Here is a 115,343-nt window from a genome sequence, read left to right on the forward strand (position 1 = left end):
GGAATTTATTGCTACCGAACGGAATATAGGGACATGGAAAGTCAACGCTTGAGTGCCGCGGAGCTCATTCTCAATGCGTGTAATCCAGCACTTGAATGTTCTCCCCCACCTTCCGCGCGATAGCCGCTTTCATCTGTGCAGCATGGGGACACGGGAACCCGATGGGTGTTCCTTTAAAAATACATGACGCCAAAGCGATCACCTCAGCCCCCCTGTCAACCAACATCTTCGCACGACTCACCGCCCGTTTACCGGGACAACCGCCGCAAGAAACGATACCCACGATCTCGGAAGGCCCTACACCCTCGAACGCCAATTTTCCTCCCGAAGCACACTTGATACAAGTGGTGGCGGGACAAAGATCCTCCGTCTGCTGACAACGAATAATTCCTACTTTCATATTCCGTGATTTATATTATCCCACAAAGATAATATAACATTCAAGAATGCCGCTCGAATTTCCGGGAGAATATCACAAGAAGAAGACAACCTACCACGGCAAAAGGAACCCCGACCAAAGCGGGATAGCGATAATCGAGTCCTGCCTGCAACGGCAAGCCCCCGGCGTATGCCCCGATGGCGTTTCCCAAGTTGAAAGCGACTTGCGCGCTGGCAGCACCCAACATCTCGCCTCCTTTCGAGTAACGAATCAGCAATACCTGTTGCGGACTGGACACGGCAAACAAACAAGCCGTACACACGCACATGAGTATCACAGTCACCCATGATATCCCGGCAAAGAAAAAGATTAACAGCAAACTTAACCCGATCGTGCCCTGCGCAACGGCAGCCACCTTTCCCGGCGTGTAACGATCGGCAAGCCGCCCGCCCGTGAGATTCCCGATGACCATGCCAAATCCTGCCAATATCATCAGAAATGTAATCGTGTGAGCGGGGAAGCCCGCCTCGTGTGTCAAGAGAGGGGTGACATAACTATACCACGCGAAAGTACCACCGTTGCCTAACAACGTCGCTCCCAACAGTAACCAAGGGGCAGTAGTTTTCAGAAAACGGAATTGTCCCCGCAGCCCGGTATCCGGTACACCTTCCACTTGCGGCACCCAGCGCCATATAAAGTACAAAATAAGTATTCCCCAAAAACCGACAAGCCCGAACGTCAACCGCCATGAAATGGATGCACTCAATGCCGTTCCGAGAGGAACCCCGAACAGATTCGCGATGGTCATACCCGCGATCATGATAGAAACCGCTTCCGAGCCTCTCCCCTTGTCGGCAAGTTTCTCCGCCACGATAGAAGCCACCCCGAAATAAGCCCCGTGAGGCAACCCGGACAGAAAGCGGGCAAACAACATCACCCAATAATTGGGAGCCAAGGCCGCGCAAGTATTTCCCAGCATAATCATTACCACCAATCCCAGTAATATATGTTTCAACGGATATTTCCGTGCCAGTATCAGCACGGGCGCACCCACGCAAACACCTAACGCATATGCGGATATCAAATGACCGGCAGTAGCGATGCTAATATGCATATCGGCGGCGATATCGGGCAATATTCCCATCATCACGAACTCGGCAATACCCAACCCTAAGGTTCCGAATGCCAAAGCAACAAGACTCTTTTTCATACACTTCCTTTTATAAACAGAAGTCATACGAAATTTTCAAAGATCGTGTGACTGTCTTAATGCAGAAATAAGTAATATTAACATTCAAACCTCATCGTACCGTGATATGGAAACACCCCTGCTTATACTCGTAACGGACGTAGCATTTCTTCTGCAAGCGCAAATCCTGCAACACGTCCGCCAGCACGCTCTTCAACTTATCCCCGGGGGCATCTTTGCGTCCGTCCTTTTCAAAACGGGCATACGCGATGTCAAACGTGGTACCGTACACGTGGGCAGAGTTGGCACTGGCGTTAATGTTCTTTTTCCGCAGATTCTTCACGCTCGACCCCGTGCGCAACACGCTGGTCACGACAATACTATGCGCGGGCAAGCCCTTTTGGTAAAGCGAATCTTTAAAATTACGGGCTATCGTTCCCAGCAACTCACAAGCCTCCGGCACCAGATAAGGCTCGGAGTGCGTGAGCTTGTCGACTTTGAACAAGCTACAAGTCTTTATCTCTTTCAGCGTCCTGTCGGCTTTACTCAACTCCCCCGATGAAGTCAAGGGAGTTATCCCCAAGCGTTTTGCCGAGGACAGATGCCGATCATTCAGATCATTAAAAGTACGCTGATAATTTGTGAAATACACGAAGGGGCGTTTGCTTTTCTGTTCCTCCTTACAAGCCCCGAATAATACCGCCGCACAACACACCGCGGCATACCACCACACGATTCTTCTCATTCTTCAATCTTTCCATTTTTCACAGGTTCCACGTGTACCGCCACATGAGTACGCTTCCCGTACCTTTCACGCAAACGGTTCTCGATGCCCGTGGCCACCACATGCGCCTCCCGAACCGTCATATCCGGCTGAACCCGGATATGCACCTCGATTGCAAAATCATTACCGATACGACGAGTACGCAAGTTGTGCGGATCTTTCACCTGTGGATCTTTATTTATAATAGTAATAATTTCTTTCTCTACTTCCTCCGGTAACGAACGTTCCAGCAGATCATTCATACAGGGAATCAGCAATTGGATGGATACTTTCACGATAAAAACACTCACGATCACCGCCGCTATCGGGTCAAGAATATGCCAATCCTTCCCCAGAAAGATAGCCCCGGCAATACCTAAAGCCGTACCAATCGAAGAGAAAGCATCCGAACGATGATGCCACGCGTTGGCCACCACCGCCTGACTCTGCACCCGCCGCCCCGCGATCGCGGTATAGCGATAAAGCACCTCCTTTACCACGATTGAAACAATTGCCGCGATGAGAGCGATCATATCGGGACTCCCGATCTCCTCACCTTTTGAAACGGCAATAATCTTGCTCAATCCACTCCAGAAAATCCCAGTCCCGACCATTAACAGCACCAAACCGATGATTGCCGTGGCAAGCGTTTCATACTTCCCGTGCCCGTAATCGTGTCCGGTATCCTTCGGTTTGGCGGAAACTTTGACAAATACCAGAACAATAATATCCGTGATGAAATCGGAAAGGGAATGCACGGCATCGGCAATCATGGCGCTACTCTTCCCGAGTATCCCTGCCACGAACTTGAAAACCAAAAGCCCAAAATTCGCTATCGAACCGACAATAGTGACCCTATATATTTGCTTTTCCCTATTTTTCTCTTCCATTACATCCATTTTTACCCTCACAAAATTACAATAATAATGCAAAATTCTCCCTTCATTTCTACGCGGATAAAAATAATTCATGTAGTTTTACAACATTTTGAAAGTTTAACCGTTCAAATACACAAATTATATAACCAAAAAAATATCGAAATATGAAACTCTTGGATGAATTCAAAGCATTTGCCCTGAAAGGGAACGTGGTGGATATGGCAGTCGGTATCATTATCGGTGGTGCTTTCGGGAAAATTGTATCCTCTCTTGTCAGTGATATCATCATGCCTCTCGTGGGTATGTTGATCGGCGGTATTAACTTCACGAACCTGCACATCGTGCTAAAACACGCCCACACGGACGAGGCGACCGGGAAAATGATCGAGGCAGTCACCGTTAATTATGGTAATTTTATACAGACAACGCTCGATTTTTTGATCATTGCTTTCTCCATCTTTATCGCCATCAAGTTCATGAATAATCTACGGACAAAGAAAGAAGAAGCCCCCGCGGCACCTCCCGCCCCCACGAAAGAAGAAACATTACTAACCGAAATCAGAGATATACTGAAAGAAAAGAAATAAGATAAGACAAAAAGAGAGCCGGCTTAAAAAAGCCGGCTCTCTTTTTGTCTTATCTTATTTCTCCAATCTTACAAACTTCAATAAACGAAGCTCCCTTTCCCCGTCCGAAACTACCGCCGACAACCACGACATAATCGTCGTCCTTGATACCCTGCTTCATCAACATTTCGGGAAGGTCGTTCATAAACTCGTCACGGGACATCGGTTTTTCCGTGTAATAAGGATATATACCGAAAGACAATGCCAATTCCCGCATCACCCGCTCGTTATAGCAACGGGCATACACGGGCAGATCACTCCGGAAAGCCGACAGGTAACGTGCCGTACGACCGGACAAAGTATCCACCACGATAGCCTTAATGGGCAGCATCAAAGCCGTTTTCACGGCAGAACGGGCTAACGCCGCGGTAATCTCATTATTGATACGTACCAAACTTCTCCCGGCATCCGGCGGCACAGTACCCTCGTTCTCCTCCGCCACTTCCCGCATCACGGTCACCGCCTCCACCGGGTATGCCCCGTAAGCCGTTTCACCGCTCAACATGATAGCATCGGTACCCATGTAGACAGCGTTGGCGATATCACTGATCTCCGCCCGCGTAGGTCTGGGATGCTCGATCATCGTGTGCAACATCTGCGTGGCAATAATCACGGGTTTCTTGCTCTCGATACACTTCTTCACGATATATCGTTGAATCTTCGGTATCTTCTCCGCCTCGATCTCGATTCCCAAATCCCCGCGGGCAACCATTACCCCGTAGGCATAATCCAGAATCTCGTCTATATTATCCACTCCGTCCTGATTCTCTATTTTGGCAATCACCTTGATTTTACTGTCACGGGCATCCAGTATCGCCTGTACAGCCATCACGTCTTCCTTGTTGCGCACGAAAGAGTGGGCGATAAAATCCAAATGATTATCCACCGCGAAATCAATAAAAGCCCGGTCTTTATCACTTAAAGATTGTAATTTCAACGAAGCCCCCGGCACGTTCACGCTTTTCCGGTTCTTGATTGTAGCCTCGTTCGTCGCCATCATCTGTAAACTATGGTGATGTTTTTCCACGACCACAAGTTCCACGTCCCCGTCGTCAATCAGCACCTTGTCCCCCACCTTTATATCTTCCGCGAAATACGGGTAGGAAACATGAATTAATTTACCTTCCATCTTCAACTCCGGATCACCGGTCAGGTAAACCGTTTCTCCCCGGTCCACGTGCATGGGTTCGTCCATCAACATGGTGCGTACTTCCGGTCCCTTCGTATCGATCAATATGGCTATATCGTCAGAAACTTTCCGAACGTTTTCCACTACCTTCAACGCCTGCTCGATATCTTGGTGAGCGGTATTCAACCGCACGACATTCATCCCCGCGCGGTATAAACTCTCCAAAAACTCCACATCACATCTCTTGTCGGATATGGTAGCCACAATCTTTGTCTTCTTCATATTCTATATTATAAATCTAAAAAATCATTCGTCCAATAAAGCCTGCAACGCCAACTCGTAAGATTTCAAACCGAATCCGGCAATCACCCCCCGGCAAACAGCCGTCAAGTAAGAAACGTGCCGGAAAGGCTCCCGTTTCGCCGTATTCGAGATATGCACCTCGATCACGGGGCATGAAATAGCCGAAATAGCGTCCGCGATAGCTATCGAAGTATGCGTGTAAGCCCCTGCATTGAGAATAATACCGTCACACGCGAAGCCTACCTCATGAATTTTATTAATCAACTCCCCCTCCACGTTAGACTGGTAATAATCGATCTCCACCATCTTGTAAAACTCTCTCAACCCCGCCAGATAATCATCGAAAGAAGTTTCTCCATAAATACTTTTTTCTCTGACACCCAACAAATTGAGATTCGGTCCATTTAAAATCAATACCTTCATAACATTTGTTTTTAATCTTTCGCGAAATTAACAAAAAAACGACGAACGGGGATTCCGCGTGCCGCATTTCGGCAATTAAATTTTTATTACAAAAGCCTTCATGGATTTTTTTTACGTTAAACTCGACAAAAGTGTTACAAGTCACGAAAAAAACTTCTATCTTTAGCTGGCGAAAACTTATATAGTTCTCTTTATATAGGTGAAAGTGGTGAATTAGAATTTGTATTATTTATATTGTAACACGGTTAAACATGACTTGGAACGAAACGATAGATAGTTTTCGGACATATTTGGTCTTAGAAAAATCGCTATCTCCAAATTCGGTAGAGGCCTATCTGAACGACATCAGAAAGTTAGCAGCTTATTGCGAAAAATTGACTCCTCCATTAGATCCAAAAGAGGCGTCTTATAATGTATTGAACGAATTTCTCATGGTATTGAAAGATACCGGGGTTACCCCTCGCACGCAAGCGCGAAGTATTTCGAGTATAAAATCTTTCTTCAAATACTTGCTGTACGACGGGACTATCGGACTTAACCCGGCAACTTCTTTGGACTCCCCGAAAATCGGACGTTCGCTTCCAAGCATACTAAGCGTTGAGGAAATCGAAGCGATGATCGACAGTATCGACATGAACAAACAAGAAGGTCAACGCAATAAAGCAATTCTGGAAACTCTTTATTCTTGCGGCTTGCGAGTATCCGAACTCGTGAATTTGAAACTCTCCCAGATCAATTTCCGCACCGGATACATCAAAATCGAGGGAAAAGGCAACAAGGAACGGATTGTTCCGCTGGGAGCAAGAGCTAAAGACGAGATTCGTTGCTATCTAAAGAAAGACCGGGATAAAATGAAAAAAGCGAGAGGACACGAGGATATCCTATTCTTGAATAAGATGGGGAAAGCCCTCTCCCGCGTGATGATCTTCAATATCATCAAAGAAACGGCTCGCCGTGCAGGATTGAGCAAGGTCGTATCTCCCCATACCTTCCGTCACTCGTTTGCATCCCACCTCGTGAACGGCGGTGCGGACATTCGTACGGTGCAGGATATGTTGGGACACGAATCTATTTTAACAACAGAAATTTACACGCATTTGGATAACAACTTCACCCGGGACACGGTTACAAATTTCCACCCCAGAGCGAAGAAATCCCGTAAATGATCCTTATATTTGTATCCGATACCCGAAAGTATCGGATACATTTTTATATATAAGGACAACATGGAAAACAAACAAGATATACTAAAGCAGTTGGCAGATAGCGACATGGAAGTCGTGAAAAGTGCCATCGAGCAAATCAAACAAGAAGGCGATATCTCTATCGCATCGGAATTGCTGGATATTCTATTACGCAGTCAAGATACAACCGTAATAACAAACATCACGTCATTACTTTCAGACGTGAAAGATTCCGACTTCAAAACCATTTTGATGGACAAACTTATCAACGCGACAAGCGAGTCGGGGAAAGCAAACCTCCTGCGTATTTGTTGGGAATCCGCCATTGATTTCTCTGAATACCTCGATGTATTCGTGGATATGTTATTAAACGAAGACTTTATCACGGCACTGGAAGCCTCCACCGTAATCGAAAATCTAGGTGGTAAAATCCCCGAAGAAAAAATACATATCGCCATCAAACGCCTCCAAGCAAACAGTGATGAAAACAAGAATTTCCTGCTGGAAGACACGCTCCTGCACCTCGAAGAACTACTTCGCCACGACGATGAAGAAGAGGACGAGAATGACGACCATCACCACCATGATCACCATTGCGGTTGCGACGGGCACTGATTCATCCACTCCATCACCTGCCCGACTTTCTCGTCAAGCGGCATATTGCCGTCGAGCCATTTAATATCAAAACCGTCGCGTTCCATCTTGCGAAACCAAGTCATCTGGCGTTTGGCAAATTGGTGAATAGCGATATTCAATTGCTCCACCATATCGTCATAACTCAATTCTCCGGTAAGATAAAGAGTGAGATACTTGTATTCCAAACCGTAATAAATCAAATCCTCCGGTTTAATACCGCTATCCAGTAATCCTTTCACTTCCTCCACCATGCCGGATTGCAAACGCGCGTGCAGCCGCTCCGTGATTCGTTGACGGCGACTTTCCCGGTCGAACAACACCCCGACAACCAGCGATTGAATTTCGGGGAACTCGCCTTTCACCGGTTCATGTGTTTTATAATACTCCGCGATCTCTATAGCCCGGATAGCCCGTTTGGCGGTATCGGTATCCGTCGTGTTATGCAGATCGCGATAAGACGCCAGTAATTCTGCCAACTCCGGTAAAGACTTCCCGGACAAACGTGCCCGTAATTCCGGATTCTCCGGAACCGGAGTCATGCGATATGCTTTCAATATCGACTCCACGTACAAGCCGCTTCCCCCGCACATCACGGGAAACACTCCCCGACTCCGGCAATCATTCCACACCTTCAGAAATTCCTGCTGGTACATGAAAAGATTGAAACGGAAACCCGCATCCGCGATATCAATCAGATGGAAAGGCACCGGCTGCCCCTCGTAAACATATTCTCCCAAATCCTTACCCGTACCGATATCCATTCCCCGGTAAATCTGCCGGGAATCCGCCGATATGATTTCTCCCTTCAATTCCGCCGCCAACCGTACAGCCAAAGCTGTTTTCCCCGTTGCGGTCGCTCCCACGATAGATAATAAATTATACATGAACTACGAGCTATTACAATTCTTGATTCTTAACTTGACAAAGGTAATATTTTTTAATTTATTCCTTGATTTAACAACAACCAAAGCGGGAAATTGCTATATTTGGAAGCGATAAAATGAACTTATACACGAAAATTATACAACAACTATGGTAAAGGATGACACTATTCGCTTGAGAGCCCTTGAACCGGAGGACTTGGAATACTTGTACAAATGGGAGAACGATATGGATTTATGGGAAGTCAGTGATACACTCACCCCATTCTCTATATTCACGTTAAAAAAATACATTGAAACGTGCCATCTGGATATCTATACCACCAAGCAATTGCGCTTGATGGTGGAACGGATTGAACCTCAAACACGTGTAGGATTAGTCGATCTTTACGACTTCGATCCTTATCACCAACGTGCAGGTATCGGTATCATGATTCACGACAGCGAAAACCAGAAACAAGGATTCGCTACTTCTGCTATCCGCTTGATGATAGACTACTGTTTCGAAACGCTGGGACTGAACCAGATATACAGTAGCGTGCCCAGTGGCAACATCGGCAGCCGGAAACTGTTCGAAAAACTCGGTTTCGTGCAAACCGGTTACCGCAAAAACTGGCTGCGCCGGGGTAACGGGTGGGAAGATATTGTATATTTCCAACTACTAAATCAATAAACCAGACGAGAGGCTGTTTATGACAGCCTCTCTTAGTTTATAAAGTTCATAAAGTATCCCTTGCGGGAGCTAAAGTTTATAAAGTCAAGAAAAACACTTTATGAACCTTATAAACTTTACAAACCTTATAAACCCATTATCATGAAACACTCTTTATTATTGGTATGTTTATTTACAGGGCTTATCGCAAAAGCCGAGATTCCGGAGAAAACAATACAAGCCACAATCAACGCCATTCAAACCAAAGGCGGTACCGATAAAACTCTCATCGAAGCCGGAGTGCGTCAAGCGGCACACCTTTGGCAGACGCAAGACGGGACGGATACAGAATTTCAAGAGTTTTGCGTGAATAACTACATCACTACCGCGGCGGAAAAGGAACAAGTATTCCAAAAAGTAAGTCATTATTTTGAAGCCCTCTGGGGGCATTTCAACGAGATATCGCTCCAGTTGCAGTTGAACCTGCACCAAGATAACGGCCCTCTTCATGACATCGACCCCATGTTCGGGGCATACAGTCCGGGGGCACACCTCATCAACGATTTTTACAACAACAAGATCGGGTTCATCATCGCCCTCAACTTCCCGGAAGTTCCCTTGCAGGACAAGGAGAAACTGGGTACAGACCGCACGGCATGGGCATACGCCCGTCTGGGTGACGTGTTCACGGAGAGAGTACCCGCCGAACTACTGCAAGCAGGAGCCAAAGCGGAAAGCGACGCCGACGTCTATATTTCCAGCTATAACATCTACATGGGACACGTGTTGAATCCCAAGGGGCAAAAACTATTCCCGGAAGACAAAATACTGCTTACCCACTGGAATTTACGGGATGAAATCAAAGCCAATTACAACAAAGGAAAAGAGGGACTGGACAAACAACGTACGGTGTACGAGGTAATGAAGCGTATCATATCCCAAGAAATCCCGACACAAGTGATCAATTCCGGTGCTTACGACTGGAATCCTTACACGAACACTCTCGCTCAAAACGGGCAATCCGCCACCGGAACACCGGAAGACACGGAGCGTTACCAACGGATGTTGAATAACTTCCACGCCATGCAAGCCATCGATCCTTACGCCGGAAAGAACTTTATCGACCGTAAATTCTCCGGAGAAATGGAGGTTTCCGTGGAAGACGTGAAAGCTCTGTTCAATCAATTTCTCACCTCCCCGGAATTAAAAGAGGTCGGCAAAATTATCTCCAAACGTTTGGGAAGAAAGTTGGAAGCCTATGATATATGGTACGACGGTTTTAAACCCCGCAGCAATCTGGATGAAACCAAACTGGACGCGCAAATACAAAAACTGTATCCCGATGCCGGGGCATTCAAGGCAGGACTTCCCTCTCTGTTAATCCATTTGGGCTTTACCCCGGAGCGGGCGAACGAGATATGCGACAAGATTGCCGTGGATGCAGCCCGCGGCTCCGGTCACGCGTGGGGAGCCGCCATGAAAGGTCAACAATCCCATCTCCGCACCCGTATTCCTTCCGAGGGAATGAACTACAAGGGATACAACATCGCCGTACACGAGTTCGGGCATAACGTGGAGCAAACGATCTCCATGTATAACGTGGACAATTTCATGATGGCAGGAGTCCCCAACACGGCTTTCACGGAAGCCCTCGCTTTCGTGTTCCAGAAACGGGATTTACAACTTCTCGGCATCGAGAACAACGATCCGGAGAAAGACAAACTGGACATCCTCGACAAGTTCTGGAGCCTGTACGAGATCATGGGTGTTTCCATGCTCGATATCTCCGTGTGGGAATGGATGTACGCCCATCCCGATGCCACGGCGGAACAACTCAAAGAAGCCACAATCACGCTATCAAAAGAGATATGGAATAAATATTACGCTCCCGTCTTCGGTAAAAAAGACGAAACCGTACTGGCAATCTATTCGCACATGATCAGCTACCCGCTGTATCTATCCGCCTACGCTTTCGGACAAATCATCGAATTTCAATTGGAAGACTATCTTAACGGCAAAAACTTTGCCCAAGAAGTAGACCGCATCTATCGTTTGGGACGCCTCACCCCGAACGAATGGATGATCCAAGCCACGGGCAGCCCTCTAAGCGTGGAACCTCTGGTACACGCTTTACAAAAAGCGATAAAGAAATAAACTCTAAATCGCCTTCGGCAAGTTGTGACCTGCAACTCGCCGAAGGCGAACATATAAAGTTACGCTAGCCAGAACCATCCCCCATAAGGTTACGAACAACACCCCTTCCCCGTCGGAAAATACTCCAAATAAGCCACTCTTTCCCGAATCATTATATCTAAATTTATTATGCACAAGAATGACCTTTCCACTTCCGTGGTATAGTATATTCTTTTATCGGATGCGACAAATTTGTGATGGAAGAACTTGATTTGATTTTAGAGGGGATAAATAATAGGGAAGAAAAGAGTTGGAAACAACTCTATACCATCTGTTACAAAGCGTTATGTACCTATTCGGAAACGATCGTCAACAACTTTGACGACGCAAAAGATATTGTACAAGACCTCTTCATTAATATATGGTATACAGATACCCGCTTCCCTACCTCTCGGGAATTATTAAGTTATCTCTACAAGTCAACATATCGTAATTCACTGATTTTCATTCGTGACAAGAGAAATCAAAACCATATTTTAAACAAAATGAAACAAGAACACTACCCGGAAGAGTTTCCGCTGGATTTCTTACTTAAAACCGTTCAAATCGAAATCATCAGACATTTGCACGCATATATAGAAAAACTGCCACCCATGCAAAAAAGAATCATAGAACTGAGTATCGCCGGACTATCCGGCAAAGAGATTGCCGCAAAGCTAGGAATCAGCATAAACACGGTAAAAGTCCAAAAAAGCAGGGGATTGAAATTTCTCCGGAAACATTTAAAAAACAAATAAAGAATGCCGCCCGAACGGGAAAAAACGTACTCGGGCGACCTCTCTACTCACTTTCTCGACTTAATGACTAAATCAACACACTGTGCACTACCAAAAAACTTACGGGCAAAAGACAACACATCTTTAGCTTTTATTCTATCAATAAACGATTCAAAATAATAAGGTGAATCCATTCTTTTCCCTGTTTTATTATAAAATTGAAGATTCTCCGTCCAGAAAGCAATCGTGTTATAAACGGCATCATCCGCAGCCTTCTTCTCTTTCTTTATAGCTAGAACAAAATCTTCCACAGCTTCTTCCGACAGCCCTTTTTCCAGAAATTCCCGAACCTGTTCATGAACAAGTGCCCTCATCTGCGGTCCTTTATCCAATGAAGTCGCAAAGCGGATAAATAATTCTTGCAAACAATGGGGAGAAGTCGTCGTTCCTCCTAAAACTTGAACACCATAAGCAGCCCCTTGCTCTCCCCGGATTTTATCCTGCAACGAATATTGGAAATACAATTTCAGTACATGCATACACACTTCATCTATCGGACGAATTTTTAATGTATTCTGAAACTCTATACTTACCATATATTTTTCATCGGGCATATCAACCTCCACGTCCTCGGTAATATTCCCCAGACGATTATAATTATGTTCCACCGCTTTCTCTTTCCGGTAAATAGACGGGAGTGCCCCGATGTATTTAGCCACTAATTCTTGAGCCTCTTCCCGTTTGATATCTCCCACCAGATAAAATACGAAATCGGATGCATCCCGGAAACGATCTTGATAAATCCGAATCATTCGGTCATAATCCATTGCGGCATAGTAAACCGAATCCTTTTTCCAAAGACGCGGTGATTCCACTCGCCGGATTGCACCAAGCACCTCTCGGATCGTATCATTCATAGTTCGACGAGCGTTAGACTGAGTCATTTGACCAACCGTTACAAAGCGATCAAAAACTATCCGGTCGAATCTCGGGTGCTCCATTGCCAAATAAAACAACTGAAAAGCAAAATCAGCATCTTTCAATACCGCCGAAACACTAATACTTTCAGCACGTTCATCCAAAGACACGTTCATATTTACCGTGTGATCCTTCATCAAATATTTTAGCGTCTGCATATCATACTTGTACAAACCGGACTCTAAAACTAACGCGGACAAAGCATCCGCCGAAGGCAAATCCTCTGCCGTCAGCAAAGAACGCCCGCCGACACTTCCAGCCAATAGGTTAAAAGTTCCCCTATCCCCGTCTGTATACTTATAATACACTTTTGCCCCATTATTCAAAACCCACTCTTCCGCATCCAAATCCTTCAATTTCCTCTCTTTTACAACTCGTCCGCCTTGAATTTCAAAATCAACCAACTCGGTATTGCCATCCATCACCTGCAATTCAACTCGATTCTCTTCCATTTCAAGCGAATGGGATTGGGCAATCATTCCCTTTATCTCCGCCACACTCGGGAAAGTATACGTGGAATCGCTACCTTGCATCAGGAAAACCCAATTTTTACCATCATCCCACTTGGATATCCATGCTTGAAAAGTTTTAGCTGACAGCGTATCAAGAACCCCCGATAGAGCTGCTAATTTTTCATCCACACTGCACAGCGGCTTCCCAAGCAAAAAATGATCTTTATAAATCTGAAGAAACACATCATTAGGGATATTATTCTCCTGATTCATGCTTGCCCTTACTTCTCTCCGGTAACTCTCGAATGCTGGCTTCAACACCTCATCCGTGAAACCCAAGCGATGTACATATTCCATCTGGTCCAAAAGTTGCCGTAAAGCCTCTTTCTCTTTCCCGGGCAACGATGTCAAGGCGATATTCAGCCCGTCATAATTCCGTTGCATATTAAAAACACCGACACCGGCATTTAAAATATAGGAATCCCCAACCTGCAAGTACTCGGCAAGAGCACCGCGCATAATCCGATTGTAAAAATCACGCAACAACCTCTCTCGCGACATCGCTTCCAATGTACTCTCTGCCTCTTTCCGAATCCGCTTCACCAGCATCACCGAATTATTGGGAATTTCCTTGTCTATCAACTTCGCGTACAAAGGTTCATCATTATCCTCTATCCCGTAAACGACACGAGTTTTCGGGTTCTTCCTTTTCGGAATAGGATTAAACAACCGCTTCACTTCAGCCTCCATCCCGCTCACGTCAATATCTCCCAGTATCACCACCGCCTGCAAATCCGGACGATAAAAATCCTTATAATACTCCTTCAACTTCTCCGGTGTAAAATTCTGGACAACATCCACCGAACCGATAATATCATGTGTCGCGTATTTACTTCCATTGTACATATAAGGATCGGACATTTTCTGCACTCTTTTGCTCACCGTCATTCTCGTGCGGCGCTCCTCCCGGATCACCTTGCGTTCCTGATCCATATCTTCCGGTTTCAACGTCAAAAACCCCGACCAATCCCGCAATACTAACACGCACGAATCAAGCAATCCCGGGGAAGCCGTGGGGACATTCTTTATATTATACACCGTTTCATCGTACCCCGTCTTGGCATTAAAAAGTGCAATCCCGTTACGTTTCAAAAAAGCAGGTACTCCATCGGGAAAACTTTCCGTGGCGTGAAAAGCCATATGCTCCAACACATGTGCCAACCCGTTCTGATCCTCCTCTTCCATCAACGAACCGACATTCTGTATCAGATAAAAATCAGCACATCCGGGTTGCGTTCCCGTGTGGCGTATATAATAAGTCAACCCGTTTTCCAACTTTCCATGACGAAACACAGAAGAACTGTCTTGGGCTAAAGCAAAAGCCCAAGAACATGAAAGGAACAAAAATAATACTATTACACGCTTCATAATGTATTCAATCTACTCTGGATCATTTTCTGTAACTGCAATCTCATCTGCTCGTTATCAATTTCCGCGCTCACGATAAATGCCTGATTAAAACATTGCTTTGCCTTTGACAAATCCCCGGTTTCTTTATAACAATCCGCTAAAATACACAACACCCGGGTTTTCAACTGTGGGGTTATCGAAGGGAAAGCCAACGCTCTCTCCAACCATGGTATTACCCGTGGGTAAGCGCCTTCCGGTAAACGTCCTTGATAAAGTGTAAACAAATCCTCAACAGGCATCGTGTAATTATTCACGGTTAAAACAGTATCCGCCCCATCAAAATATTGATTCATCTTCTCGAAAAAAACATCCGTATTTTTCCGGTTCAAATTATAATACCCGTCTGCCAACAAATTAATCGCCTCGAACGCCGACAACTTTCCAAACGGAATGCTCCCGTAAACAGCATTCAAATCCCCGTTCAATCGCTCTAATTCCTGCTTATACTCAGCCTTTCCCTCCCGGCAAAGAGAAATAATATACCCATTAAACAACGTTATAATATAATTATCCACCTCACTTTTACCAACTTTTTCTACATATTGCTCATAATTCGCCACCAACCCGTCAAAAATAAAATCATTCTTCGCCTTCTTGGCATGGAACATCACCAACAAAGAAAAATCCTCCTCGTTTGCCATATTCTCCAGTTTCTTGCTATTCACGTACTCGTCAAAAAGGGACTCTATACGTACAACCCATTTTTCACGATTATACCCTTCTTGAGTACCTATAAATACAGGAGCCTGCAAAAGCAACTCTTGTCGCAAATCCAGATTTTTTTTCTCTTTCTTTACTTTCTCGTACAACTTCTCAAAACTCAAAGCATCACCTCGTACAACTTTTGCCTCGTGTAACAAAGCCCCCGGCTCCATCACCCCGTTAATCGTGCGGACCACTTCTCCTTTCCCGTTTATAAACAACAGCGTGGGAAGTACTTCCACTTTATACTTCTGCACGAGCGTCTTATTCTCCGGAGCCTCCACATTCATCTGAATAGATACAAAGTTTTTATTGAAATACTCCCCCACTTCCGGCAAAGTAAAAACCTCACTTGCCATCAATTTACACGGTTGACACCAATCGGCATAAAAATCGACAAAAAGCTCTTTCTTCTCCTTTTTAGCTTTCGCCATAGCGTCCTCAAATGTCCCCTCGAAAAAAGTAATTTGGGCAGAAACCGTCCCAAGCAATCCTAAAAACAGGATCACCAAACTAAATTTTATATATCTCATTGCTATTAAATATTTAGAAGGAGAAAGAAGACAATCTTCTCTCTCCTATTTTGTTAAAACTATTCCAACACGAACGTGAATATATCCGTCAGAATAGCCGAATGACCTTCATTTTCAACTTTCAAAGAAACCGTGTAACACCCCTCGGGCGAATCGACTTTTGCATCAACGTACATCCGTCCACCACCGATCACAGTCAGATATTTGGTAAAATCCTCTGCGGCCTCCTGTCCATTAGAGCTCTTCACTCCTGCAAGTGAATAAGTCAATGGTTCTGTACCCAAAAGTTGCTCTACTTGGGAAGTCACCCATGGGATTGTCACATCAATATCCTCTTCATCAAGGTTCGAGAAACGAGTAATTCTCAATGTATCTTGCGTATAAGATGCATCATCCGTGAACAAAAAACCAACAGCAACATCGCTACACCTCATGAATGCCAACGCCATGAACAACATGACAAAATATAATAGTCCTCTTATCATCTCTATTCATTTTAAATGTACTTAAACTGAAAACTATACCCCAAAGCCTGAACAACGCCATTATTCGTTTGTATATCAGTCGAATAAATCCTATTAACCGCCGTTCCCCCACGAGCGAAAAAATGTAAAGAAATTTCACCCATATCCGGCACTCCCTCGAAAGGTTGTTGATAAGTCCACATGAACAAGCGTCCTCCCAGCGTTCGATACTCGATACCGTCACTCTCCTCTCCCGTATACTCATCCCTCTTTCCCCGGGGCACATCTGCTAGCATAACACGTTGAGGTATAATCAACTTCGAAAGTGTATTTTGACAAAATTCCACCGGAATATCGGTCACTTTTTCATATCCATTTTCTATCATATACAAACGGATACTGTAATTAGTCACACCCAAAAAAGTAATTTGCTCGTGCTCACCTTTTCCTTCGAACAAATCTTTCAATCCGGCATGTTCAATCATGATAATCGTGGAATCCCAATCCCAAGGTTGTGTATGTAAATATTCCCACATCGAACAATCATGAACACCATTCGCCAACTCGCCTTCATGATAATTCCACTTCGTGCACGATCCCAATAACACGATCAATGCAACCCCTTTTAATAAATATATTAATTTTGCCATTGCCAATAAGTATTTTGAGTCATCAACGTATTTTTAGTAAACGCACCCACGCCAACCGGCGCGTACAACGCTCCATTTTTCACATCTTGATCTGTTAGAGTCGTGAAATTACCATACAACACCTCTTTCCAATAACCGTTACGAACGATATCGAAATAATATTGCCCTTCACCGAAAAGCTCGCGTCTTCGCTCATCAAAAATTTCCCGACGCAAAGATTCTTTATCTTTGGACCCCGTGTAATCTCCCAACTCCGCTCGATATCGAACCGTATTTAAATCATTTACAGCCGTTGCCATCTCCAGATTCACGCGACACTCCGCTCTCAACAAGATCAAATCGGCCAATCGCCAAATGACCCAATCGCCATCCGTCGCGATAACGACTTCACCAGCCCACGATGTCACCTCCTCACTCGTCTGCTTAATCACGTCCCTCCACTTGGCAATATGCGCATAAGGGGTTACCTCACGTCCCACCTCGATCTCTTCCTCAGTTTCCTCATCATACTCATACACAGGATAAGTCAATTCTCCCAACTCGAACCAGAATTCTCTCCGACGGGCATCCACCTCTTCCGGATAAATGCTTTTAACCGTCTCCACGGTAATCTTTACATATTCATCCCAACTATCATTTACAATATTAGCAATCGCCGCTTCGTCTGTCGTCGTGTAAGGATAACTCATCAACATCTGTCCCGGCAACTCGGTCTTCAATTCTGACCACCATTTGCGATCAACATCCAAAGGATCATTATCAATACAAAAAATCGTTTCCCTGCTATTCCGATTCGCACCGAACACGTTTGAAACCAAGCCATCCATGCTCTCCAACTCGTACACACCGCATTTACCGTCAATCACTTCCGACGCATACCGTTCCGCTTCCTCCCAGTACTCTCTTTCATGAGTCAAGCCTCCTAACCAAGCATAAATATTCGCCAATAACGTATTTACCGTTCCAAGACTCGCGTATTGCTTGGAAGTAATCTTACTCCCGTTAGCATTAATCAATTTATCATGAGTAGGAAGCGTCAAAGCCAATTTTGCCTCTCTCAACGCTTCGTTCAAAACTTCCAACGCCGGTTTCTTACCTTCCGGTTCAATGGATTCCGAACTTTTGGCTATAGGAGCATCCCCCCAGATTTGAGCTAATCGAAAATAAGCAAGAGCTTTAGCGAAATGAGCTTGCCCTAACCAAAACTCCGTGCGCTCTTTTGAAATATTTTCAAAGCGGTATTCGTTTTCAAGCATCACATTTGCCAAGTAAATCACGTTATAAAATTCCCCCCACTCTATATCCAACACCATGCTCTCGTCATCCAAATAAGTAAATGGATCCAACGTGCGGAATCCCTCGTAATACATCCCGACATTATCCGCATCAATCGAAATATAAAAATAGGGTTGAGTTCCCATACAAACCGACTTCATGGAAGCCAAGATGCCATTATACATCGCTTCAACTTCACTCTCGTTCTTGAAATAATTAACGAAAGTCACCGAATCTTCCGGCTCAACCGTCAACCAATCATTACATGAAAGCAATGGAATAAACAATAATAATATTAATAATTTCTTCATTGGGCTACATTTTAAAAATTAACCGTTAATCCAATAGTAAATTTCCGAGGTAACGGGTAAGAATTCAAATTATCTTTTCCAGTCTTAAGATCTATCAATTCCGGATCCAACCCCGAATAGTTAGTCAACGTAAACAAATTCTCTCCCGTGATAAAAACACGCGCCCCGGATATACCGATTTTCTTCGCAATATTCTGGTGTAAATTATAACCTAATGTCAATTGTTTCAAACGTATAAAGCTTACATTCTCTATATCACAATCATACAAACCACTATATTGATTCGGTTCGTAATAATACTGTGCTTTAGGATAATCCGCTTTTTTAGAATCTGCCCCGTTCCAAATATTCACGTCATTCATATCAACAAACAACGGTCTTCCCGCTTTGGAAGGCTCTAACGCCACGTCATCATAAAGTTTCAACACGTGACGCCCCAAAGAGTAATTAAAGAATATATTCAAATCAAAGTTTTTCCAACGCAACTCGTTTATCCAACCGCCATGAGCTATAGGTAGCGGACTAGCTGCATAATACATATCTACATCCTGTCCGATTCTTCCATCTCCATTCAAATCGAGAATCCGTCGACTACCCGGTGTAAACACAGCATACATAGCATTCCCATATAACGGTTGAGGCTCTCTTTGTGCATTATAATAAACAGGCACTTCATCAAACGAACTGTAAAAACCATCCGTTTTATACACTTTCAGCTGATTCAAGGGTTTACCTATCACTTGATTTTCGAAATCAAAACCGTCCGCACTCTTCTCAAAACGATTCCAGTTCCGTGAAAGATTATACTTCATTCTCCATTTCACCGCCGTATTTCTCAAAATATCGGCTTCCAATTCCAATTCTATACCTTGATTCGAAATCGCCATCCCGTTTTGCCACTGAAAACCATGGAAATAAATATTTCCCGGCAACTCTATCCGATTTAATTGACCTGTCGTGTAGCGATAATAATAATCCAAAACCAAACGCAAACGGTAATCGAAGAAACTCAAATCCAACCCTAAATCATATTGATCCGTCTCTTCCCAACTTAATTTCTTATTGATAACCCCTCCATTAATATCGGGAACAATACCGGCTGAGCCATGGAACGTTCCACTTGCCATTAATAATCCTTGCGACAAGTAACGTTGCCCGAACTTTTGCCCGGAAGTACCCCAGCTAGCTCGAATTTTACCGAAACTCAACCAATAACACGATTGCATGAATGCCTCATCCGAAAATGTCCAACCGATAGCAAAAGCGGGAAAGGTTGCCCAACGCACATTCTCCCCGAAGACAGAAGAACCATCCCGACGAATAGTCGCCTCAAACATATACTTCTCTTTGAAATTATATGTCAAACGCCCGAAATAACTATTCATACGCTCCTCCGAAAAAGAAGATTCATACTCAAACGCAGACTCGTAAAAAGGCTCTCCCTCTCCTGACACATTCGTGTTATTCAATCCGTAATTACCACCCCATCCGGTTCCCACGTAATGTATTTTATCATTGGGACCGTTTTTCCCGGCTCCCTTATTATTAAAAGACTGATCTTTTTGGAACGACAACCCTAACATAACATTAAAATTATGCTTATTCAAATAACTAAAGGAATAAGTCAATAAATTCTCGTTCAATATCGACAAATCTCTCGAGATTGTTCCTTTTGATTCCGAAAAATGAGTATAAGCATCTAAACTGGCTGGTTTAAAAGTATTTTGATTCTGCTGGTTATAATCAACTCCCGCTGAAACCTTCAAATGCAAATTACGAATCAATTCGTAATCAAAAACCATATTATAACGCAAAGAATAACTCTGATTTTTCTCCGAAACCTCATTCAACTTCTTGGCCATACTTTCCCCGAAAGCACCTCCTCCCGGCAACAAAGTCGATGTCTTTTTCGGGTCAGAACTAACGCTCTCTATTTTTTGAGCACCATGTCCGGCATTAGAGCCTCGACTACGGTCACTATACGTAAGTCCCAACTGCGTATCCATACGCAGACGTTTAGTCGGATACGCCGTCAAATTGGAAATCACATTAAAACGCGTAAATCCGGTATTAATAACAATCCCCTCCTCATCATAATAACCGGCACCCACAATATAACGTACATTATCGTTACCACCGGAGGCCTGTATATTGGCATTAACCACGTTAGCGGTTTGATAATTCAACCGATACCAATGAGTTGAATTATTATAAAAGGCATTCAAACTATCCTGTAAAACAATTGCATCCTGACGAGTGGATGCGTTACCCCAGAACCAATCGTACATCGGACCATTCGGTTTTCGAAGACTCAATACCTCTTCATAAGAAGTCGGCATCTTCCACTTTCCATCGGCAGTCTTATAAGGCAATACCGTATTGCGCAAAGCATTCAAATGGTACATTCTCTCGTAACTTCCCCCGTACTGCACGGGTGCTTTAGGCAACCAAGATGCGGAATACGATACATTCACGTTAAACTGGGCTCTACCGGCACGCCCCTTCTTCGTGGTAATCAAAATTACCCCGTTACCGGCACGAGAACCGTAAATTGCCGCGGAAGCCGCATCCTTCAACACCTCAATAGACTCAATCATCGAAGGATCCAAATCAGACAGTGTATTTGCCCCGGTAACAGCCGAAGTAAAGGATTGCATCGGGATTCCGTCAATCACGTACAAAGGAGTACCGTAGCCCCTGTCTGAGCCTTCTCCATCCACAAACAACGAATTGTAACCTCTAATCGCCACAATCGCACCACCACCACCGGGAGAACCGGAAATATTATTTACCTCGACACCCGCCATGTGCCCCTGCAGCAAATTCTCCAGACTATGCGTCGGCAATTCCTTCAAATCATCCCCCTTCACGGAAGATATAGCACTAACCACCGTACGTTTCTTCTGGGAACCGTAAGCAACCACCTGCACCTCATCCAACCCGGATATATCCTCCTGCATCTTCACAACCAACAACTTATCTGCAGTGTAAGCCACTTTCTGGGTCTTAAACCCGATAAAAGAAAACACGAGATACCCTTTTTCTTTGGGTAACGGCAATACAAAACGTCCTGCCGTATCCGTTGCCGTTCCCACTTGAGTACTATCCAGCATCACGGTAACCCCGGGCATAGGCACATTCTTCTCGTCAACCACCTGCCCCTTGATGATATACGTCTTTTTCTTATTATCATCCGCAGCCGCACGAATAATTACCACGTTATCATCATAAGAGAAAGTCAAACCTAACGAAGGCAACCATTCCTTCAACACCTCATCCAAAGACTTGTTTTCCACCTTCAAACTCACCTTCCCTTTTTGTTGTATCATCTGATTATTATACAGAAAATCACAACCGGACTGTTGACCGAGTTCCGTAAAAACAGTCTTCAACGAAACATTCTCCATCTCCAGATTAATCACGGTTTGCTGTGAATAAACATTCGCTTGCACCGAGATGAAAAAAACAAACTGAAAAAGACAAAACAATTTCATAAAGATTAACATTTTCCGAACAGGAATCTTGCACAAAGCCCTTATTCGAATTCGACTTTTTTGCATACTTTTGTTTTTTAAGATTATACCATGTACAACAACTACCTAACACGCATTTGTTGTACTTTATCTAAAGTTGGGGATTGGGGAATCCCCAACTTTCATTTTTCTTTAATAATTACATTCTTTCCATTTACTTCAAACACCACCAACCCGGTCTGTTCGAGCTTTTCAAACAAACTCACCACCTCATCATACCGTCTCAAACGTCCCGTAAATTCCAATGATTTAACACCCGGGTTCCGATAAAAAACATTCAAATCATACCACAACGCTAACGTCTCCATAATATCCTCCAGCGTCATCTGGTCAAACTTGTAATATCCATCTTTCCACGCCGTGTACAATTTTGTATCCACCTGTTTAACCTCGAACCTACCATCCTCGATATCATAAATTGCCTGTTTCCCCGGGCTCACCTCCACAGACTCCCTTCCATCCGTCAACTGAATTTTCCCCTCTTCCAATGTCGTTTCTATTCTCCCGCGTCCCGGATAAGCCGTCACGTTAAAAGAAGTTCCCAAGACCTGAATCTGCACATCACCTGCCTGCACGAAAAAAGGACGTCGCTCATCTTTCCGAACTTCAAAATAAGCCTCTCCTTTCAACTTAACCTCCCGCTTATCTCCCGCGAAAACAACCGGATAACTAATTTCCGACCCCGCGTTCAAAAACACTTTCGTCCCATCCGCCAGAACGATATTGTACTCCGAGCCCCGGGGAATAACCAATGTATTGAACTCCACCTTTTCGGGAGCCACAGAATCCGTTGACGTATACCTCAAAGTCGCATTCTCATTCGCGATTTGCACGCTATCCTCACGAATAAACTTTCCATCATACTTCTCAAGCTCCACTACCTCCCCCGTGTTCAACTTCAAATGAGCTATACTCGTGTTCACGTTCTGTCGCACATCTCGCGGAACAACTTGATTTTCCTGATTCGTCCCCAGCCACCTGTACAACAACACACTACACAACAAAACAGCTATTGCAGCCGCCACAGAATAACTCCATCGAATTTTCAACTTCCTGCCAACACGTCTGGATACCACCTTCGCCTCTATCTTTTTCATAACGGACGCTCCCCTCGTCCCCGGAGCCTCTTTTACCAACCGGGCACTTCGAAACATCCCCCGTAGCACTTCCACCTCCTTCTCCCCATCATGATCTCGCAACCAAGCCTCCACCTCTTGCCGCTCACTTTCCGACAAGACTTCACCGGACAAATAAGCTGCTATTATTTCACTGATTCTATCATCCATATTAATTCCTTTTCACTAAAGGAACCTAACTATTGATTTCGGGTGACAGCAGATATTATTTTTTTCCTAAAAAAAATAACAACGTCAAATAATCATCCGTTTTCAACGCTTTACGCAAGAATTGCAAAGACCTCCCCATCTGAGTTTTCACCGTGTTAATGCTAACACCTAATTGATCTGCCACTTCTTGATATTTCATACCTTCCATACACACCATATGCAATATGCGCCTACGCTCTTCCGGCAAGGATTCCATCGAACGATACAACTTCTCCACCAATTCCGGATCCACCCCTTCCTCTTCATCATACAGCTCCTCCCGAATCACATCATGTTTATCCTCCCGTCGCCTCGTGTTCCGCAAATAATTCAAACAACCGTGCTTCACAGCAGAATAAAGATAGTTCTCCAAACTACCGCGCAAACTATTAAAACGCCTGTTAGCCCAGAAATCAACAAAACACTCTTGAACAACATCCGCAGCCTCCTCGGCATCCCCCAACAATTGAGTAGCGAACAAAATTAACGGATCATAAAATGAAGCATACAACAAACGAAATCCTTGCTGCTCATTCTTTCTAAATAACAATAATATCTCCTCGTTGTTTCCCATTTTTATGACCAACCTTATTTTCGGGGCTAAAATAACAAAACTCCTTATTTATTTACTCATTTCACACACTTTTTTTAGATTTAACCACCTATCTTAAACAATATTCATGTATCACTATCACCTACCACCCAGAATCATACACGAAAAAAGAGGAGGTGTTTTGACACCCCCTCTTCATCTAATTTATCTTTCTGCAAACCTATTTCTTTTCCTTAATTACAATCTTATCTTCCGCCTTGTCGTATTCCACGTCAAGCTCCGTACCTTCTGCCACGCCTTTGATGATAACCTCTGCCAGTTCATCTTCAAGGTATTTCTGGATAGCACGTTTCAACGGGCGGGCACCGTATTGCGGATCGTAACCTTTCTCGATAATAAAATCTTTCGCCTCTTTCGAGATCGTGATCACCAATCCTAAATCGTTTACCCGTTTGAACAAGCCTTTCAACTCGATATCGATAATCTTGTAAATATCCTCTTTCGTCAAAGAGTTGAACATGATAATATCGTCAATACGATTCAAGAACTCCGGGGAAAACGCATTCTTCAAGGCCTTCTGCACGATACCTTTAGCGTAATCGCTATTCTCGGTCATATCTTGAGAACCGAAACCTATTCCGCGGCCGAAATCTTTCAACTGACGGCTTCCGATATTGGACGTCATGATAACGATCGTGTTCTTGAAATCAATCTTTCGTCCCAAACTGTCCGTCAATTGTCCGTCATCCAACATTTGCAACAAGATATTGTACACGTCCGGGTGAGCCTTCTCGATCTCGTCCAGCAATACCACTGAATACGGTTTCCGGCGTACTTTTTCAGTCAACTGACCTCCTTCCTCGTATCCCACGTATCCCGGAGGCGCCCCGACCAATCGGGAAACGGCAAACTTCTCCATGTACTCGCTCATGTCGATACGAATCAACGCGTCCTCCGAATCAAACAAGTAACGGGCCAGCACCTTCGCCAACTGGGTTTTACCGACACCGGTCGGTCCCAAGAATATAAAGGAACCTATCGGACGATTCGGGTCTTTCAACCCCGCACGATTCCGGTGAATAGCTTTCACGATCTTCTCGATAGCCTCTTTCTGCCCGACAACACTATCCTCCAACTCGTCGTGCATCTGCAACAACTTCATCCCCTCCGTCTTGGCAATACGCTGTACCGGAACTCCCGTCATCATGGCAACCACTTCGGCAATATGCTCCTCGGTCACGGTTACCCGGTTTTCTTCCAGATCACGTTCCCAATTCACTTTCTCGTCCTCCAATTGCTTCAACAACTGACGCTCCTTATCCCGGAAAGCGGCAGCCACCTCGAAATTCTGTTGTTTCACGGCGTCCTTCTTCTTCTCCTTCACCTCTTCCACATCCTTCTCTAACCGCTCGATAATCGGGGGGACATTGATATTGGAAATATGTACTCTCGAACCCGCCTCGTCCAAAGCGTCAATCGCCTTGTCAGGCAAAGCCCGATCGGAAATATATCTCATGGTCAACTTCACGCAAGCCTTGATGGCATCGTCCGTGTAGCGCACGTTATGATGATCCTCGTAACGGGACTTGATATTATTCAAAATCTCCACGGTTTCCTCGACAGAGGTCGGCTCTACCAGTACTTTCTGGAAACGACGTTCCAGAGCCCCGTCCTTCTCAATATTCTGACGGTACTCGTCCAAAGTCGTCGCACCGATACATTGTATCTCCCCGCGAGCCAACGCGGGTTTCAGCATATTGGCTGCATCCAGACTACCTCCGGAGCCCCCGGCACCCACGATCGTGTGAATCTCGTCGATAAACAGGATAATATTCCGGTTCTTCGCCAACTCCGCCAGTATCGCCTTCATTCTCTCCTCGAACTGTCCGCGGTACTTGGTACCCGCCACGATAGAAGCGATATCCAACGAGATCACCCGCTTGTCAAACAGCACGCGGGACACTTTCTTTTGGATGATACGCAAAGCCAGTCCCTCGGCGATAGCCGATTTGCCGACACCCGGGTCACCAATCAATACCGGATTGTTTTTCTTCCGACGGCTCAATATCTGGGCCAGCCGTTCGATCTCCCGGTCACGCCCCACGATAGGGTCAAGCGTCCCCTCCTCTGCCGCCTTCGTGATATCGATACCGAAATTATCCAATACCGGAGTGTCGGATTTCGACGATACCGGACCACCTTGGCGATACGGGTTATACATGGATGCATCATCATCCCCGTCTTCCGGGTCATCCCCCTCGTCGTTAAACTCGGACTGCATCCGCATCTTTTCTTTCAAGACCGCCTCCTTGAAAGTGTCATAGTCAATATCCATTGATTTAAACAGCTTCGTCACGAACCCGGCTTGATTCTTCAAAATAGCCAGCATCACGTGTTCCGAATCCAATTCATCATCTCCCAAATCCCATGCTTCCTCTGAAACACGCTTCAGCACGCTATTCGCCGCCAACGTGAAATCCAATTCCTCCACCTTGTCCGACTTATAGCGTTTACCATCCAGACGTTGCTCTATCTTATCTTTCACCTCGTAAAAATCCAATCCTAAAGACATCAATATATCAACCGCCCTTCCACTTCTCAACTTCAATAAGCCCAGAAACAAATGCTCCGGGTAAATCTTCGAATTACCCAGCCGCTTCGCTTCTTCACCTGCCGAAGTCATGATCTGTTTTAGTCGTCTTGTATCTTCTTTTCCCATATTCTTATACCGCCTTTCACGGTCCTCACTTATTACAATTTTAATCTCGTAAAGGTACTATTTATCATTCAATCTCCAAACTAGAGTTTATAAAATGTCCTCTTCAAACCTTATGAACCTTATAGACTCATTAATGTGTTAAACTCTTTTTCGTTCAAAATAGTTACATTTAACTTCTGTGCTTTTTGCATTTTGCTCCCGGCATTTTCCCCGGCGAGCAGGTACGTGGTCTTACTTGAAACAGAATCACTGACTTTCCCGCCCGCTTTCAGAATAACAGCCTTGTAATGTTCCCGCGGCAAAGAAAGAGTTCCCGTGATCACGAACGTCATGCCCGCCAATTGATCGGACTCTCCCTCTTCTTCCTGTATCATTCCGCTAATACCATATTGCAAAAAGCGTTCCATCATCTCACGGTTCTCGTTTTTCTCGAAATAGCGAACCACACTTCCCGCCATCTGATCGCCGATATCTTCCACTTCCGTCAACTGTTCGAACGTAGCATCCATCAGCACCCGCAGGTCTTTAAAATGCCGTGCCAGATTACGGGAAGCCGTTTCCCCGATATACCTAATTCCAAGAGAATTAATAAATTCCGGCAAATTCCGTTGCTTCGATTTCTCGATCCCGGCAATCAAATTATCCACCGATTTTTCCTGCAAACGATACACGCTTAACGTGTTTATCTTCCGAATAAACTTATCTTTCCCCTGTAAAAAACGATAAACACGCTCGGCATCCTCACGTGACAATTCGTCAGTTTCCGCTATTTCGTCCGCGGTTGCCGTGTAAAGCCGGTAGATATAATCAAACTTAACAGACAGCAATTCAGACTTGTGGAAATCTATTCCCGGTATATCCAGCGCGTAGATCACCGTATCCAACGGTATCATATCGACCTCTCCCGCTTGCTTCAACCGCTCCAGCGGCTCGTTAAAAGGCATCCGGAAATATTCCAGTATCTTGTTGATATTCTTTTCCCTGTCCCCGGGGAACTGCAAGTCCGCCAACGCCAGCAACTCCTCTTTCGTGGCGGAAGCCAATCCCGGAAGCCCCCCGAAACGTCCCGCCAACACCTCCGCATTCTTTGCCGAAATATTCTTCACCCCGATCTCGAAAGCGTATATCACCCTTGACAGCGGTATACTCGTCATCACGTAACTCTCCGGGTACAGAATCTTTTCCAACCCGATCAATTCTGCCCGTTTGGCAGGTAGCGTATAAATATCCGCGATATCCCTAATAAACCCTTTCGTGAGCAGCAAATCAATCGTTTCGCTTCCCATCCCCTCTATATCCATCGCTTTCCGGCTCACGAAATGCTCCAGTTTCCCGGCTATCTGCGGCGGGCAATGATCCTCGTTCGGGCAATAATAATTCGCCTCCCCCTCGTTCCGAATCAATTCCGTGCCACATTCCGGACAACGGGTAATAAATTCAATCGCGGGTGCATCCGGCAATCTTTTCTCCACGTCAACCCCGACAATCTTGGGAATAATCTCCCCGCCCTTCTCCACGTACACCATATCGTGCAAATGCAAATCCAGTTCCCGGATAATATCCTCGTTGTGCAATGAAGCACGCTTCACCGTGGTGCCCGCAATATGCACGGGTTCCAAATTAGCCACCGGGGTGATTGATCCGGTACGTCCTACTTGGTAATCCACGCTCAACAAGCGGGTTTCCACCCGTTCAGCCTTAAACTTGTACGCCACTGCCCAACGGGGCGACTTCGCCGTGTAGCCCAATTGCATCTGTTGCTTGATACTGTTTACCTTAATCACGATACCGTCTATCGGCACCGGCAGATTCTTCCGGTCGACATCCCATTTATGTATAAAATCCAACACTTCGTCCAGAGTACGACACACCTCCATGTAAGGCGGTACATTGAACCCCCACTCCCGCGCTTTCATCAGATTCCCGTAATGCGTGGCTGTCAGCGTGATCTCTCCCGGAACATAATACAAGTAACAATCGAGTTGTCTTTTCGCCACGACAGACGAATTCTGCAACTTCAATGTCCCGGCGGCGGCATTCCGGGGATTGGCGAACAAAGCCTCTCCCGCCTCCAAACGTTCCTCGTTCAGACGGTTGAACACGGCAAAGGGCATCAATATCTCACCCCTTATCTCAAATTCCGCGGGATACCCCTCTCCCTGCATTTTCAAGGGCACTGTCCGGATTGTCCGCACGTTTGCCGTCACGTCATCCCCTTTCACCCCGTCCCCCCGGGTAGAGGCAACCTGCAAATGCCCTTCCTCGTAACGCAAACTGATTGACGTCCCGTCATATTTTAATTCACAAACGTATTCCACCTCATCCCCGCCGATACCTTTACGCACACGCTCGTCAAAATCCCGTATTTCCTGTTCGCTGTACGTATTTGACAATGACATCATTCCATACTTGTGCGCCACTTGCACAAACTCGTTATTCGTATCGTTACCCACTCGCTGAGTAGGCGAATTGGGATCGTACATCTCGGGATGCTTCGCCTCCAAATCCTCCAACTCGCGCATCAACTTGTCAAACTCAAAATCCGATATCACCGGAGCATTCTTCATGTAATACAAATAATTGTAACGCTCCAATTCCTTTCTCAATTCCAGTATTCTCTCTTTTTCCATCATTTTCCAGTTTTTGCCTGCGGCAAGTTACAAGTTGCAAGTTACATTTGCCTACGGCAAGTTGCAGGTTATCATATCGTATCCGGATAAATCCCAACCATTCAATCGTAAATCTAAAATCATAAATCTAAAATCGAACAGCCGTTTCGCAAAGATAATCGTTCTTCGTGGAGTATCATATCAAAAAAAAATATATTTTAGCAGACTATTTACAAGTAAACAAACTACAAGCATACACTTATGAAATATTACTATACACTGAAAAATGCCAGAATCCTCTTCATCAGCATACTATTCACGCTTCTGTTTATTATTCCGGCAAAAGCCCAATTTGTAGACCTCGGGCAAGACCCTTGCAGCACCCGCTGGCGACAAATCAAGACAGACAATTTCCAAATTATCTACCCCGACTTCTTCGAACAGAACGCCCAATACCTCGCCAACATTTACGCGAAACTCTACGCCCATGCCAACACGCTAGGCATCAAAGCAAAAAAAATGTCCATGATCGTCCGGGCAAACGGAGGTATATCCAACGGAAACGCCGGTTGGGCACCTAAAAAAAGTGAACTCTACACGGCTCCCCCGCAAGACGTCAGCGATGATTGGCTGGAACACCTGTGCATACACGAATTTCGCCACGTCGTGCAATACGACAAGGTGAACCAAGGATTCACGAAAGCATTATATTACATTTTCGGGGAACAAATCACCATGGCCGTCATCGGGGTATACGTACCCATGTGGTTTCTGGAAGGGGATGCCACGGTCTTCGAGACCTCCGTCGGTCATAGCGGACGAGGACGCTCCCCCGAATTTCTGAACGAAATGAAAGCCCAAATCACGGAAAAAGGCATCTACACCTATTACAAAGCCGTGCTGGGCTCGTACAAGGATTTCGTCCCGAACCGCTACACACTCGGCTACTACATGGTCGGCAACAGCCGCGTCCACTACGGTCCCGGCATCTGGCAGGACGCGTTGACACGTGTCGGCAAACGCCCGTACGGCATCACGCCTTTTGCCCGTAGCCTGAAACTCACGCTAAACGAAAAGCGGGATTCCTTGTGGAACACCCGACACTTCCAGTCCCTTTTCATCCACCCGGACAGCGTGAAAAAGGCAAACACCTATTGCGATGCCAAACGTACCCTATACCGGGACAACTTCAGCGAACTGCAACAAATCTGGAAACGGGAAGCCGATCAAGTGAACCACTTGTTCGACACCATTCCCACCCGCAATGAACTATACGCGAACTACCACTACCCCGTGCCAACCCCCACGGGCGAAGTCATTGCCTATAAAGAAGGGCTGGCACAGGAAGGCGCCCTCGTGTTTCTTAAACCCGCGGGCGACGAGATAATTACCCGCACGGGTACTTTATACGATTACAAATTCGCATACAACAATCACACACTCGTGTGGTCTGAATACAAGGCGCACCCCCGCTGGCAACAAGGTGGAAAAATGGTACTCGCCACGTATGACCTGCTACGCAACAAATACCGCCGCCATCCGGCTCGCCAGAACCGTTACGCCCCGTTTACCGTGGACGACAACTGGGGGTTCGTCGAGGTCGATAAAGAAAATCAAGCCTCTCTCGTGATCATGGATGCCCGCTTGGAAAAAGAACTTTTCCGCTTGAAAGGAAACGGCACGGAATTATTCGTGCATCCCTCCCACGACGGTCAAGGCAATATCATCACCATCGTTGTCGACACACGCGGCAAACACATCGAATCCGTGAATATACGTACCGGGAAACGCACACCATTGACGGCAAACACACCCTACGAGATTGACAACCCCGTCGCCGCGGGCAACCGGATCATCTACCGGGGAGCCTTCGACACGAACAACTCGTTCTACTGTCAAGATCACCCGAACGATTTCGGTCACAACGCCTTGAACGCCAAATTCGGATTGCGCTATCCCCAACTGTCCCCCGGCAAAGACTCTCTTTATTTCTCGTTCTACACCGCGGACGGTTACAAACCGGCTAAAATAGCCGTCAACAGACTCGAAAACAACCCGATAGAAAAAGAAAAATTCCCTATCGCGAACACCGTGACACAACAGGAGGACTGGCAATTCGCGTTAAATACCGACTCCACCTATATCAGTCGGAAATACAACAAAACCCTCCACCTGTTCAACTTCCATAGCTGGGGCCCCATATTCCCGGATGTTGACGACACGGATGTTGATTTCGGTATTGCCGCCAGCTCACAGAACAAACTCAGCACGCTATTCCTCACTGCCGGATACGTGCGGGGCAAGGGATACAAACACGGTAATTGGCAAGTGAAAGCATCTTACAAAGGATTCTGGCCTATACTGGACTTGGAATTCAAAAGCGGACGCAACGACGACTTGTCCCAATCCTACGTGATAAATGACCAACAAACACAACAGAAAGACACGGTACGCGTGATTTACAAATCACAATACACCAAAGGAACCGCAACCCTGCAATTCCCTTTCAACCTGTCCAGAAAAAACTACTACCGCAACATCATACCTTACGTGAGATACGAATTACAAACCATCCATGACTATCACAACAAAAACGCCTATCTCCTGTCAAACCGCCGTTGGCAATCCATCCCGACCAACCACCCCTACGTCGGTATTATCGGGAAACCGGACAATATCACGCTTCAAATCATGCGCTACGGGCTTATCCTAAGCAACCAAACCCGCATGAGCGAACGGGACATCAACCCTCGCTGGGGACAGCGTTTAACCTTCGGGTACCAGCATACTCCTTTCGAGAATCTGGATTACGGCAATTCGACATGGGTAGAGGGGCGTTTCTATTTCCCCGGCTTCGCTCCCCACCATTCTTTTTCCCTCTATTTGGGACATCAGGACAAATCCCTGAAAGACCGGAGTTATTACAGCAATCAAATCCAGTCGCCCCGCGGGATCTCCCTGTACGGGTATGACCTCTCCACCCTGCACACCACGTACAGGATGCCGATTTGCTACCCGGACGCCCACGTGGGTCCCATCCTGTACATGAAACGAATCACGGCAGCCGCGTTTTTTGATGTCGGGCACGAGAAAAACCAATATTACAAAAAGACATTCTACTCCTACGGTATAGAGGCAACGGTCGATACTCATTTCTTTCGCCTCCCGTTCCCCATGAATCTGGGGTTCCGTTTAGGATACGAAACTAAAAAACAGTCCATGTTCGCGGACATGATATTCTCCGTGAGCTTCACTATCTAAACGACACGTTCCCCCCGACCGAGAGTAGACATGTCAAAACGCTTTTCTCCTGCCCTACTACCCCGTAACAAGGATTTTGGGCGGGTATTGGGCGGCTTGTAGGCGGCATCGCCCACTCATTGCCCACACTTAGCCCACTTATAGCCCACGTTTTAGTAAGAAATAAACATGTTTAACATTCAGACACAATCACACCAAACCACCCCACGGGCGGGCATTAAAACACCGCCACACACCCGATATGCCAGCCTTCCCCTAAATAAAGTATTGACTCAAGGTAGAATCCCCACCGTCTTCGGAAAGAATTTAGTTACCCTCCGCCTTCGGAAAACCCTTGTAATCCCTCCATCTAAAATCTAAAATTCAAAATTTAAAATCTAATTCAGGCAATCTTGTTGAAAATCCGGATTACTTTATCTAACTTAGGAGCAACCAAAAAACACAATTATGACTCTAAAAGAAGTTGCCGTATTACTTAACGCCCGGATAATCCACGAAAACGGTCATCTCGACAAGGTTATCCGCCACGCCTTCGCTGCCGACCTGATGAGCGACGTACTTCGTTTGGACACCAGCGAAATGCTGCTTATCACGGGACTTGCCAACCTGCAAGTCATCCGGACGGCGGAAATGTCAGATATCTGCTTTGTTCTGTTCGTTCGGGGAAAACAAGCCTCCCCCGACATGATAGACTTGGCAAAAGAATGTAACATTGCCATATTACAATGCAAACAAAGCATGTTCAAGGTATGCGGCGAATTGTACAAGGCCGGGCTGGAACCCATTTATTAAAACAACAAACATGGAATTTAGCTACAACATCGAAGGAGGAAACTTTTCCCGAGCCGGATCTGCTTCCAGCGAAGTAAAAAAAATACTCAAACAACTGAATGTCAATCCATCGGTACTAAAACGTATCGTTGTGGCACTCTACGAGGCTGAAGTGAACGTCGTCGCCCACGCTTACGAGGGCACGATGCAGGTAACCATCGCCCCAACCGTGATCACCGTCGTTATCAACGACCGGGGACCCGGCATACCGGACATCGAATTAGCCATGCAGGAAGGTTATTCCACGGCTTCCCCGGAAGTCCGGGAAATGGGCTTCGGCGCGGGGATGGGACTCCCGAACATACAAAAGAATTGCGACCGGTTAAGCATAGAATCAAAAGTAAACGAGGGAACGAAAGTGACCATGACAACGTATTTCAATTGAAAATGAAAAATTGAAAATTGAAAATGAAAAAACTCCTCCGTCAGCTTCGCTGACACCTCCTCTATAAACAGAGGAGGAGCTGGTGAATCTTGCCAAAGACGGTAATAGAAATTAAGAATGTAGAATGAAGCGTTGGTAGGTGGGGAGAAATCAATCTAAAATCTAAAATCGTTAAATCTAAAATTAAAAAGATGGAACCGTTTTACCACGCCTTGAAAGTAGCCCCGACCGCCTGTATCGGATGCACGCATTGCATGAGTCTATGCCCGACTCAAGCGATACGCATTCAAGACGGTTTGGCCACGATAAACAAAAACGCCTGTGTTGACTGCGGCATGTGCCTCAAGTCCTGCCCCAGACACGCGATATACGTGGAGCAAGACGATTTCAACCAAATATTCAACTTCAAACACAGGATTATTCTCCTGCCCACCGTGCTTTTCGGGCAATTCTCCGAAGAGATCACCGAGCAACAAATCTTCGCGGAACTCCACTCGATGGGATTCACGCAAGTCATTGAAGTGGCTCAAGCGTCGGGAATCCTAACAAAAGCGATGCGCAACTACATGCAGAAAAACTCGCACGACAGACCGTTCATCTCGGCATTCTGCCCCGCGGTCGTGCGCTTAATACAAGTACGTTTCCCCTCGCTGATAGACCATATCATCCCGCTCAAACAAGCCATGGATCTGGGAGCCATTTTTGTACGGAAAAAATACATCGACCAAGGTATTTCACCCGAAGACGTGGGTATCTTTTACGTGACTCCCTGCGCGGCAAAAATTGCCGCCGTGAAAAGTCCCGTGGGAGATGACGAATCGAATATCGACGGGGTTATCAATCTCGATTTCATATACAACAAAATACAAATGGGACTCACGCAACACCGGGACCAACCCGTCAATCCCGTTTCGGAACAAACTTACTTGTCCCCGGAGTCCATCGCATGGGCATTAACCGAAGGGGAAGCATCCAAATTTGAAGGACGCTGCCTCGCTATCGACGAGATTCACAACGTGATAGACATCCTCGAGAAACTGGAAAACGATGAATTGACCGATATCGACTTTCTGGAATTGAGGGCGTGCGACCACTCCTGCGCGGGAGGTGCTCTGGCGGTCAACAATCGCTTCCTGACCATCGAGCGTCTGCGCAAGCGCATGGAAACCAGCGAAAAGGTCAATCGCACCACTTCCGACGACATCCAACAATACGAGTCATACCTCTTCAAGGAGGGACAACTAAGCGGAGAAATCCCGCCGCGCTCCATCGAGCAACTGGACGAAAACATGCTCGTTGCCATGGAAAAAATGCAAAAACTCAATCGCATCATGGGAGTCCTGCCCCAGATAGATTGCGGTGCTTGCGGCGCCCCGTCGTGCCAAACTCTTGCCCGCGATGTCGTGCAATGCAAGGCAAAACTCAACCAATGCGTCTTCATGCAAAAGATACTTTGCGCGGAAGACCTCATGACGCCCGACGAATCTCTCGAACTATCCGAGAAAACGTGGGGCATCAAACGATTTGAAAAATAAAAGAAACATACATAAACCCAAACAAACAATAGCATTATGACAGTACAAGACATTATCTCGCGTTTAAATCTTACCGTTTGCTCGGGCAAAGAAGGATTGCAAAGAGAAATCAAAGGAGGTTACACGTCCGACCTGCTAAGCGACGTCATGGGACACGCGCAAGAAGGTGACGTGTGGATCACACTCCAAACACACAAGAACGTGATGGCTATCGCCTCGTTGAAAGAGATTGCCGCGATCATTCTCGTGAAAGGCCATGTGCCCGAAGAGGACACCCTCGCCGAAAGCGAGAACGAGAACATCCCGATTCTCTCCACCCCGTTACAGGCGTTCGAGATCACGGGACAACTTTATAAATTATTACACCCGTAATACCGCCCGTCATGGAAATCCGTGCCGACTTGCATATTCACACCATACTTTCACCTTGCGGGGATCTGGAAATGAGCCCCGCGAATATCATCGGCATGGCTTTGAGGAAAGGTATTTCACTCATCGGGATATCCGACCACAACTCCACCCGGCAAGCCCCGCTCATTCAAGAATTGGGAGAAAAACAGGGGCTTCGGGTGCTTTGCGGCACGGAAATCAACTCCATCGAAGAGGTGCACGCCCTCGCCTACTTCCCGACTCTGGAAAGACTCGCGGAATTTCAAACTTATCTGGATCATCACCTGCCGGACATAAAGAACAATTCCGACAAATTCGGCTATCAAGTAGTAGTCGATGCCGAGGAACAAATCACCTACGAGGAAGAACGTCTACTGATTTCAGCGCTGGATGTAGACCTCAACACCATAGAACGGGTAGTCCACTCCTTGGACGGCATCTTCATCCCGGCACACATCGACAAATCGCGTTTCAGCATCCTCTCGCAACTGGGATTTGTCCCCAAAGACCTGCGCTACGAGGCTCTGGAACTTAGCTTTCGCGTCACACCGGAAGAATTTATCCGGCAAAATGCCTATTTGTCCGGCAACCCGTTTATTCGCTCTTCCGACGCCCATTACGTGGACGACATCGGGAAAGTAACCACCACGCTTTCGCTACCCGATCTATCATTCGATTCCATCCGGAATGCCATACTGAATTTAAAATACAACATCAAGTAAAAAACGGGTGTACACGCTCCTCTAATAAGAATTTATCGCTATCTTCGCTCGTCAAATCAAGAAATATGAGCAAAAAACTCCAAATACATAATAGTACTGCCGAATTTCTTATCTTTCAATTAGAAAGCAAGGAAGAAGGAATCGAAGTATTATATCAAGATGAAACTCTTTGGCTCACGCAGGATGCTATAGCACTCCTATTTGATAAAGGTCGTTCAACAATAGCCGAGCACCTGCAAAATATTTTTCAAAGTCAAGAGTTGCAAGAAGACTCAGTTTGTCGGAAATTCCGACGAACTGCCACAGATGGCAAAGACTATGCTACCAAGTATTATAATTTGGACGCGGTAATATCAATCGGCTATCGCACAAACTCGGTACGAGCCACTCAATTCCGTCAGTGGTGTACATATGTACTTCGTCAATTTGCCATTCGAGGCTACGTGATTGACAAAAAGCGGATGGAGAACGGTACATTCATCAACGAGGACTATTTCGAGCATTTGCTTGCCGAAATTAGGGAAATTCGATTAAGCGAACGCCGTTTCTATCAAAAACTGACTGATATATACGCTACAAGCATTGATTACAACCGAGATGCACCGACAACACGAATGTTCTTTAAAAAAGTGCAGAACAAGATGCACTACGCTATTCATGGACATACTGCTGCAGAACTAATAGTTGAGCGAGCCAATGCAGAAAAAGAGCACATGGGACTTACCACATGGGAAAAGGCGCCTGACGGTAAGATTGTAAGAACGGATGTGGCTATTGCCAAGAACTACCTTAAAGCGGATGAATTAGAGTCGATGGGACGCATCGTCAACGCTTTCCTTGATTTGGCTGAAGATAGAGCAAAACGGCATATTCCCATGACTATGGAGGATTGGTCTACTAGAATAGATAAATTTTTGGATAGTGATGACCGCCCGATATTGACTGATACAGGAAAAATATCGGCAGAACAAGCCAAACTATATGCAGAAAGTGAGTTTGAAAAATACCGTATCATTCAAGACCGATTATTTCAATCCGATTTTGATAAATACAATACAGATAATCTGCTTGATTTTAATTGTGAAGAAAAATAATAATGAGGAGATAATTAAAGTTTGAAGAATTACTTCACCTTTATAGGTTAAATAAAGACAATTTTGAAATACCGAGATTATGTTCGTAGAATCCATGACCGCTGAAGAAATCATCAAGGAAACCAGACGGGACCTTGCGCTCCTTGAAAACTACAAGGAAAAAATATACCAACTCCACCGCCGGGATTTCCTTTTGGCTAAAAAATATCCCGTGACATTCCAGCATGAATGGGTATCGCCCGCCACACGCAACAAATGGCGCGTCACGATCACTTGTCACAGCAAAAAGACACGGGAAGCCCCCGAAATATACCACTACTCCCCTTACGTGACATCCCGGGGAGTCGGCGTCATTTTTCCTTTTTACGATCTGGATACCGAAGACTGGGCATTCAGCAGATTCACCGGACATTTTTTCAGCCGCTACCGCAACCGTTATTTGATACCCAACAATCTATGCACGCCCGGTATGGATGTCATTGATTATTTCATCAAAGATAACATATCCTTTTCTTTATCTGAAAAAAAGAAAGAAGACAATAGCTTCACTTGTTGCCTGAAAGACGGTATCGCTCTTGGTATTTTTGACTCGATTCTCACGGTTTTCCGCACGTTCGTATCACACGATATGCTCTTTAGAATACAGAAACGCTCCCTGCAATCCAGTATCGAGTATCAAAAAACACTGGACGATTTCCTCACGAACAAACTTCCCAATTCCTACAAGCAATACTGCCTGCAAGGACGAGTAGGACGGGTTGCAGGTCCCGAACCTATACCCCATCTATCCTTGGACGACGTGAAAGACCTCCTGAAAGATAAACCCAAAATACCGTTGTTCTCTCCACTCACGGGAAAAATCGAGTTCGAGGACTAAGGAAAGGGTTTATAAAGTCCGCGGATATCACGGTGCTTCATTCACGGCAGCAAAGCTGCCAAAGAAACAGTACACGTGCAGGTTTTCCCGTGTTCTTTTCCCCGTGCATCCCTAGGGATATTCTAAGGTACCTTAGATTGCAATTAATTGATTATTACATTATTATCACACTATTATTCTATTAACATATGATAACAATAGAATGACAAGGAGTGTAACCACTGGGAATCAATAGGATATACATGGGGAAAACTTTATTGTACGCGAACTTTTTTATAGTCGCCTTCGGCGAGTTGCAGGTTACAGGTTGCATTTGCCTTCTGCAAATTACAGGTTGCTTTTCTTGCGTTGTAGACTGTATTCAATATTCACAATCCGCTTAAGCGTAACACCCTCTCAATATGAACTTAAACCCCTCAAAAAACATCTCAAAAAACGAACGTTTAATACGTCGTTTTTTATTCCCGAAGTCGAAGAGCAGGCTATATCGCTATGTATATTGATATTTAATTTCTTAAAATCAAACCTGCTTTCTTTACATATTGGATTTATTGCCTATATTTGTACTCTAATTAAACGTTCATTTTTTGAATGTTCAAAACAAACCGAATGAACAGTAATAACGATAGAGTTGAAACATCAAAAAGCAAAACGATACTCGTTGCCGAGGACAACGAGAGTAATTTTCTTTTGGTCTTCACGGTGCTAAAAAAAGACTACTCTATCATCCGGGCACATAACGGCGTGGAAGCCATTGACAAATTCAAATCAGAAAGCCCGGATATTATTCTGATGGATATCAAAATGCCCGAAATGGACGGACTGACCGCCACCAGAAAAATCCGGGAATACGACACCCGAATCCCGATCATTGCCCTTAGCGCTTTCGCTTTTGAAACCGACAAACAAGAAGCCATATCAGCCGGATGTAATGATTATATCACGAAACCCGTGGACTTCAATTTACTGAGAGCAACACTTAAACGACACCAGACGGAATAATTATACCCCGCCATTCATATCATTGTTTTCCAACGCAAAGCTAAAAACATTCAGGGCACAACAATTAAGGAATAAATTCTTCATTAGAAGCAATCTATATTATTACAAGTTAAGGATAAAATGCTTGTTTCTATTAATAATTTAATTATATTTGAAGCGATTTTTCTCGCGATTGAAACTAAACGAGAGAAAAAAAGAAAAATTTATAAGAGCGTGCGAATCTTATTCAAGAAAAAAAGTGTAAATTAACAGGTGTGGAATGCAAACGTTATCGGACCATATCCTAGATATCGCCCAGAATTCAATACGAGCCAATGCCTCTCGTGTCGAAATCAGCTTGCAAGAGAAACCAAGTACGGATTCTCTTGTATTCACCATTCATGATAACGGACGCGGGATGGACGAAACCACGCTGGCAAAAGTAACCGACCCTTTTTTCACGAGCAGAACGGTACGCAAAGTGGGACTCGGCATACCCTTGTTGAAACAAAATGCCGAAGCAACGGGAGGGACACTGAAAATAGAATCAAAGGAAGGAGTGGGCACGACACTGGAAGCCAGTTTCTCTCTCTCGCACTGGGATCGTCCGCCAATGGGCGACGTGGCAGGTTCTATCGTGATACTTGTCTCGGCAAACCCCGACATTGAATTTATCTACCGTCACATCACGGAGAAAGGAGATTACACTTTTGACACGGAAGAAGTAAAAGAAATCATGGAAGGAGTACCCATTAACGATCCTGAAATCGTTATGGCTCTGCGCCAGATGATACGGGAAAATATAAAAGAAATAACACAAACAACATAAGACAAAATAACCTTAATCATTTAATAATGGAAAAAATTAAATCACTTGCAGACCTCAAACGTATTAAGGAAAACGTGCAGACGAAGATCGACCTTCGCGAGAAGAGCGAACAGGTAGAGAACTTGGTTCAGATAAAAGTAGCCATGGCAACTTGCGGTATCGCCGCGGGTAGTAAGGAAACCATGAATTATTTCATCGAGAACCTCGAGAAGAACGGGATCACTGCCGTTGTCACCCAAACGGGATGCATGGGATACTGCTATGCGGAACCGACAGTTGAGATCACCAAGCCGGGAAAAGACCCGATCGTTTTCGGTCACGTTACCACGGAAAGAGCGGAAGAAATCATTCAAAAGTATTTAAAGAATGACGAGCTGGTGGCTGACATCATTCCGGTTAATTTTGATACAATCAGAGACAGATAAAACAACTAATCAAAAACCCGAATATCTATGAGTTATAAAATGCATGTCCTCGTTTGTGGTGGAACGGGATGTAGAGCATCTGCCAGCCAACAGATCATTACCCGGCTGGAAGAAAGTTTAAGAGAGAAAAACTTGGACGACGAAGTTCAAGTGATCGCTACCGGTTGTTTCGGTTTCTGCGAGAAAGGACCGATCGTGAAAATCATGCCGGACAACACTTTCTACGTTCAAGTGAAACCGGAGGACGCAGAGGAGATCGTGAACGAACACGTGATCAAAGGAAGAAAAGTAGAGAGATTATTATACAAGGATCCGGAAAAGAAAGAAGCCGTGAGCGACTCCAAGCACATGGGATTCTACAAAAAACAACTCCGGATTGCTTTACGCAACTGCGGATTCATCAATCCCGAAAACATCGAGGAATACATCGCGCGTGACGGGTACTCCGCCCTCGCGAAATGTATCACCGAACTGAAACCGGAAGAGGTAATCCAAGAAATCAAACTGTCCGGCTTGCGCGGTCGCGGCGGCGGCGGTTTCCCGACAGGATTGAAATGGGAATTTGCCAGCAAATACCCGGCTGACCAAAAATACGTGGTTTGTAACGCCGACGAGGGTGACCCGGGTGCTTTCATGGACCGTTCCATCATGGAAGGTGACCCCCACTCCGTTATCGAGGCAATGGCCATCTGCGGGTACAGTATCGGGGCTACCAAAGGTTTGGTATACATCCGCGCCGAATACCCGCTTGCTATCCAACGTTTGAAAATCGCTATCCAGCAAGCTAAAGAATACGGGCTGTTAGGAGAAAGTATCTTCGGTACCGATTTCTCCTTCGAAATAGAATTACGCTACGGCGCGGGGGCATTCGTGTGCGGGGAGGAAACCGCGTTAATCCACTCTATGGAAGGACACCGCGGGGAACCGACCATGAAACCGCCCTTCCCGGCTGAATCCGGTTATTTGAATCGCCCGACCAACGTGAACAACGTGGAGACTTTGGCGAACATCCCGGCTATCATCATGAAGGGAGCCAACTGGTTCAACAAAATCGGAACGGAGCGTTCCAAGGGTACGAAAGTATTCGCCCTCGCCGGAAAAATCAACAACGTGGGACTTATCGAAGTACCCATGGGAACCACTTTGCGCGAAGTGATCTACGAGATCGGCGGCGGTATAAAGAACGGCAAGAAATTCAAAGCCGTACAAACAGGGGGGCCTTCCGGCGGTTGCTTGACCGAGAAACACCTTGACGTGCCGATTGATTTCGACAACTTGCTGGCTTCCGGCTCCATGATGGGATCAGGTGGTATGATCGTCATGGACGAAGACGACTGTATGGTATCCGTGTCCAAATTCTACCTTGAATTCACGGTAGAGGAATCCTGCGGGAAATGTACGCCCTGCCGTGTAGGAAACAAACGCCTTCACGAGATACTGGATAAAATAACCCAAGGCAAAGGCACGATGGAAGATATCGACACGCTGAAAAACCTCAGCCGCGTGATCAAGGATACAGCCCTTTGCGGGTTGGGACAAACATCCCCGAACCCGGTACTGTCTACCCTTGATAATTTCTACGACGAATATCTGGCACACATCAAAGACAAGAAATGCCCGGCAGGACAATGTAAGGCATTATTGATGTACCATATCGATCCGGAACTGTGTATCGGTTGCGGGTTGTGCGCGCGCAATTGTCCCGTTGACGCTATCGTGGGAGAACGGAAAGAAGTGCATTTCATCAACACGGCAAAATGTATCAAGTGTGGTGCTTGTATGGAGAAATGCAAGTTCAAAGCAGTTAGCACGAGATAATTGAAAATTGAGAATTAAAAATTGAAAATTGCTTAGGCAACCTGCTAAGCTAAGGAGATTTTAAAGATGGAAAATAATATAACACTAAAAATAGATAACCGAGAAATCAGCGTTCCCAAGGGAACCACGATTCTTGAGGCAGCCCGGGAACTGGGTATCGACATCCCCACCCTTTGCTACATGAACCTGAAAGATTTGTGCATCAAGAACGCCCCGGCATCTTGCCGTATCTGCGTGGTCGAGGTGGAAGGCAGAAAAAATCTTGCCCCCTCTTGCGCCACCCGGTGCGAGAACAATATGGTGGTACGTACCAACACCATGCGCGTGTTGAACGCCCGTAGAACCGTACTCGAACTGATGCTGTCGGATCACCCGTCAGACTGTTTGGTCTGCGCCAAATCAGGCAATTGCGAATTACAGGACACGGCCATCAAATTAGGTATCCGTGAAATTCCGTTCGCCGGCGAGAAATCAGAATTCAAAGTGGATTTGTCACCCTCCATCCGCAGGGATGCAACCAAATGTATCTACTGCCGCCGTTGCGAAATGATGTGCAACGACGTGCAGACAGTCGGTGCGTTAGGCGCCGTGAACCGCGGGTTCGCCTCCGTGGTAATGCCCGCGTTCGATGACGCGTTGATAGACTCGGAATGTACATTCTGCGGCCAGTGCGTTGCCGTGTGCCCGGTAGGTGCCTTGACCGAATTGTCACACACCAATCGCCTGATCAACGATCTGGCTAACCCGGACAAAACCGTAATCGTGCAAACGGCTCCCGCCGTTCGTGCCGCCTTGGGTGAAGAGTTCGGTTTGGCAGCCGGAACATCCGTTACCGGAAAAATGGTCGCCGCTTTACGCAAACTGGGCTTTGCCAAAGTATTCGACACCGACTTTGCTGCCGACTTGACCATCATGGAAGAAGGAACCGAATTGTTGGGACGTCTGAACGCGTTCCTGAATGGCGACAAAGAAGTGAAATTACCGATAATCACGTCATGCTGCCCGGGTTGGGTGAACTTCTTCGAGAAACAATTCCCCGATTTGCTGGACAGACCGTCAAGCGCACGTTCCCCGCAACAAATGTTCGGGGCGATAGCCAAAACTTACTGGGCTGAAAAAATGGGTATCAAACGCGAGAACTTGATCGTGGTATCCGTGATGCCTTGCCTCGCGAAGAAATTCGAGAGCGAGCGTGACGAGTTCAAGACAGACGGTGACCCGGATGTAAATTACTCCATCTCCACGCGCGAATTGGCAGCCTTAATCAAAGAAACGAACATCAACTTCATGCAGCTGGAAGACGAAGACTTCGACGCGCCGTTAGGTGAATCCACGGGAGCCGCTGTTATCTTCGGCGCCTCGGGTGGCGTGATGGAAGCCGCCCTGCGTACCGCTTACGAAATCCAAACGGGTAAAACGTTGGAGAACGTGAACTTCGAAGGCGTGCGGGGTATCGAGAACTTGAAGGAAGCAATCATCGACGTGGACGGATTCGAATTGAAAGTCGCCGTGGCTCACAGCTTGGGCACAGCACGCAAATTGATGAATGACCTGCGCGCGGGTAAATCACCGTACCACGCGATCGAAGTGATGGCTTGCCCCGGCGGATGTATCGGTGGTGGCGGTCAACCGTTCCATCACGGGGATTCTGCCCGTATCATGGCCCGTTCCAAAGCTCTTTACACGGAAGACTCGGAAAAAAGCTTCAGAAAGTCGCACCAGAACCCGTACATCATCTCGTTGTACGAAGAATTCTTGGGCAAACCCATGAGCGAGAGAGCACACCATTTATTGCACACGTGCTATTTCAACAGAGGAAAAGAGATTATTGAACAATAATTATTCGGAAATATCATTATGACACAAATATCATTAGCAAAGTGCAAAGTTGACCAGCTGGTAAAACTGTGTGAAGAGTTCGGAAACCAAGAGGGCGAATTGATCAACGTCTTGCACAAAGCGCAGGAACTGGTCGGTTACCTTCCCAGAGAAGTACAGGAAGTTATCGCGCGTCAACTAAATATACCCGTTTCAAAAGTGTACGGGGTCGTGACCTTCTATTCTTTCTTCACCATGACTCCGAAAGGGGAACACCCGATTTCCGTGTGCATGGGAACAGCCTGCTACGTGCGGGGCGCGGAGAAAGTACTGGATGAATTCAAACGAGTTCTGAAAATCAACGTCGGGGAAACTACCGCCGACGGGAAATTCTCTCTCACCAGTTTACGCTGCGTGGGAGCTTGCGGACTTGCCCCGGTTGTATTGATCGGAGAAAAAGTGTACGGTCGGGTAACTCCCGGAGAAGTCGAGAAAATTCTAAAAGAATTTGAATAAAGTAAAGGGGCGGTCAGTGTGATCGCCCCTTTATTATTTTTATACAGTTTATTAATTTTAGATTGAACGATTTTAGATTTTAGATTGAACTCCTCCGTCAGCTTTGCTGCCACCTCCTCTATAAACAGAGGAGGAACTAAAATACAGTCTTGAACGCTAGAGAAGCAACTTGCCGAAGGCAAATGCAACCTGTAACCTGCAACTCGCCGAAGGCGACTAAACCGTGGTAAAATCACTTTAACGGTAACGAGAAGCAAAAATCAGATCCCGCACCGGGTTTCGATGTAAACCAGAGTTGCCCGTTATTTTTAGCCACAAAGTCCTTGCATAACAACAAGCCTAAACCAGAACCTTCTTCGCTATTCGTTCCGAACGTGGTAAAATGAGTTGCCTCGTTCAACAATTTCGGCTGATCTTCCTCTTTTATCCCGCATCCTTTGTCTGACACGATCACTATGACCTCGTTCAGCCCGTTTCTCTCGTCCATTCTTGTCTCAACACGTGTTGTAACTGTCGTATCCTTATGACTGAACTTTATAGCATTAGAAATCAAATTACGCACGACCGATTTAATCATCTCTACATCCACCACGACCTCGACACTCTCGATTGAACGTTCTAATGCCAAAGCGATTGACTTACTTTCGGCGATCGGTTTAAACACCTCGATCACGCCGTCAACAAGCCCCACGAGGTCGATCGGCTGAGGTACATTCGACAACTTGCCCAACTGACTCTTCGTCCATTTCAAAAGATTATCCAGCAACGAGAACACTTCCTCGGAAGTCTTATTCGCCATTTCCAGCATCTCGAATACATCTTGGGGAACCGAGCCCGGTTCGATGCTCATCATGATGGTATTACACAACATCTTTATCGATGCCATAGGCGACCGCAAATCATGAGCGATAACCGAATAGAGTTTATCCCGTCCGGCAATAGTCTTTCTCAACTCTTCCGTCTGTCTCAGAATAATACGCCGGGCATCCACCAAAGAAAGCTGGTGCTCCACACGAATCAGTAATTCCTCCCTGCGGAACGGTTTGGAAATAAAATCATTCGCGCCCAGTTGGAAACCCTTCACAACGCTGGCGGAATCATTCAAAGCGGTTAAAAATATAATCGGTATCTCGGCTTGTGACGGTTCCACCTTCAAGCGTCCCGCTACCTCGAACCCGTCCATGTCCGGCATCATGACATCCAATAAAACCAAATCCGGGGACTCACTCTTCACCTTCTCCAAAGCCTCCGTCCCGTTCATGGCGTAAATAATATTAAACCCCTCACGTCCAAGCAATGCTTTCAATAATAAAACATTTGACTGAACATCATCCACAACCAATATTTTATATTCAGCTGGATTTATCTTCATACACATCATATTTTAAATAACGCACGTAATTACAGCCACAAATGTACAAACTATAATTCATTTTTATGGCATCTTTCCGACGATAGTTTTTAACTTTCCACCTCTTGTTACCCGTGTCATGGCATCACATTTTCCCTCGTTCGAAATATAAAACGAATGAATATTCAAAAAAATAAGTTTTTAATACATAAAACTAGCAAAAACTGCTCTATGTCGTAGTAATGTTGTATATTTGTATTATCAAAAAGAGAGAGCGTTTGTTATGAGTAAGAGTATTTTAATTGTTGATGATAAGCCTGAAATAGCGAAAGTTATCACAATACAATTATCCAAAGACTATGATGTGCACTCGGAAAGCAATCCGATAGAAGCACTAGCATGGATGCACGCCGGGAATATTCCGGATCTGATTATTTCCGATGTCAATATGCCGGAAATGGACGGAAAGACATTCCTGAAACACCTGAAAGCCAGTTCCATGTTCAACTTTATCCCGGTCATTATCTTATCCAGTCTGGAGAGTAGTAACGATCGGATCGAGTTACTGGAAGCAGGGGCTTCTGATTTCGTGCTAAAGCCTTTTAATCCGCAGGAATTAAAAATCAGAGTCCGGAATTTATTGAGATAACAGCATGTATGCCTATTATATCGGGGAAAATCCGGATTGGATAAAAAGAATATCCGAGAATCTGGAAAATGAGATTACTGTTTTCAGTAACCCCATTAAAACGATATTGTTTATAAACAAACAAGACAGGCACGAAGATTCCCCCGTGTACATCTTCATCGAATCCCGGAACAAAGAACAAGACCTCCAATGGTTGGAAGCCACGGTAAGCAACAACGTGAAAGATGTATACATACTTCTTCTCACGGATAAAGTCGTGAAAGAATACATCCCGCAATATTTGCAGGCGGGAGCGAATGAAGTCATCGATATCAATTCTTCGGCAGAAGATATCCAAACCACGTTGGCTTTTCTCCCGAAACTTAAACTTTACCAAACGGCAAAAAAGAACAGTTGTCCCCGCAGATTCAAACTTCCTCTATGGAAACGGATTTTTGACATCACGTTCTCGACCATCGCGCTCCTGTGCCTCTCCCCGTTCCTGCTCCTGACCGCTCTCGCGATACGGTTGGAAAGTAAAGGCCCTATCGTTTACAAATCCAAAAGAGTGGGGAGTAATTACGATATATTCGACTTCTTAAAATTCCGTTCCATGTACATGGATGCGGACAAACGACTGAAAGAATTTCAAGCTTTAAATCAATACCGGGAAGAATCCGCGGAAGAACAGCCAAACACTCAAAATATTACCGCAACGAACGATACCACACTCTTGGTTGCCGATGATTTTATCACGACCGAACAAGAGTTGTTAAAGAATCGCCGTACACAACGGAAAAACGCCTTCGTGAAATTCGAGAACGACCCGCGTATCACCAGAGTCGGACGCTTTATCCGGAAATACAGTATCGATGAACTCCCGCAATTAATCAACATCCTGAAAGGAGATATGTCTATCGTGGGAAATCGTCCCCTCCCCCTGTACGAGGCGGAATTACTAACCACGGACGAATACATCGAACGCTTTATGGCTCCCGCCGGGTTAACCGGTTTGTGGCAAGTCGAAAAACGAGGCGACCAAGGAGCCTTATCCGCCGAAGAACGAAAACAATTGGATATAAAATATGCCCGGGACTTTTCGTTCTGGACTGACATAAATATTATTTGCAGAACATGCACGGCGTTTGTGCAGAAAGAGAATGTGTAATTAACAACGTTTTAGCAAGATGGACACGAAATATATTATCATCGGTTGTCTTTTATTTTTAAACCTTGTTTGCTTGGGACAAAACAGGCAAACAACGGACTCTGTGCCAAATCCCACAAGATTCATCCCACAGACATTAACAACCAATGAATTCATCAATTATCAACTGCCTCCATTGGATACCCTATTCGAAAGCGCAAAGAAAAATCCTCGTCTAAAAGCAATACAAGCCTCCATCGAAGCTGCCCGCAACGATTTGAAAGTAGCAAAGCGGGATTGGTGGCAGTACTTTTCCGTGCGTGCAGGATATAATTATGGTATTCTGGGTACTTACACTGACCAAGAAACACAATACACTCCATTAACTACAGTTTATTCGGGAGCGACTCAAAGCAGTTGGTCTGTCGGGGCAAATATCAGCATTCCTTTTGACAAACTATTCACTCATCGCCCCACGGTAAAAAAACAGCAAGAAGTTATTAAGAATATCGAATACACACAACAGATTGAATTCAATTTAATTAAAAATGAAATTATTGAATTATACTGCGGTATTCAGTATCAACTAAGACTACTAAAGTTAGCAACGGAAACCATTACTCTATATAACGCAGAATACAAAGTTGCAGAATTGGATTATATTAATGACAAAGGTAACAAGAACAGATTACTAAGTGATCTCAAAGGTTCTCAAAAAGATGCTAAAATAGAATATGAAAAAATTATTAGTCAACTTAATATCATGTTCTTGAAGTTGGAAATAATTAGTAATATGCAATTTAGGAATAAATAATTATGAAATATATCACTTATTTTATCAAATTCTTTTACCGGATTCGTTTTTGGTTACTTATTGCACCCGTTATCGTTGCGCTATTAGTTTATTGGAAAACCAATAAAACACCACGCAACTATACCGCAAATTGTTCCATATACACGGGTATTATCACAGGTGTAAATATTCTATCTGAAAGTGGAATTACCACAACCTCCTACACGCAAGGCAGTATGATGGATAATTTACTCAATATCATTACTTCCGATCAAACATTAAAACAAGTATCCTTACGTTTATATGCCCGAATCATGGTATACGGGGATCCCAATAAAGATAATACGTATGTAAATGCTTCCAATTACCGATACTTACATGACCGCGGAGCTTCAATACATCATTTGATAGACAAGAGTTCCGAAAAAGATTCGATTAACGAACAGCGCACATACGAAAATCTACTCGCTTACGAAACAAATGACCCCTCGAATTACGTGTATGGAATATATCAATGGAATCTCCCTTACGTAAATCGTGAATCATTACAAAAAATAGATGTCAAACGTATTGGTAACAGCGACGTACTCTCAATTTCATATTCTTCAAATGATCCCGGAATTGTCTACCAAACACTACTTATATTGATTGATGAATTCAACAAACAATACCAAGAACTACGTTTTGGCGAAACAAATCATGTTATCGAATATTTCCGGAAAGAACTAGCAATTATTGGCAAGGATCTCCAAAACGCAGAAGATACTCTCACCAATTATCGAGTTAAAAAGCAAGTTATCAATTACGAAGAAGAAACAAAAGCGGTTGCTGCATTAAATCGGGATTATGAACTACAATATTGGCAATCTCTGAACGAATACAATGTTTCTGATAGTATCAAAAGGGAATTAGAAGAAAGAATGCAGTTACATTCTGAGATTGTTCAAAATAATAGTTCATTTATTTTCCACAATAATAAAATCAGCGAAATCGATGAAAAACTCGCTATAGCAAAATACTACCCGGATAACACCATATCACGAGTTCCAATCGATTCGCTCAATCAAGAATTAGAACTACACAAACGAGCTTTATCAAAAGCTCTTGAAAAGATGGATTATCTTAAATACAGCAAAGAGGGTATATCCAATGCAAGTGTTATAGAAGAATGGTTGAAACAAGTTATCTCGTATAAAAAAGCCGAAGCTGAATTAAAAGTATTAAATCTGCGGAAAATACATATGGCTCAGAAATATTCTCATTTTGCTCCAATCGGTTCAACTCTAACACGTAAAGAGCGTGTAGTAAACATCAACGAAAGAAAATATATGGCCATATTAGATGCTTTAAATGCAGCATTATTAAAGCAAAAGAGTATTCAAATGAATTCTGCAAGTTTAAAAGTGATGAATGCTCCTTATTATCCTTTAGTTTCTACGACTGCAAGTAAACACAAACTATTGACTATCGGAGCTTATATTGCAGCCTTAATATTCACGATATTCTTTTTCTTGATTATTGAAATATTGGATCACACTTTACACAATGTTTTCAAGGCCGAACAGCTTACAGGAAGCAAAGTTCTAGGAGTTTTCACCCGCCAATTATCTTTCGCTGCCAGAAGGTATAATAAAACGTACACAACACTTTCAACCCAAACATTATGTAACTCCTCAGTAACTTATTTCAAACCGGACCAAAGTAATATCATTAATTTGATCAGTAACGAACCGGGAGAAGGGAAAAGTTATATAATGGAACAAATCGCTCAACAATTTACTGATCGCGGTTTTGATGTAACGCAATTATCATGGCAAAACGAATTTCAAACAGATGCTCAATCTTTTATCCAATCTTTAAATTTGGAAGAATTGGATAATCCGGAAAAAACAACACTGAAAGACAGAATCATTATCGTGGAATATCCTTCATTAAAAGACGCAGCATTAACAGCAAATATTTTACAAAATGTCAGTCTGAATTTACAAGTTGTAGACTCCAGACGTACTTGGAAAAATACAGACCAACAATTATTTGAACGGACAAGAGAAATGTGTAATAAAACACCACTGTTTTTAGTTTTGAATTACACGAAACGAGATGCTGCCGAGGATATAAACGGATTGATGCCACCTTATAGCTTTTTCCGCAAATTATTATACAGATTAGCCCAATTGGGATTAACGGCAAATGATAAACCGTCACGTAATGTTTAAAAATGGCTCGTCCTATATAACCACGGTCGCATTTATTATCGGTTTATGCGCTATATATCTACTAACGTTGAAGGGTGGAATCATTCCAACTCTTCTTTTTGCTTGTTTACCTTTACTAGCTATAATTACAGCAAGAGTTAGTCAAAAACAATATTATTTCTATGCTTTTTTTATTATAAATTACATCATATCAGGTATCAGCAGATATTTCCCAATGAAAACCGGTATGATAATGCTAGGACTTACACTTGGCATCGGATGTATCCTTTTTCTCAAAAACATTTTTCAAACATACGAATGGAAACGTAGTTTCAATCTCTTGACTATCTTATGGGCGATATGGTTCCTCTATTGCCTATTTGAACTTTTCAATCCATATTCAGTTACAGATGCATGGTTTATTGCTATAAACGGATATGCCCTTTTCCCATTAATCAGTGCCATTATTATTCCAGTCCTTTTCCGTCGCTTCAAGAATTTTTACTGGCTGTTAATTATATGGGCTATTTTATCTCTATTTGCTGCATTCAAAGGATACTGGCAAAAAAGTCATGGTTTTGATGGGGCTGAATTATATTGGTTATTTGTAGAAGGTGGTGCCAAAACTCATATCATTTATTCGGGGATACGCTATTTCTCGTTTCTTTCCGATGCCGCCAATTTTGGCATTACCATGGGACTCTCAATGACTATATTCGGGATTTCTGGTTTCTTCGTCAAAGCACGTTGGGCGAAATGCCTATTTTGGCTAACTGCACTTGCATCATTATACGGATTAATGATATCCGGAACACGAAGCGCTGTAGCTGTTCCTCTAGCAGGATTATGTATCTACACTATATTGTGCCGAAGTATCAAAAATTTACTCATCGCCGGTAGTTTATTTGTTATTGTTATTTTATTCTTAACACAAACGACAATTGGCAATAGTAATTCATTAATCCGACGGGTCCGTTCAACTTTCAATAAAGAGGACGCTTCTTTTAAAGTTAGAGGGGAGAACAAAACAAGAATGATACCTTTAATGCGAGATAAACCTTTTGGCATCGGATTAGGATTAAGCGGGAAACGTTCTAAACGTTTCGATGTAAATGATAAACTATCGGAATTGCCACCCGATTCCTTACTTACGATGTACTGGATCGAAACGGGAATCATCGGCATCTCACTCTATCTTTCGCTATTAGTAATCATTTTTATACGAGCCTCATATATCGCCATGTTTATCGTTAAAGACAAACAACTGAGAAACATTTTATTCTCAATCATTGCAGGACTTGCCGGAGTATTTGTAGCAGCTTACGCGAATGATATCACAACCTATCCCAATGGAATCCTCATCAATATTTTATTTGTATTCCTGTTTGTTGCACCCTATTATGATAAAGAATTAGCCGAGCATGAAGCAACAGCCTGATATATCCATTGTTACTATTAATTACAACGGTCTACAAGAGACAGAGCAATTAATAGAATCCCTACAACAAAACCCTCAAAAATGTTCGTACGAGGTCATTGTCGTGGATAATGGGTCAGTACAGAATGAGGCAAAAATATTGCAGGCAAAATACCCATACATTCAGAGCATCCGCAGTGAACGGAATCTAGGCTTTTCTGGGGGTAACAATTTAGGTATTTGTGTTGCAAAAGGAAAATGTATCTTCCTGCTGAATAACGATACGCTTGTATCTGACGATAGTTTGGTCTATTTATATGAAACACTGATGAGTTCATCAGACATCGGAGCCGTAAGTCCGAAAATCAAATTTGCCTTTCCGCCCCGGAACATACAATTCGCGGGATTCACCCCGTTAAGCAAATATACATTACGCAACCGGGCTATCGGTTATAATGAACCGGATAAAGGTCAATTTGACGTTCCGAAAGCAACCCATTTTCTTCATGGAGCAGCCATGATAGTAAAACGTGAAGTAATAGAAAACATCGGATTGATGCCAGAAATCTATTTCCTTTACTATGAAGAAATGGATTGGTGTACCCGGATGCGGAATCACGGGTATCAACTCCGGTATGAACCCCGTTGCACGATATACCACAAAGAAAGTTGCAGCACGGGAAAAGACAGTCCGTTAAAGACCTACTATCTCACCCGCAATCGTCTGTTATACACGTGGCGAAACCGACACGGGAGAACATTGTTTATTTCGTTAATCTATCAGCTTCTAATTGCTGATTTCAAAAATATTGTCGTAAATTTACTACATGCAAAATCGGCACAAGCAAGAGCTATTTTTGAAGGGTGTGTAGACTTTTTTCGTTTAAAACATAAAAGGGAATAATATGAATATTCAGGAAATCTTATATCTATTCGAATATATATGTTGGATTTTGGCAAGCATTGCCGTGGCGTATCCGTTAATATATTCTCTTGCTTCTCTGGGGACAAGAAAATCATATTACCCGCAAGCAAAGAAACAACATCGATTTGCCATACTTTTTCCCGCCTACAAAGAAGACCGGATAATCGTATCCGTCGTGGAATCTTTTCTAAAACAGAACTACCCGCGGGAACTTTATGACGTGGTTGTTATATCCGACCACATGCAAGAGGCAACCAATGACCGTTTATCACAACTCCCGATCACCTTACTAAAGGCAGACTATCCCGAAAGTTCCAAGGCGAAAGCGCTTAATTTTGCCATGAATCACTTCCGACAGGACGAATTTGATATTGTCGTGATTCTGGATGCAGACAATGTTGTCGATACAAATTTCTTACAAGAAATAAACAAAGTCTTTGATGCCGGGATACAAGCCATTCAGGCACACAGGACAGCTAAAAACCGCAACACGGAAATTGCCGTGTTGGATGGCCTCAGTGAAGAAGTGAATAATTCCATCTTCCGTCGCGGACATGTAAGATTAGGAGTTTCCTCTGCCCTCATCGGTTCCGGAATGGCTTTCAATTACCAATGGTTCCATGACAATGTCAAATATCTATCTACCGCGGGCGAGGATAAAGAGTTGGAAATTCTACTACTTAAACAAAGAATTTTTATAGAATACTTGGACGAGGTATACGTGTATGACGAGAAAACTCAAGGAGAAAAAGGCTTCTACAATCAGCGCCGCCGCTGGTTGGCTACCCAATTCGCCCAGTGGGGACGTGTTTTCAAGGATCTTCCGAAAGCTATTATCACCGGAAATATCGATTATAGCGATAAATTGATTCAATGGATGCTCCCCCCTCGCCTAATTTTGTTTGGTGGAATTATCGTGATGGGATGCGTTATGCAAATTGTAGATTGGCCGCTTGCACTGAAATGGTGGGGATTGTTTCTCGTCATGGGCATCACGCTATGCCTCGCCATACCGGATAAACTCGTTGATGAGCAATTCAAAAAATCAATCAACAAACTCCCCCTGTTATTTATCATGATGGTAGCTAATTTATTCCGGATGAAAGGCATGAATAAAAAGTTTGTCACCACCGAAAAAAACGGTTCTTCCACCCTATAATATTATGCCCATGAAAATAGCAATTGAAGCACAACGGATTTTTCGGACAAATAAACACGGGATGGATTTCGTGGCTCTCGAAACAATTCGAGAACTACAGAAGACTGATCACGAGAACGAGTACTATATACTGGTCGCTCCCGGAGAAGACCGATGCTTACAGGCATCGGACAATGTCCATATTGTCGAAATAAAATGCCCGACTTATCCCTTGTGGGAACAAGTCGCCTTGCCTTCGGCTATACGCGAGATAAAACCGGATATCATACACTGCACAAGCAACACCGCCCCTTTATTCTGTCCGGCGCCACTTGTTCTCACGTTGCATGATATCATTTTCCTTGAAAAAAGGGCACACAACAATAAATCCATGTACCAGAATATGGGCTGGTATTATCGCCGTTTTGTTGTTCCCCGCGTATTGGCAAAATGCAAACAAATCATCACCGTATCACAGTTCGAATGCAACAGGATTCGTGAAACATTACATCTGCCGGAAGAACAGATTATCGCCATTCATAACGGTTTTAGTAACCGCTTCCATCCTTTGAAAGAAACTTATACCGTCACGAAAAAATATATACCTGCTAAAGAATATTTATTTTTCCTCGGTAACACCGATCCGAAAAAGAATACTCCATGCACACTAAAAGCATATAGCATTTACGTGAAACAATCTTCAAATCCTCTCCCTTTGTTGATCGCAGATTTAAAAGAAGAAGTCATCCATCAGATATTAAAACAGGAAGGAATTGAAGAAATAAAACCTATGCTCTATTCCCCCGGGTATATCACTCATTCTGACCTTCCGGCAATTTACAATGGCGCTAAAATATTCCTTTACACGTCATTGCGGGAAAGTTTCGGGATTCCGTTGTTGGAAGCAATGGCGTGCGGTACTCCGGTCGTCACGTCCAACACCTCCGCAATTCCCGAAGTCGCAGGAGAAGGCGCAATACTGGTAGACCCGACGGATGCCGACGCAATTGCCGCTCAGATATTGAAACTGGAACAAGATGCAGGGTATCGTGAACAACAAATCGCCTATGGACTGGAAAGGACTAAACAATTCTCTTGGCAACATACGGCGGAACAGTTATTAAAAGTATATCAATCTATTAAAAAGCAAGATCATGAGTGACTATATATCCATTATCAGCTCGCTAGCTATATTTCTATTCCCATACATTGGACGGAAGTGGTTTAACATCCAGCTACTAAGTTCTACGGTGGTCAGCCTAGGGCTACTCGGAACTTTCGGGGGAATCATGTATGGTTTATGGCTTTTTAATGTCGAACAAATAGACCTTTCCATTCCTCAATTATTGGAAGGACTGAAAACAGCATTTCTGACCTCTATCGCAGGAATGTTAGCATCCTTATTGCTTAAACTTACTCCCACAGTCTATGGGATGAAGAAAGAAGAGGAGCACCAAGAAGAATTCACGGATAAACAATTATTCGAATTACTCGGAAACATCGAGAAAAACACGAAGACTGCAGATTCCAATGAATTTATTCAAGTAATCAAGCAATCAAACGAACGTTTGGGAGATAACTTCCAATCCTTAAATGATAATCTTTTGAAAATAACTTCCCGGGAACTCTCTTTAAACACGGAAGCCCTTACTGAAACATTACAAATGGTCATCGCCCGTTTGGATAACAAGGTATCAGAACAAATAAATCAAACGATTCTCAAAATACACGATATACAAGAACAACAATTGCAATACATGGCACATGCCCAAGAGTTCACGCAAACCATGCAGGAACAACTCCGTGATACACTTTTAAAACTGGAAGAAACGAACAAGAATATCGAAACGTTCTTGGGAAAAACCAATAACATGAACATGAAACAGAGTCATGCTTTCATGGAGCAAGTGTCATCATTCGGCGATTTCATAAAAGGTTCCGAACAACAAATGAATTCGCAACTGACCCGAATGGAAGAAAAATACGAGCGGGAATTAACTGAATTGGAGAAGTTTACCAAAACGTTAATGACCATTGTTAAAAAACTATCCATAGATCATGATACTCTTTACAAAAAAATGAATGACAGTGAATAAACCATCTATTTGTAAATCATGAAGATATTTAAATCATCAAAAGAAGAAAACCAATGGATGTCAATCTCGGATTTGATGTCTGTACTCATGATTATCTTTCTTTTTATTTCCATCGTGTACATGAGAAGTGTAAGTCAAAAAAATAATCAAATAACCTCCATAGCACAGACGTATGAAAAAACACAAGTGGAAATTACTCATAATTTAAAGGAGGAATTCGCAAAGAATCTCCAGATTTGGAATGCAGTTCTGGACTCATTAACTCTTTCCATCCGTTTCGAGAATCCCGAAATTCTATTTAAAGTGGGAAGTGCAGAATTGAACAATCATTTTAAAGGCATCCTAGACAGTTTTTTCCCTCGTTTTATACAAATCCTGACTGACACAAAATACAAAAAGTATATTGAGGAAATTCGTATCGAAGGACATACTTCCAGTGAATGGCAGGGAGAATCCTCTTCCCGACAAGCTTATTTCAACAACATGGAACTCTCTCAAGACAGGACACGTAAAGTTTTGGAATACGTGTTATCCCAAATAAAGGATGAAGAACTATTCATTTGGACAAAAAACAGACTAACTGCTAACGGTTTGTCTTCCAGTAAACTTATACACAATAACGATCAGACTGAAAATCAAGAACGCTCACGGCGAGTTGAATTCAAAATAAAGACCAATGCCGAACAACAAATCATTAATATTTTGGAACAGAGTAAACGACTGAATAATTAACAACACAACCATTATCGTCATGTCATTCGTAAAAAAAACATTATATTTTTTTATAAAAAAGAGCTCTGAAAAGTCACATAGGCTTTATTTTCAGCTAAAAAACAATTATTATATCGAGCAATATCATAACTGTACACAGAAAAAGACACCTAAAAGAATTCATAAAGAAATGAATGAACTTTGGAAATATTGGAAAGTATATCCTATACAATATTTCCGATATAGCATGTATCGAGCTGATTGCAATTTGAATATAATTGAAATGAAAAATTATATCCCTGATTATTTTGCCTATTATTTGCTATATCCCAAATCATTCAAAGAAAGGAATACACTTTGTGAGGATAAATTTCTCTTTTACACTATTTGTCAAGGATTAAAAATAAATCAGCCGAAAACAATTCTCTACACGAAAAATAATTCATTTTTAGACGATAACCAAAATATTATCACTCCGCAAGAAGCTTTTGCCATCATTCAAAAAACAGATGCTGATAAAATTTTCATTAAACCCAGATTCGGAGTTGGCGGTATGGATATTCATATATTCAGTAAAATCGAGAATAATGTATTTATCAACAAGCAAGATAATTCAATCATAAATCCGGAGTATATAAATAAAATCACTCTACAAGATTACATCATCCAAATAGGATTAAGACAACATCCGATCATGAATGAAATCTACCCGCACTCTATAAACACATTTAGAATTGTAACGGAATACATCAATAATTCTGATATAAAAATCTTGTTCGTCTTATTAAGAATGGGACACCATGGAATGGAAATAGATAACGCAACATCGGGTGGATTATACACGAAGATTGTACCCGACAACGGAGAACTTTATAAATATGCATTATCAAACAACCAAGACAAATTTCTATTTCACCCCTATACTAATTTTAAATTCGAAGGTTTCCGCATCCCTTTTTGGAATGAAATCATTGAATTTACTAAAAATATCGCTTTCAAATTTAGTGATATAAAATACATCGGTTGGGATATTGCATATACCGTAAACGGTCCAGTTGTCATTGAAGCTAATAATGGACCAGACATAAGTATCTTACAAGATTTTTACGGTGGTCTCAAGAATGATTTCGGGATAAACTCCCCGAAAGATTTTTGGTATTCAGATGATTATGGAATAAAGGATTTATAAAACATTGGCGCATGATTGACAAAATCAAAACAATCTTAAAAGAGAAAACAACAATTAGGAAATTTGTCATGTGGCTAATTACTCCAGCCAATCATCCAAAACCTCGCTTTTGGATCAGATTATTTATCAATCCCTTTATACACAAAAAGGGGAAGGGCGCAATTATTCGAAGACGGAGATCCCGAATTGATGTTTTCCCGTGGAATCAATTCTCTGTTGGCGAAGAAGCTCTCGTGGAAGATTTTACTACAATAAATAACGGAGCTGGCAATGTTATTATAGGAAACCACGCACGTGTTGGCATCGGCTCTGTCCTCATAGGTCCTGTACGTTTGGGAAATAAAGTTGGATTAGGACAACATGTATTTATTTCTGGTTTCAACCATGGATATGAAGACGGTTCCCGAGATTCTAACGAACAACCTCTAGTAAAAAAAGAAGTTATCATTGACGAAGAATCCCATATTGGTGCAAATTCCGTTGTTGTCGCAGGAGTCCATATTGGTAAAAGATGCCAGATCGGAGCAGGGAGTGTTGTAACAAAAGATATTCCAGACTATTCTGTGGCTGTAGGAAATCCGGCTAAAATCATTAAACAGTATAATCCACAAAAAAAGAAATGGGAAAGTATATACCATAAAACTATTGCCAAATGAGAACTCGCAGACCAACAGACAGATGGGATTTATCCATACAAAAAAAAGATCGAGTACTCGAGGTCGGTCCCGGACATAATCCTTTTTTTCGTTCCAATGTTATTGTGGACAAGTACGTGAATGATAATACACATCGGTGCGGAGATATCAAGATATACGCACATCAACAATTTGTACATGCAGATGGAGAGCACTTACCCTTTAAAGATAAAGAGTTTGACTATGTTATTTGCAACCAAGTATTAGAACACGTGGATAATCCAGCATCATTTATACAAGAAATCTGTCGGGTTGGGAAACGCGGATATATGGAAACACCTAGTCTTATCGGGGAATTCCTATTTCCTAAAGAAGCACACAAATGGGTAATTCTGGATATTGATGATAAACTAGTCTTATACGACAAAAATTTAGTTCCCGGAAATTATAAGAACAACTATGGAGAACTATTCCTCAACTATCTGCCCTATCAATCATTACCCTACAAATTATTGGGCTTGACGGAAGGGGAACTAATGATCAATCGTTACGAATGGGAAAATAACATTGATTTTATCATTAACCCCCAAGACATGTATTATCTTCCTTTTTTTACTCAAAAATGGGATCGGACGATGGTTGAAAAACTATTTCCTCCCCGTAATGTTTTTAGCGAAATAAGGAAAGTATGTTCAAGTAGTTATCACCTAATAAAAGGAAAAATAAGACAACGATTTATACGAGGGAAAGAATGTCTGACACTTGAACAATATCTCAAGAACCAAGATCAAAATCCACCACATCATGAAAGTACTGATCGTTTTTGAAAATAAAAACGTTGACAATCTGTTTGTCCCGATTCTTTGCAGAGGTTTGCAAGCCATAGGTATAGAATTAGAATGCTCTGTCAAGAAATTTTGGAGTGAAGATACATTTTATGACATTATCCATTTTCAATGGCCGGAAGAGATCATCGGTTGGAATAACCAAAATGCGCATAAAATCCAACAACTAAAAGAAAGAATTGCATTTTTAAAAAATCGAGGTACCAAATTTGTGTACACCCGCCATAATTCACGTCCCCATTACTACAATGCCATAACATATACCGCATACGACATTATCGAATCATCCTGCGATACAATTGTTCACATGGGACAATTCAGTTACAATGAATTTAAGCAACAATATCCTCAAAGTCATAATGTGATCATTCCTCATCATATATATGAAAATACTTACAATGAAAATATCTCAAAAGAAGAAGCCCGTGAAAAATTAGGTTTATCCCCAGATAAATTTATTATAACAGCTTTCGGCAAATTCAGACTTAAAGAAGAAATATCCATCGTCATAAAATCATTTTTGAAATTCAAATGCAAAAATAAATATTTACTCGCTCCTCGACTTTTACCTTTCTCTCCACACGCTCGAAACAAAAATTTATACAAGAGATATATTTCAAAACTCTTGTATCATACAAGTAAATTCATTTGTAATTTGTATTCCATTCAAGCGGACAATAATGAAAAAATTATTAGTAATCAAGCTCTTCCCTATTACATTATTGCTTCTGATCTATTGTTCATTCAACGAAAAAGAATACTTAACTCAGGTAACTTGCCTTTGGGATTTTTATTTAAAAAAATTGTAGTCGGTCCTGACTATGGTAACATTGGTGAAATTTTAAAAGAAAGCGGTAATCCGATATTTACCCCTGACAATACGGGATCCATTGTTCAGGCATTAACCCAAGGGTATAGTCTGGCACAGACACATAAAGGCAAAGAAAACTATTTATACGCCAAACAACATTTTTCACTACAATATATATCTGAACTTTATCGTCAAACTTATACAGACTTAACTCAACGACCATGACTTCAATAAAAAAAGACCTCCTTTCAGGTGTGTTCTACACGGCAATTGCAAAATACTCCGGCATCCTTATATCACTAGTGATTGCCGGAATTCTTGCTCGCTTGATCGCACCCGAAGAATTCGGAATTGTAGCAGTGGTCACGGTTATTATTTCTTTTTTCAGCATATTCAGTGATCTGGGTGTTGCCCCCGCTATCATACAGAACAAAACACTCCAACAAGAAGATTTAACACGCATATTTTCATTTACAATTTGGAGTGGTTCAATTCTAACAATCCTATTTTTCTTGTGTTCATGGCCAATCTCGATATTCTACAAACAACCAAGCATGGTTGCAATAACCCAATTACTATCCATAAACTTATTCTTTGCATCGGCAAACATTGTACCCAACGCATTGCTATACAAAACAAAATCTTTCAAATTTATAGCGTGGAGAAGTCTTGGCGTACAAATAGCAGGCGGAACGATTGCCATTATAGCGGCTCTTTGCGGAGCAGGGCTTTATGCCCTAATTATAAACCCCATTTTTTCCAGTATTTTGCTTTTTATCATATCCTACCGTAAATATCCTCAACGATTGGAAATGACGTGGGGCATCACATCCATGAAAAAGATATTCAAATTTTCAGCTTACCAATTCATGTTCAATATTATAAATTATTTCAGCCGGAATCTTGACAAACTCCTTATCGGAAGATACATGGATATGTCCGCCCTTGGTTATTACGAGAAATCTTATCGGCTTATGATGCTTCCGTTACAGAACATCACACATGTAATCACCCCCGTAATGCATCCTGTTTTTTCAGACTATCAACATGACTTAAACCGATTGGCAACTTCTTACGAAAAAATCATCCGTTTGTTGGCTTTTATCGGATTGCCTCTATCTGTCTTTCTCTGGTTTTCCGCACGGGAAATCACATTAATTGTATTCGGAGAACAATGGCTCCCCTCTGTCCCCGTATTTCAGATATTATCTATTTCTGTCGGAATACAAATTATCATGTCCACATCAGGATCCATTTTCCAAGCCTCCAATGATACACGCAGCTTGTTTTTCTGCGGGTTATTTTCCTCAATAATCAATGTAACGGGTATCTGCATCGGTCTTTTTGTTTTCAAAACCCTTGAAGCGATATCTTGGTGTATTACAATAACATTTTCAATCAGTTTTCTACAATGCTATATGCAAATGTATTACATCACATTCCAACGCACGATAATTCATTTTGGGAAGCAATTATTCTCTCCACTTCTACTCGCCGGAATTGTATTTCTAGCATTATATATAATAACACCTGTTATAGACAACACTCCGCAATTAATCAACTTGCTCATAAAAGGTGGTATCTTTATAACTATCGGCGTTAGCTATATTCTTGCCACGAAAGAATATAATTTATTAAAGCTATTAAAATCTAAAATATGAAAACATTATTCCTTATTTTTCATGGATTTCAGGAGGCTAATGGAATTAGTAAAAAAATTCAATATCAAGTACAAGCACTTAAAGCAAATGGCATGGAAACTCATCTTTGCTATTTAACAGATGAACAAGGGACAAAACGTCGCATGATAGACCACCAAGTTTTAGTAGACTATGGAAACGGTTTAAGGGGAAAACTATATAAACGCTTCGAGTACAATTCTATCGCAAATTATGCTATTAAAAATCACTTTGAATTAATATATATTCGCTCCGGGCATAATGCAAATCCTTTTACGATTAGACTAGTACGCAAAATGAAAAAGGCAGGAATACGTATTGTTATGGAAATTCCGACATACCCGTACGATCAAGAATATATCGTTCCTTTCATGAAATTACAATTATTCCTAGATAAATGTTTCAGGAAACAATTTGCAAAATATTTAGATCAAATCATTACATTTTCTAACTATAAGACCATATTTGGAGTACCGACATTACAGCTTTCTAACGGAATAGATTTCAATGAAATTTCAGTGAAAAAACAAATAAATGACACATCGTACCAAATTCACTTGATCGGGGTTGCCGAAATTCATTACTGGCACGGATATGACCGTTTACTACAAGGATTAGCTATTTATTATGCTACACAAGTTCAATATAAGGTATATTTTCATATAGTAGGAGAATTTACCGGACAACGGGAACGGGATGAATGTATCCCGATTATTAAAAAAAATCACCTAGAACCCTATGTTATTCTTCACGGACAACAACACGGAGAAACTCTTGATCTACTTTTCGAACAATGCGACTTGGGTATCGGTAGTCTAGGACGCCATAGAACGGGAATCACGAATATCAAAACCCTTAAAAACAGAGAATACGCAGCAAGAGGGATTCCGTTTATCTATTCTGAAATAGATGAAGATTTTGAAAACATGCCTTATATCTTGAAAATCCCCGCAAATGAAGAAGCAGTGGATATAGAAAAACTTCTCACATTTTACAAGCAACTGCATACAACTCCGCAGGGTATAAGAAATTCTATCCAATCGCTTTCATGGAATAACCAAATGAAAAAAGTTATTGATTCTGTTATATGAAAAAGAAAATAGCTTACTGTATACCGGGGCTACATTATCCCAGTGGTATGGAACGAGTCCTTACCCTAAAGGCAAATTATCTGGCAGCACAACCGGATAAATATGATGTATATATTATTCTTACCGAAGGAAAGAATACCCCCCCGTACTACTCTCTGTTACCAAATATCCATATTATCCAACTTGATATAAATTTTGACCAACTGTATGTAGTTTCTCCGATAAAAAAGATATTCGGATATTTTCAAAAACAAAAATTGTTCAAACGCAAATTAACCGATTGTCTAAAACATATACAACCGGACATCACGATTTCCTTACTTCGCCGTGAAATTAATTTCATCAATAAGATTAACGATGGTAGTATCAAGATAGGCGAAATTCATTTCAGTAAAGCGAATTATCGAGATTTTAAAAATAACAATCTTCCCGAAGGTATTCAAAAAATAATTGGTACTCTATGGATGAAACAACTTGTCAAAGAATTAAAAAAACTCCAGAAATTCATTGTACTCAGCGAAGAAGATAAAGAAAAATGGACAGAATTAAACAATATCTCGGTTATTCATAATCCCCTATCTTTCTACCCGAAACAATCATCTTCCTGTACAAACAAAAAAATTATCGCCGTGGGAAGATATGTTCCCCAAAAAGGGTTCGATTTATTAATCAACAGTTGGAAAATTATATCTTCAAAACACCCTGATTGGACTTTATCTATTTATGGAGATGGTATGCGTGAAGAATTACAAAATCAAATAAATTCCTTGAATTTACAAACAACTTGTATTTTAGAGCCTTCAGTCGCAAATATTACAGATAAATACATGGAAAGTTCGATTTTTGTTTTAAGTTCCCGATACGAGGGATTTGGTATGGTAATTATTGAAGCAATGGCATGTGGTGTACCACCTGTTGCATTTACTTGTCCATGTGGTCCAAAAGATATCATACACGATTATCAAGATGGATTTCTAGTAGAAAATGGAAACATTGAACAATTAGCCGAAAAAATATGCTATTTAATTGAACATGAAGAAGAACGAAGGCAAATGGGAAAACTCGCGAAAGAGAATGTTCAACGTTTCAAAATAGAGTATATCGGACGTCAATGGGAAAACTTATTTCAGGAACTAATAAACAATCATTAATTATGACTTGGTACAAGAAATATCTCTCCGTTTATGAAAAACCATTACAGGAAGCCCCTCAAGAGGTTATTCAGGAAATAAAAACAAAAATCAATAAACTGCAAAGTGATACACCACTAGTATCCGTGGTAGTCATAGCATATAACGAAGAAAAACACTTACTTGCAAACCTTTGGTCATTGAGCGATAGTGTATGCAAATATCCTATAGAAATAATTGGGGTTGATAATGACTCTAAAGACAGAACTGCCGAGATCTTTAAAATGACCAGTGTTCCCTATTTCACGGAATATCAACACAGCTGTGGGTACGCTCGCCGTTGCGGATTAAATCATGCACGAGGGAAGTATTACATTTGTATCGATTCCGACACCATGTATCCTCCTAAATATGTCGAAACACTCGTTAAGGTATTAGAAAAGCCCGGAATTGTTGCTGTATCTTCTCTTTGGAGCTACATACCAGACAAACAACACCCGTGGTTAGGAGTGAAAATATACGAATTTATACGAGATTCCTATCTATTCCTACAATCTTTCAAACGTCCGGAGCTCAGTGTGCGTGGTCTTGTATTTGCATATAACATTGAATACGGACGAAAGGTCGGTTATCGTGTAGACATAATACGTGGAGAAGATGGCTCCATGGCAGGGCATTTAAAAAAATATGGAAAAATCCATTTTCTACACACCCGTAAGGCACGGGCTGTTACAGGCTACGGAACAGTGGGAAATGATGGTTCATTTTTTAATAGCTTTAAAGTCAGAGCTATAAAAGCATTCAAGAATATTGAAACTTTATTCACGAAAAAAGAAGGATATGAAGACGAGGAATCCAATTTAATAAAATGAGTTTATAAAATACCCCCAATCCCAATAAACACACTGAACCTATTTCACGTCTAGCAAACTTGAACTATTTTTAATTATAACATATCCTATAAATGTATTACAAAAGAAAAACAGTAGATTTCTACAAAAACGAATCTACTGTTTTTTAGTATTAACTGATTATTCCTAGCTTACTGTTCTAAAATAATAAAATCTATCACCACTGTTCTATTTGACTATCAATCCAAGCAAGGCGAGTGGCATAATTCGTTTTCAAGCGCTCAACGGCTTCTTCCCAAGAAAGCAATTCATCTTTATTCGACCCACTTCCAATTGACCAAATTTCCCAATTACGGGAAGCCGATATTACTAGAGCATTTTTCTCCGTATCAATAAATTCTCCTACAGTTTCAAATGATTTTTTATATTGTTTCCACCGTTCCTTAGCTCGAGCCTTAAATCCCGGATCAGAAAAAAGTCTCTTATACCATAAATTACGATTGCTATACGCTGGATCATTTAAGTCAACCTCGTAGTCATAGTGCATAAACTCGCGAGTACTCCCTTGAAATGTCGTAAGATCAAAATCCCATAATGGACCTGCACAAAGTTTACCTCCGGCATCTTTATACATATAGCAACTACCAGGCAATTTTGTATCACGATTTTCCGTGAGTTCTACTACAATCCACCAATCAATAAATGAATCAATATCAATCAAATCCCGATAAGTAACATCAACAGACTCCGCATCATAGAGCAAACCTTCAACTTGATTTATATAATTTGAAATATAAGTTTTCTGAGCGGACGTTAATAAATCCTCGTCAGGATTTTTAATATTCACGGGTAATTGTCGACGCTGAGTGTGGAAATAATTTTCCTCTACATAACGATCGAATTCAAGCAAATAACCAACTTGTTCCGGAGACATTCCACTCTCGGCTTCTGTTATATTCACCCGATTCTTATCAACACGTATTTGTTCCGTCAGTAAATAGTTACCGACAAATTTACCGTTTAAAATCACATCAACATAGCGAGTATCCGGAGTCCATGATAACTTCGTCAAGCGCCCTAAATGATAAGCCACTCTATTTCGTAGTAATGTACGGTCACCTGCATTGGCCAGCAGTACCCAACGTTTATGTTTGTTCATCCCCATAAGTGACGCTTTATCAGAAAGCTTCATGTTATAAGGTTTCTTTGGTTGTCCCCATGAATTATGTCCGCGTCCTTTGATTTCCATCTTCCCCGAATACAAATCATAATCACTTTGTTGTGGATCAAATACCATGCGTCCTTTTACCCAAACCTCTTTCGAATCAATGACTTTTTCATCATCTGTCATAAGAGCTAATACAGGAAATCCTGAATAACTATCAGACGGATTAGTTACCATTAGAGTAAAATCTCGATGTTCTCCATGTGACGTATAAAGTCGAAAAATTACTTTACGAGTAAAATCGTTGACAGTAACACCACTCTCTTGTTTAACTCCGTTTACCGTAACACTATCAGCAACGATACTGAACGCAACTCTTAGCTTTGAAAGATCTGCTTGGTAATTTTCAATTATTGCAGACCATTCTGTACTATCAGCGTTAGGAGTAAAAGTTATCTTCCCGTAAATAAATTCATTTTCTTCCGGTCGAAACGCTAATGATTCGATTTTTAGATTCTCAACTCGTTCCGCTGAATCAACGGGATCATCATCGTCTGGCTCCTTCTTATCTAACCCCTTAACACATGAAAAAAGAATTAGAGGAAATAAACACAGTAACAAACGCACATGTCTTTTTCTAAAAAAGACACTTTTAACATCCATAATTTTCATAATAGGCAAGTTTAAGACTACAAATATCGGTATTTATTTTTTTAATAAAAACTATATAGCTGGAATTACATCATTCGAAACAATAACAATTCTTAGAAACAATAAAATCAATTAACTCTAATACATGAATTCCAAATGATCATCACTACCTACCGAGAACCCAATACATTCCCAAAGAAGACCTAGGGAAGACATCCCTATTGAACGGTGTATGAGCAGTTCCGCTCCAATGTTTCTATATGAAAGATTATAGGATGTCCAGAGGATAAACGGAGGAAGAACGAAAGAGGGGTATGATTAGGGTAGGACTTCAATGGGTTCTCTGTGGGTTCTCTGTATGATATTCCTTGAAAGACATTACCCCAAATTCAAATAAAAATAGCAGATGGTTTAATTTCATCAAAAAGGAAGTTTTTGACAATCACTCATTTTCATCAACCACCCAACAAATCTTTCCCTAATACAGTAGTTATAAATTTCTGCGTGGGGCTATTAGGAGAATTGGGTTCTGTATTCTGCAAATATCCTTTATTTACAAGAGGTTTGATGTATTTCTTGTAATTATCTGAATGATATTTCAAATTGAGATGTTCTAAAATCTCGCGTCTGGAATGAGCAATCAAACAATATTCCAAGATGATCAACTCTGTTGTTACTCTGTCGTGTTACTCTGTCGTTACCTTGTCGTTCATTTGTGGAAAGGATTGTTTCTACACCTTCACGACAAGGTATATCAATCAAAAAATAAGTACGGTCAGGGTCTGTTTCAATAATAGCTCGTGGCGAACCATTCTTGCGAAGTTCGTCTTGTATGGTTGGAATACCTGTGCTTCTACCTTCTGTCAAGTCTAACTCTTTCAAAAAGTCGCCTAAACGACGATTACGATATCTTCGTGAACGCAACACTTCCCCTTCCCGAATGGCTTCAATGGTAACAGAACGGTCTGGTCCCGAATAACTCAATATAGAAACTTTATCGGGTTCAATGGTAATCTCCACAGGTTCACGTTCCTGATAATCGCGATGATACAATGCATTAACAACCGCTTCTTCCAAAGCTTGATAGGGGTAATTGAAGTATCGGATTGACTCGGCACGGTCTTTTAGCTTTACCACATATTCACGTATGAAAGTACGCAAATAGTTCAGTGTCTCTTTTATCATCTGTGGCACAGTACCTGTTATAACCGGAGCCTCATAAAAATTATTCGGGTTTTGAACACGTCCTTCCGGGAATACCACAATTTCTACACGCGTGATAGGAAAGAACTTTTGAAGTTCTTCGCAAAACATCATAGCGGTAACATTTTTCAAGTATCTACGTTCTGTTGATCCTTCATAAAGATTCATCTGATCCAAAGTTTTGTCTAACTCTTGCGCATTAAAACTTTTCACAAGACGACTACCAACCTTTTTTAAGTGATCGTAAACCAATACAGGCGAAATATCATCAAGCGTAATATCAGGATTGCCCCAGTCATCAAATGGTGTACGGTTAGCCAATTCACGCAATTGGTCGAGTATTTCCCCCTTTGCCTCTATAGAGCTACTACCACTACGAATGTAAAACTTCGGTCTGCTATGCTTGGAAGTTACATCCTCCATCACGCTAAACGGACGATTTACTCCACTTGGCACCCAAATGACGAGGAGTGATTTGCCATCAACCTCTTCAACTGATGTACGTGGCATATAGTATGGTTCTATTTTATTATTGAAGCCAACTATATCTCTTAAAATCTTATCAATGGATTCTTCCGATACACCAGTCACGGGACGTTTGGCAATACCGTTCTCTTCCTCCACACCTAAAAGGATGTATCCTCCACCAAGATTATCCAAATCATTAGCAAAAGCACAAATCGAATGATAAATTTTGAAGGATTCCATCCCTTTTTAAATTCTATTCGATTGCCTTCTACTTTATTTTTGGACAACAGGTCATTTATATTTATCGGTAATGCCATAGTTTCAATATTTACATTCTATCGCAAAAATAACGATGCAAAGATAGTGATTTTCTCAAGCAAGTGAATAAAAGAAAAATTATTTGGCTTTTTAATCGAGAGAGCACTTCATTTTCTTGGACGATTGGTATTCTTGGGGTTTCCCTCTAACAAGTCGTGTATATTAGGTATTCTCGGTTCATTGACGAGTTGAATCTGCGATATTAAATTTTAAACTGCAGATTAGCCAATTTACGCCAATATTGCTAACTTTGCACCGTGTATGACAAACTCAGATTATTTCAAATTGTAGAAAATGGCCGCATTAAGGTTCTTCTTTTACTTATTGATGAAACCCGCAACCCTCGGTATGGCATTCATCGGAATTTCCGGTGTGTTTGCGCCGTATACCAACCCGAATAGTTGGTGGATTCCGGCGCTGGCAGGATTATTTATGCCCGGCATTATTTTCGCGAATTTATATCTTTTCATTTTTTGGGCTATTTGCAAAAAATGGTGGGTACTCCTGCCACTTATCACAATCATATGTAATTACAATTATTTTACGGGAATATTTCAATCTCCATGGAAAGAAGATATCCCCTATATAAAAGACAACGAAATAACCATTGCCAGTTATAACGTGGAAGGATTTTTCTGGATCGCACGTAACGTGAAATACAATATAAAAAAAATAGTTGAAGATAATCAGATCGATATCTTATGTATTCAAGAACACTGCGAAGAACCTCAACAAGACTCAATAGCGATAAAGAAACGATTCGGTCTACCCTACCGATGTGTATTTTTTAACAGACAAGAGGCATGGGCTAATTTCGGAATCACGATTTATAGCCGCTACCCTATCATTCGATACGGGGAAATTGATTTCAATTCAAAACAGAACAATAGCATGTGGGCGGATATTCTAATTAAAGGAGATACAATCCGTGTTTTTAATAATCACTTACAAACCACAAATGTCAGTCCCAACAGCAAAAAATATGAAAAATATAAAAGCGTCAAAGATTGGAAAGGTCAGGCACGCACGTTGGTAACCATCGTGGAGCAACTAAAAGAAAATTTCAATATACGAGCCAATCAATCCATACAAGTCAGACAAATCATTGACACCACCCGCTATCCCGTTATTGTATGCGGCGACTTCAATGATACTCCTGTATCTTTTGCCTACAACCATATTGCCGGAAAAAATATAACAGACGGATTTCGGGACAGAGGAAAAGGATACGGACATTCATTCAATGGCATCAAAGGATTGCTACGGATAGATTTTATCGGTTATGACGAATCATTTATCGGGTTGGAATATCAATCCCCCAGCCTCTCGTGGAGTGACCATAACCCGATTATCATGAAAATCGAATTAAAAAAGCATCGTATATAATAAAATTCTTTCAATCCATTCAAAATTCATGCTAAATAGCGTATATTTGCATCATAATAAATGTATTATAAAAGGACGGCGATGAATTACAAGATATTTATATATGTATTAGCGGTAGCTATGGTTATTTTCACAGGGTGCCGCAAAGATGTATTTGACTCGGAGGCTCTTGGAAGGGATTATTTTATAGAAAATATCCCGGAAGGTTTTGATTGGACTACCTCTTCATCAATACAAGTAGAAATCACACCCTCGGATAATTACGCGGGTACCTACTTGTACACGATTGATTTTTTTGACAAAAATCCTATCGCGGACAGCTCCGCCAATCTATTAGGAAGCGGTTGGTGTTCGGGCAAACAGCCACTGGAAAAAAGCATTATTATCCCCGATGCCCAAGCCGATCTTTTCGTTTGCCAAACAACTCCCGGGGGACGCCGTAGTGTCATGCAGGTTCCTATCGAGAACAATCGCGTTATTTGTAACTTTTCGCGAGCTATCGACAATGTGGCACAAAATCGCACCCTATCTCTATTAGCAAATTCCGATGAGTTTGAAATACCGGAAATTCCCGCAGATGTGATAGAAATCACAGGAAAAAATAACCGACTCGAATCCGGACGTAATTATATTATCCGAGGAGAATACACGGGAGAACTGAATTTTAACAATGAAAAAAATATTTCCCTATACGTTACGGGAATATGGAATAACACCGCGAAATCCACAAAATTAGAAGTAAACACGAATATCTACGTGATAAATAACGGTAAAATATTCTCCCGGGAAGAATGGGATATTCAAGTATACAGCAATTCTAATCTCGCCATAGCTAAAGGTTGCCAATTCGGGGATAAAGATCATGACGATATTTCCATCAGATTGAATAGCGGAATTTTCCTAAACGAGGGACTTGTCTATATGGAAGATATCTACACGGATCAATCCAACACGTTGATTAAAAACAGCGGTGAATTTCATCTAGATAAATTGGAAGCAACGACAGCTATCACCATCAACAATGCCGATGGAGGAAAGTTATATATCGAAGAATTGGAAATCGGAAACGCTACATTTATTAATCAATGTTATGCCGAGATTGAAGAAATGGAATTAAATTACGGTTCTTCCTTGACCATCGCATCAGGGTGTGCGGTGAAATGCGAAAAATTAAACGTCAACGGGGCAAAAATCACGTTAGCGAGTAATTCTCTACTCGAAGTAACCGACGAGGCTGAATTTAAAGGAGCAGCCAGCAGTATCGGAAGAACGGGTAGTGATTTTGCCCTATTCAAAACCCGTAAGATTAAGAGTAACGAATATTGGCAGTTTCTGACATTCAGCGGACAGCTTTACGTGGAATGGGAAAAAATAGAATCCAATAGCCAATTCTACAAGTTTATCCCACCCGCACAACTCGTGGACTCAAAAAAAGGCTCTTTGATAGACATCCCGGCAAGTGAATGTAGCCAAGGAAATGATTATCAACCGGAGGAACCGGAAGAACCGGAATTTCCACGACAAGTAACACTCACGAAGAGTTATACTTTTGCTTCGGAAGACCTTTATCCCAGCCCGGGGGATTTTGACATGAACGATATCGTGCTCGGCATGGATTCAGTCACGTACAATTATGTTGAAAAAGATAGAATAAGTTACATGATCTGGCATTGTACGTTAAGAGCCGTTGGGGCGACACGACAATCTGGAGCAGCTATTCAACTGGATGGACTAAAAGATGAGAATATTCAAAAAATAACTTATTCTAAAGAACTTTCTCTAGGGAATTTCAACATAAATTCCAACGGTACGGAAAGCAAACAAACGTATGCTGTCGTTCCGTTGTTTGACAACGCACACAGAACACTAGGATGTGATAACACATCAACTATCTTGAACGCGATCAGTAAATCACCACAATGGATAAATGATGTCCCGTTCAATTCCTTTGACGTGAAAATTGAATTCACTTCTCCTGTAGAGGAGCTTGCCATTCGTATCGACAACATGAATTATTTCGCCATTATCGGTACAAAAACACCAAGAACGGAAATACACTTACCTCATTATAATCACACCGATCTCAGTAGCGCCCCTAAAGTCTTACAAGAAGTCACGAAAGACTACATGTGGACGATCCGAGTCCCCGGAATATTCCGCTACTCGCATGAATGGACCAGTATACTTGAGGCGTACCCGGAATTCAAACCTTGGGTACAAAGTGGGGGAAATTCCAACAAAGAATGGTATAATAATCCGATAGAAGAAAATTTATACCGGAAGAAGTAACAATATAATGGCAGCACTCAGATATTTTTTCTCCCTCTTGATGATTCCGGTCAGTTTTGTGGCGGCGGGGATCAGTATTGCCGCGTACATGGCGGGACAAACTAACCCGAACGAATCGACATGGATCACGTTTATCGGTTTAGCCATGCCTGTCGTTTTAATCATAAACCTCGTTATACTCGTCTATTGGATTATCGGCAAGAGGTGGTGGGCAATTGTTCCTGTCGCGGCTATCTTTCTTAATATCGGCTATCTCACGTCTATTTTCCAAGTTACGGTTTCATCGCCGGAAACCCCAAACGGCAAATTACCCATACGCCTCGCCAGTTATAACGCGGGTAAATTCAAATCGTGGGAGAAGTTCGAAACACAACACTATATCTCCGAATTTCTGAAAAACGATCATGTAGACATTGCTTGTTTCTTAGAATACCGGGAAGACACGAAAATCAACGCAGAAACTTTATCCCGGCTATTGAATCTACCGTATCATGCCGTGACGTATTTACCCGGTTCTACCACGTTGGGAATAGGTATTTTCAGCAAATACCCTATCCTGCAATCCGGCAAAATACCTTTAAACTCCGCGACAAATGATGCCATGTGGACTGATATTCAAGTCGGCGAGCAAACGATAAGAGTGATTAGTTGCCATTTGCAAACGACCAATTTCAGCGGGAAACGCAAACTACTGGATGATCCGGTATTCCAAAACACGGATATACAACAAAAAGAAGAAGTAGTACTGGATATCACGCAAGAACTATCCAAAAACTTCAAACTCAGAGCCACGCAAGCCGATATCGTGCGACAAGTTATCGACACGACAGGTGTCCCGACCATCGTGTGCGGGGACTTTAACGATACTCCGTCGTCATACACCTATCACCGTATCAAAGGAGAACTGAAAGATAGTTTCAAGACAAGCGGAAACGGTTACGCTTACACGTTCCGGGGTTTGCATCGGCTGTTGCGAATTGATTTCATCTTCTATTCCGACGAATTGAAATGTATAGACTACTACTCCCCGGAAAAGGAGTGGAGTGACCACAATCCGGTTACCAGTGAGTTTTATCTAAAATAACAGACATGATACAGTTTCTTCAAATATTATTCTGGATTTCCATTTTCATCGTGTTCTACACTTTTATCGGGTACGGGATACTGCTATATATACTCGTCAAATTCAAGGGAAAACGACATCCGGCACAACCATTGGCACTTCCGGAGAATCTTCCCGACGTGACGCTTTTTATCGCCGCCTATAATGAAGAAAAGATCGTCAAGGCAAAGATGGATAATTGTATGCAACTCGATTACCCGAAGGATAAACTTAACGTGGTTTGGATCACGGACGGTTCGACAGACATGACAAACAGTATGTTGAGAGTCTACCCCGACATAACTGTATCTTTTTCCCCGGAACGTAAAGGCAAAACTGCCGCACTCAACAGAGGAATGCAATATATAGAAACACCTTACACTGTTTTCACGGATGCCAATACGATGCTCAATGCCGACGCTATTCTGGAAATTGTACGATGCTTCACGGATACAAAGGTCGGTTGTGTTGCCGGAGAGAAGCGTATTGAAGTAAAAGACAAAGACAACGCGGCTTCCGGGGGCGAAGGCTTCTATTGGCGTTATGAATCAAAACTAAAAGCGTGGGATTCAAGATTATATTCCGCGGTAGGTGCAGCCGGAGAGTTATTTGCCATTCGGACGGAATTATTCGTCCCGATGGCGGAAGATACTTTACTCGACGATTTTATTCTCTCTTTACGCATTGCCATGCAGGGGTACAAAATAGCTTATTGTGACAAAGCATACGCCATAGAATCCGGTTCTGCTAACATTGAAGAGGAACAAAAACGAAAGGTACGCATTGCCGCGGGAGGGCTTCAATCTATCCGACGGCTACGCCCTCTTCTTAATCCTTTCCGTTACGGGCTCCTCTCTTTTCAATATATCTCACACCGGGTGTTACGCTGGTCTATCACTCCCATTCTCCTTTTCCTGCTATTACCCGTGAATCTGATTCTGGTACTCGCAACACATTTTACCCCGTTATATAGTGTTATTTTTGTACTTCAAGTTATTTTCTACCTGTTAGCTTGGACAGGGGCATCACTTGCCAGAAAACAAATCAAAGTAAAGATACTGTTTATCCCGTACTACTTCACTTTCATGAACTTGAATGTACTGAAAGGATTCTTCTACTTGAAAAAGCATAAGGGGAAAGGAACTTGGGAAAAAGCAAACAGGGCAGATTCGTAAATCCGCCCTGTCCTATCAATAATGATATTACTATTAATAAACTAAATCCGAATTATAATTAAAACTCCACTCATCTTGTGTTTCAAAGCCTGCTTCGCCATTCACCCATTTCTCAAAGTCAGGATAAGCGTCATAAATCGCCTTACTCTCTTGCGGATATTTTAACGGAGTATCGAGAATCAATGCCCAAACCCAATTTTCCGGAGAAGAAAAATTTCTATTATTACCGTGATGCAACAATTCGGGCTCCATCTTTGCCGTTGCCGGACGCCCTTTCACGTGTACTTCTTTGCCTCTTGTACCAAAAGTAACGAACAAGTCCATCATATTCCCCGCATTGTCCGGTTCCAATTGGATTTCGGTTAATTTCGGTTTCTGGGAAAACTCGATTTTTATTACTACTTCCTCCGCGTCAAATCGCGGTAAATTGCGATCGGTATTCAAAATACCACCTTCTTTCCCAAAACAAGAATACAAGTTTCCGATCAACGGGACAATATATTCTTCCCCCTCTTCATTACCTTTCTTGTTTAGAGTAAACATTTCATCCTCCATGAATACTTGTCCGCTGACTTTGTTCACAGCCAAATGTTTCATAGATTTATTGACAAAGTTAAGAGCAAGTCCTACTTGCTTGTAAGCAGCACCACCCATAGCTACCGGTTTGATCCATATAGTCAGTGATTTCACTTCTTTCCCATTATTATTATCACTGATAGTCTCGTATCCTAATCTAAAATTAAATACGACATCATTCATATCCAAATCTCCCAACCAAGGAAAAATATCTTCAACCATCATACTCGCCCAATACCCCTCACCCGGATAATAAATCATCCGGTGCCCGTTAGGAACCTCATCACCCGGCGCTCTTGCAATAGAGTACGCCATAGCTGAAGATTTCACTTTCAATTCCCCACCTTTAATCCCCGTCGTAAATGTATATTCGCCCGCTTCAAGTCCATCCCCGATCAATAACTCTTCACCGTTCTTTACCAAATAAACTGACGAAGGTTTATCCAGTTTCAGATCTTGTCTTTCTAAAGTTTTCCAGTTAAAATCTAACGGAACAACCAAATCCTTATCCCCACCTTTATAAGGACCGTCTTTGTGGCATGCTGTGAATAACACCCCTAAAACTAAACAGCACAATAAATTTCTCATAATTACCTTTTTATCAAAAAATAAAAAACACCAAATACTACATCACCGATTCAAAATAATCGATGGTTTTCAATAATCCTTCTTTCAAAGGTATCGTAGGTTCCCAGTTTAATTTTGTTTTTGCCAGAGTGATATCCGGCTTTCTCTTTCTCGGATCATCCTCCGGAAGTATCTTGTACACGATTTTAGATTTCGAACCCGTTAACTCCAGTACCAGATGAGCCAATTCCAACATCGTGAACTCTCCCGGATTCCCTATATTTACAGGTCCGGTAAACTCGTCTTCCGTTGCCATCATCCGTATCATTCCTTCAATCAGGTCATCCACGTACTGGAAACTCCGTGTTTGAGTACCGTCACCGTATATTTCAATGTCTTTCCCGGATAAAGCATTTACGATGAAATTCGATACCACACGCCCGTCATTCTCTGACATTCTGGGACCATAAGTATTAAAAATACGAACAATCTTTACAACAACTTCCGATTGACGGTGATAATCCATGCACAATGTTTCGGCACATCGTTTTCCCTCATCATAACAAGAACGCTTTCCTATGGGATTCACGTTCCCCCAATAACTCTCTTGCTGCGGATGAATGACAGGATCGCCATATACTTCACTGGTTGAAGCTTGGAGCAATTTGGCTCCCGCTCCTTTCGCCAATTCCAGCATATTCACCATTCCCAACACGGAAGTATTAATCGTCTTTACCGGATCATATTGATAATGAATCGGAGATGCTGGACAAGCCAGATTATAGATTTCATCCACGTTCTTTATATAAGGCCAGATAACATCCCTCTCTGCCAATTCAAAATTCGGAAGTTCCATCAAATGACTAATATTCTCCCTCGTTCCCGTGAAGAAATTGTCCAAACATACCACATGACTACCCGATTGAATCAATCGGTCACACAGATGCGATCCTAAAAAACCGGCACCACCGGTCACTAATACACACTTCATATATCCTCAACTATATTGAGTACAAATATATGAAAAATATTCGAAAACCATACAACATAGTATGATTTTCGAATATTCAAATAGTAACCTAATTTATAAAATCAATACATTTGATTCAATTGCTCTTTGATCTTCTCGTTGGTGATATAATCGTCGAAATCCATTCGCTTGTCAATCATACCCGCGGGAGTCAGTTCAATAATCCGGTTACACACGGTTTGTATGATCTCGTGGTCATGCGAATTCATCAAGACTACCCCTTTGAACGCAACCAATGTGTTGTTAAATGCTTGTATGGACTCCAAATCCAAGTGGTTCGCCGGAGAGTCCAGCACCAGTACATTCGCGTTAGTCAACATCATCTTGGCAATCATACAACGCATTTTCTCTCCCCCGGACAATACTTTTACACGTTTGTATATATCTTCACCGGAGAACAGCATCTTCCCAAGGAAACCTCTCAAGAAAGTTTCGCTCGTGTCGGCAGAATATTGCCCCAACCAATCCACCAAGGTCATATCCGTCTGGAAATACGCCGAATTATCCAAAGGCAAATAAGCATTCGTGATGGTTACACCCCACGTGAAACTACCCGTATCCGGTTTATCATTGCCCGTGAGTATTTCCAACAATGCCGTCATCGCTCTCGGATCACGGGACAGGAAAGCAATCTTATCCCCCTTCTCCACGGTAAATTCGACATCTTTGAACAAAGTTTGTCCATCCACGGTCTTACTCAAATTCCGGACATCCAGAATACGGTCGCCCACCTCCCGTTCCGGGGTAAAAATAATACCCGGGTATTTACGCGTAGAAGGCATGATCTCCTCGACATTCAACTTTTCCAACATCTTTTTGCGACTGGTCGTCTGTTTGGACTTCGCCACGTTAGCGCTGAAACGAGAAATAAATTCCTGTAATTCTTTTTTCTTCTCCTCGGCTTTTTTGTTCTTGGCTTGAGCCTGACGCAACGCTAATTGGCTTGACTCGTACCAAAAACTATAATTACCCGCGAACAACTGTATCTTACCGAAATCAATATCCACGGAATGGGTACAAACGGCATCCAAGAAGTGGCGGTCATGCGACACGACTAAAACGGTATTCTCGTAATTCGCCAAATAATTCTCCAACCACATCACTGTTTCCAAGTCCAAATCATTCGTGGGCTCGTCCAGTAACAAATTATCCGGTTTGCCAAACAGCGCTTGTGCCAACAACACCCGCACTTTTTGCTTACCGCTTATATCTTTCATCAATGAATAATGCAGATTCTCTTTGATCCCCAACCCACTCAACAAGTTAGCGGCATCACTCTCGGCATTCCAGCCGTCCATCCCGGCAAATTGTTCTTCCAACTCGGCTGCACGGATACCATCCTCATCAGAGAAATCCTCTTTCATGTAAATGGCATTCTTTTCCTGCATGACTTTCCATAAAGAGGAATGTCCCTGCAACACGGTATCCAACACGGTACACTCGTCAAACGCGAAGTGATCCTGTTTCAACACGGACAACCGTTCCCCGGGACCAAACATGACCGTACCTCTTGTCGGGTCCAATTCCCCGCTCAATATCCTTAAAAAAGTAGATTTTCCGGCACCGTTAGCACCTATCACACCATAACAATTGCCCGGGGTAAACTTTAAATTCACATCCCGAAACAACGTCCTTTTCCCAAATTGAATCTCTAAATCCGAAACTGTAATCATTTTTTCCTTTTTCTAAAAACGCCCGCGAAGGTACGCGTTAAAAAGTTGCCATGCAAGTTTTTAATGCATCTCTCCAATCCCGGATTTCCAGTTCAAACGTATCTTTAATTTTCTTTTTATCCAAAACAGAGTAAGCAGGGCGTTTCGCCTTAACGGGATACTCGGCGGTCGTTACCGGATTGACTTTACAATCCGCTCCCGCGAGAGCCACGATCTCTTTCGCGAAATCATACCAAGTACAGCCCCCCTCGTTCGTGAAATGATATATTCCTTCCCATTCGGGCAAATCCTCGTTTTCCATGATTTTAATGATCGCTTCTGCCAGATCGCCGGCATACGTCGGCGTGCCCCACTGATCATTCACCACGTTTATCTCGTCCCGCTCATTCGCCAAACGGGCTATTGTCTTCACGAAATTATGACCGTAAGCAGAATATAACCATGCCGTACGGATGATAATATACATACAACCCGATTTCTTTATAGCTTCTTCCCCTTCCAATTTTGTCCGACCGTACACGGTTTGCGGATTCGTGGCACTCTTCTCGGTGTAAGGTTGGTCTGCCGTGCCGTCAAACACGTAATCCGTCGAAATATGAAGCAATATACAATCATGTTGCAATGCTGCATTTGCCAAGTTGGCCACGGCATCACGGTTAATCTTGGCTGCACGCTCCTCGTCATCTTCTGCCTGATCCACGGCGGTATAAGCCGCACAATTGATAATCGTGTCTATTTCATGTGTTTCAATAAACGACGATACCGCTTTCGCGCTCGTGATATCCAATTCCTCCACGTCCGTGTAAAACACGTCGTCCAATAACGAAAAACTTCTATTTCTTAACTCGGTTCCGAGTTGTCCGTTCGCTCCTGTAACTAATATATTAGCCATAAACCTTTCTGATTTTAGATTTTAAATTTTAGATTTTAGATTCCAACCGCACAAGGCGAGAACTCAACTACCCCCTCCGACTCTCCCTTACACAGGGGGAGTAAGGAGGGGCTTATCAAACTTCTCGAACTCGGAATTTTTACTGACAAACTCCGGGACGATGTCTTTCATCATCTTTACCATCTCCGGGATATTCACCAATGCTGCCAATTCATTCAATACATCCAACTCTTTGGCAACTTCCTTGTAATTATACTCTCTCACCTTGGCTACCCGAATTTTATCGTGCGCCGTGGGCAAAGTATTCTCCTTATTGCTCAACAACTCCTCGTATAGCTTTTCCCCCGGTCTTAATCCCGTGTATATGATAGAGATATCTTTATCCGGATTAAAACCCGACAATTCGATCATCTTCCGTGCCATATCAGCTATCTTAACCGGACGTCCCATTTCAAATATATAAATCTCTCCGCCTTTTCCCATGATACCCGCTTCCATCACGAGACGGCAGGCCTCCGGTATCGTCATAAAATAACGGATGATATCGGGGTGCGTCACCGTCACGGGACCTCCATTACGAATCTGTTCCCTGAATCTCGGGATTACCGATCCGTTAGAACCTAACACGTTCCCGAACCGTGTCGTGATAAAACGTGTGATTCCCTCGTGTTCTCCATCCCGGATAGCGACACTAAGGCTTTGCACGTAAATTTCCGCCAAACGCTTGGAAGCCCCCATCACGTTCGTGGGGTTCACCGCCTTATCCGTCGATACCATGACAAACTGTTCTACCCCGTAACGAACGGCATGATCCGCCACGTTCATCGTACCGTACACGTTTACTCGTACAGCCTCACAGGGATTCAACTCCATCAAGGGTACGTGCTTATACGCTGCCGCGTGGAACACAACCTGAGGACGATAATTCCGGAACACGAAATCCACCCGTTCCTTAGATCTCACGTCGCCTATCACCGGCACAAAACGAGTGTTAGGGAATTTATCCGTGAATTCCAGTTGGATGTTATGCATCGGCGTTTCGGCAGAATCAAAAAATATCAATTGCTTTATATTGAAACGAGTCAACTGACGGCACAATTCGCTTCCGATTGAACCCGCGGCACCTGTCACCATAACCACTTTCCCGTCGAGTCCCTCGCCGATCTCTTTCATACTAATCTTGATCTCGTCACGCCCCAACAATTCTTCCAGACGGATTTCTTTCATCTGGGGACGAGGTAATTGCCCGTCATTCACTTCTTCCACGGATGGCAATACCAACATTTCCATTCCCAACTTCTGGCAATAATTCACCAACCGTTTCTGTTCTTCCTGTGCTGTCCGATAATTAGGAAACACGATCCCTTCTATTCTCAATCGCTTCACCAAACGGCTGAAAGCTTCTTCCCCCGTGACGAAATAAACGTTTTCTCCCGATAAACGGTAATGTTTATAACGTTTCCCTATCGTGAGGTACCCCGCCACCTTGTAAGAGGGTAAAAAACTATTGGACACGGCATTACTCAATGAAGCACTGCAATCATCCATACCATAAATCAACACCCGTTTCTGTCCCCCGTTTACCCGTACTTTCAAGAAATCATACATAGTCACGAGCAATACGCGAACAGATACCAGAGCCACCGTCGTTGTCATCATATCCAAGATTCCTCCCAGTATCAGACGCCAACCGGAAATCTCCGGGTATATCACGTGTACCAAAGGATACAAAATCACGACTTTCAATAACATGGCTATTCCTAATCGCCATGTTTCCCGTAAAGTTGTAAAACGCATCACCATGCGATGCGAATGTAATACGGCAAAAGATAACGCGCTGATTATCGCCGCAAAAATAGCCAGCCACCCGACAACAGACCAGCTTACCGGCTCTTCTCTCACGAAACGGACGAACCAATAGGCAAAGACCGTCACCCCGGTGGATATCAGCACATCACACCCCATCACGATCCAACGGCTAAGATAACGTGTGTGCACGATCTTGGCAGCCAATCCGTTCTGTCCAAATAAAAAATTCTTCATTCTATCCTCTTTTACAACAATATCGCTTCCCGAAAATTCGGATGCTTCTTATCTTTTTCAGACAAAATTAAATCTTCAGCCGGAATCTTCCAATCTATTCCCAGTTCGGGATCATCGAAACGTACAGCCGCCTCATGTCCCGGGGCATAAAATTCGTCACATTTATATTGAAATATCACCTCATCGCTCAATACCACGAAACCATGCGCGAATCCCTTCGGGATGAAAAACATCCGTTTGTTCTCCTCGCTCAACTCCACGACCGCGTGTTTGCCAAGTGTAGGTGAATCCTTCCGCATATCGACAGCCACATCCAATACCTTGCCTTTCACGACCCTCACCAGCTTTGCCTGCGTGTAAGGCGGTAATTGATAATGCAATCCTCTCAATACCCCGTATTTGGATTTGGACTCGTTATCTTGCACGAAATTGATTTCGCTCACGTTCTCGTTGAACCATCGAGCGGAATAACTCTCGAAAAAATAACCGCGTTCATCTCCAAATACCCGCGGTTCAATAATAACCGCCCCCTCGATTTCCGTTTTTATTACCTTCATTACAATTGAAAATTGAAAATTGAAAATTGAAAATGTAACATACATTTCCAATCTCAATTTAGTAATTATACATGGTACATTTCCTTGTAATAATTCATGTACTCTCCACTAGTTACGCTATCCAGCCAGTCTTGGTTTTCCAAGTACCATTTCACGGTCTTCTCGATACCTTCCTCGAACTGCAAAGAGGGTTCCCATCCCAATTCTTCGTGCAGTTTCGTGGAGTCGATAGCGTAACGCAAATCATGTCCCGCACGATCGGTCACGTAAGTGATTAATTTTTCGGAAGCACCTTCCGGACGTCCCAGAAGACGGTCGGTCACTTTGATCATTACCTTGATCAAGTCTATATTTTTCCACTCGTTAAAACCACCGATATTATACGTGTCCCCGATTTTTCCTTGATGGAAGATTAAATCTATGGCACGGGCATGATCTTCCACGAACAGCCAATCCCGCACGTTCTCACCCGTTCCGTATACCGGAAGCGGCTTATTGTGACGGATATTGTTAATAAACAGCGGAATCAACTTTTCCGGGAACTGATAAGTTCCGTAATTATTCGAACAGTTCGAAATCTTCACGGGCAACCCGTAGGTATCATGATAAGCCCGGACGAAATGATCGGAAGAAGCCTTTGATGCCGAATACGGGGAATGAGGATCATACTTTGTCGTTTCCAAGAAGAAGCCTCCATCCGGTTGCAAAGAACCGTATACTTCATCCGTTGAAACGTGATAGAACAACTTATCATCAAAATTACCGTCCCAAGCCAATTTAGCAGCTTGCAACAAACTCAGTGTTCCCATCACGTTTGTCTGCGCGAAAGAGAACGGGTCCCGTATCGAGCGATCCACGTGGCTTTCTGCCGCCAAATGTATAACCCCGTCAATATGATATTCAGAGAAAATCTCACGCATCCGTTCGAAGTCACAAATATCCGCTTTCACGAACTCGTAATTCGGCATATTTTCCACATCCTTCAAGTTAGCGAGATTTCCCGCGTAAGTCAACTTATCCAAATTGATAATACGGTAGTCCGGATATTTATTTACCATTAACCTTACCAAATGGGAACCAATAAAACCTGCACCACCGGTTATTAATAAATTTTTCATGCTTCAAAATTTAGTTGCAGGTTGCAAGTTACATTCGCCTTCGGCGAGTTGCAAGTTGCAAACTACAAGTTTATCTATTCAATTTTTATTTCATTTACCATGCTCTTCCAAGTAAATTATCAACTTACCTCTCCACAACTTCCCTTCGCTATCTGCAAAAACTTTTTAAACATCACGTTGCTTCCCGCTTCATACCCCTCCGCTATGTTATTCATCACGGACACAGCAGCTCTTCTTATCTGGTCATTAAAACCATAATCCTTCACATCAGCAGTACCCAAGTAAATTTGCTTCACTAATTCCCGAGCATCCTGCCAAATCTTAAACTCCTCAAAACATTTTACCGTCCCCATAACCTGCAACCTGAATTTATTACTAATATTTTCCCCCAACCTGCAACCCGCCGAAGGCAAATGCAACCTGCAACTTGTTGAAATTACTCCAGTAATTTCAACAAATACTGTCCGTATTGATTTTTAATCATGGGTTGGGCTAATCCCTTTAACTGTTCTGCTTCAATCCATCCTTTACGATAAGCAATTTCTTCCAGACAAGCGATTTTCAAACCTTGGCGTTTTTCAATCACCTCCACGAAAGTAGACGCTTCCGCCAATGAATCATGAGTACCCGTATCCAACCACGCGAACCCGCGTCCCAACAACTGTACCTTCAAATCACCTTTCTCCAGAAAAGCCTGATTCACGGTAGTGATTTCCAATTCACCGCGAGCGGACGGTTTTATTGTCTTCGCCACTTTCACGACCTCGTTCGGGTAAAAATATAAACCGACCACGGCATAATTGGACTTCGGTTGTTTTGGTTTTTCCTCGATACTCAAAACGTTCCCGTCCTTATCAAATTCTGCCACGCCGTACCGTTCGGGATCATTCACCCAATAACCGAATACGGTAGCTTTGTTTTCCTCCTTGGCATGTTTTACCGCGTCCAACAGCATTCCCGTGAAATGTTGGCCGTAAAAGATGTTATCTCCCAACACCAGACACACGGAATCATCACCGACAAACTCCTCGCCGATAATAAACGCCTGTGCCAACCCGTCCGGACTCGGTTGTTCCGCATACGTGAAATGTACCCCGTAATCGGAGCCGTCACCCAACAGACGCTCGAACCCCGGTAAATCTTGAGGCGTTGAAATAATTAAAATATCCCTAATTCCCGCCAGCATCAATACTGAAATCGGATAGTAAACCATCGGTTTGTCGTATATCGGCAACAACTGCTTCGATACGCCTTTGGTAATTGGATATAACCTGGTCCCGGATCCACCGGCTAATACAATTCCTTTCATATCTTCTATTTATGACGCGAAGTTATCATTTTATTTATAGGCTCCAGTATTTCATCTGATGAATTTTTCCCCGGTAGATACCTTTCACATCCCCGAGCACGGCATGTTCATAAGTCAATCCCCGGAAATACGCTTCGTCCAAATCTATATATTCTTTGTGAGAAACGGCAACAATTATCGCGTCATAGTTCGCTCTCGGCTGTTCAATCAATGAAAAACCGTATTCCCGAAGAACTTCTTCCGGATCGGCATGCGGGTCTGTAACATCCACGTCAACCCCGAAATCTTTCAACTCGTTCACGATATCCACCACTTTTGAATTACGGATATCCGCCACGTTCTCTTTAAACGTGATACCCATCACCAGCACCCTCGCTCCCAGTATATTCTTGCCCATGGCGATCATTCGCTTCACGATCTTTTTGGCAATATACCCGCCCATTGTATCGTTCACGAACCGCCCGGCATTAATCATTTGCGGGTGATATTTCAATTCTTTTGCCTTGTGTACCAAATAATAAGGATCGACACCTATGCAATGTCCCCCGACCAAGCCGGGATAGAACTTCAAGAAATTCCATTTTGTCCCGGCAGCTTCCAGTACATCATACGTGTTGATTCCGATACGACTGCAAATAATAGACAATTCGTTCATCAAGGCAATATTGACGTCCCGCTGGGTATTCTCGATAATCTTACCCGCCTCGGCAACTTTAATACACGGGGCCCGATGCACCCCTGCTTTCACCACCAACTCGTACACTTTCGCCACGGTTTCCAATGTTTCCGCATCACCGCCGGACACTATTTTCACTGTATTCGTCAACGTGTGTACCTTATCACCGGGGTTAATCCGTTCCGGGGAATAACCGATCTTGAAATCCACCCCTGCCCGTAACCCGGAAACCTCTTCCAGAATCGGAACACAGTCCTCCTCCGTGCAACCGGGGTAAACCGTGGATTCGTATACCACGTAATCGCCTCTCTTTAACGCTTTTCCCACGGTGCGGGATGCTGACAACAAAGGAGTTAAATCCGGTTGGTTAAAACGATCTATCGGGGTGGGCACAGCCACGATATAAAACGATGCTTCCCGCAACACGTCTACCGAAGAAGTAAACTCGATATCCGTGTTCTCGAATGCTTCCGCGCCTAATTCATCACTCGGATCTATATGTTCCCGCATTTTTGCCAAACGCACCTCGTTTATATCAAAACCTATCACAGCAATCTGCTTCGCGAACTCCAACGCTATCGGCAATCCCACGTATCCCAACCCGACCAACGCCAACTTCGCCTCCTTATTTATCAACTTGTCAAACATAACCATAATTTAGAATTTAAAATTTAGAATTTAGAATTATCTCGATCATTCTAAATTTCCAATCGGTCTTTCGGTTCGATAGGAGTGTAAGGCCCGTCTTTCACCTCGAATATCACGGTGTCCTTCTCCATAACTTCCAGCGTGTGCCATTGCCCGGCAGGAATATGAATACCATAATTCCCCTCCGACGGAGCAAGTTCCACTTCTTCCGTCACCCGCTTGTCATCATCATAAAAATACACGCGAATCCTTCCGCGGAGCACAATATAAGTTTCCGCCGTCATACAATGACGATGAACAGGCAATTCCGTTCCCGGTTCCAGTGCATTCAGCAAACGTTGCGCTTTCGCATCCAATGAATCATGAAAATTATAATTCATCCGCAAACGCTCGCTTTCCCTCGCCTGCCGGGATACTTCATCCAATAATTCGTTATCTATTATCTGCATATTTTATTCGCCTTCGGCGAGTTACAAGTTACAGGTTCACAGGTTACAAGTTCATTTCAACCACATGAATTTTACCGTTCCTCACCACATTATATATCATTAAAACCAGTAATCATTCAATCTAAAATTTAAAATCTAAAATCAATTATCGGTTCCACCCGAACGGATGTTTCGCCAAAGGCAACTTTGCCAACGGGTGATAATCACCTTTCAAGCCGATCGGGGTAGCATGCCGGATATCATGCACGATACCGATACAATTCCGGGCTTCCTCGATGCGGAATCCGTTACCCGCCAGAATCTGACGGAAACTCTCCGTGTGCAACTCCGTGAATCCTTGACTAAACTCGAATTCTTCCCCCTCGATTTGTATCGAGCGGAATGTCCGTTTCTCTCCCTGCACGGCATTCTCCGGCAGATTATCGGCGTTGATACTCAAGAAATAACGTACCCGTGCTTTTTCCAGTCCCAAAAAACCTGCTACCCGGTCGTGACTCATCACGTGCACGATATTCTCTTTCACCGGACCGAATATCCATGATAACATATCATAAAAATGCACCCCGATATTCGTGGCCACCCCTCCGCTCTTGCGTTCGTCGCCTTTCCAACTCGTGTAATACCAGTTCCCCCGGGAAGTAATATATGTCAAGTCCACGTCATATACTTTATCTTTCGGTCCCTCGTCAATTTTCTTTTTCAACGCCTTGATTGAATCATGCAAACGCAACTGCAAAATCGTGTACCCCTTGTGTCCCGTTTCCCGCTCCACGTCTTCCAGTGCATCTATATTCCACGGGTTCAACACCAGCGGTTTCTCGCAAATCACGTCCGCCCCCAACCGCAAACCGTAACGGATATGCGCGTCGTGCAAATAATTCGGTGTACAGATAGAAACCATGTCCACCCGAGCGGTCGTTTTCTTCAACTTGGAACAATGCCTGTCAAACAACTCCATCTCCGTGAAAAAAGAACAGTTCGGGAAATAACTGTCCATGATCCCGACACTATCAAACTTATCGTACGCTGCCACCAAATTATTCCCCGTGTCTTTGATCGCACGCAGGTGTCTTGGGGCTATATATCCTGCTACACCGAAAATTGCAAAATTCTTCATAATCTACTTTTATTTTATACCGTCCACCTCATGTAAAATTGGGACTTTCAAAGTTATAACTTTAATAAGTTTCTTCAAACGAAACCAAAGAATTTGAAATAAAAAAAATCCATGCAGGGTGCATGGATTCTTTAACCCCACTATTTAATGATTAAAAATCATACTTCTGGTCGTATCCCCGCTCGTAGATATTAATACCCTCTTTCATCCACCGGGGCATAGGTTCATTCTTGAGATAGTGATTGAAAAATTGTTCCATCCGTTTCGTCCAGTCCTTTTGTGCCGGGCGTGCATTCAAGAAGTGACCTTCCCCGACATAATTCAACATCCATGCCGGACGTTGCAGACGCCGCAAGGCAAGAAAAAGATTTCTACCGTCATAATAGGAAACAGCCCCGTCCTTATCACAATGGAAAATCAACGCCGGGGTATGAATCCGATCGGCAAACAACAAGGGTGAATTCTCGATATAACCCTCCAGATTTTCCCACAAGGTAGTCCCCATGCGACATTGCCAATCCTCGTACATCAACATACAAGGGACACCGCTTTCTTCCCGGATCCCGGTATAGACAGAGGTCAGGTTGATCAAAGCTGCACCGATATTCACGCAGGTGAACATATCGGTTCTCGTCACCAGATACGCGGTCTGGAACCCCGACCAACTATGTCCCTGCAAACCTACCCGTTTCGGATCAATGATTCCTCTGTCAATCAAAGCTTTTGTTCCGCTCACAACCGCATTGTAAGAACTTTTCCCCGGGTTGCCTATCTCGAAATAAACATCCGGCTGAAATACAATATATCCCTTGCTGACATACGTGGGGATGTCAATCATAGCGTGACTCAACCCGGGCACGGGATGAAGGTGCATCTCGGGAGTATGGGTTTCATAGAATGCCACTATCGTCGGGTAACTCTTGTTCTTGTCGTAATCATCCGGTAGATAGAGTAATCCTTGATTGGCTTTCCCGTCATAATTCGTCCACTCCACCTGCTGCACCGTTCCCCATTTATAATCGGCCCGTTGCGGGTTGACATCCGTGACCTTCCGCATCTTCCGGAACGAGGGATCGGTAATCCACAAATCCCGGTCTTCATAGTAATTCTGTTTCGTGCACAACAACGTATTCCCGTCGGCAGACTGTTGGGTAATCGTCAACATAAAAGCACCTTCAATCTTAGGTGCAAGTTTTCCGGACGGGGACAACGCCCAGACACCTGTATTCTTTGTCGTCCAATCCGTAGACATGACACGATTCTCTCGCTCCATATCCACTTGAATAATATCCCAATCGATATTAAACAAACGGAATATCGTGTTACGTTTACGCCCTTCCTCGCGCGTCCAACAATACGTTTTTTCTCCGGTCAAGTCTACTACCCAAATATCGAAACGATCATAAACAAGAAGCCGCCTCCCGTCCTTACTCCATCCCGCTATACCGTAAGGCGGTGCAGGATTCGGGCGATCGTACAATTCGTCGTGTAACGGGTAAGGAATTTCATCGGTTAGCACCCTGCGGTTTAACGTACCCGGTTCCAGTACTACCCATGAACGCTTGCCGTTATCGTAATAGAGTAAATAATCCCCCTTGGGACTCCAGTAAATCCGGCGAGTCAAGGCTTCCGCCACCAATTGGTGCTCCGCGGTAACCAGATTCACCAGATACAAATCAAAACGGGTGTCATGCAGCCAGTCCCGCTTGTTCAGATAAGGCTTTTCATCCTTCTCGTAAGCATAAACAGGAGCATCCGTATCAGGCATACACAATTCCGGGTGACCTGCCTCACAAAGTTGTATACACCCGCCGCCCTCTGCGTCCGATATAAACCGTTCGGGAGTGGGCACGGCTGGACGATACCCGCTTATCGCTTGTTGCGAGGGTATCACCGGATCGTTCCAACTCCAAAGTTCAAGGGTAAAACTCTCGTCTTTCTCCCCCTTGGGCTTTGCAGCTTTCGGAGTTTTGTGCTTCTCGAATATAGAACGTTTCGATTTTCCCAATTGTCGCACAGACCGCATATTCACGTCCATTACTTCTATCCGGTCCGCGTCCAGAAGTTCCGTCACCCGTTTGTCTTTCAATGAAAAAGTATAATATCCTTTCTCACCTTCATCCCCGGCAAAATAAAATCCGCCGTCCTTTCCCCACTCGTTGAAATAAAAACGCTCCAACCGTTTCGTGGTATCCCGATACAGGCATTCGTACTTGCCCGCCTTATTCCGCGAACCGAAATAAATCGTATGGCTATCGGCTTCCCGCTTCAGGTAGACAATCTTCCAATCCTTATCGTAAAGGCAATAAGTGCCGACACCCGTCAAAACCAGACTATCATTCGTCTGTATATTTTTCACGACCAGCGTATCATTCGTTTGATAAGCGGCCAAGGGGATAACGGGATTGAGTTCCATACCCTCTCGCAAACAGACCTCCTTCTTGTTCCGCAAACAACGCGCCACACGAATCACATCATCACCTTCCTTCTTACCGTAAACAATCCACTCGTCCCCGGCAAAAAACTCGGGAGAATCCGGACACTCCAAAGTGCTCGTTCTCCCGGTTTTTACATCATAGAAATAATAAATATTTCGGGCAACCTTGTTTGCCGCATCATTATCGAAATACATGTACCGGTACATCACCCACTTCCCGTCGGGCGACAGCTTGTAACTGTCAACCCTCCGCCACTTCCGGTAAGCCTCTTCATCTAACACCTTTTTCTGCGCTAAACAGGAAAAGGAAACTAAAAACACATGAATAAAACAGAGAATAACGATATATGATAAACGGCACATAGTCTTTTACTTTTGAGGGGTTACTCGTTCTTTGATAATTTTGGTATTCAAATACAGGAACGCGATACGTGGCGGTCCGGCACTCACGAGCAAAGAGAGGCTGTCTGAGCTCAACTGTGTAATTTTCTCTTTCGTCAAGTACTCTTCTCTCGTTCCGTCATCCTCGATACTTTCCCCCTTAATGATCAGATACCCCTCCTGAATCTCCCAAGTTTTCAGATCCAGACTAGGGATATTGATACTTTCACAAATACCACCTTTCTTGAAACGGAATCCCTTCAATTCTCCCGTGGACTGATAGGTGTAAGGATTACACCACTCTCCAAGCAATTTCTTTTCCATTTCCTTCTGGGGGTCTGTGGCACACGCGACAAACAGGAGTGTCAGACCGATGTAGATTAAATTCTTCATGTTTCTAAATTTAAGATTTTACTTTTAATACACATCTTAATTACACGACCTACCCTGAAAAGGATTAACGCCACTCGAAAAAAATCACGAGGGCGGAGAATAAAAATATTCTCCGCCCTCGTGATTTTAATTGCAGCCCCTCAGTCCCGGACTATTCTTTTATCCATTTTTTCAATTCATCATTCCCGAACGTGTTAGCCAAAAACGGTAATCCCAATACCACTCCGACTCCGGCAAAACCACCCAAGAAAGTAAAAAGCACACATATCAACCCTCTTTTGGGTTTCGAGCGTTCCACGGGAACCACTACCGGCTCAACAACCGTTAATATCGGGGTTGTTTCATTCACGGCGATTTCAGCCTGTTCCAGTTGCTTCGCCAATTCCGAGTATACATTATACGCAAGATTATACTCGTTAGTCAACATATCCTCCCTCGTCTTGGCCACAGCCGAAACGAATCCTTTATTGGCATCCCGGAACTTGGCAAGCTCATCCTGTCTGACCTCGTAACGTTCTTTCGCCTTATCATATTGCTTTTGCACAAAGTCCAGATTTGACTGCACCTTCTCAATCTTGAAACGAGTGATGTACTCTTGCAACAACTTCTGAGCCTGCTGAGCCAATTGAGCTACGGCCAAAGGCTCCGGCAATGAAGCGGACAACTGTACGTATCCGTCTTTATCATTCACGTTCAACGAAACAATCCTATCCAATATCTCGGCTACCTCTTTTTCATCCTTCGAAAGCGATTGAATCGCCGAGCCTTGCTCCGTCATGATCTGTGTCGTGTCTTCCCCTCGGATAGCACCGATGATCACTCCCGGCAAACCAATCGTGTACTTTTTAATAACCCCGAAAAGACTGAATTTTTTATACTCGTCTTTCGTGTAATAATCAAACAAAGTAACAGGTTGTTCGTATTCCTCGAATTTCAATGGTGTCGCCATCAACTCCTTTTTAAAAGGGATACTTGCCAATATCTTGGGATAAATCGTCGGGGCAAGAACTTCACCTCCGCCCATGGAACCCAAATTAATACCCACCATCGAAGCCAAACCGCTCAATCCGCCGCTTGCTTTCTTGTCACCGCTCTGGGGGACCATTGTACATCCCGCGGAATACTCTTTCGGGCTAAAAAGGGCTACCAACACACCTATTACCATAAAGACGACCGTGATCTTAATAATCAATTTACGGTTCTTCCATAATTTCCGGATGACTTCCACCAAATCAATCTCCTCGTCTTGCTGTGGTATCTGATTCGTCTGTTCTTTTATTTCCTGTCCCATACTACTTCGTGCTATTAAGAATTGATGTAACCATGGCAGCAATAGAGGTTGTCGAAGAAGTCAGACTTAATATTTCAGGCAACCCCAATCTATTCTTTCGCTCCAACTTCATCGGAACAATAATCTCACATCCCGGCTCGATCTTCGGATTCCGTCCCCCTCTCCGTACCGCCAATGTTCCATTCGGGTAAATCACGTAAGCCCTGCGCTTCTTCGCGTTCATATTAAAACCGCCCGCGTTGTCAATATAATCCCTTAACGACATCTTACTCTTGTAAGTCACCGCGTTGGGGAACATAACCGCTCCGCTGATTTTCACCGTATTCACGAAATTAGAAACATGCAATACATCCCCTTCGCGCAAAACGAGATCCGCTTCTCCACCCGGATTAGCAAGTGCTTTTTCCAAATCGATACCCACGGGATACGTCCGTTCAGCGATAAGACTATCTATTATAACCGAATCCTTTCCCGTGAGTGCGATATTTTTTGCAGCTTCAAATCTCATCAATTCGTCTTGATTCATCCGACGCTCCAAACGAGCCCCTTTCACGTAGGCCTTTGAAGTTACCCCTCCGGCACGTTTCACCAAATCCGAAAGCCTGTCATTTGCCGATGCTTTAGCGTAAACCCCCGGATAAAGAATCTCCCCGTCAACCCGCACGTTCTGTTGCTCCCGGTATCCCGGTGAACGACGCACGTAAAGTTCATCAAACGGTTCCAAAACAAAATTCTTGATACCATCCACCATCAACCCGTCCTTCAACGCAAAAGTGAACAATTCCGCCTCTTCCGGGGCTTCGGTCGTACTCTTCGGCGACTTTATTCTTCGGGAGACATCCACTCGCACCTCGGATGCCGACTCCAAAAGTCCCCCGGCTTGAATAATCGCATCCTCGATAGTCATGTTCTCCACGAAATTATATTCTCTCGGGTTCTTTACTTCCCCCCGGATTTGTATCACGTAACCTTCTCGCAAAGCTGTTTTAGAGGGCACATACAACACGTCATTCTTCCTCAAAACAATATCCTCGACCTCGCCTTTCATAAATTTGCCCAAATCAATCGCAAGAGCTTCACGAGTTAAATCTTCTCTCTCGCGATACAATATGGCACGATTCAAAAAAGCATCCTCTCTCGGTCCCTCCACCACATCCAACAAATCTTTCAACGTCGCAATCGAAGCACTGATAGCATATTTTCCCGGACGGAAAACAGCCCCCTCGACAGACACCCGATTCTCGTAGCGGGGCAAAATGGCATCCACCAACACGGAATCCCCGTTCGCCATAACAAATTCAGGAAATTCCTCATTATACACCGTGTACATCTCGTACTCGGAATCACCCTTCCGTGTCACGTTCAAGTTCTTCTTGTAAGCATCCCCGGTAAAACCTCCGGCATACTCCAATGCTTTACTCAAAGTTTCATCCCCCTTCAACTCGTATCTCATCGGGCGCTTCACCTTACCCAAAATCGTCACGATCTTCTCGTAAGTCCCCACGTTAATCAAATCCCCGTCCTGCAAAACAATATCGAAAGTATTGTCCCCGTTCATGATGTACCCATAAACATCCACGTGCTTAAAAGCCTTGCCATTCCGGTACAACACGACATCACGCAACGTTCCTACTTGATTCACACCTCCCGCGGAATACAAAGCATGAAACACCGTTGCCAACGAAGGTAAAGTATAAGTCCCGGGCATCACGACCTCGCCCATAACATTCACTTGAATACTGCGGATTTTACCTAAAGTAAGCTGTATAAAAGTTCCCGGATTCTCCGAACTCAAATCCGAATATATACGACTGAATACATTTTTCAAATACGCGGAAGCCTCTTTCACTTGTTTCCCGCTTAAATAAACGGGTCCCAACCCCTGAACATTAATACTTCCGTCCGGAGATATTTCTTCCCGGAGCGTGGTTTCCGAATTACCCCATATATCGATAATCACCTCATCGCCGGGAGCTAACTTATAATTCTCGGGAGTCGGGATACTCAAATTAGGTTCAAAAGTCAACCTTCCATTATTAAAAATTTCCCTGCCGAACACATCATTCTTACTCCTCGGACGAATCACGACAGTATCTTTTGTCACCTGTAAAGGCGCCATCGTTCTTCCTCTCGAATTATCAGCCTGTCCTTGTTGCGTGCCGGTTTGACTACCGTAACTCTTCTGGATTCGCTGTATTTGCTCCATCGTAACCCCTTTCTGGGTCAACATCAAAATGATTTCATTCTGGGACTTGCCTTGAGCCTGTGCCTCTTTCACAGCTTCTACCACTTGTGTATCTGACATTTGGGCAAAAGCAAACCTCGATACGCCAAGTATTAGTACGATCAATATTAAAAATCTCATATTACTTTTTTTGAATGTTTTTACGCAACCATCCTCTCGGTTTACAGCCAAACCGCCCCCTCACGGGGCATACCGTAAACCGAATAGCCGGATCGACCGCAAAGATACTGTATTAATTGAAAATGAAAAATGGATACGCGAAAAATATTACTTCTCTTCCAATAAAGCATAATATTTACGACGCAACGGAAGATAAACCGCCACAAGCACCACCAAACTCACGATAGCGTAAAAAAGAGTATACGCCGGAGCATATTTCAAAACAAGCCAATACCCTCCCCCGACAAGCGCCTGTGTTGCCATATAAAAAAAAGATACCGACAAATGGGGAATCTTCGCCTCGTTAGCCAACAATTGATACAAATGCTTCCGATGCGGTTGCCCTATATTCTCTTTCAACATCAAACGATGGATAATTGTCAACACACCGTCAACCCCATACACGCTCAATAAAATCAACACCGAAATCTCCCCCGTGCGCATGATAAAAGTCCCTAGCAGGAAAAGAAGTATAAAAGCAATAGCAACAGCCCCCACGTCACCGGAAAAACACCTCGCGTGAGTTCTGAAATTATAGAAATTAAATACCAACAATGACAGAATAACCACCGGAATAAAACCCGCGGGCGCAATCTGTATTACCCAAGCGTTTATCCCCCACAAAGCCAACAGTACAACCAAGCTATATCCCCCGGTAATCCCGTTGATGCCATCCATAAAATTGTATATATTCAGAATAGCCAAGCAAACGAACAAAGCCACAATCACGTATCCCCACGAAACCTCGTGCACCCCCAACTGCAACAACAAAAGCAACAAAGCAAAAGTCTGCACCAGCAAACGCAACTTCGCCGAAAGCGGATGCATATCATCCATAAAACTCACTACCGCCACCAACGTCAACCCGCACAAAAACCACGGGGCGAAAAAACCGAAAGTCAACCCGTAAACGAGCACTCCCAAATAAAAAATCACCCCGCCTCCTCGCAGGGTAATTGTATGATGGGAACTCCTCTCGTTAGGAATATCCATGATCTTGTATCTTTCCGCTATTTTAAAATAAATGTTCTCCATCACAAAAAGTAGAAGGAGAACAAACCCGTAAATCCAGTCTATCATTTTCTTTGCTTGAACGATTCAACCATCTCACGAATCCCGTCTTCCAAAGTATAACGAGGTTCATAACCGATAGAATTTAAAGCCAATTGACGATCTATCACAACATCACCCCACAACTTCTGATAAAGATCCGGGCGAATTTTCTCAACCATTCTCAAAAACAAAGACGGGGAAGGTAAATTAATCGTGTGAACACCCAACTGTTCAGAAATCACCTCTATAACATTACGTGTTGAATAGGGTTCTTTATCTGTCGGGTAGAAAATACCTTCAGCCTCTTTCTCCACGGTTAAATGGATAAACTCTATCAAATTCTTCACGTTAATAAAATCACGACGATTCCGAGCCGAACCGAACGGAAGCGGTATATGACGATTCACCAAACGAATCAAACGCATCATATTTCCCGGAGCCATACCACCACCATAAGCCATCGGGGGACGAATAATCACCGTCTTGAACTCGTGATCACTCATCGCCAACAACTCCTTATCAGCTTTCAACTTAGAACTTCCATAATAAGTCCTCGGCATTTCCGGTGTTGTCGTAGAAATACGACTGGCAGTACCAAACACGGCAATCGTACTCATTTGAATAAATTGACGAACGCCTGCCTGACGGGCTTTCTGAGCCAACACGCAAGCCATACGATAATTCACCTCATCATAAAGTTCCTGATTCTTCTCTTCCGGACGGTGTACGATAGCAGCGAAATTAATTACCGCATCAAACCCGACGAACGATTCCACAGGCATATCCCAAAACGCCTTTACCACGATTTCCTTATCGTATCCTGTAGGACGTCGGCTATAACAAGTTATCGAATCCTCCGACTGGTAATTTCGAATAAACTGTCCAGCAATAAAGCTACTCCCTCCAATTATCAATATTTTTTTCATTCCTCGATCTATTTAAACGGCATAAAATCTTACTCTGTCCATTTTATGGACCCTAAACAATCTCCTTAACGCGTTATTCATTTTACTCGAAAAACGCCTCCTCGTTTTCCAAAGCTTGTTTACGTCGTGTAGACCTTAAATGTTTGATTTGTATTCATATAATTAATAATAGTGTGTTGTGTATGTTGCTTTTTACTTTCAAGATGCGAAGATATGATAAAGGTTGCGTCAACAACGTGAGTTTTTTTGTTTTTAACAAATCCTTAACAAGTCAGCAATATAATCTTATTTTTTGTCTAAAATATTTCGCAATAAAAAACGATTCATATATTCATTCTCCCCGCATTACACAATTACACCCTTTAATATAGTACCCATCATTTATTTCTCATAATAATTTGTTCTATTAGAAAATGTCCCACTTCATCAATTTCATTAAAGTGAACAACTTTAGGCAAAATCACCCCAAAAGCATTCTTCACCTTTTCCACTAAAACATCCGTGTATACCAAATTTCCATTAATAACATTTTCAATACCATCAAGAACTATTGATTCTCTATTAGCTTGCCTCATCCGGGACATCGAAAAAATACTTTCATCAAAATAAGAATCGACATTCTCCCCATCGATAATATAAGGATACCCTCCTATTTCCCCCTGTACCCCCGGTGAATGTACTTTCATTTTCTTCTTTAAACGTATAGCTTCCAAGATCGTATAAATGATATCGAAATTGCTCGATGCATTCATCATATTTCTCTTCTGATCCACAGGCATCGCAATTGCACAGTGTTTAAAAATCTCCGATTGTTCGATCTCCACGTTATGACCTTGGTACTTAACATCCAATAAAATTTTTTGCCCTTCAGCCTGTCCCTCCTTACTGATCACAACATCATGAAAATGACTAACAGCCAAAGTAACATCTATATCATTCAAATTAGCAATTTCACATTGTTCTCCTACATAAAATTTAATCCGCGGAATCAAATGATTCAAATTACCACTACCGAAATCAGGATATAATTTACCGGCAGATTTTAACCAAGGAATCACAGCATCAGAATATGAGGTATTAATAACAATTGCATGACTTCCGGCAAGCTCACATCCTTCCATAATATTACGGGCATAGCGTATTGAAAGTGGTGTCCAAATACCATACGCTCTCAAAGTATGCCAAGATATACTACCATACTTTAAACCTGCATACACCCTACTACTGTTAACGATAATATCCGGCTGATAACGGGCTATTGTTTTTGTAATGGAATCTATATGGTCTAGATCACAAGCACCATCTACCGTGATTTTACTCCTTAGAGCCCCTCGAATCACAGCTGCCGTTCGCACTATATTAACATCTTGAATTAATTTATCCAAATTTCTTCCAACCACAACAATTTCCATCTTTTCATCTTGTAATCCAACAAGATAGTCTAGCAAATATCCCCCAACACTTCCAAGTCCCATGATCATCACTTTCACAACACCATCAGCCTCCAGCTTTTGCCGTAACAGATTTAATTTATCATTTGTCGCTTTCATTCGAATTATCATTTTCAATTTTAGAATATATCTTTAAATAATCAGCCACAGTATTACAGTTTTCCCATTCCTCAATAACACAAACAGATATATCATGACACTTAATATTACCATAATATCCTTGTATTATCTCCAAGTTTGTTCCTTGCACCTGTTGAGCAGTCAATTCCGAAACAACACCCTTCAATTTTGGAAAGTTCAAAAATTTCCAAATCTGGGCAGAATTATAAACAGCTCTAAAAGCCACCGGAATATTCAACAACTTATGACTTACATCGTAAATATAACGCACAAGATAATCTTGATCTACATATAAAACAACCGCTTTATCAGCCAAGATCAATTCCCTATTCACTGTTACAACATCTTTTTCAGACCTTAGCACGTTTTCAAAACTTTCAGAATCAAAAAACAAATCCCCCTCCACGAAGATCACTTCATCCGCCCAACTAATAGCCTCAATACCTTTAATCAAACTATAGCTGGAGCCATACGTGTTATACTTATCATTATAGACTAATTTTATCCGAGCCCTAAATCTCTGGCAAAATACATCAACATATTCTACTAATTTATCATACAGATATCCTCCAACAATAATATATTGATCTACTCCATCAGCTTTCTGAAGAATTTGATATAATAAGCTATTTTCAGGTTTATCTTTATAATAAAGACATTTCAAGACCTCTTCTTCCGTATCCCGATTAAAGCGGGTAGCTGTACCTGCAACTGTAATGATTATGGCTTTCATTCCTTACATTCTTTACCTAAACACATATCCAAACCTTGCGAAAGTTTCACAATAGGCTCCCATCGGGCCCTTTGCCTAATTTTTTCAGTATTCAAAATCCTGCGTTCCGGATCTGAAGCCCGGTAACCTGAAAACAAAATAGCAGGTTCTTTAATCCCTAACTTAGATGCGATTAACTCTACCAATTCAACAATAGATATCTCCTCGTCTGTTGCCACATTATAAACAGAACCATCCAACGCCTCTATAGAACCCAACAATGCAAGTATAGCCCGACAACTATCAATATTATGCAAGAAAGAACGTTTATTTTTCTTCGAATTTTCCAATAACTCAACTTCACCTTTGTTCTTCAAACTTGTTATAATATGAGGAATGATATGCTTGGGATACAACTCATGATCACTATAAACATTAGCAAACCGGATAGAGCATCCTTTAATCAGTCCCCTATCAACCGCATCTTTCATGAAAAACTCCGTCAACAACTTCCCTACAGCATAACTTGTACGTTGGCTATGTTCAGCCGTAGCCAATACTAAATAATCACTCTCTCTCACCCCTCCGTTTTCGTTCCACGATTGCATCGAATATACCTCTGAGGTAGAGCAATTAATATAGGCTTTAGCTCCTATTTCTATTGCCTGATCCAAAAAATTCTTCATGCCAGTAACATTTGTCATAAAAGTATTTTCAACTTTATAAAAATGCTCGGTATGAACAACAGCAGCACAATTTATATAAAAAACATCACAACCATCCTCTACTGCTTCAAGAGCAATTCGACCAACCATCTCCATCTGCTTCGCATCATTCAAATCGTATTGAAAGAATTCAAAATTCTCCCTACCGAGTAGATCACGAACTGAATCAATAGAACTAGCAAAAAAATTGTCAAAACCCACTACTCGATTTTCCTCTTTTTTTACTAATTGACGAGCCAACTCATTTCCAGTCATCCCCGTCACCCCACTTATTATATATGCATTCTTTTTCATATCTTATCAAATACCGTTTAACAATCTGTTTTTATAAAACACATCTACCGCATCAGTATATAAACTTTGTTCTAAAGCAATATCATATTCGACAGCATTATAGTGAAATGTATCAGTTCCCATATCCCAGTATAAATATTGAGCTTTGGGATTGTGATTCCTCGGTTGTCCAATCGATCCCGGATTCATAAACACAGTCCTTTTCTTTCCCCTAAACTCAATACATCCTCCAGCATAAAACATTTCTACATGAAGAGGGAAATGAGTATGTCCTGACAATACATAATCATACTTCGAGTAACTTTCTTCTTTCATTGATTCTGAAGTCAATTTTCCCCAGTACACATCCCGCAACTCCCCATGCAAACACAATACAGAACGACCATTTAATAATATTTCCGCGTATCCTTCGCCCTGCATTCGACTTTGAATATACTCGTAACTATCAGCTGTCAAAATATCTTTCGTATACTTTAAAGCAACACGTCCCCGTTCACTCGAAAAACGAGAAAAATGTGTACTATCCATCAAAGCCTTTTCGTGATTACCGAATAAATTACACATTACTTCGTATTCTTTTGACAAGGCTTTTATTTCCAGTATAACCTCATTAGGACGCATCCCGTAATTTATGATATCCCCTAAAAAAAATATTCCATCAGGTTTATACTTTTCTTTAAAATCCCGTATTACCGCCTTTAGTGCAGATAAATTCGCGTGTATATCCGATAATATAACAAACTTGCTACCCATTCTTAAGAAAATTCATAAAATCATGCTTATTCTCAACAGGAGAAGTTGCAGGACGCCCAAGATCTCCTCTCGAATCAATCCTCACTCGAATTTCCAGTAATACTGGCCCCTTAACTTCCCTTATATTCATCAATATTCTTTCAAGTTCATCTTTAGTTTTTGCCACAAACACATGTTTATACCCACAGGCTTTTGCCACAGCAGGAATATCCAGATAAAATGCCGCCGTCGGTTGTCCGCCGACAGACTCGTGTGCTCCATTATTAAATACGAAATGCCTGTAATTCATTGGTGCCAACTCGCCAATATTACTAATCGCCCCCATATGCATAATAAAAGCCCCATCACCATCAAAACAAAAAACTTCCCGATCAGTCTTCTCGATAGCAATCCCCAATGCAATTGAAGATGCATGCCCCATAGAACCAACAGTCAGAAAATCTCTCGCATGCCCTTGCCCTAACGCTGTCCTATATTCATATAATTCCCTCGACAACTTTCCCGTGGTAGACACAACAATATCCCGTTCCTTCAAGTGAGCAACAGTGATCTTCAAAGCCTCTTCCCGTGACAACGGATAATCATTTTCTACCTCTTTCTGCAATTTATACTTACCGAATAATCCTTTACGGATAAGCAGAACATGAGAAATACTCTCGTTTTTAACCTGTACAATCGCATTTTGTATTTGTTGCAATGCCAGCTCTTCCCTTTCATCCAATATCGTATACGGAATCTGCATCGCCTCCAACAAAGCAATAGTAACCTCCCCCTGCTTTTTATGTTGAGGCTCATCTTTTATACCCGGTTCTCCGCGCCATCCTACCATAAACAACATTGGCAATTTATACACCTTTTCATCAACTAACGATAACAAAGGATTAATAGCATTCCCTAAACCGGAATTTTGCATATACACCAACGGAATTTTACCTGTTGCCAGATAATATCCGGCAGCAACCCCAACTGCAGCGCCTTCATTAGCTGCAATTAAATTTTTTTCTTCCGGGGTAAAATCTGTAATATACGCACAAATACTTTGCAGTAATGAATCCGGAACCCCGGTAAAGAAATCCACTCCTTGGGCAATAAAGGCGTCGTACACTTTTTTTACATCAACCATCATCAATCTATTTTGTTCCCGGAATCAATTCTAATATTTGTTTTATTGGCATACAATAAGGATCTGCCTCCAGAGATCTTTCATTCTCAAGGATTATTCTTGCCACGTTGTACATTGCCGGATAAGAAGCCCTCAACATGTGATTGGCGTAAATCACGATATTTACTCCCCATTCGTTCAGTGCTGTTTCAGTAAACTGATTATACGTCGTGGGTACAACCACGATAGGAGTCACTTTATCTTTCTCTCGGAATTTTTGACAGAACGCCTTTATATCTTCTCCCGACTTGTCTTTACTGTGAATCATCACACCATCAGCACCCGCCTCCACGTAAGCAAAAGCCCTTTCGAGGGCATCTTCTACTGGCTGTCCGCAAATCAAACTTTCAATTCGAGCGATAATCATAAATTCCTTTGTAACCTGCGCATTTTTTCCCGCACGCAACTTGTCACTAAACTCCTCGATTGTAGCTTGGTGCTGTTGAACAGACGTTCCAAACAAAGAATTCTTCTTCAATCCAACTTTATCTTCTATAATAACAGCAGAAATACCATGACGTTCCAACGTCCTAACCGTAAACACAAAATGTTCTATTTTTCCACCCGTGTCTCCATCAAAAATAATCGGTTTCGTCGTGCACTCCAATATATTATTCAAATCCTGCAAACGAGTCGTAAGATCAACAGCCTCGATATCCGGTTTACCTTTACTGGTAGAATCCGTCAAACTACTGGACCACATACCATCAAAAGCTTGTAATTTATCCCCTTTCTGTAAAGAAATACTCTCGATAATTAAACCGGACAAACCACTATGTGCCTCTAGTATTCTCACGATCGGCTTTGCGGCAATCAATCGACGAAGAGTTTTCAGTCGGACATCCGGAGTTGTCCCGATAGCTTTAATGTCCTTATCCAAACCTGACGAATTAATTCCCTTTGTATAAGGAATCTCTATCACTTCGCCTCCAATTTCTTTCATCACACGAAAAACATCTTCCCTAATTTGTTTCAAAGGACCTCCGACCCAATCATCCCCATGAATAATATAATCAGGTTTATATTTCAACAAATTAGGGACATAACTCCATTCTTCTTGCGGAACTACTCGACTAACCCCCTTAATATTAGCAACAACTTCCTCTCTTTGCTCATAGGACAAATGAGGCAAACGCTTATGTGAGGCTATAGCTTTATCGGTCAATAATCCGATCAAAACTTCTCCATACTTGGTAGCTTCCTTTATGATATTAATTAATCCCGGATGCATTATATCCGCCGTCATGCCTAAATAAACAACCTTCTGCATACTCTACTATTCTATATTCTAATTCCAAATTATTCTGAAAATCAACCTATATTTACTCAATGATATGAAAAAATTTATGCCGTATAGAAACTCGTCAAAGATACATAAAATAATACGATTCCCACTATATTTACTGTTCATAAATCAATCCCAGACCATTACACGTTGAATCAATTTATATAATACTGGATCAACCAATTTTAAAGAGCACCTTGAAATTGATAAAGATGATTTTCGGCACATGTAGAGTTTAATTTACAGCCTCAGGCAGTTGTGAGTTGAAAACAAATAATGTACTTTTGCGCGGAGAAAGAATAGAGAGGGTTGGTTTACCCTCCCATAATATAAATAATCACAGGTTAACGCAACTATTTCGCAAATGCAGCATCCTTAATAAGTTGGCTAACCTTTTAAAAATGTTTTATGCAAGAATTTGATGTAACGGATTTGCTCCGATTGTTATGGAGAAAAAAGTCTTTTATTCTTAAGACTACGTTTATATGTTTGTGTTTGGGCGTGCTTGTTGTGTTATTGAGTTCAAAACAATATACTTCTATTTCCTCTTTTATACCCCAAAAACCGCAAACGGATTTAGACAAAAGTGCTTTGGATGCTTATTTACAAAGGGAGAGTCCAAGTATTTACGAGGCAAATGAAGTGCTAAACCCAGGATTATACCCACGAGTTGTAGAAAATGTGACCTTTCGTAAAAAGGTCATGTATATGCCCGTTTGGGAAGGAAAAGATGGGAAAAAAGTTAATTTAGTGGAATACTTGAGTTCTGATGAGTATCATCCTTTTCATTTTGGCCGTTGGCTAAAGAAATACACGATAGGATTACCCGCCACGATTCGAACGGCAAAAAAGGGAGGTTTTGAAAATGCTATGGAACGAGACACTTCATTGCTTATATTATCACCAAAAGAACAACGGGCAGCAGATGTATTGCAAAGAGGTGTGGTTTTATGGATTGGGGAGGACAATGCTTTGTTGCAAGTGACAACAGGAGACCCCGTAGTTGCGGCTCGTTTAGCCCAAAATGTACTGTCGTTGCTGAAAGAAGAAGTAACGAATTACCGTTCTGCAAAAATTGAAGAACAATGGGTATTTTTAAAACGGCAAATAGGAGTAGTTATGCAGGAATTGAAAGCCAAACAACAGGAAATGGCAGAATTGCAGACGAAACAACATGTTCTTTCCACCGGAAATATTGATATACAGAAAGGCTGTCTATTAGCTGAATATCAACATCTTTACGGTAGTTATCAAGAGTTTAATGGAAAATTGGAAAGATTAAAGTTAAAGACACAGGATAACACGCCGGTATTTACTATGTTAGAAGAAGTTTACGTACCTTATCAAGCATCAGCTCCAAGACGGGGAATTATTTTAACCGCATTCGTGGCTCTCGGACTATTTTTAGGAATGGTATTGGTAATCACACTACCTTATATAGCAGAAGTGACTCGAAGTAAATTTTTGATGCGTCATTTTTCGGTGAAAGGGGATCAAGTAAAAGATGTTGAATAAGCGACTGATAGGAAATCCGCTAGTTGAGAATTTTCTCTCGTTAGCCATTTTGCAGGGGATAAATTATCTTTTGCCGTTGATCACGATACCTTATCTTTACAACCATCTGGGAGTGGAGCATTACGGGTTAGTAAATTTTGCTATTGCTTTTATGCAATACTTTCTGATCGTGACCGATTTCGGCTTCGGATTATCTGGGACTCGCTATATCGCAGAAAACAGAGATCAGAAAGAGGCGATCAATACTTATGTGAATAGTGCAACTTTTTCCCGCATGGGGATTTGTATCATTTCTTTCGTCATCTTATTGATTTGTTTGTTTCTAATTCCTTCTCTAAGACAAGAAAAGATATTCTTCTTGTTATTTTTTGGGCAGGTAGTAGGAAATATTATGTCTCCCTACTGGTTCTTTCAAGGAATGGAGCAAATGAGATTTATCACGATAATGACTGTCGTAACAAAAGTATTGAGCCTAACACCTTTATTCTTTGTGGTAAAAGATAGTGCTGATTATTTTTATATCCCGATTTGTTATAGTGTGGGGAGCATCGGGAGTGGAATCATTTGCCTTTATTTAATGAAAAAACGGTTTGGAGTAAACTTCTTTTTTCCAAAAATAAAAAATATTATGACCGTGACAAAAGATAGTGCCAATTATTTTCTATCACGAATTTCTGTTTCGATGTTTACGAATACCAATACCTTTGTGTTAGGATTAGTTTTAGGTAACACCGCAGTTGGCTATTACTCTTTGGCAGACAAGGTTTATCAAGCGTTAACAGGGATATACCAACCTTTAGTGTCTGCAATATTTCCTTATATGACGAAAAACAAAAGAGTAGCCCTTTTCAAGAAGATTTTTATTTGGTCGAATTTGGCTAATATTTGCTTGGTTATTATTGTTGCCTTATGTATATCGGATATTATGCATTTATTGTTTCAGAACGTGGATGAATCTAGTGTGAACGTGATGTATATTTTTCTGCTTGCCTGCTTGGTAGCTTTGCCAAACACATTGCTGGGATATCCATTTTTGGCAGCATTGGGACATCCTAATTTTACAAACTATTCGCTAGTTGGAGTTTCATTGGTACATATTGTTATAATTGCTTGTTTGTGGGGTAGCGGATGGATTTCTATTTATAGCGTGGCTTGGGTCGTGGTGATGACAGAAACATTATTGTTATTAGTTCGGGCTTGGGGCGGACATAAATATCAGCTTTACGGACAGAGTATAATAAAAAAAGTAATAAAATGAGTTTGAGTTATAAAGAGGTACGAACTTTTACTCCCATGGGGAAATGGAATACCAGATTGGTAGCGGATTGGCTATGTATGCCGCTGTCTCCTTTTTTTTCAACAAGATTCGTGGAGTGGAAATTGAGACCGAATACAATCACGTTATTCATGATTTTCTTCGGGGTTATGGGATCTGTGTTTTTTGCCTTGCCCGATTGGAGTTTTAAAGTGACGGGGATCATTTGTTTTTATTTGTGGTATGTGATGGATTGCAGTGATGGAGAAGTGGCTCGAATCACAAAACAATTCTCTACATACGGGCGGGATATGGATTATTGGGCACACCTAACTTGTCATCCATTAATGAATTTGGCTCTTTGGTATTCGTATTTGCAACTTGGGAGATATGACGAGAGGCTATTGGCTTTTGTGTTTATAGTATTTATTTCGATAGAATTCCAACATCGGGCTTTATTGACATTTCAAGCCTATCACCGGAAAGAAACAGGCACGGAGAATATTGATAATCCTTCTGTATTTCGATATATTTTCCGACAAATGTACCAATATCCGAATTTTATATTGCTGTTTCCATTAATATTCTTGTTGGAATATTTCACGAAAATTCCCACGTTCTATTTACTCGTGGGATGGTGCTCGTTTTTTGTCGTAGGAGTAGGACAAGCTTTATTGAGAATGATTGCATTTTGTTATAAGGGTTAAGGATGAGCGAAGAAAGAAAAATCGGCTTGAAAGACACGTTATCGATGTTACTATGGGGAGTAGTGATTCTTATTATTACTCGTCAAGTACCTTTCGTGTCGTATAGTATATTTGGTAATCTGGCTTTGCTGGGTATTGTCGTATTGAATATACGTTATAATGCAACCGGATTTTATCGCACATTTCTGCCTATTCTCTGCTGGTGGTTCTTTCTGGTATTTTACGCCTTGCTACAGGGGAACGAAGTGCCCCTCGTGGCTCGCTTTGCTCTGATTATTTTCTTCCTACTAGCGGCTTATTTCATCATTTTACCTTTTCGGATGATCAAGCTGCTGTTCGCTTTTACATTGTTACAATGTATATTTCTGATCGGACTAGAGTTTGTTCTTTTGCTCTTTTTTAATTTAGAGACATATGAACCACTCCGACATTATTTTATCAATCAGGGATGGGGAGACGTTTACACGTTCACGGGATATTTTTATAATATACCGGTAAAAGGTAACGCACTATTACCTTTCGTGTATATGTTATCGTATTTTGTACCTGTATTTCCGGAAAAAAGAAAACGTTTCTTCAGGTGTATATATTTGTTGGCTATCGTATTTGCCGGAAACTTTGCTTACCTAATCAGCTTGTTTTTCTTCCATTTTATACTCTTTTTCTTACAGAATGAGTCTCTCAGACGATTACAGATGAAGATTCTAGGATTATCTTTTCTAATTGTATTGTTTTTTATCCCCGGATTGATTTTCGTGGAGAATGTCATGTCTAAAAAAGTAGATTCTATGGGGACAAGACAAGATCAAGTGGAGGTGTTGATACGGGATATGGGGCAAGAACACATGACTATTTGGCTGGGAAAAGGATTAGGAAATACGGTTTCGGAGAAAACAGCTTATCGGGATTACACTGGAAATGTTTATTTCGAGTTACAGACAGTTTATTTCTTTAATCAATTAGGAATTGTGAATTTTATTGTTTTTATATTGTTGAATCTATTTTTGGCTTACACGAAGATTCGAGATCCTAGGTTGTTGTTCGCTTATTTATGCTATATTCTTTATGCATTTACGAATCCTTATATCCTGGATACGAATCAAGTGATTGTGATATTAACTTTAGTAATGGCAAATAAAATACTTGAAGATGAAAATAGGGTGTGTACTTGTAATGTATAATCCTCGACAGGAGTTGTTAACAGCTTCTTTAGACTCATTGAACAAACAAGTGGATGAAATCTTCTTGGGGGATAATTCTGTGAATATGCCGGATTTTATGGCAACATTACTTACTTTATATCCCAATGTGTATTATCGTGGTTTCAAGGAGAATTTAGGGATTGCCGAGGCACAGAACCGAGGGATCACTTATTTCCAAGAGAAGGAATTTGATTTCGTGCTATTTATGGATCAGGACAGCTTGGCTCCGAAAAATTTAGTTATTTCTTTACTAGCAGATTACGAACGTTTGCAGCAAACAGGAATTGCTATCGGAGGAATCGGTCCCCGCCCCTTTAATCGGAACGAAGGAAAACCTTACGTGGGTGCAGTGAAGAAGGGAAAATTAATTTTACCGGGAATCACGGAAGTTGGAGAAATTATTAGTTCTGCATCATTGGTTCCTATGATCCATTTCAAGCAGATCGGAGAGATGGAGTCGAGTTTATTTATTGATGGGGTAGATCATGAATGGTGCTGGAGAGCCAAGAAGATTGGTGGATGGCGTTTTTTTATTTCGGAGAAAGTACAATTGAGTCATCAAGTAGGAGAAGGTGACCGACCGTTCATTCTTCGGAAAGTGGCTATACCCACACCTTTTCGTACATATTATCAATTTCGAAATTATTTTAGATTGGTTCATCGGGGATATGTACCCTTGTATTGGAAAGTTTCTAATGGTTTCAAATATAGTATAAAATTTTTTTATTATCCTTTATGCGTCTCTCCGCGTATAAGTTACATGAAGCAAATATTAAAAGGAATTTATGCAGGAATTACAGGTAAATAAGGAAAGCTGTTTTTCGGTATTAATAGCTGTTTACACGAAGGAACAACCGCTTTTTTTCAGAGAAGCCTTGCGAAGCGTATTTGAACAGAGTTTAACTCCGAATGAAGTGGTATTAGTGAAAGACGGTCCGCTAACTGAAGAATTGGATCAAGTAATTGCTGATTTTTCTAATGAAAGAAAACAATTAAGGGTTATTGCTTTAGAGGAAAATCGGGGACTAGGAGAGGCATTACGTGTTGGATTGGATGCTTGTTCTTTTGACCTAGTAGCACGAATGGATAGCGATGATATTTGTAAACCAAATCGTTTTGAAAAACAAGTTACCTTTCTGAAAGAACATCAAGAAGTGACTATTGTCGGCAGTTGGATAGAAGAGTTCTCTGATTGTAAAGAGAAAATAGAAGCAATTAGAAAATTACCTCAAGAAGATAAGAAATTAAAGGTATTTATGAAATGGAGGAATCCATTTAACCATATGACGGTGATGTTCCGAAAAAAGGATATACTTGCAGTAGGCGGTTATCAACCGTTTTATCTATTAGAGGATTATTATCTTTGGAATAGGTTAGCCAATGCCAATTATTGCTTTGCTAATATTGGGGAATCTTTGTTGTGGGCAAGGGGCGGTTACACGATGCTAGAGCGACGAGGCGGATGGAAATATGTCATATCTGAAAGTCGATTGTTAAAATACATGTATAGTTCCGGGCGAATTAATATTGCGGAATTCGGGATAAATTTGATAATGAAGAGTGTGATTCGTTTAATTGGAAAACGATTACGCCATACAGTGTACACGTTTTTTTTGCGTAAAAAAGTAAAATGTGATAAATAAATTCATGACAAGAAAACGACTTTACATGCAAATGACAAACACTCAACAATTCGTCAATAGAATTTACAAAGATGTAAACCTATAGAGAACCCACTGCAATCCTAGCCAAGTAATACCGTAGTCATACTCTACCTCCGGTCTTCCTCCGTTTATCACGCAGAGATTCTATTATCTCCAATATAGAATCCCCGCCCTTAAGGCACCAATTCACCGCCCCCGTGTACTTATTTCTATAGGTCTTGGGTAGTATTACGATAGGTTTTCAGTAAGACATTCACCTCGAATCACAGGAATTGAGCCATATACACGGGAAGATAAATAATTTGCTCTTCTTTACGAAGATCCTTTGTATAAACGAGATAACGAGAAAGTATCTTATTGGAAAACTTATTGCAGAAAGCATTAATGCTCTCCCGGAAAGATCAATCTTTCTGAAATCGTCTTCATACAATTGAGTAATAGCTCTTTTTACCCAAAACACCCGAAAATCTCAAAATCTTCGTTCACAAATGGACCTCATTATCTCGTGAGAAAACAATAATTACATCAGAAACACTTTCACAAAACTTCCTCCATCCGCACTAGTTCATGATTACGGAACTGCATCACGATACAATGTAATTTCGTGTCATGTATCATCAGCTTCACTCGCGGAGCCACAGCATACCTCTTTATTTGCTCCGTGGCCTCCAACCATTGCATTTCGGCTTTGACATCAGTATCCTTTGCCGACAAATATTTCAATTCAATGATATAACTATGCTTCACCTCGTAATGAAGCAAATCAGGCATCAGGAATATATCACAGTAACCATGGTCCAATTCCATCTCCGGAGCTATCAAGTAATAGGCATTCGCACTCAAGTAAGCGGTAAAGAAACCTTGTATATTGCGCTCTCCCTCGATAGCACTACGCACCGAAGAATTCTCCTTATAGGCATGGGCAATAAATTCCAACGTTTCTCGCCAAGCACCATCGTAGGCCATATTATCAAACAAATCTATCAAATTGTTCAAATCAATATACCTCCGGCTTTGGTACTCTTCCAACATAAATTCGTAATACTGCTTGCGTACGTTATTATTGGGAATACTCAATACTAAACGAGTACCCCGTGTAGCGGTAATTGTCAACATACCGTAATAAAACAGCAAACTAGGAAACACCTCCGGATTCGTTATCTCAGAGGCAGGAAAAGTCAGTTCCAAATTCGCCACAACCTGTCCTTCTTCCGCAATCTTACGTAACACCCCTTTACGATTACCATCCAACTTATCAAGCTGGAGAAGTTTTTTCATTTTATTATAATCCGTGCGGGTATTAGGATCTATCATCTCCTTGGGTGACTTGCCTAGACTTATGTAATTACGCAAATAATAAAGCACCATGTCGCAATTAAATATCTTCGGGTCACATACCAAACTCTCTTCCGCGAAACAATAGTTGTCATACCACGGCTTCATTTCCGTTATCATCGCTTCGATATCCGGGTTCCCCGGCAACCGCCCCGCATCCTTATAATATTGAAGCATCTCTCGCACGTCCGTTTCAGAGAATCCCAACATCATGTTGAACTCGTGCTTGGTACTAATATTCCAACCAATATTGAATCCGCTGGTCAAATCGTCCAGTGTCACGGGACTTACCCCCGTCATGAAGATACGCTCGAACATACCCTTGAACTTTTTGAATATCTCGCGATAAAAACCGCTGGCATGGGTTAAAGCACGATACACGTCATTACCTTGCTCGTTAAGCACCACGTTGGTAAAGTTATCATATTCATCGACAATCAAGTAAAGCGGGTACCCCAAGCGTTTTGCCTCCACCTCGATAACACTCAACTTGTCGGCAGCAGACATCGAAGCGTAAAAACTCTCCACCACTCTCGGCAGATAGGCATCCTCGTAAGTTGCCATGAACCCGTCTAACTGACGACAACAATACAAATTGAAATTCTCCTCCAAAGAACTCATGCCCGCACCCGCTTTCGAGAAATCGAGAAAAAGAACTTGATACCTTCCCCGCAACGGCGTGGGATGTTTACCAATCCACAAATTCCCGAAGCGTTTCTCGAACTTTTCTTTCTGCGAAATATCGTAATACGCTTGTAACATACTTAGGAAAATACTCTTCCCGAAGCGACGGGGACGGATAAGGAACAAACTATTAGGCTGTTCTTCCAGCATGGGCAAATACATCGTCTTGTCCACGTAATACTGGTTCTGCTCCACCACTTCCACGAAGTTAGAAACACCATAAGGGATTCTCTTTACATTTTCCATCGTCATTTCAGTTTTTCAATTCATACTCACGAGATAAGCAAAGATAGTCCTTTCCGGTTAAAAGCACAAGAGGGATTTATTACAAAATCGTTCACAAACGAACCACACTATCCTGTGACACGGCAGCAATTACATTACCAACCCGGGGCAATCGAACCAAAACCCGGCACACGCCCGGCTCATCAAGCAATTCTCCCTCAAGTCCTAAAAGTTTACCTTGAATGACACGAACGGGAGAAGTAACCGGAATATCACCTTCAACAACATCTATTTCCTCCGCATGATCATTTAAAAGACGCAAGGATGTAATCTGTTGCTCGGAATACACGACAGGGGTTTCGCCCTCTCGTAAAAAAGATATTATGCCGGTAATGTCTTGAATTTTGGAAAACTCGGAACGTGTAAGCCACACGAATACACAATTGCTAAACAGAGGAACTTCCACCCGTTTTACCTGATTATCCGAATTCCACTCCACCACACGCGAAGGGATATAATACACGATTCCGGCTTCATCAAGTCGTTTTTTTACACGTTTTTCCGCCCGAGAAGCGGTATATATAGCATACCAATTCGTCTGCTCCATTATTCTCTCACTTCTAAATTTTCAGTCACCTGAATTTTATCCAGCACCTCCTGCATGTGGTGTTGAACTCCCTCTTCTTCCATTTGAAAATCAATGGATTCATAAGTAGAGTTCTTGGATTTAAACTCGGGAACGATACATTTCATTTGTTTTACCACGGCAAAGTTATCCCTCGTTTGCAAAGCGATATCAAGAGCTTTGATCGAATCGACAACTTCATTATAATTATATTCACGCACTTTAGCAATCTTGATTCTCTCGTGCACGGTAGGCAAAGTGGTTTCTTTCACGTTAAGTACCTCCTCGTACAACTTTTCACCCGGACGCAAGCCCGTGAACACGATATGAATATCTTTACCTATCTCGTAACCGGAAAGTTTAATCATCTTCCGCGCCAAATCAACGATTTTGACACTCTTACCCATGTCGAACACGAATATTTCACCACCGTTCCCCAATGCCCCGGCTTGAAGTACCAACTGGCAAGCCTCCGGGATAGTCATAAAGAAACGGGTAATCTCGGGATGAGTTACCGTAACCGGCCCCCCGGCCTCTATCTGTTTTTTGAAACGAGGGATAACCGAACCATTGGAGCCTAAAACATTTCCGAAACGCGTCGTGATAAAACGAGTATTCGCTATTCGATTTAAAGATTGTGTATAGATTTCCGCTATACGCTTGCTGGCACCCATGACATTGGTAGGATTCACCGCTTTATCGGTAGAGATCATCACGAAACGTTGGCAATCATATTTGACAGCACAATCAGCCACGTTTTTCGTTCCCAGAATATTGGTTTTCACACCTTCGATCGGGTGTTTTTCCATCATTGGGACATGCTTGTAAGCCGCCGCGTGATACACTATATTAGGTCTGTATGTTTTGAATATACCTTCTACCCGACTCTGGTCACGAACATCACCGATCTCGATCTTGTAATCGGTAAAACCACATTCTTCCTTTAATTCCAATTCGATATCATAAAGAGCAGATTCGGCTTGATCGAACAACACGATCATCGCCGGGTTGAAATGAGTCAACTGGCGCACGATTTCACTACCGATTGAACCTGCCGCACCCGTTACCAGCACGACCTTGTTCAATAATTGTTTACGCAAATTCATCTCGTCCATGTGGATCACTTCACGCTCGAGTAAATCCTCGATCTTTATATTTTTAATATGCCGCATGCTCAATTCCCCGTTTATCCAACTCTCGAAACGAGGTACCTCAAGCACGTTGACATTCGCGGTCAAACAGGTTTCCACAATCTCTCGCTTTTTATCAGCCGAAATCTGTTTTTTGGCAATCACCACTTTATCTACCCGGTGACGTTTCAACAGCCCGGGCAAAGCGGACATCTTGTATATTTTGACTCCTTCAAGTACTTTCCCCGCCTTGCGATTGTTCACGTCGATAAAAGCCAACACGTTATAAGTGGCATCTTCCACGTTATCCATGGCATGCTTTGCCATAATCCCGTACTCGTCACTACCACAGATAATCACGTTCTTTTTCGTGCGCTCGGCCCCGACGTACTGGGAAAAGATTTTTTTCACGATCGCACGACTCATCACCATCACGCTTGTCAGTCCCACGTACTCGGTAAGAAGCACAGACAAAGGGATATAAGTCTCGCCAAACACGAGAAAATAGATACCGTCTCCCATCAAAAGAGCTATCTCTCCCGCTGTCAAGACGTAATAGATGCGCAAAGCATCCTCTGTTCCCGAGAAACGCACTATGCCGGAATAAGTACGCCCCAACACGAAACTGATAATTCGGACTCCCACGATCACGAGGGCTCCGTTCAGAACAAAATCCAACCTCATCCGGTCAATTTGGAAATTAACCCAGATCAGATAGGCAACACTCACAGCCATTATGCACAACGCCACGTCTATCAGGAATACAATCCATCTAGGCGTGTAAGAAAATGAATGCAATGTCCTCATTCTGTAAAGACCATTTGTTATAAAAGCAACCATATCATTATTAGTATAAAATAAAAACCTTCGCGGATTACCATTCCTTAAAGGTGGACATCCGCGAAGGTAATAGAAATATATTAAAAAGAAAACTTTTTTAATATGCTTTTAATACGTTCACCTCTTCCGGCGTTAAAAATCGCCAACGTCCCCGCGGCAGATTTTTCTTCGTGATCCCGGCGAAAAATACCCTATCCAACCGGAGTATCTGGTACCCCAGATGCTCGAATATCCGGCGAACGATTCGATTCCGACCGGAATGAATCTCAATCCCGACCTGAGTCTTATCGTCAGCAGATACCATAACTTCATCGGCTTTAATAAAACCGTCTTCAAGGTCAATACCTTTCCGTATGGCATCCAAATCTCCGGTTTTTACCACCTTATCCAAGAATACGTGATAAATCTTCTTCTGGTTATACTTGGGATGCGTTAATTTTTTAGCCAAATCGCCATCATTCGTGAAAAGTAACACTCCTGTGGTCTGACGGTCCAAACGCCCAATCGGGTAAACCCGTTCTTTGCAAGCTCCGTCGATCAACGACATCACGGTTTTACGCTCCAAGGGATCTTCCACCGTGGTCACGTAATCTTTCGGTTTATTCAACACGAGATATACTTTGCGCTCCGGAACAATCACTTGCTCATCCACTTCAACTTTATCCGTCCGTTTCACTTTCACACCTACCTGCTGTACAATCTCACCGTTCACCTTCACTCGT

At 42.5% G+C, this 115,343-nt stretch carries 95 protein-coding genes and 3 pseudogenes (1 of these 98 running past the window's edge); 48 read left to right on the plus strand and 50 right to left on the minus strand.

Annotated features, from left to right (window positions below):
- Nucleotides 1–70: 70 nt before the first annotated feature.
- The 4 genes from ACK8P8_RS09345 to ACK8P8_RS09360 form a co-directional block, all read right to left on the minus strand.
- Entirely contained in the window at nt 71–400 is a 330-nt protein-coding gene (locus ACK8P8_RS09345) for a CGGC domain-containing protein (RefSeq protein ID WP_410025811.1), read from the minus strand.
- Nucleotides 401–440: 40 nt separating this feature from the next.
- Nucleotides 441–1,589 carry an MFS transporter AraJ gene (gene araJ / locus ACK8P8_RS09350; RefSeq protein WP_410025812.1) on the minus strand — a complete coding sequence of 383 codons (1,149 nt, stop codon included), beginning with the start codon at nt 1,587–1,589 and terminating at the stop codon, nt 441–443.
- Between the two features lie 91 nt (nt 1,590–1,680).
- Nucleotides 1,681–2,313 (minus strand): DUF5715 family protein, encoded by a 633-nt coding sequence (locus ACK8P8_RS09355; RefSeq protein ID WP_186976407.1) that lies wholly within the window; start codon nt 2,311–2,313, stop codon nt 1,681–1,683.
- Nucleotides 2,310–3,221, minus strand: a complete 912-nt coding sequence (locus ACK8P8_RS09360; protein ID WP_370645641.1) for a cation diffusion facilitator family transporter — start codon at nt 3,219–3,221, stop codon at nt 2,310–2,312. The genes ACK8P8_RS09355 and ACK8P8_RS09360 overlap by 4 nt, the downstream gene beginning before the upstream one ends.
- Nucleotides 3,222–3,373: 152 nt before the next feature.
- Here ACK8P8_RS09360 and mscL point away from each other — a divergent pair, with 152 nt between their 5' ends.
- Nucleotides 3,374–3,796 carry a large-conductance mechanosensitive channel protein MscL gene (gene mscL / locus ACK8P8_RS09365; RefSeq protein ID WP_099293473.1) on the plus strand — a complete coding sequence of 141 codons (423 nt, stop codon included), beginning with the start codon at nt 3,374–3,376 and terminating at the stop codon, nt 3,794–3,796.
- A 49-nt stretch (nt 3,797–3,845) separates the two neighbouring features.
- On the opposite strand, the gene pyk is transcribed toward mscL, so the two are convergent.
- Both pyk and aroQ read right to left on the minus strand, forming a co-directional pair.
- A complete protein-coding gene (pyk, locus tag ACK8P8_RS09370; RefSeq protein WP_227215829.1) occupies nt 3,846–5,246 on the minus strand; it encodes a pyruvate kinase in 1,401 nt (466 codons plus the stop codon).
- A gap of 24 nt (nt 5,247–5,270) precedes the next feature.
- Nucleotides 5,271–5,690 carry a type II 3-dehydroquinate dehydratase gene (aroQ, locus tag ACK8P8_RS09375; RefSeq protein WP_186976400.1) on the minus strand — a complete coding sequence of 140 codons (420 nt, stop codon included), beginning with the start codon at nt 5,688–5,690 and terminating at the stop codon, nt 5,271–5,273.
- 251 nt (nt 5,691–5,941) lie between these two features.
- On the opposite strand from aroQ, the gene xerD reads away from it, so the two are divergent.
- On the plus strand, nt 5,942–6,856 hold the full coding sequence (gene xerD / locus ACK8P8_RS09380) for a site-specific tyrosine recombinase XerD (RefSeq protein WP_186976398.1): 915 nt from the start codon (nt 5,942–5,944) through the stop codon (nt 6,854–6,856).
- A gap of 60 nt (nt 6,857–6,916) precedes the next feature.
- Nucleotides 6,917–7,489 carry a hypothetical protein gene (locus ACK8P8_RS09385; protein ID WP_186976396.1) on the plus strand — a complete coding sequence of 191 codons (573 nt, stop codon included), beginning with the start codon at nt 6,917–6,919 and terminating at the stop codon, nt 7,487–7,489.
- On the opposite strand, the gene miaA is transcribed toward ACK8P8_RS09385, so the two are convergent.
- Entirely contained in the window at nt 7,462–8,394 is a 933-nt protein-coding gene (gene miaA / locus ACK8P8_RS09390) for a tRNA (adenosine(37)-N6)-dimethylallyltransferase MiaA (RefSeq protein WP_099293483.1), read from the minus strand. The two genes, ACK8P8_RS09385 and miaA, sit on opposite strands and share 28 nt — an antisense overlap.
- A gap of 148 nt (nt 8,395–8,542) precedes the next feature.
- On the opposite strand from miaA, the gene ACK8P8_RS09395 reads away from it, so the two are divergent.
- The 3 genes from ACK8P8_RS09395 to ACK8P8_RS09405 all read left to right on the plus strand — a co-directional run bounded on the left by ACK8P8_RS09395 (nt 8,543) and on the right by ACK8P8_RS09405 (nt 11,973).
- Nucleotides 8,543–9,064 carry a GNAT family N-acetyltransferase gene (locus ACK8P8_RS09395; protein WP_099293485.1) on the plus strand — a complete coding sequence of 174 codons (522 nt, stop codon included), beginning with the start codon at nt 8,543–8,545 and terminating at the stop codon, nt 9,062–9,064.
- A 141-nt stretch (nt 9,065–9,205) separates the two neighbouring features.
- Entirely contained in the window at nt 9,206–11,197 is a 1,992-nt protein-coding gene (locus ACK8P8_RS09400) for a gluzincin family metallopeptidase (RefSeq protein ID WP_410025813.1), read from the plus strand.
- Between the two features lie 236 nt (nt 11,198–11,433).
- A complete protein-coding gene (locus ACK8P8_RS09405) occupies nt 11,434–11,973 on the plus strand; it encodes an RNA polymerase sigma factor (protein WP_227215833.1) in 540 nt (179 codons plus the stop codon).
- Nucleotides 11,974–12,020: 47 nt separating this feature from the next.
- Here ACK8P8_RS09405 and ACK8P8_RS09410 read toward each other — a convergent pair whose 3' ends face one another.
- The 11 genes and pseudogenes from ACK8P8_RS09410 to ligA all read right to left on the minus strand — a co-directional run.
- Nucleotides 12,021–14,810, minus strand: coding sequence for a M16 family metallopeptidase (locus ACK8P8_RS09410; protein ID WP_410025815.1), 2,790 nt, complete (start codon nt 14,808–14,810; stop codon nt 12,021–12,023).
- On the minus strand, nt 14,807–16,087 hold the full coding sequence (locus ACK8P8_RS09415; RefSeq protein ID WP_410025816.1) for a thioredoxin family protein: 1,281 nt from the start codon (nt 16,085–16,087) through the stop codon (nt 14,807–14,809). Before ACK8P8_RS09415 ends, ACK8P8_RS09410 begins: the two co-directional genes overlap by 4 nt.
- Nucleotides 16,088–16,146: 59 nt before the next feature.
- On the minus strand, nt 16,147–16,572 hold the full coding sequence (locus tag ACK8P8_RS09420) for a hypothetical protein (RefSeq protein WP_141560993.1): 426 nt from the start codon (nt 16,570–16,572) through the stop codon (nt 16,147–16,149).
- Nucleotides 16,573–16,583: 11 nt separating this feature from the next.
- Entirely contained in the window at nt 16,584–17,201 is a 618-nt protein-coding gene (locus ACK8P8_RS09425) for a hypothetical protein (RefSeq protein WP_186976384.1), read from the minus strand.
- On the minus strand, nt 17,189–18,787 hold the full coding sequence (locus ACK8P8_RS09430) for a RagB/SusD family nutrient uptake outer membrane protein (protein ID WP_292266404.1): 1,599 nt from the start codon (nt 18,785–18,787) through the stop codon (nt 17,189–17,191). The genes ACK8P8_RS09425 and ACK8P8_RS09430 overlap by 13 nt, the downstream gene beginning before the upstream one ends.
- An 11-nt stretch (nt 18,788–18,798) precedes the next feature.
- Complete coding sequence (locus ACK8P8_RS09435; protein WP_227215838.1) at nt 18,799–22,281, minus strand: SusC/RagA family TonB-linked outer membrane protein; 3,483 nt, start codon at nt 22,279–22,281, stop codon at nt 18,799–18,801.
- A 161-nt stretch (nt 22,282–22,442) separates the two neighbouring features.
- Nucleotides 22,443–23,606: a FecR domain-containing protein gene (locus ACK8P8_RS09440; RefSeq protein ID WP_186976378.1), complete on the minus strand. Its 1,164-nt coding sequence runs from the start codon at nt 23,604–23,606 to the stop codon at nt 22,443–22,445.
- Between the two features lie 55 nt (nt 23,607–23,661).
- Entirely contained in the window at nt 23,662–24,219 is a 558-nt protein-coding gene (locus ACK8P8_RS09445; RefSeq protein WP_186976376.1) for an RNA polymerase sigma-70 factor, read from the minus strand.
- A 199-nt stretch (nt 24,220–24,418) separates the two neighbouring features.
- Nucleotides 24,419–26,917, minus strand: coding sequence for an ATP-dependent Clp protease ATP-binding subunit (locus ACK8P8_RS09450; protein WP_099293507.1), 2,499 nt, complete (start codon nt 26,915–26,917; stop codon nt 24,419–24,421).
- 119 nt (nt 26,918–27,036) lie between these two features.
- Nucleotides 27,037–27,810, minus strand: coding sequence for a helix-hairpin-helix domain-containing protein (locus tag ACK8P8_RS22240; RefSeq protein WP_444860993.1), 774 nt, complete (start codon nt 27,808–27,810; stop codon nt 27,037–27,039).
- Nucleotides 27,811–27,819: 9 nt separating this feature from the next.
- Nucleotides 27,820–29,550: pseudogene (gene ligA / locus ACK8P8_RS09455) on the minus strand (NAD-dependent DNA ligase LigA); the annotation flags it as partial.
- Nucleotides 29,551–29,787: 237 nt separating this feature from the next.
- Here ligA and ACK8P8_RS09460 point away from each other — a divergent pair.
- The 14 genes from ACK8P8_RS09460 (at nt 29,788) to nuoE (ending at nt 45,008) form a co-directional block, all read left to right on the plus strand.
- A complete protein-coding gene (locus ACK8P8_RS09460; protein ID WP_186976372.1) occupies nt 29,788–32,787 on the plus strand; it encodes a hypothetical protein in 3,000 nt (999 codons plus the stop codon).
- A 447-nt stretch (nt 32,788–33,234) separates the two neighbouring features.
- Nucleotides 33,235–33,579 (plus strand): DRTGG domain-containing protein, encoded by a 345-nt coding sequence (locus ACK8P8_RS09465; protein WP_099293512.1) that lies wholly within the window; start codon nt 33,235–33,237, stop codon nt 33,577–33,579.
- Between the two features lie 10 nt (nt 33,580–33,589).
- Nucleotides 33,590–34,003: an ATP-binding protein gene (locus ACK8P8_RS09470; protein ID WP_099293514.1), complete on the plus strand. Its 414-nt coding sequence runs from the start codon at nt 33,590–33,592 to the stop codon at nt 34,001–34,003.
- A gap of 191 nt (nt 34,004–34,194) precedes the next feature.
- On the plus strand, nt 34,195–35,538 hold the full coding sequence (locus ACK8P8_RS09475; RefSeq protein WP_186976370.1) for a [Fe-Fe] hydrogenase large subunit C-terminal domain-containing protein: 1,344 nt from the start codon (nt 34,195–34,197) through the stop codon (nt 35,536–35,538).
- Between the two features lie 36 nt (nt 35,539–35,574).
- Entirely contained in the window at nt 35,575–35,910 is a 336-nt protein-coding gene (locus ACK8P8_RS09480) for a DRTGG domain-containing protein (RefSeq protein ID WP_099293518.1), read from the plus strand.
- Nucleotides 35,911–35,921: 11 nt separating this feature from the next.
- Nucleotides 35,922–36,650, plus strand: coding sequence for a PHP domain-containing protein (locus ACK8P8_RS09485; RefSeq protein WP_186976368.1), 729 nt, complete (start codon nt 35,922–35,924; stop codon nt 36,648–36,650).
- Between the two features lie 65 nt (nt 36,651–36,715).
- On the plus strand, nt 36,716–37,744 hold the full coding sequence (locus ACK8P8_RS09490) for a virulence RhuM family protein (protein WP_186976366.1): 1,029 nt from the start codon (nt 36,716–36,718) through the stop codon (nt 37,742–37,744).
- Nucleotides 37,745–37,823: 79 nt separating this feature from the next.
- The gene (locus ACK8P8_RS09495; protein ID WP_099293524.1) at nt 37,824–38,621 is read left to right on the plus strand and encodes a hypothetical protein; all 798 of its coding nucleotides are present in this window, start codon (nt 37,824–37,826) and stop codon (nt 38,619–38,621) included.
- Nucleotides 38,622–39,230: 609 nt separating this feature from the next.
- Nucleotides 39,231–39,623 carry a response regulator gene (locus tag ACK8P8_RS09500; protein WP_227215845.1) on the plus strand — a complete coding sequence of 131 codons (393 nt, stop codon included), beginning with the start codon at nt 39,231–39,233 and terminating at the stop codon, nt 39,621–39,623.
- A gap of 259 nt (nt 39,624–39,882) precedes the next feature.
- Nucleotides 39,883–40,431 (plus strand): ATP-binding protein, encoded by a 549-nt coding sequence (locus ACK8P8_RS09505; RefSeq protein WP_099293528.1) that lies wholly within the window; start codon nt 39,883–39,885, stop codon nt 40,429–40,431.
- 26 nt (nt 40,432–40,457) lie between these two features.
- Entirely contained in the window at nt 40,458–40,856 is a 399-nt protein-coding gene (locus ACK8P8_RS09510) for a (2Fe-2S) ferredoxin domain-containing protein (RefSeq protein ID WP_186976364.1), read from the plus strand.
- Nucleotides 40,857–40,883: 27 nt separating this feature from the next.
- Nucleotides 40,884–42,674 carry an NADH-quinone oxidoreductase subunit NuoF gene (locus ACK8P8_RS09515; RefSeq protein WP_099293532.1) on the plus strand — a complete coding sequence of 597 codons (1,791 nt, stop codon included), beginning with the start codon at nt 40,884–40,886 and terminating at the stop codon, nt 42,672–42,674.
- Nucleotides 42,675–42,740: 66 nt separating this feature from the next.
- On the plus strand, nt 42,741–44,513 hold the full coding sequence (locus ACK8P8_RS09520; RefSeq protein ID WP_186976362.1) for an NADH-dependent [FeFe] hydrogenase, group A6: 1,773 nt from the start codon (nt 42,741–42,743) through the stop codon (nt 44,511–44,513).
- An 18-nt stretch (nt 44,514–44,531) separates the two neighbouring features.
- Nucleotides 44,532–45,008: an NADH-quinone oxidoreductase subunit NuoE gene (nuoE, locus tag ACK8P8_RS09525; protein WP_099293548.1), complete on the plus strand. Its 477-nt coding sequence runs from the start codon at nt 44,532–44,534 to the stop codon at nt 45,006–45,008.
- Between the two features lie 232 nt (nt 45,009–45,240).
- Here the strand turns inward: nuoE and ACK8P8_RS09530 are convergent, their stop codons facing one another.
- On the minus strand, nt 45,241–46,386 hold the full coding sequence (locus ACK8P8_RS09530; protein ID WP_099294679.1) for a hybrid sensor histidine kinase/response regulator: 1,146 nt from the start codon (nt 46,384–46,386) through the stop codon (nt 45,241–45,243).
- Nucleotides 46,387–46,642: 256 nt separating this feature from the next.
- Between ACK8P8_RS09530 and ACK8P8_RS09535 the strand changes: the two genes are divergently transcribed.
- The 18 genes from ACK8P8_RS09535 (at nt 46,643) to ACK8P8_RS09620 (ending at nt 65,661) form a co-directional block, all read left to right on the plus strand.
- Nucleotides 46,643–47,008, plus strand: coding sequence for a response regulator transcription factor (locus ACK8P8_RS09535; RefSeq protein ID WP_099293550.1), 366 nt, complete (start codon nt 46,643–46,645; stop codon nt 47,006–47,008).
- Nucleotides 47,009–47,012: 4 nt separating this feature from the next.
- A complete protein-coding gene (locus ACK8P8_RS09540; RefSeq protein ID WP_186976361.1) occupies nt 47,013–48,155 on the plus strand; it encodes a sugar transferase in 1,143 nt (380 codons plus the stop codon).
- A 19-nt stretch (nt 48,156–48,174) separates the two neighbouring features.
- Nucleotides 48,175–48,948, plus strand: a complete 774-nt coding sequence (locus ACK8P8_RS09545; protein ID WP_369858796.1) for a TolC family protein — start codon at nt 48,175–48,177, stop codon at nt 48,946–48,948.
- A 2-nt stretch (nt 48,949–48,950) separates the two neighbouring features.
- A complete protein-coding gene (locus tag ACK8P8_RS09550) occupies nt 48,951–51,143 on the plus strand; it encodes a GumC domain-containing protein (protein ID WP_369858798.1) in 2,193 nt (730 codons plus the stop codon).
- Nucleotides 51,136–52,560 carry an O-antigen ligase family protein gene (locus ACK8P8_RS09555; RefSeq protein WP_369858799.1) on the plus strand — a complete coding sequence of 475 codons (1,425 nt, stop codon included), beginning with the start codon at nt 51,136–51,138 and terminating at the stop codon, nt 52,558–52,560. Before ACK8P8_RS09550 ends, ACK8P8_RS09555 begins: the two co-directional genes overlap by 8 nt.
- Nucleotides 52,544–53,443, plus strand: coding sequence for a glycosyltransferase family 2 protein (locus tag ACK8P8_RS09560; RefSeq protein ID WP_186976357.1), 900 nt, complete (start codon nt 52,544–52,546; stop codon nt 53,441–53,443). The genes ACK8P8_RS09555 and ACK8P8_RS09560 overlap by 17 nt, the downstream gene beginning before the upstream one ends.
- A gap of 1 nt (nt 53,444) precedes the next feature.
- Nucleotides 53,445–54,623 carry a glycosyltransferase family 2 protein gene (locus ACK8P8_RS09565; protein ID WP_186976356.1) on the plus strand — a complete coding sequence of 393 codons (1,179 nt, stop codon included), beginning with the start codon at nt 53,445–53,447 and terminating at the stop codon, nt 54,621–54,623.
- Nucleotides 54,624–54,633: 10 nt separating this feature from the next.
- Nucleotides 54,634–55,764: a glycosyltransferase family 4 protein gene (locus ACK8P8_RS09570; protein WP_369858800.1), complete on the plus strand. Its 1,131-nt coding sequence runs from the start codon at nt 54,634–54,636 to the stop codon at nt 55,762–55,764.
- A complete protein-coding gene (locus ACK8P8_RS09575) occupies nt 55,757–56,698 on the plus strand; it encodes a hypothetical protein (RefSeq protein ID WP_369858801.1) in 942 nt (313 codons plus the stop codon). Before ACK8P8_RS09570 ends, ACK8P8_RS09575 begins: the two co-directional genes overlap by 8 nt.
- An 18-nt stretch (nt 56,699–56,716) precedes the next feature.
- Nucleotides 56,717–57,430 carry an OmpA/MotB family protein gene (locus ACK8P8_RS09580; protein WP_369858802.1) on the plus strand — a complete coding sequence of 238 codons (714 nt, stop codon included), beginning with the start codon at nt 56,717–56,719 and terminating at the stop codon, nt 57,428–57,430.
- 262 nt (nt 57,431–57,692) lie between these two features.
- A complete protein-coding gene (locus ACK8P8_RS09585; RefSeq protein WP_369858803.1) occupies nt 57,693–58,598 on the plus strand; it encodes a sugar-transfer associated ATP-grasp domain-containing protein in 906 nt (301 codons plus the stop codon).
- Between the two features lie 11 nt (nt 58,599–58,609).
- A complete protein-coding gene (locus ACK8P8_RS09590; RefSeq protein ID WP_099293568.1) occupies nt 58,610–59,254 on the plus strand; it encodes an acyltransferase in 645 nt (214 codons plus the stop codon).
- Nucleotides 59,251–60,060, plus strand: a complete 810-nt coding sequence (locus ACK8P8_RS09595) for a class I SAM-dependent methyltransferase (protein ID WP_369858804.1) — start codon at nt 59,251–59,253, stop codon at nt 60,058–60,060. The genes ACK8P8_RS09590 and ACK8P8_RS09595 overlap by 4 nt, the downstream gene beginning before the upstream one ends.
- Nucleotides 60,038–61,114, plus strand: coding sequence for a glycosyltransferase family protein (locus ACK8P8_RS09600; protein WP_369858805.1), 1,077 nt, complete (start codon nt 60,038–60,040; stop codon nt 61,112–61,114). The genes ACK8P8_RS09595 and ACK8P8_RS09600 overlap by 23 nt, the downstream gene beginning before the upstream one ends.
- Nucleotides 61,111–62,550, plus strand: a complete 1,440-nt coding sequence (locus tag ACK8P8_RS09605) for a lipopolysaccharide biosynthesis protein (protein ID WP_369858806.1) — start codon at nt 61,111–61,113, stop codon at nt 62,548–62,550. Before ACK8P8_RS09600 ends, ACK8P8_RS09605 begins: the two co-directional genes overlap by 4 nt.
- Nucleotides 62,547–63,659, plus strand: coding sequence for a glycosyltransferase family protein (locus tag ACK8P8_RS09610; protein WP_369858807.1), 1,113 nt, complete (start codon nt 62,547–62,549; stop codon nt 63,657–63,659). Before ACK8P8_RS09605 ends, ACK8P8_RS09610 begins: the two co-directional genes overlap by 4 nt.
- The gene (locus ACK8P8_RS09615) at nt 63,656–64,810 is read left to right on the plus strand and encodes a glycosyltransferase family 4 protein (protein ID WP_369858808.1); all 1,155 of its coding nucleotides are present in this window, start codon (nt 63,656–63,658) and stop codon (nt 64,808–64,810) included. Before ACK8P8_RS09610 ends, ACK8P8_RS09615 begins: the two co-directional genes overlap by 4 nt.
- A 2-nt stretch (nt 64,811–64,812) precedes the next feature.
- Entirely contained in the window at nt 64,813–65,661 is an 849-nt protein-coding gene (locus tag ACK8P8_RS09620) for a glycosyltransferase family 2 protein (RefSeq protein WP_176555125.1), read from the plus strand.
- Between the two features lie 196 nt (nt 65,662–65,857).
- Here ACK8P8_RS09620 and ACK8P8_RS09625 read toward each other — a convergent pair whose 3' ends face one another.
- The 3 genes and pseudogenes from ACK8P8_RS09625 to ACK8P8_RS09635 form a co-directional block, all read right to left on the minus strand.
- The gene (locus ACK8P8_RS09625) at nt 65,858–67,477 is read right to left on the minus strand and encodes a CotH kinase family protein (protein WP_369858809.1); all 1,620 of its coding nucleotides are present in this window, start codon (nt 67,475–67,477) and stop codon (nt 65,858–65,860) included.
- 434 nt (nt 67,478–67,911) lie between these two features.
- Nucleotides 67,912–68,121 (minus strand): Fic family protein, encoded by a 210-nt coding sequence (locus ACK8P8_RS09630; RefSeq protein ID WP_369858810.1) that lies wholly within the window; start codon nt 68,119–68,121, stop codon nt 67,912–67,914.
- A 52-nt stretch (nt 68,122–68,173) separates the two neighbouring features.
- A pseudogene (locus tag ACK8P8_RS09635) lies at nt 68,174–69,444 on the minus strand (RNA/DNA-binding domain-containing protein); the annotation flags it as partial.
- A gap of 295 nt (nt 69,445–69,739) precedes the next feature.
- On the opposite strand from ACK8P8_RS09635, the gene ACK8P8_RS09640 reads away from it, so the two are divergent.
- The 4 genes from ACK8P8_RS09640 to ACK8P8_RS09655 all read left to right on the plus strand — a co-directional run bounded on the left by ACK8P8_RS09640 (nt 69,740) and on the right by ACK8P8_RS09655 (nt 75,397).
- Nucleotides 69,740–70,831: an endonuclease/exonuclease/phosphatase family protein gene (locus ACK8P8_RS09640; protein ID WP_369858811.1), complete on the plus strand. Its 1,092-nt coding sequence runs from the start codon at nt 69,740–69,742 to the stop codon at nt 70,829–70,831.
- 81 nt (nt 70,832–70,912) lie between these two features.
- The gene (locus ACK8P8_RS09645) at nt 70,913–73,120 is read left to right on the plus strand and encodes an LruC domain-containing protein (protein WP_369858812.1); all 2,208 of its coding nucleotides are present in this window, start codon (nt 70,913–70,915) and stop codon (nt 73,118–73,120) included.
- A gap of 7 nt (nt 73,121–73,127) precedes the next feature.
- Nucleotides 73,128–74,204: an endonuclease/exonuclease/phosphatase family protein gene (locus ACK8P8_RS09650; RefSeq protein WP_227215864.1), complete on the plus strand. Its 1,077-nt coding sequence runs from the start codon at nt 73,128–73,130 to the stop codon at nt 74,202–74,204.
- A gap of 5 nt (nt 74,205–74,209) precedes the next feature.
- The gene (locus ACK8P8_RS09655) at nt 74,210–75,397 is read left to right on the plus strand and encodes a glycosyltransferase family 2 protein (RefSeq protein WP_369858813.1); all 1,188 of its coding nucleotides are present in this window, start codon (nt 74,210–74,212) and stop codon (nt 75,395–75,397) included.
- Nucleotides 75,398–75,430: 33 nt separating this feature from the next.
- Here the strand turns inward: ACK8P8_RS09655 and ACK8P8_RS09660 are convergent, their stop codons facing one another.
- From ACK8P8_RS09660 to aepX, 24 genes are all read right to left on the minus strand, one after another.
- Nucleotides 75,431–76,561, minus strand: coding sequence for an LruC domain-containing protein (locus ACK8P8_RS09660; RefSeq protein ID WP_369858814.1), 1,131 nt, complete (start codon nt 76,559–76,561; stop codon nt 75,431–75,433).
- A 37-nt stretch (nt 76,562–76,598) separates the two neighbouring features.
- Complete coding sequence (locus ACK8P8_RS09665; RefSeq protein ID WP_186976341.1) at nt 76,599–77,531, minus strand: UDP-glucuronic acid decarboxylase family protein; 933 nt, start codon at nt 77,529–77,531, stop codon at nt 76,599–76,601.
- A 101-nt stretch (nt 77,532–77,632) separates the two neighbouring features.
- A complete protein-coding gene (locus ACK8P8_RS09670) occupies nt 77,633–79,243 on the minus strand; it encodes an ABC-F family ATP-binding cassette domain-containing protein (RefSeq protein ID WP_099293587.1) in 1,611 nt (536 codons plus the stop codon).
- A 37-nt stretch (nt 79,244–79,280) separates the two neighbouring features.
- Nucleotides 79,281–80,135 carry a dTDP-4-dehydrorhamnose reductase gene (gene rfbD, locus ACK8P8_RS09675; protein WP_099293588.1) on the minus strand — a complete coding sequence of 285 codons (855 nt, stop codon included), beginning with the start codon at nt 80,133–80,135 and terminating at the stop codon, nt 79,281–79,283.
- A gap of 87 nt (nt 80,136–80,222) precedes the next feature.
- Nucleotides 80,223–82,178 (minus strand): polysaccharide biosynthesis protein, encoded by a 1,956-nt coding sequence (locus tag ACK8P8_RS09680; RefSeq protein ID WP_369858815.1) that lies wholly within the window; start codon nt 82,176–82,178, stop codon nt 80,223–80,225.
- An 11-nt stretch (nt 82,179–82,189) separates the two neighbouring features.
- Nucleotides 82,190–82,735 (minus strand): dTDP-4-dehydrorhamnose 3,5-epimerase, encoded by a 546-nt coding sequence (gene rfbC / locus ACK8P8_RS09685; protein WP_099293591.1) that lies wholly within the window; start codon nt 82,733–82,735, stop codon nt 82,190–82,192.
- Between the two features lie 65 nt (nt 82,736–82,800).
- Nucleotides 82,801–83,853, minus strand: coding sequence for a dTDP-glucose 4,6-dehydratase (gene rfbB, locus ACK8P8_RS09690; protein ID WP_303179331.1), 1,053 nt, complete (start codon nt 83,851–83,853; stop codon nt 82,801–82,803).
- Between the two features lie 119 nt (nt 83,854–83,972).
- A complete protein-coding gene (locus tag ACK8P8_RS09695) occupies nt 83,973–84,206 on the minus strand; it encodes a four helix bundle protein (RefSeq protein ID WP_099294684.1) in 234 nt (77 codons plus the stop codon).
- Nucleotides 84,207–84,289: 83 nt separating this feature from the next.
- Nucleotides 84,290–85,162 (minus strand): glucose-1-phosphate thymidylyltransferase RfbA, encoded by an 873-nt coding sequence (rfbA, locus tag ACK8P8_RS09700; protein ID WP_186976338.1) that lies wholly within the window; start codon nt 85,160–85,162, stop codon nt 84,290–84,292.
- Nucleotides 85,163–85,196: 34 nt separating this feature from the next.
- On the minus strand, nt 85,197–86,486 hold the full coding sequence (locus ACK8P8_RS09705; RefSeq protein ID WP_099294686.1) for a nucleotide sugar dehydrogenase: 1,290 nt from the start codon (nt 86,484–86,486) through the stop codon (nt 85,197–85,199).
- A gap of 50 nt (nt 86,487–86,536) precedes the next feature.
- On the minus strand, nt 86,537–86,935 hold the full coding sequence (locus ACK8P8_RS09710) for a WbuC family cupin fold metalloprotein (RefSeq protein WP_099293596.1): 399 nt from the start codon (nt 86,933–86,935) through the stop codon (nt 86,537–86,539).
- A 145-nt stretch (nt 86,936–87,080) separates the two neighbouring features.
- The gene (locus ACK8P8_RS09715; RefSeq protein WP_369858816.1) at nt 87,081–88,052 is read right to left on the minus strand and encodes a Gfo/Idh/MocA family oxidoreductase; all 972 of its coding nucleotides are present in this window, start codon (nt 88,050–88,052) and stop codon (nt 87,081–87,083) included.
- Between the two features lie 151 nt (nt 88,053–88,203).
- On the minus strand, nt 88,204–90,852 hold the full coding sequence (locus ACK8P8_RS09720) for an alpha/beta hydrolase family protein (RefSeq protein WP_369858817.1): 2,649 nt from the start codon (nt 90,850–90,852) through the stop codon (nt 88,204–88,206).
- 6 nt (nt 90,853–90,858) lie between these two features.
- Entirely contained in the window at nt 90,859–91,263 is a 405-nt protein-coding gene (locus ACK8P8_RS09725; protein WP_099293599.1) for a lipocalin family protein, read from the minus strand.
- Nucleotides 91,264–91,414: 151 nt separating this feature from the next.
- Nucleotides 91,415–92,554: a Wzz/FepE/Etk N-terminal domain-containing protein gene (locus ACK8P8_RS09730; protein ID WP_369858818.1), complete on the minus strand. Its 1,140-nt coding sequence runs from the start codon at nt 92,552–92,554 to the stop codon at nt 91,415–91,417.
- Between the two features lies 1 nt (nt 92,555).
- Nucleotides 92,556–94,919 carry an SLBB domain-containing protein gene (locus tag ACK8P8_RS09735; protein ID WP_369858819.1) on the minus strand — a complete coding sequence of 788 codons (2,364 nt, stop codon included), beginning with the start codon at nt 94,917–94,919 and terminating at the stop codon, nt 92,556–92,558.
- A gap of 147 nt (nt 94,920–95,066) precedes the next feature.
- Nucleotides 95,067–96,038 carry an MraY family glycosyltransferase gene (locus ACK8P8_RS09740; RefSeq protein WP_369858820.1) on the minus strand — a complete coding sequence of 324 codons (972 nt, stop codon included), beginning with the start codon at nt 96,036–96,038 and terminating at the stop codon, nt 95,067–95,069.
- Nucleotides 96,035–96,937 carry an NAD-dependent epimerase/dehydratase family protein gene (locus tag ACK8P8_RS09745; protein ID WP_292266301.1) on the minus strand — a complete coding sequence of 301 codons (903 nt, stop codon included), beginning with the start codon at nt 96,935–96,937 and terminating at the stop codon, nt 96,035–96,037. The genes ACK8P8_RS09740 and ACK8P8_RS09745 overlap by 4 nt, the downstream gene beginning before the upstream one ends.
- Before the next feature lie 377 nt (nt 96,938–97,314).
- Nucleotides 97,315–98,487 carry a hypothetical protein gene (locus ACK8P8_RS09750; RefSeq protein ID WP_369858821.1) on the minus strand — a complete coding sequence of 391 codons (1,173 nt, stop codon included), beginning with the start codon at nt 98,485–98,487 and terminating at the stop codon, nt 97,315–97,317.
- Nucleotides 98,471–99,241 carry a DUF6564 domain-containing protein gene (locus tag ACK8P8_RS09755; RefSeq protein WP_303179318.1) on the minus strand — a complete coding sequence of 257 codons (771 nt, stop codon included), beginning with the start codon at nt 99,239–99,241 and terminating at the stop codon, nt 98,471–98,473. The genes ACK8P8_RS09750 and ACK8P8_RS09755 overlap by 17 nt, the downstream gene beginning before the upstream one ends.
- Entirely contained in the window at nt 99,238–100,239 is a 1,002-nt protein-coding gene (locus tag ACK8P8_RS09760; protein WP_303179316.1) for an NAD-dependent epimerase/dehydratase family protein, read from the minus strand. Before ACK8P8_RS09760 ends, ACK8P8_RS09755 begins: the two co-directional genes overlap by 4 nt.
- 6 nt (nt 100,240–100,245) lie before the next feature.
- Nucleotides 100,246–100,992, minus strand: a complete 747-nt coding sequence (locus ACK8P8_RS09765; RefSeq protein ID WP_303179314.1) for a metallophosphoesterase family protein — start codon at nt 100,990–100,992, stop codon at nt 100,246–100,248.
- Nucleotides 100,985–102,115, minus strand: a complete 1,131-nt coding sequence (gene aepY, locus ACK8P8_RS09770) for a phosphonopyruvate decarboxylase (protein WP_369859074.1) — start codon at nt 102,113–102,115, stop codon at nt 100,985–100,987. Before aepY ends, ACK8P8_RS09765 begins: the two co-directional genes overlap by 8 nt.
- Before the next feature lie 7 nt (nt 102,116–102,122).
- Nucleotides 102,123–103,424, minus strand: a complete 1,302-nt coding sequence (aepX, locus tag ACK8P8_RS09775; protein WP_186976328.1) for a phosphoenolpyruvate mutase — start codon at nt 103,422–103,424, stop codon at nt 102,123–102,125.
- A 423-nt stretch (nt 103,425–103,847) separates the two neighbouring features.
- On the opposite strand from aepX, the gene ACK8P8_RS09780 reads away from it, so the two are divergent.
- Genes ACK8P8_RS09780 through ACK8P8_RS09805 form a run of 6 tightly spaced genes read left to right on the plus strand, consistent with a single transcriptional unit; the run spans nt 103,848 to nt 109,761 of the window.
- Complete coding sequence (locus tag ACK8P8_RS09780) at nt 103,848–104,954, plus strand: Wzz/FepE/Etk N-terminal domain-containing protein (protein WP_369858822.1); 1,107 nt, start codon at nt 103,848–103,850, stop codon at nt 104,952–104,954.
- The gene (locus ACK8P8_RS09785) at nt 104,944–106,212 is read left to right on the plus strand and encodes a flippase (protein WP_369858823.1); all 1,269 of its coding nucleotides are present in this window, start codon (nt 104,944–104,946) and stop codon (nt 106,210–106,212) included. The genes ACK8P8_RS09780 and ACK8P8_RS09785 overlap by 11 nt, the downstream gene beginning before the upstream one ends.
- Nucleotides 106,209–106,916, plus strand: coding sequence for a CDP-alcohol phosphatidyltransferase family protein (locus ACK8P8_RS09790; RefSeq protein WP_186976325.1), 708 nt, complete (start codon nt 106,209–106,211; stop codon nt 106,914–106,916). The genes ACK8P8_RS09785 and ACK8P8_RS09790 overlap by 4 nt, the downstream gene beginning before the upstream one ends.
- A 2-nt stretch (nt 106,917–106,918) precedes the next feature.
- Nucleotides 106,919–108,097 carry a hypothetical protein gene (locus ACK8P8_RS09795; RefSeq protein ID WP_369858824.1) on the plus strand — a complete coding sequence of 393 codons (1,179 nt, stop codon included), beginning with the start codon at nt 106,919–106,921 and terminating at the stop codon, nt 108,095–108,097.
- Nucleotides 108,066–108,926, plus strand: coding sequence for a glycosyltransferase family 2 protein (locus ACK8P8_RS09800; RefSeq protein ID WP_369858825.1), 861 nt, complete (start codon nt 108,066–108,068; stop codon nt 108,924–108,926). Before ACK8P8_RS09795 ends, ACK8P8_RS09800 begins: the two co-directional genes overlap by 32 nt.
- Nucleotides 108,904–109,761, plus strand: a complete 858-nt coding sequence (locus ACK8P8_RS09805) for a glycosyltransferase (protein WP_369858826.1) — start codon at nt 108,904–108,906, stop codon at nt 109,759–109,761. Before ACK8P8_RS09800 ends, ACK8P8_RS09805 begins: the two co-directional genes overlap by 23 nt.
- A 558-nt stretch (nt 109,762–110,319) precedes the next feature.
- Here the strand turns inward: ACK8P8_RS09805 and ACK8P8_RS09810 are convergent.
- The 4 genes and pseudogenes from ACK8P8_RS09810 to ACK8P8_RS09825 all read right to left on the minus strand — a co-directional run.
- Nucleotides 110,320–112,047, minus strand: a complete 1,728-nt coding sequence (locus ACK8P8_RS09810; RefSeq protein ID WP_369858827.1) for a PD-(D/E)XK nuclease domain-containing ATP-binding protein — start codon at nt 112,045–112,047, stop codon at nt 110,320–110,322.
- 91 nt (nt 112,048–112,138) lie between these two features.
- Nucleotides 112,139–112,633, minus strand: coding sequence for a UpxY family transcription antiterminator (locus tag ACK8P8_RS09815; protein WP_369858828.1), 495 nt, complete (start codon nt 112,631–112,633; stop codon nt 112,139–112,141).
- A gap of 89 nt (nt 112,634–112,722) precedes the next feature.
- Nucleotides 112,723–114,588 (minus strand): annotated as a pseudogene (locus ACK8P8_RS09820) (polysaccharide biosynthesis protein); the annotation flags it as partial.
- Nucleotides 114,589–114,718: 130 nt separating this feature from the next.
- Nucleotides 114,719–115,343 carry the 3' portion of a pseudouridine synthase gene (locus ACK8P8_RS09825; RefSeq protein ID WP_369858830.1) on the minus strand. It continues 824 nt past the right edge of the window, so 625 of the gene's 1,449 nt are visible here — the last part of the coding sequence; the start codon falls outside the window, past its right edge; its stop codon occupies nt 114,719–114,721.

Source organism: Butyricimonas muris (genome assembly GCF_046365375.1).
In the GTDB taxonomy this organism is placed as follows: Bacteria; Bacteroidota; Bacteroidia; order Bacteroidales; family Marinifilaceae; genus Butyricimonas; species Butyricimonas muris.

Excerpts from the sequence above, each read along its gene's own strand:
- ACK8P8_RS09460 (WP_186976372.1), top strand. The coding sequence starts at position 29,788 with ATGAAATATTACTATACACTGAAAAATGCCAGAATCCTCTTCATCAGC.
- ACK8P8_RS09575 (WP_369858801.1), top strand. The coding sequence starts at position 55,757 with ATGAGTGACTATATATCCATTATCAGCTCGCTAGCTATATTTCTATTC.
- ACK8P8_RS09435 (WP_227215838.1), bottom strand. The coding sequence starts at position 22,281 with ATGAAATTGTTTTGTCTTTTTCAGTTTGTTTTTTTCATCTCGGTGCAA.
- ACK8P8_RS09670 (WP_099293587.1), bottom strand. The coding sequence starts at position 79,243 with ATGATTACAGTTTCGGATTTAGAGATTCAATTTGGGAAAAGGACGTTG.
- ACK8P8_RS09790 (WP_186976325.1), top strand. The coding sequence starts at position 106,209 with ATGAGTTTGAGTTATAAAGAGGTACGAACTTTTACTCCCATGGGGAAA.
- rfbC (WP_099293591.1), bottom strand. The coding sequence starts at position 82,735 with ATGAAGGTAATAAAAACGGAAATCGAGGGGGCGGTTATTATTGAACCG.
- ACK8P8_RS09640 (WP_369858811.1), top strand. The coding sequence starts at position 69,740 with ATGGCCGCATTAAGGTTCTTCTTTTACTTATTGATGAAACCCGCAACC.
- ACK8P8_RS09620 (WP_176555125.1), top strand. The coding sequence starts at position 64,813 with ATGACTTGGTACAAGAAATATCTCTCCGTTTATGAAAAACCATTACAG.
- ACK8P8_RS09665 (WP_186976341.1), bottom strand. The coding sequence starts at position 77,531 with ATGAAGTGTGTATTAGTGACCGGTGGTGCCGGTTTTTTAGGATCGCAT.
- ACK8P8_RS09505 (WP_099293528.1), top strand. The coding sequence starts at position 39,883 with ATGCAAACGTTATCGGACCATATCCTAGATATCGCCCAGAATTCAATA.
- ACK8P8_RS09355 (WP_186976407.1), bottom strand. The coding sequence starts at position 2,313 with ATGAGAAGAATCGTGTGGTGGTATGCCGCGGTGTGTTGTGCGGCGGTA.
- ACK8P8_RS09470 (WP_099293514.1), top strand. The coding sequence starts at position 33,590 with ATGGAATTTAGCTACAACATCGAAGGAGGAAACTTTTCCCGAGCCGGA.
- ACK8P8_RS09650 (WP_227215864.1), top strand. The coding sequence starts at position 73,128 with ATGGCAGCACTCAGATATTTTTTCTCCCTCTTGATGATTCCGGTCAGT.
- ACK8P8_RS09705 (WP_099294686.1), bottom strand. The coding sequence starts at position 86,486 with ATGTTTGACAAGTTGATAAATAAGGAGGCGAAGTTGGCGTTGGTCGGG.
- ACK8P8_RS09610 (WP_369858807.1), top strand. The coding sequence starts at position 62,547 with ATGAAAACATTATTCCTTATTTTTCATGGATTTCAGGAGGCTAATGGA.
- ACK8P8_RS09805 (WP_369858826.1), top strand. The coding sequence starts at position 108,904 with ATGCAGGAATTACAGGTAAATAAGGAAAGCTGTTTTTCGGTATTAATA.
- pyk (WP_227215829.1), bottom strand. The coding sequence starts at position 5,246 with ATGAAGAAGACAAAGATTGTGGCTACCATATCCGACAAGAGATGTGAT.
- ACK8P8_RS09420 (WP_141560993.1), bottom strand. The coding sequence starts at position 16,572 with ATGATAAGAGGACTATTATATTTTGTCATGTTGTTCATGGCGTTGGCA.
- ACK8P8_RS09450 (WP_099293507.1), bottom strand. The coding sequence starts at position 26,917 with ATGGGAAAAGAAGATACAAGACGACTAAAACAGATCATGACTTCGGCA.
- ACK8P8_RS09680 (WP_369858815.1), bottom strand. The coding sequence starts at position 82,178 with ATGAAGAATTTTTTATTTGGACAGAACGGATTGGCTGCCAAGATCGTG.
- ACK8P8_RS09750 (WP_369858821.1), bottom strand. The coding sequence starts at position 98,487 with ATGAAAGCGACAAATGATAAATTAAATCTGTTACGGCAAAAGCTGGAG.
- mscL (WP_099293473.1), top strand. The coding sequence starts at position 3,374 with ATGAAACTCTTGGATGAATTCAAAGCATTTGCCCTGAAAGGGAACGTG.
- ACK8P8_RS09580 (WP_369858802.1), top strand. The coding sequence starts at position 56,717 with ATGAAGATATTTAAATCATCAAAAGAAGAAAACCAATGGATGTCAATC.
- ACK8P8_RS09590 (WP_099293568.1), top strand. The coding sequence starts at position 58,610 with ATGATTGACAAAATCAAAACAATCTTAAAAGAGAAAACAACAATTAGG.
- rfbB (WP_303179331.1), bottom strand. The coding sequence starts at position 83,853 with ATGAAAAATTTATTAATAACCGGTGGTGCAGGTTTTATTGGTTCCCAT.
- ACK8P8_RS09510 (WP_186976364.1), top strand. The coding sequence starts at position 40,458 with ATGGAAAAAATTAAATCACTTGCAGACCTCAAACGTATTAAGGAAAAC.
- rfbD (WP_099293588.1), bottom strand. The coding sequence starts at position 80,135 with ATGGCTAATATATTAGTTACAGGAGCGAACGGACAACTCGGAACCGAG.
- ACK8P8_RS09730 (WP_369858818.1), bottom strand. The coding sequence starts at position 92,554 with ATGGGACAGGAAATAAAAGAACAGACGAATCAGATACCACAGCAAGAC.
- ACK8P8_RS09585 (WP_369858803.1), top strand. The coding sequence starts at position 57,693 with ATGAAAAATTATATCCCTGATTATTTTGCCTATTATTTGCTATATCCC.
- ACK8P8_RS09760 (WP_303179316.1), bottom strand. The coding sequence starts at position 100,239 with ATGAAAAAGAATGCATATATAATAAGTGGGGTGACGGGGATGACTGGA.
- ACK8P8_RS09485 (WP_186976368.1), top strand. The coding sequence starts at position 35,922 with ATGGAAATCCGTGCCGACTTGCATATTCACACCATACTTTCACCTTGC.
- ACK8P8_RS09410 (WP_410025815.1), bottom strand. The coding sequence starts at position 14,810 with ATGAAGCGTGTAATAGTATTATTTTTGTTCCTTTCATGTTCTTGGGCT.
- ACK8P8_RS22240 (WP_444860993.1), bottom strand. The coding sequence starts at position 27,810 with ATGATACCGTTGGATACGGTGATCTACGCGCTGGATATACCGGGAATA.
- aepX (WP_186976328.1), bottom strand. The coding sequence starts at position 103,424 with ATGCAGAAGGTTGTTTATTTAGGCATGACGGCGGATATAATGCATCCG.
- rfbA (WP_186976338.1), bottom strand. The coding sequence starts at position 85,162 with ATGAAAGGAATTGTATTAGCCGGTGGATCCGGGACCAGGTTATATCCA.
- ACK8P8_RS09720 (WP_369858817.1), bottom strand. The coding sequence starts at position 90,852 with ATGTGCCGTTTATCATATATCGTTATTCTCTGTTTTATTCATGTGTTT.
- aepY (WP_369859074.1), bottom strand. The coding sequence starts at position 102,115 with ATGGTTGATGTAAAAAAAGTGTACGACGCCTTTATTGCCCAAGGAGTG.
- aroQ (WP_186976400.1), bottom strand. The coding sequence starts at position 5,690 with ATGAAGGTATTGATTTTAAATGGACCGAATCTCAATTTGTTGGGTGTC.
- ACK8P8_RS09490 (WP_186976366.1), top strand. The coding sequence starts at position 36,716 with ATGAGCAAAAAACTCCAAATACATAATAGTACTGCCGAATTTCTTATC.
- ACK8P8_RS09755 (WP_303179318.1), bottom strand. The coding sequence starts at position 99,241 with ATGAAAGCCATAATCATTACAGTTGCAGGTACAGCTACCCGCTTTAAT.
- ACK8P8_RS09445 (WP_186976376.1), bottom strand. The coding sequence starts at position 24,219 with ATGGGAAACAACGAGGAGATATTATTGTTATTTAGAAAGAATGAGCAG.
- araJ (WP_410025812.1), bottom strand. The coding sequence starts at position 1,589 with ATGAAAAAGAGTCTTGTTGCTTTGGCATTCGGAACCTTAGGGTTGGGT.
- ACK8P8_RS09815 (WP_369858828.1), bottom strand. The coding sequence starts at position 112,633 with ATGGAGCAGACGAATTGGTATGCTATATATACCGCTTCTCGGGCGGAA.
- ACK8P8_RS09565 (WP_186976356.1), top strand. The coding sequence starts at position 53,445 with ATGAATATTCAGGAAATCTTATATCTATTCGAATATATATGTTGGATT.
- ACK8P8_RS09745 (WP_292266301.1), bottom strand. The coding sequence starts at position 96,937 with ATGAAAAAAATATTGATAATTGGAGGGAGTAGCTTTATTGCTGGACAG.
- ACK8P8_RS09605 (WP_369858806.1), top strand. The coding sequence starts at position 61,111 with ATGACTTCAATAAAAAAAGACCTCCTTTCAGGTGTGTTCTACACGGCA.
- ACK8P8_RS09600 (WP_369858805.1), top strand. The coding sequence starts at position 60,038 with ATGAAAGTACTGATCGTTTTTGAAAATAAAAACGTTGACAATCTGTTT.
- xerD (WP_186976398.1), top strand. The coding sequence starts at position 5,942 with ATGACTTGGAACGAAACGATAGATAGTTTTCGGACATATTTGGTCTTA.
- ACK8P8_RS09535 (WP_099293550.1), top strand. The coding sequence starts at position 46,643 with ATGAGTAAGAGTATTTTAATTGTTGATGATAAGCCTGAAATAGCGAAA.
- ACK8P8_RS09545 (WP_369858796.1), top strand. The coding sequence starts at position 48,175 with ATGGACACGAAATATATTATCATCGGTTGTCTTTTATTTTTAAACCTT.
- ACK8P8_RS09515 (WP_099293532.1), top strand. The coding sequence starts at position 40,884 with ATGAGTTATAAAATGCATGTCCTCGTTTGTGGTGGAACGGGATGTAGA.
- ACK8P8_RS09425 (WP_186976384.1), bottom strand. The coding sequence starts at position 17,201 with ATGGCAAAATTAATATATTTATTAAAAGGGGTTGCATTGATCGTGTTA.
- ACK8P8_RS09415 (WP_410025816.1), bottom strand. The coding sequence starts at position 16,087 with ATGAGATATATAAAATTTAGTTTGGTGATCCTGTTTTTAGGATTGCTT.
- ACK8P8_RS09710 (WP_099293596.1), bottom strand. The coding sequence starts at position 86,935 with ATGCAGATAATAGATAACGAATTATTGGATGAAGTATCCCGGCAGGCG.
- ACK8P8_RS09540 (WP_186976361.1), top strand. The coding sequence starts at position 47,013 with ATGTATGCCTATTATATCGGGGAAAATCCGGATTGGATAAAAAGAATA.
- ACK8P8_RS09695 (WP_099294684.1), bottom strand. The coding sequence starts at position 84,206 with ATGGGGACGGTAAAATGTTTTGAGGAGTTTAAGATTTGGCAGGATGCT.
- ACK8P8_RS09560 (WP_186976357.1), top strand. The coding sequence starts at position 52,544 with ATGAAGCAACAGCCTGATATATCCATTGTTACTATTAATTACAACGGT.
- ACK8P8_RS09500 (WP_227215845.1), top strand. The coding sequence starts at position 39,231 with ATGAACAGTAATAACGATAGAGTTGAAACATCAAAAAGCAAAACGATA.
- ACK8P8_RS09655 (WP_369858813.1), top strand. The coding sequence starts at position 74,210 with ATGATACAGTTTCTTCAAATATTATTCTGGATTTCCATTTTCATCGTG.
- ACK8P8_RS09520 (WP_186976362.1), top strand. The coding sequence starts at position 42,741 with ATGGAAAATAATATAACACTAAAAATAGATAACCGAGAAATCAGCGTT.
- ACK8P8_RS09785 (WP_369858823.1), top strand. The coding sequence starts at position 104,944 with ATGTTGAATAAGCGACTGATAGGAAATCCGCTAGTTGAGAATTTTCTC.
- ACK8P8_RS09400 (WP_410025813.1), top strand. The coding sequence starts at position 9,206 with ATGAAACACTCTTTATTATTGGTATGTTTATTTACAGGGCTTATCGCA.
- ACK8P8_RS09530 (WP_099294679.1), bottom strand. The coding sequence starts at position 46,386 with ATGTGTATGAAGATAAATCCAGCTGAATATAAAATATTGGTTGTGGAT.
- ACK8P8_RS09660 (WP_369858814.1), bottom strand. The coding sequence starts at position 76,561 with ATGAGAAATTTATTGTGCTGTTTAGTTTTAGGGGTGTTATTCACAGCA.
- ACK8P8_RS09800 (WP_369858825.1), top strand. The coding sequence starts at position 108,066 with ATGAAAATAGGGTGTGTACTTGTAATGTATAATCCTCGACAGGAGTTG.
- ACK8P8_RS09625 (WP_369858809.1), bottom strand. The coding sequence starts at position 67,477 with ATGAAAATTATGGATGTTAAAAGTGTCTTTTTTAGAAAAAGACATGTG.
- ACK8P8_RS09440 (WP_186976378.1), bottom strand. The coding sequence starts at position 23,606 with ATGGATGATAGAATCAGTGAAATAATAGCAGCTTATTTGTCCGGTGAA.
- ACK8P8_RS09595 (WP_369858804.1), top strand. The coding sequence starts at position 59,251 with ATGAGAACTCGCAGACCAACAGACAGATGGGATTTATCCATACAAAAA.
- ACK8P8_RS09385 (WP_186976396.1), top strand. The coding sequence starts at position 6,917 with ATGGAAAACAAACAAGATATACTAAAGCAGTTGGCAGATAGCGACATG.
- ACK8P8_RS09570 (WP_369858800.1), top strand. The coding sequence starts at position 54,634 with ATGAAAATAGCAATTGAAGCACAACGGATTTTTCGGACAAATAAACAC.
- ACK8P8_RS09475 (WP_186976370.1), top strand. The coding sequence starts at position 34,195 with ATGGAACCGTTTTACCACGCCTTGAAAGTAGCCCCGACCGCCTGTATC.
- ACK8P8_RS09615 (WP_369858808.1), top strand. The coding sequence starts at position 63,656 with ATGAAAAAGAAAATAGCTTACTGTATACCGGGGCTACATTATCCCAGT.
- ACK8P8_RS09715 (WP_369858816.1), bottom strand. The coding sequence starts at position 88,052 with ATGAAGAATTTTGCAATTTTCGGTGTAGCAGGATATATAGCCCCAAGA.
- ACK8P8_RS09550 (WP_369858798.1), top strand. The coding sequence starts at position 48,951 with ATGAAATATATCACTTATTTTATCAAATTCTTTTACCGGATTCGTTTT.
- ACK8P8_RS09735 (WP_369858819.1), bottom strand. The coding sequence starts at position 94,919 with ATGAGATTTTTAATATTGATCGTACTAATACTTGGCGTATCGAGGTTT.
- ACK8P8_RS09465 (WP_099293512.1), top strand. The coding sequence starts at position 33,235 with ATGACTCTAAAAGAAGTTGCCGTATTACTTAACGCCCGGATAATCCAC.
- ACK8P8_RS09795 (WP_369858824.1), top strand. The coding sequence starts at position 106,919 with ATGAGCGAAGAAAGAAAAATCGGCTTGAAAGACACGTTATCGATGTTA.
- ACK8P8_RS09725 (WP_099293599.1), bottom strand. The coding sequence starts at position 91,263 with ATGAAGAATTTAATCTACATCGGTCTGACACTCCTGTTTGTCGCGTGT.
- ACK8P8_RS09555 (WP_369858799.1), top strand. The coding sequence starts at position 51,136 with ATGTTTAAAAATGGCTCGTCCTATATAACCACGGTCGCATTTATTATC.
- ACK8P8_RS09495 (WP_099293524.1), top strand. The coding sequence starts at position 37,824 with ATGTTCGTAGAATCCATGACCGCTGAAGAAATCATCAAGGAAACCAGA.
- ACK8P8_RS09480 (WP_099293518.1), top strand. The coding sequence starts at position 35,575 with ATGACAGTACAAGACATTATCTCGCGTTTAAATCTTACCGTTTGCTCG.
- ACK8P8_RS09395 (WP_099293485.1), top strand. The coding sequence starts at position 8,543 with ATGGTAAAGGATGACACTATTCGCTTGAGAGCCCTTGAACCGGAGGAC.
- ACK8P8_RS09360 (WP_370645641.1), bottom strand. The coding sequence starts at position 3,221 with ATGGAAGAGAAAAATAGGGAAAAGCAAATATATAGGGTCACTATTGTC.
- ACK8P8_RS09405 (WP_227215833.1), top strand. The coding sequence starts at position 11,434 with ATGGAAGAACTTGATTTGATTTTAGAGGGGATAAATAATAGGGAAGAA.
- ACK8P8_RS09765 (WP_303179314.1), bottom strand. The coding sequence starts at position 100,992 with ATGGGTAGCAAGTTTGTTATATTATCGGATATACACGCGAATTTATCT.
- ACK8P8_RS09740 (WP_369858820.1), bottom strand. The coding sequence starts at position 96,038 with ATGATAGACTGGATTTACGGGTTTGTTCTCCTTCTACTTTTTGTGATG.
- ACK8P8_RS09780 (WP_369858822.1), top strand. The coding sequence starts at position 103,848 with ATGCAAGAATTTGATGTAACGGATTTGCTCCGATTGTTATGGAGAAAA.
- ACK8P8_RS09645 (WP_369858812.1), top strand. The coding sequence starts at position 70,913 with ATGAATTACAAGATATTTATATATGTATTAGCGGTAGCTATGGTTATT.
- ACK8P8_RS09345 (WP_410025811.1), bottom strand. The coding sequence starts at position 400 with ATGAAAGTAGGAATTATTCGTTGTCAGCAGACGGAGGATCTTTGTCCC.
- ACK8P8_RS09810 (WP_369858827.1), bottom strand. The coding sequence starts at position 112,047 with ATGGAAAATGTAAAGAGAATCCCTTATGGTGTTTCTAACTTCGTGGAA.
- ACK8P8_RS09430 (WP_292266404.1), bottom strand. The coding sequence starts at position 18,787 with ATGAAGAAATTATTAATATTATTATTGTTTATTCCATTGCTTTCATGT.
- nuoE (WP_099293548.1), top strand. The coding sequence starts at position 44,532 with ATGACACAAATATCATTAGCAAAGTGCAAAGTTGACCAGCTGGTAAAA.
- miaA (WP_099293483.1), bottom strand. The coding sequence starts at position 8,394 with ATGTATAATTTATTATCTATCGTGGGAGCGACCGCAACGGGGAAAACA.